This is a genomic window from Streptomyces sp. NPDC002446 (assembly GCF_053595675.1).
The window spans coordinates 1-115,343 of record NZ_JBSFYC010000016.1 but is presented as its reverse complement, the minus strand read 5'-3'; the positions used below and the strand labels follow the sequence as shown (position 1 = coordinate 115,343).

At 71.8% G+C, this 115,343-nt stretch carries 96 protein-coding genes and 1 pseudogene (1 of these 97 running past the window's edge); 48 read left to right on the top strand and 49 right to left on the bottom strand.

Annotated elements, in window-relative coordinates; all coding sequences use genetic code 11:
• The 9 genes in view from ACWD6P_RS12585 to ACWD6P_RS12545 are tightly spaced (at most 54 nt apart) and all read left to right on the top strand, a layout consistent with a single transcriptional unit that may run on beyond the window.
• On the top strand, positions 1-598 hold the 3' end of the coding sequence (locus ACWD6P_RS12585; protein ID WP_451444040.1) for a cytochrome P450 family protein. It extends 644 nt beyond the left edge of the window; the window shows 598 of its 1,242 coding nt (coding positions 645-1,242); its start codon lies beyond the left edge, outside the window; it ends in the stop codon at positions 596-598.
• Complete coding sequence (locus ACWD6P_RS12580; RefSeq protein WP_451444039.1) at positions 595-1,947, top strand: NDP-hexose 2,3-dehydratase family protein; 1,353 nt, start codon at positions 595-597, stop codon at positions 1,945-1,947. Before ACWD6P_RS12585 ends, ACWD6P_RS12580 begins: the two co-directional genes overlap by 4 nt.
• The gene (locus ACWD6P_RS12575; protein ID WP_451444038.1) at positions 1,926-2,960 is read left to right on the top strand and encodes a Gfo/Idh/MocA family protein; all 1,035 of its coding nucleotides are present in this window, start codon (positions 1,926-1,928) and stop codon (positions 2,958-2,960) included. The genes ACWD6P_RS12580 and ACWD6P_RS12575 overlap by 22 nt, the downstream gene beginning before the upstream one ends.
• Entirely contained in the window at positions 2,957-4,000 is a 1,044-nt protein-coding gene (locus ACWD6P_RS12570; RefSeq protein WP_451444037.1) for an NAD-dependent epimerase/dehydratase family protein, read from the top strand. The genes ACWD6P_RS12575 and ACWD6P_RS12570 overlap by 4 nt, the downstream gene beginning before the upstream one ends.
• A 10-nt stretch (positions 4,001-4,010) precedes the next feature.
• On the top strand, positions 4,011-5,315 hold the full coding sequence (gene rfbH, locus ACWD6P_RS12565; RefSeq protein ID WP_451444036.1) for a lipopolysaccharide biosynthesis protein RfbH: 1,305 nt from the start codon (positions 4,011-4,013) through the stop codon (positions 5,313-5,315).
• Positions 5,297-6,013, top strand: coding sequence for a dTDP-4-dehydrorhamnose 3,5-epimerase family protein (locus ACWD6P_RS12560; protein ID WP_451444035.1), 717 nt, complete (start codon positions 5,297-5,299; stop codon positions 6,011-6,013). The genes rfbH and ACWD6P_RS12560 overlap by 19 nt, the downstream gene beginning before the upstream one ends.
• Before the next feature lie 37 nt (positions 6,014-6,050).
• Entirely contained in the window at positions 6,051-7,346 is a 1,296-nt protein-coding gene (locus tag ACWD6P_RS12555; protein ID WP_451444034.1) for a class I SAM-dependent methyltransferase, read from the top strand.
• 54 nt (positions 7,347-7,400) lie between these two features.
• Complete coding sequence (locus ACWD6P_RS12550; RefSeq protein ID WP_451444033.1) at positions 7,401-8,243, top strand: hypothetical protein; 843 nt, start codon at positions 7,401-7,403, stop codon at positions 8,241-8,243.
• Positions 8,244-8,295: 52 nt separating this feature from the next.
• The gene (locus ACWD6P_RS12545; RefSeq protein ID WP_451444032.1) at positions 8,296-10,437 is read left to right on the top strand and encodes a condensation domain-containing protein; all 2,142 of its coding nucleotides are present in this window, start codon (positions 8,296-8,298) and stop codon (positions 10,435-10,437) included.
• A gap of 79 nt (positions 10,438-10,516) precedes the next feature.
• On the opposite strand, the gene ACWD6P_RS12540 is transcribed toward ACWD6P_RS12545, so the two are convergent.
• The 3 genes from ACWD6P_RS12540 to ACWD6P_RS12530 form a co-directional block, all read right to left on the bottom strand.
• Complete coding sequence (locus ACWD6P_RS12540) at positions 10,517-13,321, bottom strand: ATP-binding protein (RefSeq protein WP_451444031.1); 2,805 nt, start codon at positions 13,319-13,321, stop codon at positions 10,517-10,519.
• 316 nt (positions 13,322-13,637) lie between these two features.
• Positions 13,638-15,131, bottom strand: a complete 1,494-nt coding sequence (locus ACWD6P_RS12535) for an SAV_2336 N-terminal domain-related protein (protein WP_451444030.1) — start codon at positions 15,129-15,131, stop codon at positions 13,638-13,640.
• Entirely contained in the window at positions 15,128-16,528 is a 1,401-nt protein-coding gene (locus ACWD6P_RS12530; RefSeq protein ID WP_451444029.1) for a VMAP-C domain-containing protein, read from the bottom strand. Before ACWD6P_RS12530 ends, ACWD6P_RS12535 begins: the two co-directional genes overlap by 4 nt.
• Before the next feature lie 247 nt (positions 16,529-16,775).
• Here ACWD6P_RS12530 and ACWD6P_RS12525 point away from each other — a divergent pair, with 247 nt between their 5' ends.
• Positions 16,776-17,204, top strand: coding sequence for a hypothetical protein (locus ACWD6P_RS12525; protein WP_451444028.1), 429 nt, complete (start codon positions 16,776-16,778; stop codon positions 17,202-17,204).
• Between the two features lie 22 nt (positions 17,205-17,226).
• On the opposite strand, the gene ACWD6P_RS12520 is transcribed toward ACWD6P_RS12525, so the two are convergent.
• On the bottom strand, positions 17,227-22,275 hold the full coding sequence (locus ACWD6P_RS12520) for a hypothetical protein (RefSeq protein ID WP_451444027.1): 5,049 nt from the start codon (positions 22,273-22,275) through the stop codon (positions 17,227-17,229).
• Between the two features lie 379 nt (positions 22,276-22,654).
• Here ACWD6P_RS12520 and tgmA point away from each other — a divergent pair, with 379 nt between their 5' ends.
• Entirely contained in the window at positions 22,655-22,846 is a 192-nt protein-coding gene (tgmA, locus tag ACWD6P_RS12515; RefSeq protein WP_451444026.1) for a putative ATP-grasp-modified RiPP, read from the top strand.
• A gap of 6 nt (positions 22,847-22,852) precedes the next feature.
• Positions 22,853-23,782 carry an ATP-grasp ribosomal peptide maturase gene (tgmB, locus tag ACWD6P_RS12510; protein WP_451444025.1) on the top strand — a complete coding sequence of 310 codons (930 nt, stop codon included), beginning with the start codon at positions 22,853-22,855 and terminating at the stop codon, positions 23,780-23,782.
• A 115-nt stretch (positions 23,783-23,897) separates the two neighbouring features.
• Here tgmB and ACWD6P_RS12505 read toward each other — a convergent pair whose 3' ends face one another.
• Positions 23,898-25,016, bottom strand: a complete 1,119-nt coding sequence (locus ACWD6P_RS12505) for a PP2C family protein-serine/threonine phosphatase (protein ID WP_451444024.1) — start codon at positions 25,014-25,016, stop codon at positions 23,898-23,900.
• Between the two features lie 580 nt (positions 25,017-25,596).
• Here ACWD6P_RS12505 and ACWD6P_RS12500 point away from each other — a divergent pair.
• Positions 25,597-26,247: a TetR/AcrR family transcriptional regulator gene (locus tag ACWD6P_RS12500; RefSeq protein WP_451444023.1), complete on the top strand. Its 651-nt coding sequence runs from the start codon at positions 25,597-25,599 to the stop codon at positions 26,245-26,247.
• 170 nt (positions 26,248-26,417) lie between these two features.
• Complete coding sequence (locus ACWD6P_RS12495; RefSeq protein ID WP_451444022.1) at positions 26,418-28,040, top strand: MFS transporter; 1,623 nt, start codon at positions 26,418-26,420, stop codon at positions 28,038-28,040.
• 147 nt (positions 28,041-28,187) lie between these two features.
• Here ACWD6P_RS12495 and ACWD6P_RS12490 read toward each other — a convergent pair.
• A pseudogene (locus ACWD6P_RS12490) lies at positions 28,188-29,292 on the bottom strand (MFS transporter); the annotation flags it as partial.
• 105 nt (positions 29,293-29,397) lie between these two features.
• Between ACWD6P_RS12490 and ACWD6P_RS12485 the strand changes: the two are divergent.
• Positions 29,398-30,198 (top strand): AraC family transcriptional regulator, encoded by an 801-nt coding sequence (locus ACWD6P_RS12485; protein ID WP_451444021.1) that lies wholly within the window; start codon positions 29,398-29,400, stop codon positions 30,196-30,198.
• Between the two features lie 53 nt (positions 30,199-30,251).
• Here ACWD6P_RS12485 and ACWD6P_RS12480 read toward each other — a convergent pair whose 3' ends face one another.
• From ACWD6P_RS12480 to ACWD6P_RS12470, 3 genes are all read right to left on the bottom strand, one after another.
• A complete protein-coding gene (locus ACWD6P_RS12480) occupies positions 30,252-30,830 on the bottom strand; it encodes a hypothetical protein (protein ID WP_451444020.1) in 579 nt (192 codons plus the stop codon).
• 127 nt (positions 30,831-30,957) lie between these two features.
• Positions 30,958-31,551, bottom strand: coding sequence for a GNAT family N-acetyltransferase (locus tag ACWD6P_RS12475; protein WP_451444019.1), 594 nt, complete (start codon positions 31,549-31,551; stop codon positions 30,958-30,960).
• 123 nt (positions 31,552-31,674) lie between these two features.
• A complete protein-coding gene (locus ACWD6P_RS12470) occupies positions 31,675-33,279 on the bottom strand; it encodes an MFS transporter (protein ID WP_451444018.1) in 1,605 nt (534 codons plus the stop codon).
• Between the two features lie 248 nt (positions 33,280-33,527).
• Between ACWD6P_RS12470 and ACWD6P_RS12465 the strand changes: the two genes are divergently transcribed.
• Complete coding sequence (locus tag ACWD6P_RS12465) at positions 33,528-34,142, top strand: HdeD family acid-resistance protein (protein ID WP_451444017.1); 615 nt, start codon at positions 33,528-33,530, stop codon at positions 34,140-34,142.
• A gap of 51 nt (positions 34,143-34,193) precedes the next feature.
• Here the strand turns inward: ACWD6P_RS12465 and ACWD6P_RS12460 are convergent, their stop codons facing one another.
• Both ACWD6P_RS12460 and ACWD6P_RS12455 read right to left on the bottom strand, forming a co-directional pair.
• Positions 34,194-34,715 carry a hypothetical protein gene (locus ACWD6P_RS12460; RefSeq protein WP_451444016.1) on the bottom strand — a complete coding sequence of 174 codons (522 nt, stop codon included), beginning with the start codon at positions 34,713-34,715 and terminating at the stop codon, positions 34,194-34,196.
• 74 nt (positions 34,716-34,789) lie between these two features.
• Positions 34,790-36,130, bottom strand: a complete 1,341-nt coding sequence (locus tag ACWD6P_RS12455; RefSeq protein WP_451444015.1) for a diacylglycerol/lipid kinase family protein — start codon at positions 36,128-36,130, stop codon at positions 34,790-34,792.
• A 285-nt stretch (positions 36,131-36,415) separates the two neighbouring features.
• Between ACWD6P_RS12455 and ACWD6P_RS12450 the strand changes: the two genes are divergently transcribed.
• From ACWD6P_RS12450 to ACWD6P_RS12425, 6 genes are all read left to right on the top strand, one after another.
• Complete coding sequence (locus ACWD6P_RS12450; RefSeq protein WP_451444014.1) at positions 36,416-39,094, top strand: LuxR C-terminal-related transcriptional regulator; 2,679 nt, start codon at positions 36,416-36,418, stop codon at positions 39,092-39,094.
• A gap of 115 nt (positions 39,095-39,209) precedes the next feature.
• Positions 39,210-39,407 (top strand): hypothetical protein, encoded by a 198-nt coding sequence (locus ACWD6P_RS12445; protein WP_451444013.1) that lies wholly within the window; start codon positions 39,210-39,212, stop codon positions 39,405-39,407.
• A 21-nt stretch (positions 39,408-39,428) separates the two neighbouring features.
• Complete coding sequence (locus tag ACWD6P_RS12440) at positions 39,429-40,835, top strand: DUF2252 domain-containing protein (protein ID WP_451444012.1); 1,407 nt, start codon at positions 39,429-39,431, stop codon at positions 40,833-40,835.
• Positions 40,836-40,848: 13 nt separating this feature from the next.
• Positions 40,849-42,171 carry a hypothetical protein gene (locus ACWD6P_RS12435; RefSeq protein ID WP_451444011.1) on the top strand — a complete coding sequence of 441 codons (1,323 nt, stop codon included), beginning with the start codon at positions 40,849-40,851 and terminating at the stop codon, positions 42,169-42,171.
• A gap of 131 nt (positions 42,172-42,302) precedes the next feature.
• Entirely contained in the window at positions 42,303-42,719 is a 417-nt protein-coding gene (locus ACWD6P_RS12430) for an SHOCT domain-containing protein (RefSeq protein WP_451444010.1), read from the top strand.
• 17 nt (positions 42,720-42,736) lie between these two features.
• On the top strand, positions 42,737-43,726 hold the full coding sequence (locus tag ACWD6P_RS12425) for a hypothetical protein (RefSeq protein ID WP_451444009.1): 990 nt from the start codon (positions 42,737-42,739) through the stop codon (positions 43,724-43,726).
• Between the two features lie 27 nt (positions 43,727-43,753).
• Here ACWD6P_RS12425 and ACWD6P_RS12420 read toward each other — a convergent pair whose 3' ends face one another.
• The 3 genes from ACWD6P_RS12420 to ACWD6P_RS12410 all read right to left on the bottom strand — a co-directional run bounded on the left by ACWD6P_RS12420 (position 43,754) and on the right by ACWD6P_RS12410 (position 48,017).
• Positions 43,754-45,607 (bottom strand): peroxidase family protein, encoded by a 1,854-nt coding sequence (locus tag ACWD6P_RS12420; protein ID WP_451444008.1) that lies wholly within the window; start codon positions 45,605-45,607, stop codon positions 43,754-43,756.
• Positions 45,608-45,684: 77 nt separating this feature from the next.
• Positions 45,685-47,595, bottom strand: coding sequence for a GMC family oxidoreductase (locus ACWD6P_RS12415; protein WP_451444007.1), 1,911 nt, complete (start codon positions 47,593-47,595; stop codon positions 45,685-45,687).
• Complete coding sequence (locus ACWD6P_RS12410; RefSeq protein ID WP_451444006.1) at positions 47,592-48,017, bottom strand: hypothetical protein; 426 nt, start codon at positions 48,015-48,017, stop codon at positions 47,592-47,594. Before ACWD6P_RS12410 ends, ACWD6P_RS12415 begins: the two co-directional genes overlap by 4 nt.
• Before the next feature lie 226 nt (positions 48,018-48,243).
• Between ACWD6P_RS12410 and ACWD6P_RS12405 the strand changes: the two genes are divergently transcribed.
• Positions 48,244-49,131: a DUF2268 domain-containing protein gene (locus ACWD6P_RS12405; protein WP_451444005.1), complete on the top strand. Its 888-nt coding sequence runs from the start codon at positions 48,244-48,246 to the stop codon at positions 49,129-49,131.
• A 170-nt stretch (positions 49,132-49,301) separates the two neighbouring features.
• Here the strand turns inward: ACWD6P_RS12405 and ACWD6P_RS12400 are convergent, their stop codons facing one another.
• Both ACWD6P_RS12400 and ACWD6P_RS12395 read right to left on the bottom strand, forming a co-directional pair.
• The gene (locus ACWD6P_RS12400) at positions 49,302-50,924 is read right to left on the bottom strand and encodes an FAD-binding oxidoreductase (RefSeq protein ID WP_451444004.1); all 1,623 of its coding nucleotides are present in this window, start codon (positions 50,922-50,924) and stop codon (positions 49,302-49,304) included.
• Positions 50,925-51,112: 188 nt separating this feature from the next.
• Positions 51,113-52,762, bottom strand: coding sequence for an amidase (locus tag ACWD6P_RS12395; protein ID WP_451444003.1), 1,650 nt, complete (start codon positions 52,760-52,762; stop codon positions 51,113-51,115).
• A 279-nt stretch (positions 52,763-53,041) separates the two neighbouring features.
• Here ACWD6P_RS12395 and ACWD6P_RS12390 point away from each other — a divergent pair, with 279 nt between their 5' ends.
• Entirely contained in the window at positions 53,042-53,296 is a 255-nt protein-coding gene (locus tag ACWD6P_RS12390) for a hypothetical protein (protein WP_451444002.1), read from the top strand.
• A 148-nt stretch (positions 53,297-53,444) separates the two neighbouring features.
• On the opposite strand, the gene ACWD6P_RS12385 is transcribed toward ACWD6P_RS12390, so the two are convergent.
• Positions 53,445-54,902, bottom strand: coding sequence for a DHA2 family efflux MFS transporter permease subunit (locus ACWD6P_RS12385; RefSeq protein WP_451444001.1), 1,458 nt, complete (start codon positions 54,900-54,902; stop codon positions 53,445-53,447).
• Between the two features lie 236 nt (positions 54,903-55,138).
• On the opposite strand from ACWD6P_RS12385, the gene ACWD6P_RS12380 reads away from it, so the two are divergent.
• The 4 genes from ACWD6P_RS12380 (at position 55,139) to ACWD6P_RS12365 (ending at position 58,999) form a co-directional block, all read left to right on the top strand.
• The gene (locus ACWD6P_RS12380; protein ID WP_451444000.1) at positions 55,139-56,407 is read left to right on the top strand and encodes a beta-ketoacyl-[acyl-carrier-protein] synthase family protein; all 1,269 of its coding nucleotides are present in this window, start codon (positions 55,139-55,141) and stop codon (positions 56,405-56,407) included.
• Complete coding sequence (locus ACWD6P_RS12375) at positions 56,404-57,699, top strand: ketosynthase chain-length factor (RefSeq protein ID WP_451443999.1); 1,296 nt, start codon at positions 56,404-56,406, stop codon at positions 57,697-57,699. Before ACWD6P_RS12380 ends, ACWD6P_RS12375 begins: the two co-directional genes overlap by 4 nt.
• Before the next feature lie 95 nt (positions 57,700-57,794).
• Positions 57,795-58,058, top strand: coding sequence for an acyl carrier protein (locus ACWD6P_RS12370; RefSeq protein ID WP_451443998.1), 264 nt, complete (start codon positions 57,795-57,797; stop codon positions 58,056-58,058).
• Positions 58,059-58,078: 20 nt separating this feature from the next.
• Complete coding sequence (locus tag ACWD6P_RS12365) at positions 58,079-58,999, top strand: MBL fold metallo-hydrolase (protein ID WP_451443997.1); 921 nt, start codon at positions 58,079-58,081, stop codon at positions 58,997-58,999.
• 98 nt (positions 59,000-59,097) lie between these two features.
• Here ACWD6P_RS12365 and ACWD6P_RS12360 read toward each other — a convergent pair whose 3' ends face one another.
• From ACWD6P_RS12360 to ACWD6P_RS12330, 7 genes are all read right to left on the bottom strand, one after another.
• Positions 59,098-59,298, bottom strand: coding sequence for an acyl-CoA carboxylase epsilon subunit (locus ACWD6P_RS12360; protein ID WP_451443996.1), 201 nt, complete (start codon positions 59,296-59,298; stop codon positions 59,098-59,100).
• 75 nt (positions 59,299-59,373) lie between these two features.
• A complete protein-coding gene (locus ACWD6P_RS12355; RefSeq protein ID WP_451443995.1) occupies positions 59,374-60,120 on the bottom strand; it encodes an SDR family NAD(P)-dependent oxidoreductase in 747 nt (248 codons plus the stop codon).
• 60 nt (positions 60,121-60,180) lie between these two features.
• The gene (locus tag ACWD6P_RS12350; protein WP_451443994.1) at positions 60,181-61,338 is read right to left on the bottom strand and encodes an alpha/beta hydrolase family protein; all 1,158 of its coding nucleotides are present in this window, start codon (positions 61,336-61,338) and stop codon (positions 60,181-60,183) included.
• On the bottom strand, positions 61,331-62,800 hold the full coding sequence (locus tag ACWD6P_RS12345) for an aromatase/cyclase (protein WP_451443993.1): 1,470 nt from the start codon (positions 62,798-62,800) through the stop codon (positions 61,331-61,333). Before ACWD6P_RS12345 ends, ACWD6P_RS12350 begins: the two co-directional genes overlap by 8 nt.
• A gap of 66 nt (positions 62,801-62,866) precedes the next feature.
• Positions 62,867-64,468 carry a class I adenylate-forming enzyme family protein gene (locus ACWD6P_RS12340; protein ID WP_451443992.1) on the bottom strand — a complete coding sequence of 534 codons (1,602 nt, stop codon included), beginning with the start codon at positions 64,466-64,468 and terminating at the stop codon, positions 62,867-62,869.
• Between the two features lie 13 nt (positions 64,469-64,481).
• Positions 64,482-64,919 (bottom strand): SRPBCC family protein, encoded by a 438-nt coding sequence (locus ACWD6P_RS12335; RefSeq protein WP_451443991.1) that lies wholly within the window; start codon positions 64,917-64,919, stop codon positions 64,482-64,484.
• On the bottom strand, positions 64,912-66,414 hold the full coding sequence (locus ACWD6P_RS12330; RefSeq protein ID WP_451443990.1) for a coproporphyrinogen-III oxidase family protein: 1,503 nt from the start codon (positions 66,412-66,414) through the stop codon (positions 64,912-64,914). Before ACWD6P_RS12330 ends, ACWD6P_RS12335 begins: the two co-directional genes overlap by 8 nt.
• 248 nt (positions 66,415-66,662) lie before the next feature.
• Between ACWD6P_RS12330 and ACWD6P_RS12325 the strand changes: the two genes are divergently transcribed.
• Positions 66,663-67,445 (top strand): SDR family NAD(P)-dependent oxidoreductase, encoded by a 783-nt coding sequence (locus ACWD6P_RS12325; RefSeq protein WP_451443989.1) that lies wholly within the window; start codon positions 66,663-66,665, stop codon positions 67,443-67,445.
• 92 nt (positions 67,446-67,537) lie between these two features.
• Positions 67,538-68,284 (top strand): AfsR/SARP family transcriptional regulator, encoded by a 747-nt coding sequence (locus ACWD6P_RS12320; RefSeq protein WP_451443988.1) that lies wholly within the window; start codon positions 67,538-67,540, stop codon positions 68,282-68,284.
• Between the two features lie 65 nt (positions 68,285-68,349).
• Here the strand turns inward: ACWD6P_RS12320 and ACWD6P_RS12315 are convergent, their stop codons facing one another.
• Positions 68,350-69,324: a helix-turn-helix transcriptional regulator gene (locus ACWD6P_RS12315; protein WP_451443987.1), complete on the bottom strand. Its 975-nt coding sequence runs from the start codon at positions 69,322-69,324 to the stop codon at positions 68,350-68,352.
• Between the two features lie 101 nt (positions 69,325-69,425).
• Here ACWD6P_RS12315 and ACWD6P_RS12310 point away from each other — a divergent pair, with 101 nt between their 5' ends.
• Together ACWD6P_RS12310 and ACWD6P_RS12305 are read left to right on the top strand one after the other, a co-directional pair.
• A complete protein-coding gene (locus tag ACWD6P_RS12310; RefSeq protein WP_451443986.1) occupies positions 69,426-70,001 on the top strand; it encodes a TIGR03086 family metal-binding protein in 576 nt (191 codons plus the stop codon).
• Between the two features lie 36 nt (positions 70,002-70,037).
• Positions 70,038-71,045, top strand: a complete 1,008-nt coding sequence (locus tag ACWD6P_RS12305; RefSeq protein ID WP_451443985.1) for a DNA-3-methyladenine glycosylase family protein — start codon at positions 70,038-70,040, stop codon at positions 71,043-71,045.
• 28 nt (positions 71,046-71,073) lie between these two features.
• Here the strand turns inward: ACWD6P_RS12305 and ACWD6P_RS12300 are convergent, their stop codons facing one another.
• Positions 71,074-71,406: a hypothetical protein gene (locus ACWD6P_RS12300; protein WP_451443984.1), complete on the bottom strand. Its 333-nt coding sequence runs from the start codon at positions 71,404-71,406 to the stop codon at positions 71,074-71,076.
• A gap of 169 nt (positions 71,407-71,575) precedes the next feature.
• Here ACWD6P_RS12300 and ACWD6P_RS12295 point away from each other — a divergent pair, with 169 nt between their 5' ends.
• Entirely contained in the window at positions 71,576-72,550 is a 975-nt protein-coding gene (locus ACWD6P_RS12295) for a hypothetical protein (protein ID WP_451443983.1), read from the top strand.
• Here the strand turns inward: ACWD6P_RS12295 and ACWD6P_RS12290 are convergent.
• Both ACWD6P_RS12290 and ACWD6P_RS12285 read right to left on the bottom strand, forming a co-directional pair.
• Positions 72,547-73,023 carry a nuclear transport factor 2 family protein gene (locus tag ACWD6P_RS12290; RefSeq protein WP_451443982.1) on the bottom strand — a complete coding sequence of 159 codons (477 nt, stop codon included), beginning with the start codon at positions 73,021-73,023 and terminating at the stop codon, positions 72,547-72,549. The genes ACWD6P_RS12295 and ACWD6P_RS12290 overlap by 4 nt on opposite strands.
• A 67-nt stretch (positions 73,024-73,090) precedes the next feature.
• Positions 73,091-73,666 carry a TetR/AcrR family transcriptional regulator gene (locus tag ACWD6P_RS12285; protein ID WP_451443981.1) on the bottom strand — a complete coding sequence of 192 codons (576 nt, stop codon included), beginning with the start codon at positions 73,664-73,666 and terminating at the stop codon, positions 73,091-73,093.
• A 100-nt stretch (positions 73,667-73,766) separates the two neighbouring features.
• On the opposite strand from ACWD6P_RS12285, the gene ACWD6P_RS12280 reads away from it, so the two are divergent.
• Entirely contained in the window at positions 73,767-74,915 is a 1,149-nt protein-coding gene (locus tag ACWD6P_RS12280) for an agmatine deiminase family protein (protein WP_451443980.1), read from the top strand.
• Positions 74,916-74,965: 50 nt separating this feature from the next.
• On the opposite strand, the gene ACWD6P_RS12275 is transcribed toward ACWD6P_RS12280, so the two are convergent.
• The 3 genes from ACWD6P_RS12275 to ACWD6P_RS12265 all read right to left on the bottom strand — a co-directional run bounded on the left by ACWD6P_RS12275 (position 74,966) and on the right by ACWD6P_RS12265 (position 77,287).
• Positions 74,966-75,421: a PPOX class F420-dependent oxidoreductase gene (locus ACWD6P_RS12275; protein ID WP_451443979.1), complete on the bottom strand. Its 456-nt coding sequence runs from the start codon at positions 75,419-75,421 to the stop codon at positions 74,966-74,968.
• A 65-nt stretch (positions 75,422-75,486) separates the two neighbouring features.
• On the bottom strand, positions 75,487-76,026 hold the full coding sequence (locus ACWD6P_RS12270; RefSeq protein ID WP_451443978.1) for a GNAT family N-acetyltransferase: 540 nt from the start codon (positions 76,024-76,026) through the stop codon (positions 75,487-75,489).
• A gap of 181 nt (positions 76,027-76,207) precedes the next feature.
• Positions 76,208-77,287, bottom strand: coding sequence for an alkene reductase (locus tag ACWD6P_RS12265; protein WP_451443977.1), 1,080 nt, complete (start codon positions 77,285-77,287; stop codon positions 76,208-76,210).
• Between the two features lie 297 nt (positions 77,288-77,584).
• Between ACWD6P_RS12265 and ACWD6P_RS12260 the strand changes: the two genes are divergently transcribed.
• Complete coding sequence (locus ACWD6P_RS12260) at positions 77,585-78,157, top strand: MarR family winged helix-turn-helix transcriptional regulator (protein ID WP_451443976.1); 573 nt, start codon at positions 77,585-77,587, stop codon at positions 78,155-78,157.
• 93 nt (positions 78,158-78,250) lie between these two features.
• Here the strand turns inward: ACWD6P_RS12260 and ACWD6P_RS12255 are convergent, their stop codons facing one another.
• Both ACWD6P_RS12255 and ACWD6P_RS12250 read right to left on the bottom strand, forming a co-directional pair.
• A complete protein-coding gene (locus tag ACWD6P_RS12255; protein WP_451444051.1) occupies positions 78,251-79,345 on the bottom strand; it encodes a M20 family metallopeptidase in 1,095 nt (364 codons plus the stop codon).
• Between the two features lie 158 nt (positions 79,346-79,503).
• Positions 79,504-80,103 carry a DUF2867 domain-containing protein gene (locus ACWD6P_RS12250; protein ID WP_451443975.1) on the bottom strand — a complete coding sequence of 200 codons (600 nt, stop codon included), beginning with the start codon at positions 80,101-80,103 and terminating at the stop codon, positions 79,504-79,506.
• Between the two features lie 132 nt (positions 80,104-80,235).
• Here ACWD6P_RS12250 and ACWD6P_RS12245 point away from each other — a divergent pair, with 132 nt between their 5' ends.
• Positions 80,236-80,799, top strand: a complete 564-nt coding sequence (locus ACWD6P_RS12245) for a TetR/AcrR family transcriptional regulator (RefSeq protein ID WP_451443974.1) — start codon at positions 80,236-80,238, stop codon at positions 80,797-80,799.
• 312 nt (positions 80,800-81,111) lie between these two features.
• Positions 81,112-81,498, top strand: coding sequence for a hypothetical protein (locus ACWD6P_RS12240; RefSeq protein ID WP_451443973.1), 387 nt, complete (start codon positions 81,112-81,114; stop codon positions 81,496-81,498).
• A 110-nt stretch (positions 81,499-81,608) separates the two neighbouring features.
• Here the strand turns inward: ACWD6P_RS12240 and ACWD6P_RS12235 are convergent, their stop codons facing one another.
• Both ACWD6P_RS12235 and ACWD6P_RS12230 read right to left on the bottom strand, forming a co-directional pair.
• A complete protein-coding gene (locus tag ACWD6P_RS12235) occupies positions 81,609-82,214 on the bottom strand; it encodes a hypothetical protein (RefSeq protein ID WP_451443972.1) in 606 nt (201 codons plus the stop codon).
• 73 nt (positions 82,215-82,287) lie between these two features.
• A complete protein-coding gene (locus ACWD6P_RS12230; protein ID WP_451443971.1) occupies positions 82,288-83,829 on the bottom strand; it encodes a hypothetical protein in 1,542 nt (513 codons plus the stop codon).
• 308 nt (positions 83,830-84,137) lie between these two features.
• On the opposite strand from ACWD6P_RS12230, the gene lanKC reads away from it, so the two are divergent.
• The 4 genes from lanKC to ACWD6P_RS12210 all read left to right on the top strand — a co-directional run bounded on the left by lanKC (position 84,138) and on the right by ACWD6P_RS12210 (position 90,734).
• On the top strand, positions 84,138-86,744 hold the full coding sequence (lanKC, locus tag ACWD6P_RS12225; protein WP_451443970.1) for a class III lanthionine synthetase LanKC: 2,607 nt from the start codon (positions 84,138-84,140) through the stop codon (positions 86,742-86,744).
• A 61-nt stretch (positions 86,745-86,805) separates the two neighbouring features.
• The gene (locus tag ACWD6P_RS12220) at positions 86,806-86,934 is read left to right on the top strand and encodes a SapB/AmfS family lanthipeptide (RefSeq protein WP_238570329.1); all 129 of its coding nucleotides are present in this window, start codon (positions 86,806-86,808) and stop codon (positions 86,932-86,934) included.
• Positions 86,935-87,060: 126 nt separating this feature from the next.
• A complete protein-coding gene (locus tag ACWD6P_RS12215; RefSeq protein WP_451443969.1) occupies positions 87,061-88,833 on the top strand; it encodes an ABC transporter ATP-binding protein in 1,773 nt (590 codons plus the stop codon).
• Positions 88,830-90,734, top strand: coding sequence for an ATP-binding cassette domain-containing protein (locus ACWD6P_RS12210; RefSeq protein WP_451443968.1), 1,905 nt, complete (start codon positions 88,830-88,832; stop codon positions 90,732-90,734). The genes ACWD6P_RS12215 and ACWD6P_RS12210 overlap by 4 nt, the downstream gene beginning before the upstream one ends.
• Positions 90,735-90,807: 73 nt before the next feature.
• Here ACWD6P_RS12210 and ACWD6P_RS12205 read toward each other — a convergent pair whose 3' ends face one another.
• Positions 90,808-91,395, bottom strand: a complete 588-nt coding sequence (locus tag ACWD6P_RS12205) for a LuxR C-terminal-related transcriptional regulator (protein ID WP_451443967.1) — start codon at positions 91,393-91,395, stop codon at positions 90,808-90,810.
• 517 nt (positions 91,396-91,912) lie between these two features.
• Positions 91,913-93,193: a helix-turn-helix transcriptional regulator gene (locus ACWD6P_RS12200; RefSeq protein ID WP_451443966.1), complete on the bottom strand. Its 1,281-nt coding sequence runs from the start codon at positions 93,191-93,193 to the stop codon at positions 91,913-91,915.
• 362 nt (positions 93,194-93,555) lie between these two features.
• Here ACWD6P_RS12200 and ACWD6P_RS12195 point away from each other — a divergent pair, with 362 nt between their 5' ends.
• From ACWD6P_RS12195 to ACWD6P_RS12170, 6 genes are all read left to right on the top strand, one after another.
• Positions 93,556-94,932 carry an ATP-grasp domain-containing protein gene (locus ACWD6P_RS12195; protein ID WP_451443965.1) on the top strand — a complete coding sequence of 459 codons (1,377 nt, stop codon included), beginning with the start codon at positions 93,556-93,558 and terminating at the stop codon, positions 94,930-94,932.
• Complete coding sequence (locus tag ACWD6P_RS12190) at positions 94,929-96,947, top strand: PEP/pyruvate-binding domain-containing protein (protein ID WP_451443964.1); 2,019 nt, start codon at positions 94,929-94,931, stop codon at positions 96,945-96,947. Before ACWD6P_RS12195 ends, ACWD6P_RS12190 begins: the two co-directional genes overlap by 4 nt.
• Entirely contained in the window at positions 96,944-98,257 is a 1,314-nt protein-coding gene (locus ACWD6P_RS12185) for an MFS transporter (protein ID WP_451443963.1), read from the top strand. Before ACWD6P_RS12190 ends, ACWD6P_RS12185 begins: the two co-directional genes overlap by 4 nt.
• Positions 98,254-98,787, top strand: coding sequence for a chloramphenicol phosphotransferase CPT (cpt, locus tag ACWD6P_RS12180; RefSeq protein WP_451443962.1), 534 nt, complete (start codon positions 98,254-98,256; stop codon positions 98,785-98,787). The genes ACWD6P_RS12185 and cpt overlap by 4 nt, the downstream gene beginning before the upstream one ends.
• 173 nt (positions 98,788-98,960) lie before the next feature.
• Positions 98,961-99,332 carry a peptidoglycan-binding domain-containing protein gene (locus tag ACWD6P_RS12175; protein ID WP_451443961.1) on the top strand — a complete coding sequence of 124 codons (372 nt, stop codon included), beginning with the start codon at positions 98,961-98,963 and terminating at the stop codon, positions 99,330-99,332.
• A 269-nt stretch (positions 99,333-99,601) separates the two neighbouring features.
• A complete protein-coding gene (locus ACWD6P_RS12170) occupies positions 99,602-101,017 on the top strand; it encodes a DEAD/DEAH box helicase (protein WP_451443960.1) in 1,416 nt (471 codons plus the stop codon).
• A 90-nt stretch (positions 101,018-101,107) separates the two neighbouring features.
• Here ACWD6P_RS12170 and ACWD6P_RS12165 read toward each other — a convergent pair whose 3' ends face one another.
• From ACWD6P_RS12165 to ACWD6P_RS12135, 7 genes are all read right to left on the bottom strand, one after another.
• Positions 101,108-102,469 (bottom strand): NADase-type glycan-binding domain-containing protein, encoded by a 1,362-nt coding sequence (locus tag ACWD6P_RS12165; protein WP_451443959.1) that lies wholly within the window; start codon positions 102,467-102,469, stop codon positions 101,108-101,110.
• A gap of 3 nt (positions 102,470-102,472) precedes the next feature.
• On the bottom strand, positions 102,473-103,030 hold the full coding sequence (locus ACWD6P_RS12160; RefSeq protein ID WP_451443958.1) for a phage tail protein: 558 nt from the start codon (positions 103,028-103,030) through the stop codon (positions 102,473-102,475).
• The gene (locus ACWD6P_RS12155) at positions 103,027-105,039 is read right to left on the bottom strand and encodes a putative baseplate assembly protein (RefSeq protein ID WP_451443957.1); all 2,013 of its coding nucleotides are present in this window, start codon (positions 105,037-105,039) and stop codon (positions 103,027-103,029) included. The genes ACWD6P_RS12160 and ACWD6P_RS12155 overlap by 4 nt, the downstream gene beginning before the upstream one ends.
• On the bottom strand, positions 105,039-105,488 hold the full coding sequence (locus tag ACWD6P_RS12150) for a GPW/gp25 family protein (RefSeq protein ID WP_451443956.1): 450 nt from the start codon (positions 105,486-105,488) through the stop codon (positions 105,039-105,041). The genes ACWD6P_RS12155 and ACWD6P_RS12150 overlap by 1 nt, the downstream gene beginning before the upstream one ends.
• 86 nt (positions 105,489-105,574) lie before the next feature.
• A complete protein-coding gene (locus ACWD6P_RS12145; protein ID WP_451443955.1) occupies positions 105,575-107,494 on the bottom strand; it encodes a VgrG-related protein in 1,920 nt (639 codons plus the stop codon).
• A 16-nt stretch (positions 107,495-107,510) separates the two neighbouring features.
• Positions 107,511-108,341: a CIS tube protein gene (locus ACWD6P_RS12140; RefSeq protein ID WP_451443954.1), complete on the bottom strand. Its 831-nt coding sequence runs from the start codon at positions 108,339-108,341 to the stop codon at positions 107,511-107,513.
• A gap of 1 nt (position 108,342) precedes the next feature.
• Positions 108,343-108,780 (bottom strand): phage tail protein, encoded by a 438-nt coding sequence (locus ACWD6P_RS12135; RefSeq protein ID WP_451443953.1) that lies wholly within the window; start codon positions 108,778-108,780, stop codon positions 108,343-108,345.
• 1,708 nt (positions 108,781-110,488) lie between these two features.
• Between ACWD6P_RS12135 and ACWD6P_RS12130 the strand changes: the two genes are divergently transcribed.
• Positions 110,489-110,887 carry a hypothetical protein gene (locus ACWD6P_RS12130; protein WP_451443952.1) on the top strand — a complete coding sequence of 133 codons (399 nt, stop codon included), beginning with the start codon at positions 110,489-110,491 and terminating at the stop codon, positions 110,885-110,887.
• A gap of 839 nt (positions 110,888-111,726) precedes the next feature.
• Here ACWD6P_RS12130 and ACWD6P_RS12125 read toward each other — a convergent pair.
• From ACWD6P_RS12125 to ACWD6P_RS12105, 5 genes are all read right to left on the bottom strand, one after another.
• Positions 111,727-111,885 carry a DUF6760 family protein gene (locus tag ACWD6P_RS12125; protein ID WP_451443951.1) on the bottom strand — a complete coding sequence of 53 codons (159 nt, stop codon included), beginning with the start codon at positions 111,883-111,885 and terminating at the stop codon, positions 111,727-111,729.
• A complete protein-coding gene (locus ACWD6P_RS12120; RefSeq protein ID WP_451443950.1) occupies positions 111,882-112,295 on the bottom strand; it encodes a hypothetical protein in 414 nt (137 codons plus the stop codon). Before ACWD6P_RS12120 ends, ACWD6P_RS12125 begins: the two co-directional genes overlap by 4 nt.
• Complete coding sequence (locus ACWD6P_RS12115) at positions 112,295-112,738, bottom strand: phage tail protein (RefSeq protein WP_042160544.1); 444 nt, start codon at positions 112,736-112,738, stop codon at positions 112,295-112,297. The genes ACWD6P_RS12120 and ACWD6P_RS12115 overlap by 1 nt, the downstream gene beginning before the upstream one ends.
• A gap of 95 nt (positions 112,739-112,833) precedes the next feature.
• Complete coding sequence (locus tag ACWD6P_RS12110) at positions 112,834-114,411, bottom strand: phage tail sheath family protein (RefSeq protein ID WP_451443949.1); 1,578 nt, start codon at positions 114,409-114,411, stop codon at positions 112,834-112,836.
• A 140-nt stretch (positions 114,412-114,551) separates the two neighbouring features.
• Positions 114,552-115,343 (bottom strand): hypothetical protein (locus tag ACWD6P_RS12105; protein ID WP_451443948.1); only part of this gene is annotated, 792 nt, incomplete at its 5' end.

The window sequence follows — 115,343 nt, the reverse complement described above, 5'->3', positions numbered from 1 at the left end:
GGACGACATCCTCAGCGCCCTGGTACAGGCCCGCGACGCCGGCGACCGCCTCGCCGACAGCGAACTGGTCCCCATGGCGTTCCTGCTGCTGGTCGGCGGACACGAGACGACGACCAACCTCATCGGCAACGGCACCCTCCACCTGCTGCGCGACCGCGGCAAGCTGCGTGCCCTGCTCGACGATCCGGCCCTGCTGCCGGGTGCGGTCGAGGAGTTCCTGCGGTTCGAAGGGCCCATCAAGCACGCCACCTTCCGGTACACCACCGACGAGGTCGAGCTGGCGGGCGTACGCATCCCCGCCGGGGAGCTGGTCCTGGTCTCGCTGGTGTCGGCCAACCGCGACGGCGAGCGCTTCACCGACCCCGACCGGCTCGACCTCACCCGCCCGCCCGGCGGCCACCTGGCCTTCGGCCACGGCATCCACTACTGCGTGGGCGCCCCCCTGGCCCGGATGGAGGCGCAGATCGCCTTCCGCCAGCTGCTGGAGCGCTACCCGGACATGGCCCTGGCGGCCGAGCCGTCCGAGCTGTACTGGCGGGCCAGCACCCTGATGAGGGGCCTCAACTCGCTGCCCGTACGCCTCGGGGGCGGCGGATGACGACCACCGCCGCACCGCGCCGGGCGCCCGCCTTCCAGGAGTGGTTCACAGCCCGCAAGACCGCGCACGCGCACCGGGTCCGCCCCCTCGCACTGGACCGGCTCGACGGATGGCGCTTCCACGAGGACACCGGCAACCTCGTCCACCGCAGTGGCCGGTTCTTCTCGGTGGAGGGGCTGGAGGCCCACGTCGGCGAGGAGGGCGGGGCCCGCTGGAGCCAGCCCGTCATCGTGCAGCCGGAGACCGGCATCCTCGGCATCCTCGTCAAGCGGTTCGACTCGGTGCCGTACTGCCTGATGCAGGCGAAGATGGAGCCGGGCAACATCAACACCCTGCAGCTCTCCCCGACCGTCCAGGCCACCCGCAGCAACTACACCCGGGTCCACCAGGGCAACCACGTCCCCTACCTGGAGCACTTCACCGCGCCCCGGCGCGGCCGGGTCCTGCTGGACGTGCTCCAGTCCGAGCAGGGCGCGTGGTTCCTCGGCAAGCGCAACCGCAACATGATCGTCGAGGTGGACCCGGCAGCGGACATCCCCGTCCTGGACGACTTCCGGTGGATCGAACTGGCCGAACTGCGGGCCCTGCTGCACCTCGACAACCTCGTCAACATGGACTCGCGCACCGTCCTGTCCGGTATGCCCCTGACGACACCGGCGGCGCCACCCGCAGGTTCCGACGGCTCCCTCCGGCCCGCGCCGGGCGGCCGCGCACTGCACGACACCGCGTACCTGCGCAGCTGGTTCACCGAGGTCAAGACCCGAACACCGCTGGTACAGCGCAGGGTTGCGCTCACCGACCTGGCCGACTGGGAGTGCCGCGACGGGCGCATCGCGCACCGGGCGGGCGGACCCTTCACCGTCATCGGTGTCGATGTCGAGGCCGGCGGCCGTGAGGTGCCGCACTGGACCCAGCCCATGGTGGCCCCGACCGGCCGCGGACTGGCCGCCTTCCTCGTCCGGCGGATCGAGGACGTACCGCACCTCCTGGTCAAGGCCCACACCGAGCCCGGCACCTTCGACGCGGTGGAGATGGGCCCGACCGTGCACTGCTTCCCCGACCGGGACGACCGGGACGGCAGGTCGGAGCGGCCCGTGTTCCTGGACCGGATCCGCACCGCGCCGCGCTCCGCCGTGCGCTTCGACGCCGTCCACTCCGAGGAAGGCGGGCGCTTCCACCACGCCGAGACCCGCTATCTGATCGTCGAGGCCGCCCCCGACGAGGAGCTCGACGTCCCGGACTCCTATGTGTGGATGACGCCGGACCAGCTCGGCGAATTCGTCCGCTGCGGCGGCCATGTCAACGTCGAAGCCCGCAGCCTGCTGACGTGTCTGCACACCCTGGGATGAGCGCCGTGGCCGAACCGCTGCACCGTGAACCACCGCTTCGCTTCGGCGTCCTCGGCTGCGCCGACATCGCCCGGCGCCGGGTCGTCCCGGCCCTGCTGGCCACACCGGGCGCCCGGCTGGCCGCCGTCGCGAGCCGCGACCCCCGGCGGGCTGGGCGATTCGCCGACGAGTTCGGCTGCTCCCCGGCGCCGGGATACCAGGAGCTGCTGGAGCGCGACGACCTCGACGCCGTGTATCTGCCGCTGCCGCCGTCCCTGCACCCGCAGTGGATCCGGCGCGCCCTGATGGCGGGCAAACACGTCCTCGCCGAGAAGCCGCTGACCACGAGCAGCGCCGAGACCGCCGAACTGACCGCGCTCGCACGCTCGTCGGGGCTGGTCCTGGCGGAGAACGTGATGTTTGTGCACCACCCGCGGCACGAGCAGGTGCGCAAGCTCCTCGCCGACGGCGCCATCGGCGTGCCGCGGGCGTTCTCCGCGGCCTTCACCGTCCCCCGACGCCCACCGGGCGACATCCGGCTCTCCGCGGCGCTGGGCGGCGGAGCGCTGCTGGACATCGGCGGCTACCCGCTGCGCGCCGCCCAGCTGTTCCTCGGCCCCGGTCTGCGGGTCGCCGGCGCGGCACTGCGCACCGCCCGGGGGGCGGAAGTGGACTGCGGGGGCAGCGCGTTGCTGGTCGATGACGACGGGGCGACGGCCCAGCTCACCTTCGGCATCGACCACGCCTATGTGTGCCGGTACGAGATCCTCGGCAGCAGCGGCCGGATCACCGTCGACCGCGCCTTCACCCCGCCCGCCGACCACGCGGGCGAGATCCGGCTGGACCGCGCCGACGGCACCGAACGCCTCCGCACACCCGCCGCCGACCAGTGTGTCAACACCCTCGCGGCCTTCGTCCGCGCCGTGCGCACCGGCGAGGTGGCCACCGGCCATGACGCGATGCTGCGCCAGGCGGAGCTGATCGAGGAGATCCGCCGCAGCGCCGGAGCGACGGGCGAAGGGCCCAAGCGATGACGCGCCGCACGGACCGGGGCGGACCCGGCACGCCCCCGGCCGTCCGCCCGCCCGGACATGCCCTGGTCCTGGGAGCCGGCGGCTTCCTCGGCCGGCACATCAGCGCCGCCTTCCGCCGCGCCGGCTGGCAGGTGACCGCCGTCTCCCGCTCGGCGAACGCCCGGCAGCCGGCCGACGTTCCGGCGCCGGAGGCGGTGCGATGGCTGGCGCTGGACGTGCCCGCCACCGACCCCGGAGCGCTGACCGAGGTCCTCTCCCACGCCGGCCCGCAGGTGCTGGTCAACGCGGCAGGTTCCTTGTGGGCGGTGTCCGAGGAGGAGATGACCCGCGGCAACGTCCACCTCGTCGACCGTCTGCTGACCGTCCTGCCGCGACTGCCCCGGCCCCCGCGGCTGCTCCAGCTCGGCACCGTCCACGAGTACGGGCCGCCCCTGGACGACCGGCCGGTGACCGAGGCGGCCGCCCTGCGCCCGGTCTCCGGCTACGGACGGACCAAGGCGCGGGCGAGCGAGGCCGTGCTCGCCGCGGCGCGGGACGGCGCGGTCGATGCGACGGTGCTCCGCGTCTCCAACGCGGTGGGCGCCGGGCTGCCGCGGCCCAGCCTGCTGGGCGGGGTCGCCGCCGCACTGGCCGAGGCGCCCTCCAGCGGGGCCCCGGCCGTCCTCAGCCTCGGGCCGCTGACCGCCCGACGCGACTTCGTCGATGCCACGGACGTGGCCGAGGCCGTGGTCGCGGCGGCGGCCGCGCCCGTCGCCGAACCGGTCGTCAACATCGGGCGGGGCACCTCGGTCGCCGCCGGAGACCTCGTACGGCGGCTGCTGGTGGTCAGCGGACGGCGCGCCGAGATCGCCGAGCGGCAGGACCCGGCGCCCACCCCGGCGGCACCGGGCGGCGGCGCCTACCCGCAGCGGATCGACATCGCCCTCGCCGGCCGGGCGCTGGGGTGGCGACCGAGCAGAGAACTGGACGACTCCCTGCGGTGCCTGTGGCGAGCGGTCGGCGAGCCGCCGTGCGCGTCCGGCCGGGGCCCGAGGAAATGAGGAAGAGGTCATGACCGACAGCAAGGCGCGGATCCTGGAGCAGGTGCGCGGCTACCACCGGGAGAACGAACGCCGGGGATTCACACCGGGTGTCACCCCCATCTGGCCGTCGGGCGCCGTACTCGACGAGGACGACCGGGTCGCGCTGGTCGAGGCGGCGCTGGACATGCGGATCGCGGCCGGGGTCAGCACCCGCAGATTCGAGCGGGAGCTGGCCAAGGTCCTCGGTCTGCGCAAGGCGCATCTGACCAATTCGGGGTCCTCGGCGAACCTCCTGGCACTGTCCGCGCTGACCTCACCGCAGCTGGAGGACCGCCGGCTGCGGCCCGGCGACGAGGTGATCACCGTGGCGGCCGGCTTCCCGACCACCGTCAACCCCATCCTGCAGAACGGCATGGTCCCGGTCTTCGTCGACGTCGAGCTGGGGACGTACAACACCACCCCGCAGCGGATCGCCGAGGCGATCGGGCCCCGCACCCGCGCGATCATGGTCGCGCATGCGCTGGGAAACCCCTTCGCGGTGGCCGAGGTGGCCCAACTGGCCGAGGAGCACGAGCTGTTCCTCATCGAGGACAACTGCGATGCCCTGGGGTCCACCTACCGCGGCCGGCTCACCGGGACCTTCGGCGACCTGGCCACCGTGAGCTTCTATCCGGCGCACCACATCACCACCGGCGAGGGCGGCAGCGTGCTGACCGCCAACCTCGTGCTCGCCCGGATCGTCGAGCAGCTGCGGGACTGGGGCCGGGACTGCTGGTGCGAACCGGGCGAGGACAACACCTGCTTCAAGCGGTTCGACTACCAGATGGGGACGCTGCCGCACGGCTACGACCACAAGTACATCTTCTCCCACGTCGGTTACAACCTGAAGTCCACCGACCTCCAGGCCGCCCTGGGGCTGAGCCAGCTCGCCAAGCTCCCCTCGTTCGGCGAGGCCCGCCGCCGCAACTGGCAGCGCCTGCGGGACGGGCTGGAGGGCGTCCCCGGGCTGCTGCTGCCGCAGGCCACCGAGGGCAGCGACCCCAGCTGGTTCGGCTTCGCCCTCACCGTGCTGCCCAGCGCCTCCTTCAAGGTCAAGGAGCTGACCGACTTCCTGGAGTACCGCAAGATCGGCACCCGCCGCTTCTTCAGCGGAAACCTCACCCGCCACCCCGCCTACATCGACCGGCCGCACCGCGTGGTCGGGGACCTGGCCAACTCCGACACGGTGACCGAGAGCACCTTCTGGATCGGCGTCTTCCCGGGTCTGACCGAGGAGATGACGGACTATGTCGCCGCCTCGATCCGGGAGTTCGTATGCGGTACCGCGAGCTGAGCGTCGAGGGCAGCCTGCTGCTGTCCCCGGACAAGATCACCGACTCCCGCGGCTGCTTCTACGAGGCGTACCGGCCCGAGGAACTCGCCGCACACGCCGGGCACCCCTTCACCGTCGCCCAGACGAACTTCTCCGTCTCGGCGCGCGGTGTGCTGCGCGGCATCCACGGCACGGTCACCCCGCCCGGCCAGGCCAAGATCGTCACCTGTCACCGGGGCGCCGTCCTGGACGTGATCGTCGACATCCGGCACGGCTCGCCCACCTTCGGCCGCCATCACACCCATGTGCTGCGGGCCGAGTCCGGAGCGGCCGTGTACCTCGCGGAGGGCCTGGGGCACGCGTTCCTCGCCCTCACCGACGACACCTGTGTGGGCTACCTGTGCTCCACCCCGTTCGTACCGGGCACCCAGATCGACCTCGACCCCTTCGACGCGGACCTCGCCATCGACTGGGGGCCGGCCGGGGACCTGTGCGTCTCGGAGAAGGACCGGCAGGCGCCGGGGCTCGCCGAGGCGGCGCGGTCCGGTCTGCTGCCCGGGTACGACGACTGCCTGGCGCTCTACGAGCGGCTCCGCGCGGCCGCCCGTGCAAAGGTCCCGGCAGATGCCCCGGGGCCCTCGGACGACGGTGACCCGCTCCTGCCGCACAGCCCGTCCCAGCCAGCACACTCCCGCCACCCACGCGCCCGTCTCGCGTAGGTGCGCGGCATCACCGATCCGGAGGGTCGTAACAGCCGTGTCCCAGCAGCACGTACCGACGCACCAGCCCCCGAGTGCCCCCGAACCGCCGGCGCGCAAGGACCACGAGGACCACACCCTCAACTCCTTCTACCGCGCCTTCCCCTACCCCTGGTCGCCGCACCAGCTGACCGCGCTGGACGACCCGGCCTTCTACACCCGCTTCCTGTGCCAGGACGTGGGTGACGACACCGCGGGCCGGGTCCCCGTCGACGCCGACATCTGGGTCGCCGGATGCGGCACGAACCAGGCGCTGATCACCGCCCTGCGGTTCCCGGGCGCCCGCGTCCTGGGCACCGACGCCTCCGAGAACTCCCTCGCCCTGTGCGAGGCCAACGCCCGCAGCCTCGGCGTCACCAATCTGACGCTGCGTCATGAAGGGCTGACCCGGGCCTCGTACCGCGAACGGTTCGACTACGTCCTGTGCACCGGCGTCATCCACCACAACCCGGACCCGTCGGTCTGCCTGCGGTCGCTGTCCGCGGCCCTGCGCCCGGACGCCGTACTGGAGCTCATGGTCTACAACACCTACCACCGCCAGGAGATGATCGCCTTCCAGGAGGCGCTCACCCTGATGGGCATCGACCGGGTCAAAGACCTGTCCGAGCGGCTCGAACTCGCCCGCGGACTGGGGGAGTCCGTACCGGCCGACGGATGGCTCGGCCGCAAGATGGAGATGTTCGAGTACACCGACGAGGCGGCCTGGGCCGACAGCTGGATGAGCCCCCTCGAACACAGCTACACCGTCGAAGAGCTGGCCGCGATGGCCGACGGCTGCGGCCTCGCCCTGGAGACCCCCACCGTCAACGCCTTCGACCAGGTCAGCGACTCCAACCGGTGGGACGTCCCGGTGCCGGACGGTGAGCTGCGCACCCGCTACGACGCGCTGCCGGACCGGACGCGCTGGCAACTGGTCAATCTGCTGCTGATGGACCGCTCGCCGATGCTGTGGTTCTACCTCGGCCGGGCCGGCCGGCCGCGCCGTACCGAGGCCGAGCGCGACCGAGCGTTCCTGGACACCGTCCACCGCCACAGCGCCGCCCGCCAGCGCCGCTGGACCCGGCAGCCGGACGGCGGCTATCAGGAGGCCGAGTCCACCACGGCGTTCCCGGCGGCCAAGCCGCCCACCGCCGTCCGCCCGCTGTACGAGGCGGTCGACGGCGAGCGGACGATCCGGCAGATCCTGGCGGACCTGGGCGGCGAGCCGACGGCGGCGGAAGTCCGCCAGGCCCGGCTCCAGCTGACGACCAGCCAGTACCCCTTCCTGGTCGCCGACCGGGCACCCGTCCGGTGACGCCCGCGAAGACTTCCACGGACATCCCCAAGCACTCCCACAGATGAGGCCCTCGTGAATACACCGTCGAACACGTCGGACGCACCCGGCGCGCCGGCTTCTCCCGCCCCGGACGCCTGGAAGGTGCTCAACGACGGCGGCCCCGGCGATCTGGTGCTGGCCGTCGACTACGCCTCCACGGGCCGGCGCGAGTCCAGCTTCTTCGACATCGTCCCCCACCTGCCCGCGGACCAGACCGTCTGGGAGACCACCCAGCCCGAGCTCGGGCGGGAGACCGAGATGGGCGGGCCGGAGTACGTGGCCCGCTGGCTGCGCCCGGTCAAGGAGTCCGGGCGGCGGGTCAGGGCGGTCATGGGCTACTGCGTGGGCAGCGTGTTCGCGGCGGCGCTGGCCGAGGAGATCGGCCGGATCCAGTCCGAGCCGCCCGCCGTCCTGATGTTCGACCCTTCCGTACCGGTCTCGGTCAACCTCCGGCACGACTTCTGCAACGTCATCGACCACTACGCGGCGATCCTCACCGAGGACGAGGTGCGCCACTGCAAGGCCGAGGCACACCGGCTCTTCGACGAGGACGACGACTTCGACCGGCTGGGCAAGCGCTACTCCCGGATGTTCGAAGAGGTGGTGGAGACCGCCTTCGTCCGCAGTGAGCTGGACGTCGAACTGGGCCGCGAGCTGTCCGACACCTTTGTGTCCTTCGTCCGGTACCTGGTCGCCGCGCGGCAGGTGGACCCCAGCCGCGTCTGGTCCCAAGGCACCGCCGTCAGCTCCCGGGACTCCACACCGGCCGCCGACCTCGCCGGCCACGAGCTGCAGTTCGACATCGACCACCTCGACATCCTCCGCGACACCGGCGTCGGCCGCGCGGTGACCGAGCTGCTGGCCGCCCGGAACTGACCCCACCCACACCTCAACCCCACGCAACGCAGCAAGGAAGGGACCAACCGCGATGTCACTCTCGACGGGGGCCACAGCGCGCACCGCCTCCCCCAAGGAACGGTCGCTGTGGATGCTCGACCGGCTCGCGCCCGGCGCGGGCGTCAACAACGTCCCGGCGGCCCTGCGGATCGGCGGACGGCTGGACCGCCGGGCCCTGCGGACGTCCCTGACCGCGGTGGTACGCCGCTACGACGCCCTGCGCACCGTCTTCCACGCGGACGACGAAACCCTCACCAAGTCGGTGCTCGCACCCGGCGAAGCGGAGCTGGACGTCCAGGACATCGCGCCCTCGGCGGACGGGCTGCAGGCCGCCCTGACGGCCTTCGCCGCCGCGCCCTTCGCCCTCGACGGCCGCCCGATGATCAGGGCGGGCATCGTCCCGGACGGCGACGACGACGTGCTCTGCTTCGTCGTGCACCACCTGGTCTTCGACACCGTCTCCGCAGGCGTCTTCACCCGCTCCCTCGTCGCGGCGTACGCGCGGGCGCTGCGCGGCGAGGACCCCTGCCCGGCCGATGAGGGCGCCGCGCCGGTACCCGTGCTGGACGAGAACACCCCCCGGCCGCAGAGCACCGACTTCTGGCGCGACCACCTGAGCGGCTTCGACCCGCAAGCGCTGGAGACGGACTGCGGCACCGGCCACAACCCCGCCCACCCCACGCTGGCCGGCGGCCGGGTGGACCACACCCTCTCGCCCGGGGCGACCGCGGTGGTCCGCACACTGGCCAAGGAACTGCGCGCCCCCGAGGCCGTGGTGCTGCTCGCCGCCTACTACGTCCTGCTCGCGGCCCACGGCGCCGGCCCGGACCTCGTCGTGGGCTCACCCGTCAACGTCCGCGGCGAGAGCGCGGCGGACGCCATCGGCTACCACGTCAACACCCTGCCGCTGCGCACGGCGGTGGACCCCGGCGAGTCGTTCCGCGCGCTGGTCGCCCGCACCCGCGGCGTCTTCTTCGGCGCCCTGGCCCATGCGGACGCCCCCGTGGACGGACTGCTCGCGGAGGTCCCCCGCCCCGGTGCGTCCTGGCGCGGCTCGCTCTTCCGCCATGTCTTCAACTACGTCCCCGCCCCCGGCGACCTGGGCCTTGCCTTCGGCGACGCCCCGGCCCGCGGGGTCCCCGCCGAGACCGGCTACAGCAAGTTCGACCTGGAGCTGAACGTCCTCGCGGCGGCGGACACCCTCGCCATCAGGGCGGTCCACGGCACCGAGGCACTCGGCGCGGCGGACGCCCGGGCGCTGGTCCAGCGCTATGACGCCCTGCTGTCCGGCCTCGGCGAGGCGGCCGACCGGCCCGTCGGGGACCTCGAAGTGGGCACCGACGCGGACCGCGCCGCGCTGCGGACCGGGTTCGAAGAGACGGTCCGGGGCGGGGGAGCGGCCGGGTTCGTGGCCTCCCCGGACGGCCGGGAACTCCTGCCCGGAGTACGCGGCGAGCTGTGCCTCGTAGGCAGCTCCCCCGCGGGGGCGGCGGACGGCGACGACGGGGCGAGCGGCGAGCACCCGGTGCACGGCCGCTACCGCCGCACCGGTGAACTGGCCCGTCGGGCCTACGACGGCACGCTGGAGATCATCGGCCGGGCCGACCGCCGGGTCACCGTTCAGGGCACACCGGTCCAACTCGACCGGCTGGAAGCCCTGTTGGCCGCCGAGGACGGTGTGCGTGCCGCGGCCGTGGTGCTGCGGCAGGGCGATGACACGGAGGCGGGCGGACTGGTCGCCTTCCTGGCGGCCCCGGACGACCCGCAGCTCGTGGACCGGCTGCGCAAGCGCATCGGCGCCGAACTGCCGGCCGCGGCCGAACCGGGATCCTTCGTGGCCCTGGACACGCTGCCCTCGACGGCGGACGGGCGGCCCGACCTCGCGGAACTGGAGCGCAGGGCCGCCGCCGGAGACGGCACCGGCCCCGCCGCCGCGCCCGACGCCGACGCGCAGCTGCTGGCCGACCTGGTGGAGCTGTGGAAGGACGTCCTGGAGCGGGACGACGTGGGCCCGCGGGCCAACTTCTTCGAGCTCGGCGGCCACTCCCTGCTCGCCGCGAAGGTGGCCCAGCGCAGCGGCAAGCTGGCCGGCGTCCGGGTCCGGCTCGCCGATGTCTTCGCCAACCCGACCCCGCTCACGCTGGCCGAGCACCTGCGCGCGGCCCGGTCGTGAACGCCAACGGGGCGGCGTACCCGGCGTGGTACGCCGCCCCGTTCAGCGCGGTGCCCTTACCGCACGGGCCCTTCGGCGCCTACCGCCGGCTGTCCACCACCAGATCCAGATCCGACGGGATCTCCGTACGGTGCCGCACATTGAGCTTGCGGTACACCCGCGTCAGATGCTGCTCCACCGTACTGACCGTGATGTGCAGCTTCCGGCTGATCTCGCGGTTGGTGTAGCCGAGGGTGGCGAGGGTTGCCACCCGCCGCTCGGCGCTGCTCAGCGAGGCGATATCGGCCGGGCCCGCCTGGACGTGCAGCGGCTGGCCCAGACTCTCCGCACCGCCGCTCGGTTTGAGTCTGCGCAGCAGCGGCTCGGCCTGGCAGTGCCGAGCGGCGTTCCATGCCTGCCGGGAGACCATCCGGGCCCGTCCGGCCGCCCCGAGCGCACGGTGCGCATCACCGAGATCGGCCAGCGCCCGGGCCAGCTCATAGGGGTTGTTCGCGGCCTGGAGTTCCTCCACCGCCTCGGTCAGCAGCGCCGGACGCCGCTGGAGTTCGACGGTCGCGGCGAGCAGGCGCAGCGTGATGCCCCGGATGCGCGGGCCGTTCGCGCGGGGGCGGGCCAGCTGCGCTTCGAGATGCTCGCGGGCCTTCGCCCGGTCACCGAGCTGGATCAGCACCTCCGCCGCCCCCGAGCGCCACGGCACGAGCGTGGGTACGTCCACTCCCCATGCGGTCATCAGCTCACCGCAGGCCAGGAAGTCGCCGAGGGCCGCCTGCAGGCGGTTGTTGGCGAAGTGGTGCCGGCCACGGGCGTGGAGGTGATACAGGCCGTACATGGAGCGCAAGGCCGTCTCCGGCAGCGGCCCGGTCAGCTGCTCCGCCGCCTCCGCGTCCTTGCCCATCGCGGTGCAGGCGAGCGCCACGGCACTGGACGCCAGGAAGCCGAACGGGCCCCAGGTCCGCCGCGGGATCAGATGAAGAGCGGTGCGGGCATGCTCCTCGGCCGCCGGCAGCTCGCCCAGGCTCAGCGCGATCTGGGCCTGCAGCGCGGCGAATACCGCCTGCCAGGTCGGGGCCCGGCGTGCCACCGCCCGTTCCTGGAGGGCCTGGCACCAGGCCGCCGCCTTGTCCTGCTGATCGGAGTGGAAGAGCGCCAGGACCGCGAAGGCCAGCATCTCGACGGTGCTGTCGCTCAGTGTCGAGTTCTGCAGGATGTGCTCGGCGTCCGCCACCACGTCCTTGCCGTGCTCGTCCCTCAGGGCGGTGGAGAGCACCGTCGCCGCCAGGAGCTCCGGGTTGAGGGCGATCGTGGCCGGTGTACTGCCGTCGGGCCCCACCGGGCGCTCCGGGAAGTTCTTCAGCAGGGGCGGGAAGGTGCAGCCCAGCCAGACCCTGGAGATATGCAGCTCGGCCGCGAGCCGGGGGTCCTCCCCGGCCCCGGACGGGCCCAGGGCCCGCAGCGCCGCCACGGCTTCCTGCTCCTCCACCGACCACAGCAGATGGCGCCGGACCACCGCGATCACGCCGGCGTCGCGCAGGCTGCCGTCCCGCACCGGCGCCAGCAGGGACCGCAGATGGCGGGTGGAGGCGGGCAGGTTCACCCGCAGCTCGGCGCGCACCAGGTCCGCGATGACGGCGTCGCGCTGCCGGCTGTCCACCGCGGCACGGTGCGCGAGCTCAAGGCAGCGGATGGCCGTTGCCGCGTCGTCGCCGGACAGCGCGTGCTCGGCCGCCTCGCGCAGCACCGGGACCGCGGCCGGATCGGCTTCGCCGCCGGCGCCGATCAGCTGCCGGGCGATGGCCGGTGCCGGGCTGCCGATGTCGTGCAGCAGCCGCGCGCACCGCCGGTGCAGCCGGATCCGTTCCTCGGTCGGCATGCCGTCGAGGATCGCGGACCGCATCGCCGGGTGGCGGAAGCGCCGGGAGACCAGCAGCCCCGCCGCTTCGAGGATGCGCACCGCGCGCTCAGCGCACAGCAGTTCGACGTCCAGGGCCCGGCACAGCACATCGAAGGACCAGTCGTCGTCCAGTACGGCCAGGGCCCTGGCGACCCGGCCGGTCTTGCCGTCGCCGCGCCGCAGGCAGGTCAGCACCGCCTGACGGAACGTCTCGTCGACGACCGGTTCGGCGGGCGCCGACGTCCGGCCCGTACGGCCCGCCATGGCGAACACGGTGGCATCGGCCAGCACGCTCGCCAGCAGCGGATTGCCGCCGGAGGCCGAGAGCACTCCCGGAGTCAGCCGCCGGGCGGCGCTCTCGTCCATCTGACGGCCGAGCAGTTCGCCGACCTCGGCCTCGCCCAGCGGCCGCAGCGGCAGATGCCCGACGTGTGGCTGGCGGGACATCTCGGTGTAGGGCGTGAGGTCCGGCTCGGCCTCCAGTTGCTTGCTCAGCACGACCATGATGCGGGCCGAGCGGAGCCGCCGGGTGAGGTGGGACAGACAGCGCATGGACGCCACGTCCGACTGGTGCACATCGTCAACCGTGATCACCAGCGGTGTGTCCGCCGCGAGCCCCAACAGCACCTCGCACAGCCCCTGGTCGATGTGTGCGGACTTGCCTTCGGTGGCGAGCGTGCCGTCCACCGTGGACGGCGCCGCGCCCTCCGACAGGAACTGCTCGGCCCGTTTGCCCGCCGCCTCGTCCAGCGGCGCGCTCCGCAGCAGCTGGCTCATGACCCCGAGCGGCAGCAGCTGCTCCGAGGCGCAGGCCGTGGCGCTGAGCCATCGGGCGCCGGACTCCAGGGCGTGTTCGGCCGCCGCGTGCAACATCCCGGTCTTTCCCAGGGCGGCGGATCCGGTGATGATGACGACGCCGCCTCTGCCGCGTCGGACGTCCGAGAACATCCGCCGCAGAACGGCCATTTCCTCGCTTCGACCCACTAACGCCATCGTGCTTCCCCCGACATAGTGCTTGTGTCCAGGAGAACCCCGGGGTGCGCGAGATGCCGCACGCACCTGGTCGACGAGCATTCCCCCGAACGGCTCGGAATGATCAGACGATATCGAGCGCATGTCGGCGGGCGGGCTGCATGTGACGTAGATAACACAGGGCGTATAGGGGCAATGCGTACGTCGCCGCGCGCCGCTTCTCCCATTCACATGGCGCATTTGATATGGGGCGTCACCGCCGGTAGTCCCAGGGACGGCGGATCGCCGGGAACCCGTACGTGCACCGGACGCCGGACCGACGCCGCCCTGCCCGCCCTCAGACGGTGTCGCGGCGGGCCGTCGCGGCCGGGGAGGTGAGCTCGAACTCGTCGATCCGCGTCCTCAGTTGTTCGGCCGCCCGGCGGTGCGGTGTGGAGCCTCCGGACAGGGCCGTGAGCACGGCGCACTCGACGCGCAGATACGGAGGCGCCTCCGGTGTGATCTCGGGCAGCGGCGCGGTGGCCGGGTTCTTGACCCGATGGCTGATGCCCCGGACGGGCGGCACCAGAGGTCCCAGGTACTGGTCGAGGAGCGCGACCACGCGCCGGGTCTTCGCGGATTCCCCCAGCGACAGGAGCTTCTGCCGCACACCGGGCGTGAAGTCGAAGACCACCTGATCGTGCGGATCGCTGTGCTCGGCCGCGTTCTCGACGGAGATCAGCAGCCCGCTGGTCAGCACTGCCGCCAGATCGCGCGGTCCGGCGGCGGGCAGGAGCTCGGCCGCGATCAGCTGCATGATGTGGCGGTTCAGCGGCGCCGCGGCCAGCAGCACCGCGAGGGTGAAGGCGTTGTCGGACGCCGCGGTGCGGAACTCGGCGATGCGCTGCTCGGGAGTGAGGTCCGCGTCCGGCGCGGGGCTGGGGGAGGGCACCAGGCCCGTCGCCGCCGAGTCCGGCGGTACCAGCAGCGCCTGCTGGGGCACCGACAGCCTGGACGTCATCAGCCGCACCCACCTGTCCAGCCACCGTTTGCGTATCTCCAGCACCGGGATCGGCAGCCCTTGTCCGTACTGCTCCGGGGTGCCGGCCGGTGTGGCCGCGGAGGTCGCCCCCGGCGGCGCGACCTCCAGCTCGCTGTTGGGGCACCCCGGCACCTCGGCCCGCAGCCGGTGCGGCCGGGCGTGGATGCCGGACAGATTCCAGTCGTGGTGGGGGAGCACATGGAGGATCGCCACCGTGTGGTGCTGCCCCCACACACGCAGATCGCGCCAGATCAGCCCGCGCTTCCACGCCGCCCCGACGGCATCGGTGATCACGAAGACGACCTTCTGGTGGTGCGGCGGCGCGGGCCGGCAGAGCCCGAGCTCGTCCACGGCCGAGCGGTCGAAGAGGTCCGAGCGGGTGGTCGACGACTGGCTGCGCAGCTTGATGATGTGGACGTCGTCAAACAGCGGCAGGTCACAGGCCGACGAGGCGAACGCGTTGACCGTCGGATACCAGGCGGACATCGACAGGCCGGTGTCGGCCACCAGGATCAGCTCGCGCACCTGGGGGTCCGAGGCCGGCGGGGCGACCGGCCCCGGTGCCGAGGGTATGGCGTAGGCGTCCGCCGCCGGCTGACGGACGTCCGTCACCGCAGGCCGCAGCTGGCCCAGTGCCTGCAGCGCGCTGACCGAGGCCTCGGCGGCGGGCAGCGGCAAGGAGGACGGCCACCTGTCCGGCGCCGACGCGAAGACCGTCCGGCAGGTGGCGAGATGTCCCGGGCCGCGCAGCTGGGCGGGTGCGGCCGGGGCGGCGGTGATCAGCCAGGTGGGCGTCTCAAGGGTGTTCACGACGCGGTGACCTCATCCGGGGCGACGAGCGGCTTGAGGACGGGCAGCGGACGGTTCGGGTCATCCCACAGCAGTGTCACCTCGCGCAACGGCTCCGCCTCGTCACCCAGGGGACCCGACGACAGATGGATCTCGTCGATCCGGCTGGGAAGGTCCTTCAGCGGACCCTGGCGGATGAGGTTCTGGACGGATTCCCGGAACGACTTCGAGCAGTTCTGACGGTGCCACAGAATCGCCGGCACACCGGAGTGGATGGCGTCCATCAGCTCCCTGGCGCCGTCCTCCATATCGGGCGGCGACGTGAGGACGAGGGGTTCGCTGGACCGCCGTTCCTCCTCCGCCGCGTCGCGGCGGCCGTCGCACGGCGGCGCCGGCACGTCCTCCCGCATCAACTGCATCCAGCGTTCACGCCAGGACGAATGGGAGGCCGGCGACTGCAGCCGGTCGAGGCTGCGCACCAGCACCCGGCAGTCCGGCTCGGCCTGGCGTTCGCCCGCCCGCCGGCACCACTCCCACACCGGCTCGTTGACCAGCGCCAACGGCAGCCAGAACTCGACCGTCAGATGCGCGCGTTGGCCGGCGAGCAGCGCGTCCCGCAGCCGGGTCGTGACGGCGCGGGCGATCTCCGTCTCACGTACCCGGGTGTCGTCGTCGCGCAGCGGCGAACCGTCGTAGACACCTCCTTCGTCGTGCCACACCCGCATGACGTAGTAGTCGTTCTCCAGGCCGTCCGGCAGCAGTACGAACATCACCCGGCGGTCGGCGGCATCGGGTAACTGCACCGACATCGCCCGCGTCCGGCACTCGTGCAGCGACGGCACCAGCCCGGACGCCTGTGCGTGCCGCTGCGTCCAGTTGCGGATCTCCTCGCCGATGTGGTCGTCGACCGTGGCCGCCAGATACTCCAGGAACGCCATGAACGGGGGCAGCCCATTGGGCATGGCGTTGCGCCGCAGCAGATGCAGCAGAATGCTCCACGCATGGGTGCAGTGCAGCGGCAGCGGCGTGGCCAGCGGCTGCAGGGCGGCCTGCGCGACGACCTGCACGTCGTCGGGCGAAGCCTGGTTCAACAAGCCTTCCAGATCCAGCAGCTCCGGCTCCGAGAGCCAGGACCGGGCCGACAGCCGGTCGCACAGCAGCCGCAGCTGACCGGTCGTCCGCAGATCGCCGGTCAGCGTCCCGACGGCGTCCGCCAGCGCATCGGCGCCCTCGGCGAGGGCCGTGCACTCCGCCACCAGCTGCGAGAACTGGTCCAGCGAACGGGCCTGTGCATCGGGCTCGCTGAGCGGATCGTCCAGGGACTGGGCGAGCATCCGGACCAGAGCGCGCCGCCCCGAATACGAGGCGAGACGCGGTGAACCGGCCAGGACGTCCACCATCGCCTGCTGCAGCGACACCGGAGTGGTGCCCCCGCATCCTCTTACGTCCGTCCGGTCTGGTTCAGCTGCCGCCATAGCCATATCCCCCCAAGGAACGGTCGAACAAGCCGACTTGGTTGCCGGCTGCCTGACTCTCCTGCCATGACTGTCCTCCAGCGGACACCACTAGGCCAAGGAGAAAATGAGATGAGTTTGCGAGCTTGACGCCCGTCGCACCTCGCTGATTGCGCCCCCGGCACCCCTCCCGTACGGAGACAATGGGGCGATGGGGGATCCGAGCGCATGGGCAGCATGGGTGGCGGCGGCGACGAGCCTGGCCACCCTGGTCGTGACGACGGTCATCGGCGGCCGCCGCGAGCACCGCAGATGGGCGCGCGATTCGCTGACCGACGCCTTCGTGGCGTTCCTCGAGGCGAGCTGGGCGCACTCCGACGTCGTCCGGTACGCCCCCGACGGGCGGCCCCTCGACATCGAGAGCGCCCAGGCCTGCTACGCCGAGATGCGCCGCCAGCTGACCCGGCTGCGGCTGCTCGCCTCCACGGACGTGCTGCGGGCCGGGGAGGACCTCCTGCGGTGCCAGCGGGCGGCCCAGGAGGCGCGGCCCGGCGCCGCCCGCCAGGAGGCCCTGGCCGCCGCGGCCCGCAGCCGGCGGGTGGTCGTGGCCGCGGCCAAACGCGAGATGGGGCTGCCCTAGGGCGCGCCCTGGGGATCTTCGCTCACCGCACATAGCGCCCCAGTCTGTCCTCCGTGCTGTCGCGGATCTGCGTCAGCACCGCCTGTGTCGACGCCGGAAGCTTCCCCGACTCCAGCTCACGGGTGATCCACCGCGCGACGCTGTGGAAGCAGGCTTCACCCATTCGGTCCCGAGGGCCCGGCAGCCAGTGGTTGACGATGTTGCGGGCGGCCGCGGCCAGCACCGCGTCCTCCGGGGACAGCGCCGTCAGCAGCTCCCGCCAGTGCCCCCAGTAGCCCAGACCCACCAGCCGGGCCCGCTCCATGCTGGGATGCAGCGAATCGGTCTCATGGGCCATCCTGAGCAGGGTCTGCTCCGCGGTCTCCGCCTCCAGCATCAGGTCCTCCAGCAGCGCCAGACTTCCCAGGTAGCCGATGGCCGTCGTGGCGTGCGCGGCGAGCGACACCCGCACCAGCCCGTGCTCACCGTGCGAGTGGGTGATGACCGTGCTGACGTTGTGGTGGTTCGCAGCGACCTCGTGGACGAACGGGAGCGCCTCGTACAGCCCCGCGCTCGCCGCGAGCATCACGAACTGGTGCGCCGCTATCCCCTCCGGGCTCTTCGGCTCCAGCAACAGCAGCTGCTGGCGCAGCGTCGGGGCGAGCACCATCGGCTGTACGAACGGCGCGTCCAGCAGCACATCGACGCTGCCGAGCATGGCGGTCAGCGTGGGCGAGCCGATGCCCTGCTCGTCGACGAACAGCGCCGTCTCCGCGCGCAACGGCAGCACCCGCCGCCAGGTCGTGCACCAGGGCCAGTGCACCGCCTGCTGCTCCAGACCGTGTTCGAGCAGCGCCTCCTGCACCCGCAGGGCCAGCCGCAGCCCCAGGTCGTGGTCGAGCATTCCCGCCGCGGACACCAGACAGGAGACCGGGTCGACGAACTCCGCGGTGAGCGTGGCCAGGATGGGCTCCAGCAGCCGGTCCAGCACCACCTGGTCGTCCGGCGGAAGACAGTGGACGAACGCCGCCACGATCGACAGCCGCTTGGCCGACGCCTGGGCCCCGATCTCCTCCAGCAGCGCCGCGCCCAGGACCCGGCCGTCCGACAGCAGCCGATGCGCACCGATCACCGCCAGGTGCTCATTGGACTGGGTGAGCAGCTCCTTCCAGCCCTCGGGCCCGCAACCGAACACCTCCTGGTCGAGCAGCGCACCGGCCAGCACGCTCTGCGGCGAACCGGTCTGTAAGGCCCTGGCGGCCTGCTCCAGCATCTCCCGCCAGTTCGGGCACTCGGCCAGGCCCGCGCGGAAGCGGTAGGCCAGCAGCGTCTCCAGATCCCCCTCGGCCGCCAGCCGCTTCAGCAGGGACAGGCGCTCCTCGTTGAGCCGCTCCGCCGCGGCGGTCGCCGCCGTGAACCCCAGCTCCCGGTCGATCTCGGCCAGCCGGTGGGCACAGGCCTGCGCATACCCCGCCCGCAGCGCCCTGTTGGGCACCACATCCAGCTGTACGAGCGTGTCCCACGCCTGGGAGGTCACCTCCCACGAAGCACCGGGCTGCGCCAGCCGGGACCAGGCGTGCCCGGCCAGGCTCGTCAGCCCCGCGGCCTGGATGCTGCGCAGCGCCCGTACGCTCACCTCGTCGCCCACGTCCTGCCCCGGCGGCGGGTCCAGCAGCCGGCACAGCACCTCCTGCAGGGTGCCGGTCGCGTCCGGGACGAACCACTGGTGCATCATCACCAGGCCGTCCAGCGCGGCCTGCACGGCCTGCGGGGCGCAGCTCCCGTCGAGGGCCACCTGCCGCAGGACGTCCATGGCCGACGGGGCACCGTACTTGGCCAGCGCATAGGCCGACCGCCGCCACGCCGGGCGGCCGCGGGCCGCCGACCGCAGTACCGCCTGCTGGGTCTCCAGGAACGCCTGGCGCACCTCCGGCACGGCGCCCTCGGGGGCTGCCTGCAGCAGCAACGCCCCGTACCAGGGGTTCGCCTCCACGGCGGTGCGCAGCACCGCGGCCACGGTCTCGGGGTCCGCGTGCGGATCGGCGACCAGGAAGAGCGCCGCGTCCCGCCAGCCGAACCTGCGGATCCGGTCGGTCACCGACGGCGCATGGTCCTGGGCGTCGTCCAGCAGGGCGGACGCCGCGCACAGCGCCTGCACCAGGGGGTTGCAGAAGGTGATCCGGGAGGCGTCCTGCTGGATGGCCGTCGTCGACAGCAGGGTCTCCAGATCCTGTTCGGCGTCGGCCCGGCCGGGATGCTCCAGGACCTGTACGGCCTCCTCGCGGCTGAGCGAACCGGCGTCCCCGAGCCTGCTCACCAGCTTGTTGAGCATCTCCTTCTGCTGGGCCACCGTGATGACGTGCTCGGCCGTCTTCAGCATCCGCTCCAGGTACTTGTGCACCAGGACGCCGGGGTTCGACGGCACCTCGCCGGTGTCCACGAAGTGCCGCACCAGCATCTTCAAGAACAGCGGCCGGCCGGCGAGTTCGCGCAGTGCCACGGCTGACGTGTCCTTGAAGAGCAGCTCCTCCAGCCGGGAGAACTCGGCCTGCCAGTGGGTCGGGTGCTTCTTGCGCAGTTCGTCGGCGATGAAGGCGCGCGCGGGCTGTTCCCGCACCTTGTGCAGCACGACCGCCGGCCACCCGAAGACCTCGGGCTGGTAGTCCCCGCCGCGCTGGCAGACCACGATGCGCGCCTGCGGGTGCTTGGCATGCAGGTCCTTGAGCCACGCGGTGACGCTTCTGCGGTGCCGGAGCTCGACCTTGTGCAGATCGTCCACGGTCAGATGGATGGCGCCGATCTCCAGGAGCCGCTCCAGCCGGTCCTGCGACACCTCGTCCGGCAGGGGGAGCAGTGCCCGCAGCACGGTGGCGGGTGCCGGGTCGGACGCCCCGTGCAGCTCGATGCTCAGCTGCACCGCGCTGACGGAGAGCGGAAGGCAGCACGGCGTACCGGCGGCGGCAGCGGGATCGGCGTTCTTGGCGAACGCGGTCATGATGCGCATCTTCAGCTCGCGCACCACCACGCTCTTCCCCGACCCGGAATCGGCGACCAGCACCGCGACATCGTGCTGTGCCAGCAGGCGTAAGCAGCTCATGGTCGCGACGGCCAGGGCCCCCTCGCCCTGCTGCACATAGGGCTCTCCGGGAGCCAGTACCCGGGCTTCCAGGGGGATGTAGGTGAAGTCACGGAAGTGCCGGGAGCTGTCGAACTCCTTGTCCCGGCAGTGCCGTTGCAGCTCCTCGACCGCCGGTGCCAGCGGACCGCTGAAGAGCCGCTCGGTCGCCCGCCGCGCAGGCGAGCCGGTCTTGCGGGGCCGTTCGACACCCGCGGCCACCAGTGCGGCCGTCAGCAGGTCGGCGGACGGCCAGCTCAGCTCGTCGGTGTTGCCCAGCAGCATGTCCCGGGCGATCCGGGCCTGGTCGAGCGTCCACCGGTCGAAGAGGCTGCGGTATTCGGGCATCAGGCACTCCGAGGCCACCCCGGAGGCGGCCGTGGACGCCCCGACCTGGTGCTCGGACTGCTGGTCGGCGTCCCACTTGAACGTACGGCACGCCGCCAGGGTCAGGTGCTGGAAGTAGTGCCGGGGCCAGTTCTCGCGGTCCTCGGCCGGGACGGTCTTCCACACACCCAGCCGAAGAGCCCACAGCAGCGCAAGAGCGCGGCTCAGTGCGGGCGAGTCCGCGGCGACGGAGTCCACCAGGAAGTCGGCGGCCGAGGCCACCGAGTCGGGTCCCCACAGGGGGGTGACGACGGTGAGCAGCGCCAGATACCGCTGCAGCCGCACCAGGTCGGACCAGGACAGCGTGGGGGCGACGCAGTCGCGGAGGACGCACACCTCCATCCAGGCGAGGTCGGCGAGCAGATATCCGTCCGTCTCGAAGGACGCGAAGTCGATCAGGTACGGATTCTTGTCGCAGAACATGATGTTGCGGGGATTGAGGTCCCCGTGCACATGGGACGTCGTCCTCGCCTCGGCGGAAGCGGAGAGGATGTCGTGCAGCGCCGCCATGGGGTGGCCCACGGCCATCCCGTCGTACTGCAGCAGGTCTTCCGTCTCCGTGAAGGCCCCGTGCTTGCGCAGGCACTCGGAGAACAGGTCCGACCACCGCTGCGAGCGGGTGGACCGAACCGTCCCGTACACATCCAGCGGACGCTTGCCGATCAGGCCGGCCACGTCCGCGAGGTCGCCCGCGCCGCCGGTCAGTTCGACGTGCACCCGCAGAGAGTTGAACGCACCGGACACCACCTGGCCGCTCACCTCGGCCTTGTTCAGCATCAGCCGGACGGTGTTCCCCTGGCCCAGGATCCGGCCGCCGCCGGGCGGGGAAGTGGAGGCCTGCAGCAGCGCGTTGGAGGTCACCGCGGGCTTGCCGAGGTCGTCGGCGCCCGGATTCCCGTCCACCAGCCGGACCGGGCCGGTGTTCCCGGTGTCGATCGCATCGACCTTCAGCACCACATTGGGGCCGAGGCTCCAGTTCTGCTGCCTCAGCAGCTGCTCCGACGTTGAAGCGGCATGCCGGTAGAGCTTGTTCCGGAGCGTGTTCATCATCGCCGAAAGGGTCGCCACACCCTGAGCAGTGGCATCCGGATTCACCATGGCCTCGGAGACCACGTCTTCCAGTGACCGTACGGTGCCCTCGGTGTTCTGGTCACGATCGCGTACGTGTGCGTAAACGACGACGTCCCGCTTGAAGTCCGCCGCATACTGTTTGTCGATCACGGATCGACTCACCGCAACGATCGGCACGTAAAGGGTGTCGTCATGCTTTCTCGCCAGCGCGGTGAATGCGTTCCACTCCCGCACCGCCTCGTCATGGCTCATCAGTTTTGCCACCTGGCGGAAGCTGGCCGCCTTCTTTACGCCGACCTCGATCTCCAGGACTTCCGAACTGCTGCGCCCGCCGGCGAGACGGCGTAACACCGTGACCGTGTGAACCCCGGCCGGCCAGTAACCCCTGGGCGCGTCCCCGCCGTCCCCCGGGGCATCGTCGCTGCCCAGGACGGCAACATCGCAGAGGGCGTCGATGATGTATCCCTCGTCGTCCGCGTCGATGCCACATGTGGGAGCGAATTCAACCTGCGAAACCATGCGCCACCCCCGAAACCGCCAACAGTCGCACTCACGCCCGCGCTTGCTCTGCGTAGTGTTCACATAGCAGAGCCAGAGTGTAGCGATATGTGCGCCCGCGTGTACGGGCTCCTCGGAAGGCGCCGATGAGCCTGCCGTGCGCCCCTTACGCGCCGTGCCGGGAAGGGAATACGCGGCGTAGCGCTGCTCTCACCCTCAGGTGGAACATGCCGGTTCGTAAATACGATTCGTTGCCAGTTCCGTCAAGTGGATCGCGGGAAACGAGCAAAGGTGGCAACTATTGACTGAACTGTTGCGTCATCTGTGCAGAGTTGTCCGGCGAAATGGCCGTCCCTGGCGCTGCCTTGGGGGCCGAACACGGGGATGTGAAGGAGAAGGTATGCGACCGTTTGCGTTGAGTTACGCCCGGCCGGCGGTGAAGTCGGTGGCCGCGACTCCGTACACCTATGACGCCGCGCGGCAACTCAACGTCCTGCCCGACGGTCGCCCGGCCACCAGCAGCCGGGCGGTGCTGCTGGCAACCGGCACCACCGCCTCCACCGCCGGTTCCAAGACCCACTTCGACGACTGAACGTCAATGACCGTTCTGGTCCTCACTTGTGAGGAAGACTTGACCGCGGACATGGTCGTCGCGACCCTCTACGACCTCGGTGTCCCACTCGTCCGCCTGGACCCCGCCGACCTGCCCGGCAGGATCGACCTCTCGGCGGACTACACCGGCGACCGCTTCGACGGCTATCTCAAGACGGACGAACGCATGGTGAGCCTGAGCGGCCTGCGTTCGGTGTGGGTCCGCCGGCCCGGAACCCCCGGCACCCGCGTGGAGGAACAGTCGACCTGGCTCACCGCGGAGTCCGAGCAGGCCCTCTACGGCATGCTCACCTCCACCCGGGCCCGCTGGATGAACCACCCCGCGGCGGCCGCGCAGGCCCGCTACAAGCCCTGGCAGCTCCATATCGCCCAGCAGAGCGGCTTCGCCATACCCGCCACCCTCATCACCTCGTTCCCCTCGGTCGCGCGGCAGTTCGCCGCCACGTACCAGGACCTGGTGGTCAAGTCGGTCTCCGGGAAGCACCCGGGCGACCCGCCGATGGTGCTGCCGACCAGCCGCATAGGCCCCGACGCGGACTTCGCCGCGGTGGCGGCCGGCCCCACCCTGCTCCAGCAGCACGTCCGCAAGCAGGCCGACATCCGGCTGACCTGCGTCGACGGCAACCTCTTCGCCGCCCGCAAGGAAGCCGACCCCGACGAGGTCGACAGCCGCTTCACGGAACACGGCGCATGGAAGCCCGCCGAGGTCCCCGACCTCGTCCGCCGAGCGGTGGCCGCGTACATGGCCACCACCCAACTCGCCTACGGAGCCTTTGACTTCGCCGAGGACCACAACGGGACCTGGTGGTTCCTCGAATGCAACCAGGGCGGCCAGTTCGGATTCATCCAGCTGGACACCGACCAGCCCATCGCCCAGGCCATCGCCGCCTGGCTGGCCGCCGAGCCCCTCCCCTGAGGCCCGCACCAAAGGCCCGCCGCCGCAGTGAGAGGCCCCACGCGCCTCGAATGGAGCAAATGGAGCAACGGCCGACCGGCTTCGCGGACCGGGCCCCGGCGCGGCGGGTGCCGGACTACGTTCGTTCCTCGGCGCGGCCGCTGCCCCGGGTGACCGCGAGCAGCGCCAAGTCATCCTCGATGCGGCCGCCGGTGTGGCGGTTCACCTCGGCGAGCAGGGTGTCGAGCAGCGCCTCCGGTCCGGGAACGTCCCGTCCGGTCAGCGCGGCGCCGGGGTCGTAGAAGTCCCCGGCGCGGTTCCGCGCCTCGGTCAGACCGTCGGTGTACAGCAGCAGAGTCGCCCCCGGAGGAAAGGGGACGGTGTCGGTCCGGTCCGGTACGGCGCCCAGCTCCGCAAGTCCCAGAGGGAGGGCCGGCTCGGACGGTTCCGCGCTGCGTACCCGGCCGGCGTGGAGCAGCAGCGGCGCCGGGTGGCCGCGGTTGACCAGCCGCAGTTCATCGCCGCAGGGCGGGATCTCGACGAGCACGCCGGTGACGAACCCCTCGGTCCGCTCGGGTCCCGTCCGCCGCGCCCTTTCCCGCAGCAGCGCCCGCTCCAGTCTGGCCGCGACTCCGCAGAGCGTGGCCTCCTCCTCGGCGGCCTCCCGGAACACGCCCATGGCCACGGCCACCACCTTGACCGCTTCCATGCCCTTGCCCCGTACATCGCCGACCAGGCAGCGTACGCCGTACGGGGTGTCCTGCGCGCCGTACAGATCGCCGCCGATCTGGGCGTCTTTCACGGCTGCCTGGTAGCGCACGGCGATCCGCAGGGGCCCGATGGCGGGCGGCAGCTGCGGCAGTACGGCGCGCTGCACGGCGAGGGCGACTCTGCGTGCCGACTGCAGCCGCACATTGCTGTAGTACATGAGGCGGTTGACGACGACGGCGAAGGCCGAGACGGTCGCCACCGCCGCCAGCTCGCTGCGCCCGCCGGAATCGTCGATGAAGCCGAAGTGGGTGAGCAGCGCGACGTCTGTGGCGCAGGCGCCGATGCCCGCCAGGATCGTCGCGCGCAGCGACAGCAGGGCGGCGGCCGTCATCGGCGCCGCCGTGTAGAAGGCCTCTCCGCTGAAGTGCGGAGAGGTGTGGTAGTCGAGAAGGCCGCCTCCGACGAGCAGGATGACGGGCAGCAGCTGGAGGTGGCGCAGACACCAGCGTCTGACGGTGGTGCGCCCCGCACTCGCTGCCCTCACGTACCCGCTCCCGCTCTGTCGTGCTGCACAACACGCACAAGCATCCTCGGGCGGGATTACGCCTGCCAGTCGTGGCCCGGCCGTGCGCGCGAAGGCGCGGCGTCGCGGCAAGTGGCGACAGGGGGAAGGCGGAGGGACAATGCGCGTCTCGTCGCCGTGCGCAACGGTGCGGCACGCAACCCCGGCGGGTTTTGCACATCTTGCTGGACATGCCGTCTCCGTCTCCGTTACCGCTGCCGCATCGCCGTCGGACCGCTGTCGTCGCCACGCTGGCGGCGCTGCTCGCGCTCCCCGCGTGCGGCACGTCGCCTGCGCGGAGCGGCGACCAGGGTGGCGAACCGTCCGAACGGCCCAGCGCCAGGCTGCCGCTCTCACGCTGGGCGAGACGCAGTCCACGGCCGACCCGTGCTCGCCGGACGACGAGAAGACGGGGCCATGAGCGGCAAGGGATTGCCGGTGCCGGGAGGCGCCCGCGGCTCCGTGTCAAAATGGGTGTGCCGTCCATCCTGCCGTCCGTCCCGCGCCACCGTTCCCTTGCCGAACGGCTTCTGCACCGCTACTGAACCGCCGAGGTTGTTCCGTGACCAAGCCCGTGGCCCGCGAGCCGTTGCGCCGCAATGCGCGGTCCAACCGGGCGCGCATCCTGGCCACGGCCCGCCAGGAACTGGGGCGGAACCCCGATGTCACCCTGGAGGAGCTCGCGCGAGCCGCCGGTGTCGTGCGGCGCACCCTCTTCGGGCACTTTCCCGGACGTGCGGCGCTGTTGGAGGCGCTCGCGGAGGAAGCCTCCGAGACCCTGCGGAGCACGGTGGCGTCCGGCGTGCGGCCGACGGAACCGGCCGAGCGTGCGCTCGCGTACTTCGTGTTCTCCATGTGGCCCGTAGGGGACCGCTACCGGATGCTTCTGGCGCTGGCCCGGCGGGACCTGGGCGCCGACCGCGTGGCCGAGATCCTCGCACCGGCCCGTGACGAGGTCACGGCCATCCTGGAGCGAGGGCAGCGGGACGGCGTCTTCCCCACCCATCTGCCGCCGGCCGTGCTGAGCGCGGGCCTGGAGGCGATGACGGTCGCCCTGCTGGAGGCGGTCAACGCCGGGGTGCTGGAGGACGAGCGGACCCGGGTCGCCGTCGCCACGCTCATTGCGGCCGGCGTGCCGGAGAAGCGGGCGCGCGATGTGGTCGACGACGTCGCGTCCGCCGTGACGGACAGGGAATCCGCCGCCGACGCCTGAGCCTGTGCGTGGCGCCGCGGCCGTCTGCCGGGTTGTCTTCTGCCAGGTTGTCTTCCTCTCTTCACCCCGTCGCGAGGTCCACCCTTGCACGACGTTATTTGCACACCAGTGGGCAAGAACGTAATCTGCACATCGATGGGCAAGTAACTCGTCCTCTCTAGGAGCCTCTGATGCCCCTCGTGGTGAACACCCCTGTCGCAAAGGCGACCGCGCCGTACGCACGGCGCTGGTGGGCCCTGCTGGTGCTGTGTCTGAGTCTGTTGATCGTGGTCATGGCGAACACCTCGCTGATCGTCGCCGCGCCCGACATGACCCGGGACCTGGGCCTGAGCAGCAGCGATCTGCAGTGGGTCGTCGACGGCTACACCGTCCCGTACGCCGCGCTGATGCTGGTGCTGGGCTCGATCGGCGACAAGTACAGCCGCCGCGGCGCACTCATCGCGGGTCTGGTGATCTTCGCCGGCGGTTCGGTGATGGGCAGCCTGGTCGACGAGACCGAGCTGGTCATCGCGGCCCGGGCGGCCATGGGCATCGGCGCCGCCGTGGTCATGCCGGCCACGTTGTCACTGCTGGTCGCGATGTTCCCCAGGGCCGAGCGCGCCCGGGCGATAACGGCCTGGACCGCCACCTCCGGCCTGGCCATCGCCGTTGGCCCGCTGGTCGCCGGATGGCTGCTGGAGGACCACGCGTGGGGCTCCACCTTCCTGATCAACGTTCCCGTCGCGGTGGTCGCCGTCGTCGGCGCGCTGGTTCTGGTGCCTCCGTCGAAGGCGGACGGGATGGGGCGGATCGACTACGTGGGCGGGCTGCTGTCCATCGTGTCCGTGGGCAGCCTGGTCTACGCGACGATCGAGGGCCCGCACTTCGGCTGGGGCGTCGGCCCGACTGCCGCGGCCGTCGTGGCGGGCGTGGGTCTGCTCGCCTTCGTGGGGTGGGAGCTGCGGCACCCGCACCCCATGCTGGACGTGCGCCGGTTCGCGTCGCGCCCCTTCAGCGGTTCGATGGTCGCGGTGCTGTTCTTCTTCTTCGGTACGTTCGGCGCGATCTACTACTCCACGCAGTTCCTGCAGTTCGTCCTCGGCTACGGGGCCCTGGAGACCGGTGTACGGCTGCTGCCGCTGGCCGGGGCCGTCTTCGTCGGTGCCGCGGTGACCGGGCGGCTGACCCCGCGGCTGGGTGTGAAGGCGCTGGTGACGGCCGGCATGGCGATCGGCACGGTGGGCGTCTTCCTGCTCGTGCAGGTCGACAAGGGCTCGACGTACGGCGACTTCCTGGCGCCGATGATGCTGCTGGGCGTGGCGATCGGGCTGAGCGTGTCCCCGGCCACGGACACCATCATGAGCTCCTTCCCCGAGTCGGAGCTGGGTGTCGGGGGCGGCGCCAATGACACCGCGCTGGAGCTCGGCGGCTCCCTCGGGATCGCGGTGCTGGGCTCGCTGCTGGGTACGGCCTACCGGGACGAACTGACCGACCTGGTGGGCGGCCGGCTGCCGGCCGCCGCGATGGAGACCGCCAAGGACTCGGTGGGCGGTGGCCTCGCGGTCGCCGAGCGGATCGCGCAGGGCCCGTCCGGAGCGCCCCAGCAGGCGCAGGCCCTGGTCGACGCCGTGCACCAGGCCTTCGCCCACGGCGTCGCGCAGACCAGCCTCGTCGGCGGGATCATCATGGCCGCCGGGACGCTGATCGTCCTTGCGGTCCTGCCGGGCCGCCGGGGTGCGGGGCAGCGCTCGACGAAGGAGCCCGCGTCGGTCGCGGAAGGCCAGGACGAGGCGTACGCCGCATCGGTCCGGTAGGACGCGACGGGCTCGGGCCTGTCGGGATGCTCAGCGGCGACCGGGCTGTACGGGGGGGGGACCCGGCCGGTTCGGCAGCTTCGGCGGCTTCGGCTTCGGCTTCGGCGTCTTTGGCGTCTCCCGTCTGCTGTGTCGTCACCATGTGCGCCGGCGTGGTGGGTTCGGTCAGTGTGCGCAGGCACAACCAGCTCAGAGCGGGCATCAGGATCAGTGGCGTCAGCGCCGTACGCAGGGACGTCGCGTCGGCGAGGCTCCCTATGAGGGGGCCGGCCAGGCCGCCGACGCTGACCGTGAGGCCGAGGGTGATTCCGCTCGCGGTACCGATCCGGGAGGGCAGGTAGTCCTGGCCGAGGGTCACCTGCAGTGAGAACGGCACGTACAGGCCGGCGGAGGCCAGTGCCACGAACAGGTAGAGCGCCGGGCCGGGGACCGTCAGGAGTCCGGTGACCGCGACGACCGCGGCCAGGTACGACCAGCGGCAGACGGTCACCCGGTCCCAGCGGTCGGCGAGTCTGCCGCCCAGCGCGGATCCCACCGCGCCGCCGAGATAGAGCACGAAGAGCGCCGCCGTGCCCGCGAGCGTGCTGCCTCCCAGGTGCGCTGCGGCGTAGAGCGGAACGAAGGTGCTCAGGCCGATGAAGACGATGGACCGGCAGATCACCGCCGACGACAGTTTCGTGAACGAGATCCAGTCGTCACGTCCCGTCGTGACCGCTGTGTCGGCACGGGCGTCGCCGGGCCTGTGCAGGGCGCGGAGCACCGGCAGGCACAGCAGGCTGCCGACGAGGGCCGGCACCACGAGCAGGGGCGTCAGACGCAGGCCTCCGGTGGCGACGACGGCGGAGACCAGCAGGGGAGCCAGTGCGAAACCGAGATTGCCGCCGAGGGCGAACCAGGCCATACCGCGGTGGCTGCCGCGGCCGGCGAGCCGTGCGACGCGGGCGGACTCGGGGTGGTAGGCGGCCACACCAAGACCCGCCACCGCCACGAACACCAGCGTCAGCGCGTAGGAACCGCTCACTCCGCTCAGGGCGATGCCCGCCCCGCCGAGCAGGGTGCTGACCGGCAGCAGCCAGGGCATCGCCCACCGGTCGGTCAGCGCTCCGAACACGGGTTGGGCCACGGAGGAGAGCAGGGACGCGGCGAGGACGAGACCGGACGCCGCGGCGTAGCCGTAGGCGCGCTCGGCGACGAAGAAGGGGACGAGCGCCGCCACCGCGCCCTGGTAGACGTCCACGCAGGCATGACCCAGCGACAGCAGAACGATCGATGTGTTCGATGTGTTCCTCGGGTTCCTTGGCACGTCACCATCGTCGCCAGCTCACCGGCTGTCGTACTTCCAATAAACTGCCAACCGATGCCGCAGATCCGCCACCAGCCGATCGCGCCGACCCGTACCCAGACGCTGGCGACCGGGGCGGAGATCGACCCCCATCGACACGACGACCACCAGATCGTCTACGCCGGGCGGGGTGTGCTGACCGTCACGACCAGCAAGGGGACCTGGGTGGCACCGGCCACGCGGGCGATCTGGGTGCCGGCCGGTACGGTGCATGCCCACCAGGCCCATGGCGAACTGGAGTTGCACCTGGTCGGACTGCCCGCGGGCGACAACCCGCTCGGGCTGGAGGAGCCGACCGTGCTCGCCGTCGCGCCCCTGCTGCGCGAGCTCCTCCTCGCCTACACACGTGCCCCGATCGACGACAGCCCCGAACGCGCCCGGCTGCGTGCCGTGTTGCTGGACCAGCTGCGGGCCTCGCTCCAGCAGCCGCTCCACCTGCCCAACCCCACGGCCCCTCAACTCAGGGACCTGTGCGACCTCCTGCACACCGACCCGGCCGACCCCCGCACGCTGTCCCCCCTGGCCAAGGAGGTCGGCGCCAGCGAACGCACACTGTCCCGGCTGTTCCGGGCAGACCTCGGTATGACGTTCCCGCAGTGGCGTACCCAGCTGCGCCTGCACCGCGCCCTGGTCCTGCTGGTCGAGAACACCCCCGTCACCACCGTGGCACACCGCTGCGGCTGGTCGTCCGCCAGCGCGTTCATCGATGTCTTCCGCCGGACCTTCGGACACACTCCGGGGGCGTACCAGGGCGGTGCGCTGAGGTTTTCCCGCGCCGCTGCGGATGCTGACGGAGGGGCGGGCGCGGAACGCTGAGCGGGTGGCTGGCCCGGGGGCTGCTGGAGTTCCGGATGTGGCACGCCCCCGCTTCACCCGCCGGTGCGGTGCCGGCGGTGGTACGAGAACGTGACGGCCGCGAGCAGCGGTCCCCAGGCCATCAGCGGGAGATAGCAGGCCCGCATGAACCAGAGCCAGCCGCCGTGGAGGTCGTGCTCGATGTCGTCCAGGAGGATCAGCTGGGCGAGGGGCAGCAGGGTGAAGAGCAGGCAGAGCAGGGTCGCGCCGAGGGCGGCGGCGGTGACGGCCGCCTTCGGTGCGACCGGCCGTCCGCCCAGGAAGGGCAGCCAGCGGGGCATGACCTCGCCCCAGGGGCGGACCAGCCCGAGGGTGAGGAAGGCCAGCGCCTCGGACAGCAGGCTGAGGCCGATCATGTAGAGCGTGCCCCAGCCGGGGGAGTGGAGGTCGTTGCGGAGCACCTCCGTGCTGTAGCCGAGCGGTACGCCCAGGGCCAGTGCGAGACGCCACAGGCTGGAGGGCAGGACGCAGGCCATGGTCAGGTGCGCGGCGCGGATCGCCCAGCGCTCGGGTGGCGGGGTGGGCCGGGCAGTGGCGGTAGGGGCGGCGGTAGTTGTCGTGGTGTCGGTAGTTGTCGTGGTGTCAGTGGTCACGAAGGGATGGTGGCCGGAAGGGGCAGGTCGGCGCGTCGGTCTGGGGTGTTGTCCGCAGTCGTTCTAGAGGATGGTCTCTAATAGGTTTTCGATAGCCGTATGGAGGAGGTCTTCGGTGCCGTATCTCCTACCAGAGCTTGTCGATGTCGCCCGGGTGCAGCTCGATGCGGGAGTGCGGGAAGGCGTCGCGGGACTGCCGGGCCGCGGGGGAGAAGAAGTCCGCCATGGTGACCTTGTCGAAACCGGGGTGGTCGCTGGGGAAGGGGGCCTGCGGGGTCCCTCCGACCAGCACCGCTCCGGGAAGGTGATGCCAGCCCGCGCTCTCGTAGAAGGCTTGGAGCGGTCGGTCGCAGGTGAACAGCCCCAGGTCCAGGTCCGAGGAGGCCATCGCCTCGTGGGCGGCGGTCACCAGGTGACGGCCGTGTCCCCGGCCGCGGGCGGACCGCCGGGTCACCACCGTGCTCAGCCCGCCGGCCCGGTAGCCCCGGGCGGCGTGCACGATCGGCTTGGTGAGGACGTCCAGGGCCGCCAGCACCGTGCCGTCGTCCACGAGCAGCATCGACACGGGGTGCAGTGCGGGGTCGTGGCCGGTCGGGGTGTCGCTGCGCGCCGAAGGGCCGGACCGCGGCTCGACCGTGGGCCACGCCTCCTCATGGAGCTCCTGCACCTGCGTACGGAGCGGGGGCGGGGTCGCGGCTTCGGGGAAGGTCAGGAGCTGCACCTGGCGATTGTGCAGGTGCCGGGCCTGTGCGGACGAACGGTTTACGGGCAGTCGGTCGTGGCGCCGGGCTGAGGGCACGGTTACGCATGGGGGCACGGATACGGATGGGGGCACGGGTGCGGATCAGGGTGCGGTTGCGGTGATGTCCGGCCGCCTGGGCAGGTGTTGGGCGGGCAAGTGGCGGGTGAAGGCGAAGCCGGTGAGGGTGATGGCGGCGGTGGCCAGGATGGCGGATTTGAGGGCCGCGAGTTGGGCGTCGGCGTAGGCGTCCACGAGCGCATCGGCTTCGGGTGGCGGCAGCGCGGCGGCTTCGGTGGCGGCTCGTACCTGGTCGGTGCTGATGAAACTGACCCCGGCCTCGATGGCGGTGCCGACCTGCTGATGCGCCGCGGCCGAGATCTGGGGGTTGTCCTCGATCTGGGTGGTGAACGCGTGTACCAGGGCGCCGATGAGGAGGGAGCCGATCAGCGCGGTGCCCAGGGAGGAGCCGAGGTTCTGGGCGGTGTACTGGAGGCCGCCCACCTCGCTGCGGTCGGATTCGCCGACGCTGGACTGGGTGACGTTGCCCAGCTGCGAGGCGAGCAGCCCCATGCCGAGTCCGAGTAGTGCCATGGCCAGCGCGAACGACAGATCGTCGATGCGCGGCCGGATCGTGGCGAGCAGCCACACGATGGCGGCGAACAGCACCAGCAGGCCGAGCCGCACCACGGTCCGGGGGCCGGCGATCCGTCCCAGGAGGGGACCGCACATGGCCGACAGCAGCATGGTGATCGAGACCGGCAGCAGCCGCAGACCGGTCTCGAAGGCGTTGTAGCCCTGGACGACCTGTAGGTAGAGGGGGATGGTGAAGAACAGGCCGAGGAGGATGAGGTTCTGGGCGAGCAGCATGGCCAGGCCGGCGCGCAGCGGGGGGATCGCGAAGAGCGGGAACCGCACCAGCGGATCGCGTCGCCGGGCTTCCTGCCGTCGCTCCCACGCCCCGAACAGATGGAGGACGACCGCGCCCGCGGCGATGACGAACAGGGTGAGGGAGAACCCGAAGACGGTGACCGGGGAGTTGCGCGGCCGGAGCCACCCCCAGGAACTGCTCTGCAGTACGCCGAGGACCACGAGGCCCAGGCCGAGTGCGGACAGCGCGGCGCCGACGCCGTCGAGACGGACCCGCGGTCCCGTGCGCGGGCGCTCCGCCACCCACCCCATGCAGCAGAGAACGGCGGCCACCACCACGACCTCGGCGGCGAAGACCAGCCGCCATGTCAGATAGGTGGTCACCCATCCGCCGACCAGCGGCCCCACCGCGATGCCCGCTCCCGACAGCCCGCCGATCACCCCGTAGGCCACGGCCCGGTCCCGGCCGCTGTAGGTGCCGGCCACGAGGGCGGCCAGGGCGGGCAGGACGAGTGATGCGCCGAGCCCTTCGATGACCGACCAGCCGAGTGCCAGCACCCACAGGGTCGGAGCCGACGCGGTGAGCGCGGAGCCCACGCCGTACACGACCAGGCCGATGATGAACGCGCGGCGACGGCCCAGCATGTCGCCGAGTTTGCCGCCGGTGATCATGAAAGCGGCCATGACCAGGGTGTAGAGGGTGATCACGGCCTGGATCGCCGTCACCTCGGTGTGGAAGTCCTCGACCAGCTGGCTGATCGAGACGTTCATCACCGAGGTGTCCAGCACCATCAGGAACTGGGCCGTCCCGAGGATGACGAGAGCCCGCCAGCGCCCCACGGTGTCGCACCTCCTCGGGTTCCGCCGCAGCCTCACGGCCCGGGCGGCGTCAGGGTCGACCGGAGCATAGATTTGCCCTGTATGGGGCATTTGGTGTCCTCGGTGGCGGCGAACCACCCGTACGGGGTGCCCGAGCGCCGACCGGTCCGCTGAACGCCCGCAGTCGGGGACCGCCGCGCGGCAGGGTTCCGCTGCTCGGAGCTCGTGCCCGCGTGCCCGGTGCCCGCCCGTTTCGAAGGAGGCGCGCCATGGCCGCACCGACCGGTCCTACCCCGCAGCGCGGGCCCGCTGACCCCCAGGAGGTCCTCGCCGGTATCGGCGGCTCATGGCACTGGGCACTCGGCTTCGCCCTCGCGACGCTGCTGCCGGGCATCGTGGTGCTGGTCTGGCCCGATGAGACGCTGCAGGTACTGGCAGTGATCATCGGGCTGTATCTGCTGGTGGCGGGAGGGTTCCGGTTTGTGACGGCGTTCTCCCGGGACGGTGAGCGCGGCGGCCGGGTGCCCATGGTGCTCGTCGCGCTGGTGTCCGTCCTGGCGGGGGTGCTGGTGCTGCGGCACCCGCTGCAGACGATCGCCGCGCTGTCCTTGATCGTCGGTGTCTGCTGGCTGCTGTCGGGCCTGCTGATCGCGTTCGCCGCGATCGCCGACCGGAACCTCACCCACCGGGGTCTCGCCTTCGCCGCCGGCGCGCTCGCCGTCGTGGCCGGGGTCGCGGTGCTCGGCTACCCCGTGGAGTCGGCGGTGGCACTGGCCCGGCTGCTGGGCCTGTGGCTCGTCCTGCTCGGCGTCGTCGAGACGGCGTTGGCGTTCGCCCTGCGGGCGGCGGTCCGCCGGAACGCCCCCCTTGCCGGCCGACGGTGAGCGTGGGGCGAGCAGCGCGGCGCCGTCAGTGCTGGACCGTGACCTTGGTCGTCAGTGCTGGAGCGTGACCTTGAAGACGACGATGACCAGGCCGAGGAGGAGGTTCACCGCCCCCGCGACCAGGATCAGACGGCGTGCGGCGCCGGCGCGGACGGCGGCCACCGTCGCCCAGCCGACCTGTCCGGCCAGGGCCACGATGAGCGCCAGCCACGCCGTTCCCTGGGGCCCCAGCCCGAACAGCGCGGCGACCCCCACGGCGGCGGCCGGCGGCACGGCCGCCTTGAGGATCGGCCGCTCCTCGCGGCACAGGCGGCGCACCTCCTGCCTGCTCATGGGCCCGTACGCCATACGGGCGCCGAAGAGGCGGGAGAAGACGTGCGCGGCCCAGAACACCACGGCGGTCCCGAGCAGCAGCACGATGAGTTCCAGCCGCGGGAACGAGCCGAGCGTGCCCGCGCCGACCACCACGGACGCGGCGAGCAGCGAGCCGTAGACCGCGCCGCTGTAGTCGGTGTGCGCGGCACCGGCCGTCGGCCGAGGCTGCGCATCCTGCGCGCGGGTCCGGTCAGTCACACTCCCAGGATCCCCGAGCGGGCGGGCTTCGCACGGTGACGGAGTGCCGGGCACCCCGGAAGCGCCGCCGCTGGTCAGCCGGGGTCACGCCCCGCCGCGGCCCGCCCCACCGTCAGGGCCAGCCTGCGCACCCTGCGCCAGTCCATGGGCGGCTTGCCGCGCGGCACACCCGGACGGCGGCGGGGCACCCGTACGCGCAGGGCACCCGGCTCGATCCAGCAGCGCACGGGGGCGGGTACGGAGAGGGCCTCGCCGTCGACACCGACCGGGATGTCGGCCGTGTCGGCTTCCACGACCACCTCCCGGGCGGCGACCGAGGTCAGTTCGGGCCCATGTCTGCCGCGCAGCATCGAGGCCGCCTGGACCGCGTTGTCGACCTTGACGCCGAGCACTCCCAGGACACCGGAGTCCAGCCGGTCCCGGCGCCCCAGGCCCGCGGGATCTCCCATCCGGTAGGGGTTGTTGCTCACCAGGACGGCCTGCGGCCCGTCGACGGTCACGGCATCGGCGCGCAACTTCAGGCGCGGTCCGCTGTGGTGCGTCAGCAGGCCCGGCAGCATCTGCAGGGTCGTCCGGGCCTTGTCGCCGCGGTAGGCAGGGCTCTGCACCACGGTCGCGTACGCGCCGAAGGAGGCGTTGTTGACGAAGACCCGCCCGCTGCTCTCGGCCGTGGGCGCCCCCACGTCGATGAAGCCCAGATCGATACGGAGCTCGACGCCGTCGGTGAGCGCCTGGAGACAGGCCGAAGGATCCGCACGGTCGAGGCCGAGGTCCATGGCGAAGTGGTTGCGGGTGCCGGCGCAGATGACGACGAACGGCACGCCGCGCTGTGCCGCCACCCCCGCGACCAGGGCCTGGGTACCGTCGCCGCCCGCGACGCCGAGCAGATCGGCGCCGTCGTCGACGGCCCGCCGGGCCAGCCCGGCCACGTCCTGCGGCTGTGCGGGGTCCAGTACGACGACGTCGGCGCCCAGAGCCCTGGCCTTCTCCACCAGGTGGAACTTCCCGACCTTCCCGTCCCCGGAGCGCGGGTTCATGATCAGGAAGGGGCGTGCCGGAGGAGCGACCGGGCGTTCCGGTGTGCGCGTCCGGCCGGTGTCCGGCACCAGCGCCGTTCTGCCCGCGAAGACCGCAAGCGTCCACAGGGCGAGCGAGACGAGCACCACCCACAGCAGCCCGGCGATCGCGTAGAGCACCAGGACGGCGATCGGCGCGGCCGCCGCCAGCACGAGCGCGAGCACCCTGACCGCACCCGCGCGGGCGAGCACCCACCACACACCGGCCGCGGTGACGGCCAGCCCGGCCAGCCCCACGCCCACCAGCGCGATGCTCCGCAGTCCGGCGAACACCAGCAGGACCAGCAGCGCTCCCGTTCCCGCCGCCAGTGCCAGACGTGCGGCCCAACGTCTGTCCACGCGCTCGATCCTCCCGGTTCTCCCGCCGATTCCGGCCCTGCGTGCTCTTCGTCCTCCATTGCACGGGCGCGGCCCGCGCGGCGCCTCACCCTGCGCGGGCGATGCACCGCCGAGCGCTGCCCGGGCGTCGTATGGCGATCAACGGTCGGCGACGTGACCATGGACATACCGGCCGCACGGCACGGGCCGGTTCACTCAGCGGCGGGCGCGGAGCCTTAGGGCCTGACCCATCGGACAGGCCCTAGCCCGGCCGGGCGCCGTCCACGCCTCCTGGGGGTGGTGCGCATGCTTCCGGCCGGTGCCCACGGGGCAGCCGGCGGCGGGAACACCGCCGGAGCGCCGCTGGACCCGACCGTGGGTCCGCTGCTCGCGGCCAAGTTCTCGGTCCCGGCCGTCGCCCGCGGCTTCGTCCGCAGACAGCGGCTGCTCGACCGGCTCACCGAGGGCGCCGACGGACCGCTGACCGTCGTCACCGGCGCGGCCGGGGCCGGCAAGACGACCCTGGTCTCCTCCTGGACGCAGTGGGGGACGCCCCCCGGGCCGGTGGCGTGGCTGACCCTGGACTCCGACGACACCCCCGGCGTCTTCTGGGCCTACGTCGTGGAGGCCTTCCGCCGCCGGCTCCCCGGGCTCACCGCGGACACCGGCATGCCCGTCCGGGCCGGGGGCGCCGACCACTCGCTGCTGGTCCGCCTCTGCTCCGCCCTGGAACGGGTCCCCGAGCCGGTGGTCCTCGTGCTCGACGGCCTGGACAAGGTGCCGGGCAGGGAAGTCGCCTCGGGCCTGGGATTCGTCCTGGACCACGCCGGACCGCGGCTGCGCCTGGTCCTGACCAGCCGGACGGATCCCCTGCTGCCCCTGCACCGCTACCGCACCGAGGACCGGCTGTACGAAATCCGGGGCGCCGACCTGGCGTTCACCCCGCACGAGGTGGCCGTGCTGCTGCGCGCACACGGTCTGACGCCCGACGGGGAGACCGTGGACGCCCTCACCAGCCGTACCGAGGGCTGGGCCGCCGGACTGCGGCTGTGCGCCCTGGCCATGCAGGGGTCGGGCGACGCGGACGGATTCGTCCGGTCCTTCACCGCCTCCGAGCACGCGGTCGCCGACTACCTCCTCGCCGAGATCCTCGACGCCCAGCCGGCCGCGGCCCGGGACCTGCTGCTGCGGGTCAGCATCCTGGACCGGGTCCACCCCGACCTCGCCGACGCGCTCACCGGGCGCGCGGACGCCGAGCGGATCCTGACACGGCTGACGCGTGCCAACGCCTTCGTCGAGCCCCTCGCCGACACGGGATGGTGTCGCTTCCACCCGTTGTTCGCCGCGGTGCTCCATGCCCATCTGCGCGGCCAGCGCCCCGGCCTCGAACCACGGCTGCACCGCCGGGCCGCACGCTGGTTCGCCGGCACCGGCCAGGTCACCGAGGCCCTGGCCCACGCGGCCGCCGGAGGGGACTGGGAGTACGCCGCAACCGAGGCCGTCCGGCACCTGAGGCTCGCACGCCTGCTGGCCGACCCCGCAGCCGACGGGCTCGAAGGGCTCTTCGCCCGTATGCCCGCGGACGTCCCGGGAGTCGAACCGGCCCTGGTCGCGGGCGCCTGCCAGCTGTCGCGGCGCGACGCGGCCGGCTGCCGCGCACACCTCGCGCGGGCCGAGAGGCATCTGCACCGCAGGGGAGCGGGGCCCGCGCCCGAGGCGCACCTCACCCACGCCCTGCTGCGGCTGCTGTCCGAGCCGTACGACCCGCAGGACGAGGGTGCGCGCGGCATGGCGGGGGCCGAGGAGGCGGCACGGCACGTCGGGGAACTGATGGCGCGGCTGCCACGAACCCGGATCGACGCACACCCCGAAATCGAGGCGCTGCGACGCCACGGACTGGCCTGCGCCCTGCTGCGATCCGGACGCCTGGAGGACGCCAGGGCGGCGTTCACGGAGACCGCACGGGCCTGTACGGCCGAGGTGACGCATCTGGTGCGGCACCAGTGCCTGGGGCGGCTCGCCCTCGCCGAGAGCATCGACGGGGCACTGACCGCGGCGGCGGACCACGCCCGCTGCTCCCTCGCCGTCGCCGACGAGCACGGCATACCGCAGCCCCACCGTTCGGGGGCAGGTCATCTGGCGCTGGCCACCGTGGCGTTCGAACGCGGCGATCTCAGCGCCGCCCTGCACCACGCCGATCCGGCCGAGGCGCTCCCCGACACCCACGACGACCCGGTCCTGCTGACCGAGAGGGCGGTCCTGTGGTCCCGGGTGGAAGTGGCGCGGGGACGGTGGGCAGCGGCCCTCGCCACCCTGGACGAACTCGGCCCGGCCCCCCTCGGATGGCCCGCCGAACGCCTCGCCGTCGCGCGCTCCGCCGCGGCTCTGGCCCGCGGAGACCATGCGGCGGCGATCGACGCCCTGGACGGGGACGGGCCCGTGGTCCCGCCCCGGACCGTCGCTCTCGCGCTCGCCCAGCTCGCCGCCGGGCACACCGAGACCGCTCTGCGCCTCGTCGCACCGATCGACGGGGCACCCGGGCTGAGCCTGCCCGACCGCGTACGGATCGGGCTGCTGCGGACCCGTGCCGCGCTGCTCGGCGGCGACCCGGCAGCCGCGCGTGCCCTGCTCGCCCAGGCCCTGGAGGCGGCCCGCCCCGAACGGTTGCGACGGCCCTTCACCGAGGCCGGGCCCTGGGTACGGCCGCTGCTGCACCGTCCGGACGGCCCGCTCGCCGGGCACGACTGGCTCACCGCGCGGCCCCCCGGCAGCCAGGAGGACCCGATCCTGATCGAACCGCTGAGCGTCCGCGAACGGGAGGTGCTCGGGTACCTGGAGCGGATGATGACCACCGAGGAGATCGCCGCCGCCCTGCACCTGTCCGTCAACACCGTCAAGACGCATCTGCGGAGCATCTACCGGAAGATATCCGTCTCCCGCCGCCGGGACGCGGTGGAGCGCGGCCGGGAACTGCGTCTGCTGTGAGCCCGCGGGCCGTGCCGTGCCGTGCGGTCACCTGCTGCGGGTGATGCCGCCCCGCCGTACGGCGGGCAGCATGCGGGACGACGGCTTTCCAGGAGCGGGGAGGAGCGGTGGGCGCATGCGGTACGAGTTCCGTGTCAGCGGCCATGTCTCCGCCGGCCTGGCCGAGGCGTTCCCCGAGCTGGACAGGGTGCTGGCGCCCCGCCAGACGCTGTTCTTCGGGGCGGTGACGGACGAGGCGCATCTGTACGGGCTGCTGAACCGGTTCCGGGACCTCGGCCTGCGCGTCGAGGAGATGCGCCGCCTGGCGGAGTGACGCCGGGAGCAAGGAGGAACCGTGACAGCGACGCATCCGGCCGCCCACGCCACCCCGGCCGAGCGGGCCGCCCGCGGCAAGGACGCCCGCTCCCGGGTGCCGCGCTCCGGCCACGCCCGGTTCGTGCCGGGGGAGGAGCGGCTAGACCCCCTCGGCATCCTGGAGAGCCAGTCCGCCACCCGCGTACCGGAGCTGGTGCCCCTGCGCTACGGCCGGATGCTGGAGTCGCCGTTCCGCTTCTACCGCGGCGCCGCGGCGATCATGGCCGCCGACCTGGGCCGGGCACCCCACACCGGTCTCACGGCCCAACTGTGCGGCGACGCCCACCTGTTGAACTTCCGGCTGCTGGCCTCTCCCGAACGGCGCCTGGTCTTCGACATCAACGACTTCGACGAGACACTGCCGGGCCCGTTCGAATGGGACGTCAAGCGGCTCGCCGCCAGTCTGGCCATCGCCGGCCGCGCCAACGGCCTCACCGATCAGCAGCGCGGCGCCGTCGTACGGGAAGCGGTCCAGGCGTACCGGGAGCGGATGCACGGCTTCTCCACCATGCGCACCCTCGACATCTGGTACGCCCGCGACGAGGCCGAGGACCTGGCGCAGGGGGCCGCGGAACGGCTGGGTGAGGGCGTCCGGCAGCGGACCGACCGGGCGATGGCCAAGGCGCGCGCCCGGGACCATCTGCAGGCGTACGCCAAGCTCACCCGCGTCGTCGGCGGCGAGCGCCGGATCGCCCCCGACCCCCCGCTGATCACTCCCCTCGGCGACCTGCTGCCCGGGACCGAACGCGCCGACCTGGAGCGGAATCTGCGGCAGCTGATCGAGCGGTACGCCGAGAGCCTCTCCTCGGAGCGGCGCCATCTCCTCGGCCGCTACCGCGTGGTCGACATGGCGCGCAAGGTGGTGGGCGTCGGCAGCGTCGGCACCCGCTGCTGGATCGTGCTGCTGCTCGGCCGGGACGACGGGGATCCGCTGCTCCTCCAGGCCAAGGAGGCCGGGGAGTCGGTACTCGCCCCGTACAGCGGGCCGGGCGGATACGACAACCAGGGCCGGCGGGTCGTCGCCGGGCAGCGGCTGATGCAGGCCGTCGGCGACATCTTCCTCGGCTGGGAACGCGCCACCGGCATCGACGACCGGCAACGCGACTTCTACGTACGGCAGTTGCACGACTGGAAGGGCATCGTCCAGCCCGACACCATGCCCCCGGACATGCTGCGGTTCTTCGCCCGCCTGTGCGGCGCCTGTCTGGCCCGGGCCCATGCCCGCTCGGGCGACGCGCTCGCCATCGCCGCATACCTGGGCACCGGGGACGCCTTCGACAAGGCCCTGGCGGAGTTCGCCGAGGCCTACGCCGACCAGAACCAGCGCGACCACGACGCCCTCGCCGAGGCCGCACACAGCGGCCGGATCACCGCCGCAGCCGACTGACCGGGAGGCGACCATGGCCCCGTCCAGCTCCTCCGCTCCCCAAGGGCCCGGCCGGCCCGAAGAGGAGCCCGCCCTGAGCGCCGCCGAACGCGCGGAGTACGACAGGCTGCGCAAGGCCGCCGCGGTACGCCACCGGCGCCTGCGCTACACGACCGGATCCGTCCTGCTGGTCCTGGCCTTCCTGCTCGCCCCGCTCTCCGTCGTCGCCACCTGGGTGGACAGCGAGGTCGCCGACACCGACCGGTACGTACAGACCGTGGCGCCGCTCGCCACCGATCCCGCCGTGCAGGACGTGGTGACCGACCGGCTGACCAACCGCGTGGTCGCCAAGGTCGACGTCAAGGCGGTCACCCGGTCCCTCGCCTCGGCGCTCCAGAAGGCCGGTGCCCCGCCCGTGGTCGTGGAGCACACCCCGGCGCTGGCCGGCCCCCTGGAGAGCGCGCTCACCGACACCGTGCACGATGTGGTGTCGAAGGTGGTGACCAGCGACCAGACCGCCCAGGTGTGGGACGCGGCCAACCGCCGGGCCCACGCCGCGGTGGTGAAGGTCCTCACCGGTCAGGGCGGCAGCGCGGTGCAGGCGCGGGGCGACACCATCGTCCTGGACCTCGGCACCGTCGTCGACAACGTCAAGCAGCGCCTGGTGGACGCCGGATTCCAGAAGGCGGCCGACATCCCCGACACCGACCGCACCATTGCGCTGCTGCAGACCGACAAGCTCCAGAAGGCGCAGAACACCATGCGGCTGCTGGACGTCGTCGGCACCTGGCTGCCCGTCGTGGCCCTGGCGCTGGCCGCGCTCGCGGTGTGGGTGGTGCCCGCGCACCGGGTGGCCCTGATGAGCGCCGCGATCGGGATCGGCGTGATGATGGCCGTGCTGCTCATCGGCCTCGCGGTCATGCGCCGGGTCTACCTGGACTCCGTCCCGCCCACCACGCTGCCCGCGGACGCGGCCGCCGCCATCTACGACACATTCGTCCGCTTCCTGCGCCAGAGCACCTGTACGGTCCTCGTGATCGCGGTGATCACCGCCCTTGCGGCCTACCTGTACGGACCCGGCCGCGGTGCCCGCGCCATACGGTCCGGCGCCGTCCGCGGCACCGGGGCCGCCGGCCGGGCCCTGGCCCGCTCGGGCCTGCGCACGGGCGGCGCCGGCCAGTGGCTGGACACCCACCGCGGCTGGACCACCGGCGTCGTCATCGCCGTGGGCGCGCTCGCCCTGCTGCTGTGGAACTTCCCCACACCGGCATCCGTGGCCCTCGTCCTGGGCATCGCGGTCCTCGTCCTGGCGCTGCTCGGCGTGCTCGCCGCGGCGGCCCAGGGGCCGGGCCCGTGAGGAACGTCCCCGAGCCCCCCGGAATCCCACCCGCCCCCCGGAATCTCACCCGCGCCGGGTGAAGCGACCGGCCCCTGTCGCGCGCACGCTCGGGGAGAGGACCCGGGGGACGCTACGGATGGGAGAAAACGATGGACGGCTTCGTGTATCTGGCGTACGACTACCCGGTTCTGGGTGCGTTCTGGACGATGTTCCTGATCTTCCTCTGGGTCCTGTGGTTCGTGCTGCTGTTCCGGATCATCATGGACATCTTCCGCGACGACACCATGAACGGCTGGGCCAAGGCCGGGTGGCTCGTCCTCGTGATCGTCCTCCCCTTCCTCGGCGTCTTCGTCTACGTCCTCGCCCGCGGCAAGGGCATGGGCAAGCGCGAGGTGGACCACGCCCGCGCCCAGCAGCAGGCATTCGACGCCTATGTGCGGGAGACCGCCCGGGGCGCAGGCCCGACCAGTGAGGTCGACGAACTCGCCAAGCTCTCGGAGATCCGTGCCAGGGGCGACATCACCGATGAGGAGTTCCGCCGGGCGAAGGAGAAGATTCTGCACTGACCGCGGCAGAGGCGACCATGAGCGCTGGACGCACCACCGGCGGGACCCGCCCGGCCCGCCCGGACGAGCCGGTGACCGTGCAGGCCCAGGCCCTGTTGCCGATGATCTGGGCCGACCCCCAGCACATGCCCGAGCAGCTGGCCCTCTTCGCGGTGCGGCGGTTCGGGCCTCGGGCCGCGGCCGCCGTGGCCCGTCGCAAGCGGCGCAGACCCCTGGCCGAGGACGATGAGTTCGTCCGGGAGGCCATCGTCCATGGAACGCGGATGACCATCGCCGAGGGGGCTGCGCTGGGCGGCCCCTTCGTGGTCGTCATGCCCGTGAGTTTTGTGGCGGCCCTGCTCTCCCAGGCCCAGATGGTCCTCGAACTCGCCGCGCTCGCCGGGCACGACCCCCGGAGCGAACAACGGGTGGCGGACCTGCTGGTACTGCAGGACGTGTATCCGTCGACCGAGGCGGCCGGCCGGGCGCTGACCGAGGTGCCGCGCCATCCGCCGGGCGGCCGGGGCCCGCTTCCCCGGCGGACACGGTGGTCGCTGATCCTCAGGATGGCCGCCCTCCTCGGCATCACCGGCGGCGGCGAGAAGCGCGGCCGACTCCAGCGGGTGGTTTCGACCGCCGTGATCGGGGCGCTCTTCCTGGTGGGCATGGTGCTGCCGTTGATCTGGGTGCCGGCCCTCGCGGTGATGTACCGGCAGAACAGCCTGCGGCTCGGCGCGAAGGTTCTGCGGTACTACACCCCCGGCGCCGCGGGCGACCTGGTCAGACACCGGCGCGGGATCACCCACGTGCCCAGGGCGGCGGGGGTCGCCGCCATTGTGCGCATCCTCGCCGTGACGGTGGTGCCGTTCGCAGCCGCCGCGACGGTCGTCCTGGCGGGAGTCCGGCTGGCCGGCGGGGTGTGGGGAACCGCCGTCCTCGTCCTCGTCGTGGTCTCCCTGCTGGCGGCGGGTGTCTGGTTCATCCGCCACCGGTCACGGTCCCGGCCGGTGGCGGAATCCTCTCCCTGACGCCGCGGTGCTTCAGACCAGGGTGCTTCAGACCACCGGACTTCCCGCGGTGTGCCACGGCACGAAGGCGTTCGTCAGACCCGCGAGGGCGGTACGCAGTTCCGGGTGGTGGCGCAACAGCACGGTGATCATGGTGCTGTCGTCGATCCAGGCCATGCCCGCCTTGGAGTACACCTCGGGCGTGTAGTACTCGGTGAAGAAGCGGTCGCTGTTCAGCCGGCGGGAAGCCATCAGGATGAAGATCCGGAACGCCGTGTCACTGAAGGCGAATCCGGCCGGCAGCTTCTCCGCGTTCAGCCCGACGATCAGGTCGACCTGCTCGATGTCGCCGTCGTAGAGCTCCTCGATCTGGTCGGCCCACGCGGGGTTGTCCGTCAGCTCGTCGAAGGTCTCCGCGGGCTTCAGCCGCAGCAGCCGCCGGAACTCGTTGTAGCGGGGCACGCCCAGCTCCCGGGTGCGCAGGATGTCGGTGGCGGCGAGGTCCTGCAGATGACCGTCCGGACGCTCGAACTCCTGCAGGAAACGGGGGAAGTTGTGCAGGGTGACCAGCCCGGGGTGGAGCGTGCCGAAGCTGTAGAGCAGATCGGCCGTGTCCGTGGTCTCCAGGACCTTCAGCGCCCCGGGGCCCGCGATGTCGCGCAGGGTGCAGTGCCGCAGGGTGGTGTTGTCGGCGGCGGAGCGCAGATGCCACTCGTCACGGATCAGCGGATGCATACGGTAGACCGCCACGAACTCCTCGGTGAGGGAGTACGGGATGCCGTAGTGGTCCGTACCGCCGCCGGGAATGCCGCTGATGACCTCGCTCCCGCTGATCCGGCCGAGGAGATCGTGGACGCGCTCGCCCGCGATGCCCCACCAGTTGGCCCGCAGCGCCTTGACGGTCGTGGGATGGCTGATCACGGCCGGTGTCCACTCCACGGTGTGAATCTTGGCCAGGAGCGCCGCGTTGACGAGCCGGGCGCGCTGGAAGAGCTCCTCGTCGTCCCAGGACGGGTACGCGGTGTGCAGATGGTCGCAGATCGCGTTGTGCTCCCGGGCGAACAGGTTCTGCATCATGGCGAGACCCAGCCAGAAGCCGGGAACACGGGAGGGATCGCTGGCGGGGTCCGGGGGGAACGGCGACTGCCCGTCGTCCCACAAGTGCAGCCTGCCCAGCTCGCCGGTGCGCAGCTGGCGCTGCTCCGCCTCGTTCGTCCCGTAGATCTGGGACGCGTCCCACCAGTGGGAGGAGACGTTGACGCGGGTGTCGGGGGTCCCGGCGGGGGCCTGCGGGTCCCGGGTCGGGTCGTCCGGGGTCCGCATGATCCGCATCGGCTGCTCCGGCCACGGGTCGTCGTCCATGAGGGGCACTTCCCAGGGCCGTTCCGTCGGGCTCGTGCCGTGGCTGAACCAGTCGCGGATCATGAACTGCAGCCAGGCGGCGACCAGCGAGTTGACCGATTCGGCCGGGATGAGCCGATCGCGGGTGAGCAGGGCGCGGCTGACCTCGCGCGGGTTCGGTGCGGACAGTACGTCCTCGGGCGTGGCCGGGGCGATCCGGTCCAGTGGGATGTTGCGTCCGAAGCGGGTGCCCGCCATGCCCATGCGCGGCTCGTCGAGCGCGTTGTGGCTGCCGTCGGCGGTCCGGTTGACCTTGTGGCTCTCGGCGGGGGGTGCGGGATCGGGGAGATTGACGGCGGGCAGCCGGCCGGTGTCGTGGAGGTTGTGCTGCCGGAGTCTGACCCGCAGTCCGAGGAGCGTCAGCAGGCCCGGGATGACGGGCAGCTTGTCCCAGCCGACGCGCCGGTCGACGAAGGCGGCGACGCCGGTGACGATCCGCCAGGGGAGAGACGTACGGTATCCGGCTCCGGCACGCCCTGCGGCGCCTCGTTGCGTGCTCATCGCGATACTCCTTGATTGGCTCCTGGTCGTGTGGCTCCTGGTCGTTCCGCGTGGTGCAAGGACCCGGCCCCGCCGGTTCAGGCGGCGACCGCATCGCCGAGGATCACCTCGCTCGCCTTCTCGCTGATCATGTAGATGGGGGTGGCGACGAAGAAGCCGGGAATGCGGGGGAAGACCGAAGCGTCGACGATCCGCAGGCGGTCCACGCCGCGCACCCGGAAGCCGCTGTCGACGACGGCCGAGGGATCGTCCGCCCGTCCCATCTTGCAGGTGCAGGACGCGTGGTGGCCCCAGGCCTCGTCCCGTACGAAACGGCGGACGGCGTCGCGGTCGCCGACCTCCTCGCCGGGCCACAGCTCCTTGAGGATCACCGAGTCGGCCCGGCGGTTCATCCCGCGTACGAACTCCACGGCTGTGGCCATCGCTTCGAGGTCCACGCCGTCCTTGTCCGTCCCCTCGGTGAAGGAGTGGAAGTTCACCAGGGGGGTGTCGCGGGGGTCGGCGGAGCGCAGCCGCACCCGGCCGCCGGTGTTGTGGGTCCGGCTCTTGAGGATCGCCCAGGTGAAGCGGTCCCGGTGGCGCGTCAGGTCGAGCGAGTAGCCGGGGTAGTAGCCGCGGAAGTCGAAGGGGCCGCCGAAGATGAACAGGTCGGGGGCGTCCAGCTCCGGGCGCGATGTGCGGGTGACACCGACGACGGCACCATTGGTCGTGTACAGGCCCTCACCGCGCTGCCAGGCCCGGTAGCAGCGGTCCGGCTCGGCACCGGGCTCCGGCGCGTGGAAGGCGCAGTCCTTGATGACGGGGAACTCGCGGTCCATCTGGCTGACCACGCCGACCTCGTACCGGTCCTGAAGATTGGCGCCCACACCCTGGAGATCGACCCGTACGGGGATGCCGTGCCGTCCGAGCTCCGCACGCGGGCCGATGCCCGAAAGCATCAGCAGCTGGGGCGTGTTGAAGGCGCCCGCGGCCAGGATCACCTCACGGGAGGCGAGGACCCTGCGCAGGACCGGTGCCGCGGTGCCGGGCCGGCTGCCGGGAGCGGCCCCGTAGGCGTGTGGCTCGTCCAGATAGTCGACGCCTGTCGCCGCCCCGCTCGCGTCCAGCACGATGCGGGACGCCAGGGCGTCCGTACGGACCACCAACTCGTCCGGGTGGGCGCGCCGCACCGCCTCGACACGCTCGCGGACGGCGCTGCGCCGTCCGTTCGCCGTGGAGATCGGGATCTGCCACAACCCCTGCAGAGCATCCGTCTGCACCCGCCAGTCATTGGGGTCGACAAACGACCCGAGCCCCTCCAGCGGGGACAGCGGCCGGCCGAGGAAGTCGGCGAGGGTGTCCTGCGCGGCGGCAAGGATGATCTTCAGCAACTGCTCGTCCTGGACGGCCAGTTCGGGGTCGGCGAGGGCGGTCGGCAGCCAGCCGCCGAATCCGTGCCGGGCGTCGTTGCGGTACCGGGCGGCCGTGAAGGGCAGGGCCTTGACCAGCGCGGCCAGCAGCGGATTGCGCGGCAACTCCTTGGGCTCGGGCCGGTACGTACAGCGCTCCAGCCGCTCGAAGTACCGGCGCATGGCGGTGCTGTGCCAGGTGGCGTCGCCGGTCTGCTCCGCGATCTCGTCCCAGTCCCGGTTGTACGGATAGACGGTGATCAGCGCATGATGCGCGGTACAGCCGCCGACCGTCCCCGCGCGCGGGTAGAGGATGCCCTTGTCCGGGACGAGCTTGCTGTCGCGCCGGTGCTGCTCCTCGTCGGCGTAGTGCCGTACGAAGTAGTCCCAGCGCTGGAGGGGATCCTCGGAGGCGTCCGCGTGGAAGGCGGGAACCAGGTAGTTGTCGTTCTCCGCGGCGCCGCCCGCGTCGAGCAGCAGGGTGCGCATGCCCGCGGCGGCGAGGTTGGCCGCCAGCGGCCCTCCTCCCGCACCGGCTCCGACGACGATGTAGTCGAAGCCCGTCTCGGCCGGGGGAGCGGCACGGGGCCCTGCGGTCACTTCGGCTTCCCCTTCTTCTTCCGCTTCGCGGAGTCGGTGAGGGAAGTGGTGGCGCTGGCGGCCAGGGCCGTGTTGACGGCCGAGATCAGTGTGGTCAGCACCGCGGTACGGGGCGGAAGCCGGCCGCGGACGCCGAGCATGGCCGCCGTCACGGTGTCACTGCCATGGATCAGCACGCCCTCGCGCACGTCCTCCTGGAGCCGCTGCCCGCGGTTGGTCAGCAGATCGAGGCCGAGCAGGGTCGTACGGATCCCGAAGAGCCGGAAGGCGTAGACGGCGGCCGGGCTGAGCGGCTCACGGCCCGGGTCGAGGCGCCGGATGAGCAGGGCCGGGGCCAGCAGTCCGGTCACCCCGTTGAAGAGGCGGACTCCGGCGAGTGCATAGACCGAGGCAGGACGGCGGGCGGCACGTTGCGTGGCCATCACGTCTCCTGAAGGTGCGGTGACTCTTGCGGTGACGGAACTACCGCCGCATCCCCGGCAAAGGGGAGGAGACCAGCTGAAAACACTCTCCCTCACATGCTAGGGGAACCGGTGTTCACCCGCACTTCGAGGCCGTCGTTCTTCGAGGCCGTCGTTGAAGGGGCAACTCACGAAGGGTCGCACCGACTTGCACCTCACGTAACGGAAGGTCCTACGGTTCCGAGCCATGAAGATAGTTGTTCACGACACAGCGTCCGCCATGATCGATCTCCTGCAGCGCCCGTTGGAGGAGCGGCCCGACGCCCTGCGGGACATGCTCAGCCCGCTCCAGAGCGCGATGTCCGTCATGGGGGACATGGACCTGGTGGAGATGCACCGCATGGGCAGCGGCTTCCGGCTCGACCGCGAGGACCCGCGGTACCTGCCCGCCGTGCGTCAGATGCGGGACGCGGGGGTGTGGAGCCGGATCGAGGCCTCGCTCGCCGCCGCGTGGGAGCGGATCAGCGGTGCGGTGCCCGGCGTCGGCCACGCCGAGACCGTGCACGTCGTGGTCGTGCTCGGCGATCCCGACGACGACCACCTGACGGTCCGTAGCGCCGGCTACCTCGGGATGGGCGGCATCCCCGGGGCGATCCACCTGCTGATGTGGCCGACCGAAACGAGCCTGGAGAAGATCGGCCACGCGGCCGCGCACGAGCTCCACCACAACGTGCGTTATGCCAACGTGGTGTGGGACCCGGTGGCCGTCACGGTGGGAGAGCATGTCGTCGCCGAGGGCCTGGCCGAGGCGTTCGTACGGGAGCTGGCCGGCGAGCAGGCCATGGGCCCGTGGGCGACTGCGCTGACCGGCGCGGCGCTGGACAGCGCCCACGAAAAGATCACCGCCGACATCGACGTGGCCGGAATGCAGAACCTGACCGCGTATGTACTGGGCGACGCCACCGCCCAGCGCATGGGCCAGCAGCCCGTCGGACTGCCGGACTTCGCCGGCTACGCGGCCGGCCTGCGGATCGTGGACGCGCATCTGGCGGCCTCCGGCCTGACCGCGGCTCAGAGCACCGCCCTGCCGGCACGCGAGATCCTTCTCAACGCGGGCGTGGCGACCAGGGCGTGACCGTCTCGGGCGGAACGCACCCGGCGGGGCGCGGTGGCCGGGCGGGCTCCCGAATGCCGGCCCCGCCCGGCCGTGTCCGGGACGATCGCTGCCAGGCCCCGCCCCCGCCGGGCCACTTGGCGGCGGCGCGGCGGGCCCCCGCTTGGTGCCGCTCGGCTACGGCTCCGGCCTCACTTCGGCGGGCGGATCGACAGGGCGTGGCGGAACTCGTCGCGCGGGTCCCAGCGGGCCTTGATCCGCTGCAGCCGGGGGTAGTTGTCCTTGTAGTAGAGCGTGTGCCACGGGGTTTTGGACGTGTTCAGGGCGGGGTCGGCGAGGTCGATGTCCGGATAGTTGATGAAGGAGCCGTCGCTGACCGCGCCCGGCACGGGCACACCGCCGCTGTCCGCGTACACGGCGCGGTAGAAGTCGCGGACCCACGCCAGACGCGGTGCGGGGTCTTCCTGCGTCTCCCATCCGGTCATGTAGATCGCCTTGAGGACCGAGTCGCGCTGGGCGACGGCCGTGGCGTCCGACGGGACCTCGTTGACCTGCCCGCCGTAGGAGACAAGCCACAGCGAGCCCGCCAGCTCGCCACCCGCCTTGCCCGCCAACCGCTCGTGTACGACCTCGATCTGACGGTCCGTGTAGCGCCGGCGCAGATAGGCGGCCTTGCACTTGAACGGTGCCGGCGCGGACTCCTGTACCCGTGCGGAGGCCTCCAGATAGGGCATGGCCTCGTGCCCGCGAGTGGGCCGTACCCCGACACCGTGACCGACCGCGGCCACATAGTCGTCGATCAGCCGCTGTGCCTCCGGCCCCGCGGAGTCCAGCAGCCCGGTCAGGGCGATCTCGCCGTACTTGCGGGTGTTGAGCATCAGCACGCTGAACATCCCGGCGTACGGCGAACCCGGGCCGCTGTTGCGCTCGTACCAGCGGCCGTGGTTGCGCACCAGCCGGGTGAAGGAGCGCCGGTCCAGGTCCTTCCAGGACCAGGAGGCGGAGAAGGACGTGACGGACTCGGGGGCCCGGGGCAGCAGCTGCGAGGGGCCGGCTCCCCTGGCCGCCGCCGGATCGCGGAACCAGTAGCGCGTCACGATGCCGAAGTTGCCGCCCCCGCCACCGGTGTGCGCCCACCACAGATCGTGGTGCGGATCCGAGGGCTCCCTCGTCGCCACCACGCTTCTGGCCCTGCCGGACTCGTCCACCACCACGACCTCGACGGCGTGGAGATGGTCCACGGACAAGCCGTACCGGCGGGACAGAGCGCCGTACCCGCCGCCCAGGACATGCCCGCCGACACCGACCTCGGCGGTGGCGCCCGCCGGGATGGTGACCCCCCAGCCGAGGAACAGCTTGCGGTACACCTCGCCGAGCAGGGCCCCCGGCTCGACCGCGAACGCCCGCCGCCGCGTGTCGTAGTAGACGGCCGACATGGCGGAGGTGTCGATCAGGACGCGCACGGACGGATCGTCGACGAAGTCCTCGAAGCAGTGCCCGCCACTGCGTACCGCGATGCGCCTGCCCTCCCGCACCGCCTGCTGCACCGCGCTGACGACCTGTTCGGTGGAGCCCACCACACGTACGTAGTCGGGCTTGCCGACGAAGCGCGCGTTGCAGCCCCGGCGTGTCAGCGATCGGTAGCGCGGGTCGTCGGGACCGACCTTGACCGGGCCCAGCGGTGGCGGGCCGCCGGGCGGCGGTGAGGCGGCCGCCGCCGGCGTCGCCGCGACGCCCTGCGTGGTCAGCCCCGCGGCCGCCCCGCCGAGAACCGCTGCGCCCGCGAGTAAGCCGCGACGCGTCACTTCTGCCATTGTCACTCCCCGTCGATGCGGATTGCCGTCGTCATGCTGTCGCCGGACCCCCGAAGCGAGCCGGCTTTCCCGCTCCACGATCGACGACGAAAGGCGACCGGACATCGTCCGCGATGACCAACTCGCCCTACTGCCAGGGTCGGGGGGACGGCCCTCCTTGAGGAGGGTGCGCCACAGGCACGCGTCGGTTAGAGGGCATCTCCGTGCCGCGGCGGTCGGGTGCCCTGTTCCCGCGGCCCCTGTCCCACCGACGGCAGATAGCGCGGTGCCCGCCAGGCGTTCAGCCGCTGCTCCACCGCGGCCCCCAGCGACAGCAGCCGGGTGTCCTGGTGGCGGCCGGCCATCAGGAGGAGGCCGACGGGCAGTTCGTCGACGAAGCCGGCGGGCACCGACAACGACGGGTACCCGGCCACCGCCGCGGGGGTGGACGACGGGATCACGTCGTTGTCGCCGCGCGCACAGTCGGTCGTCCAGGCGGGCGGGTTGGTCGGTGCGGCGATGGCGTCCAGGCGGTGCGCGGACATGGTCTCGTCCAGGGAACGCCGGGAGAGGTCCCGCAACTCGGCCCGCATCGCCCGGTATTCGGGGTCGGTGGTGGGCGGCGCGGCCAGGGCCCGCTCGAACAGCTCCTGGCCGGTGAAACAGGTCCGCTCCGCCGGGTGGGTGCGGTGGAACTCGATGAGCCCGGCGAGGTTCCGCGGCCCGTGGCGGGTGGCGAGGTAGGCGTCGATGTCCCGGTGGAACTCGCTCAGCAGCGCGGGGAATTCGAGGGCGGCGAGCCGCGCCTGGTACGGGGGTGTCACCTCGACGACCTCGGCACCCGCGGTACGCAGCCGCTGCGCCGTACGGGTCAGCACGGCGTCCACTTCCGGGCCGAGCGAGGGCAGCCGCCACAGGCCGATCCGTTTGCCGTGCAGGGAACCGGGGTGCGTGGTCAGCGCTTGGGGGAGTCCGGAGGGGCTGCCGGGGCGCGCGGTGTCGTGGTCACCGCGGAGCACCGCAAGGGTGAGCGCGGCATCGACGACATTGCGCGCCATGGGCCCCGCGGTGTCCTGCTCCGCGGAGATCGGCACCACACCGGCTCCGCTGACCAGCCCGAGGGTGGGCTTGAAGCCGACCACGCCGTTCATCCCGGCGGGGCACACGATGGAGCCGTCCGTCTCGGTGCCGATCGCCACCTGCGACAGCGACGCGGCGAGCGCGGCGGCCGAACCGGCGGACGACCCGCAGGGGTTCCGGTCCAGCACGTACGGGTTGTGGGTCTGCCCGCCCACCGCCGACCACCCTGAAGTCGGCTTCTCCGCACGGAAGTTCGCCCACTCGGACAGGTTGGTCTTGCCGAGGATCACCGCCCCCGCCTGGCGCAGCCGCGTCACCAGGGCGGCGTCGGTCTTCGGCGGACGGTCGGCAAGTGCCAGCGATCCGGCGGTCGTCGGCATATCGCGGGTGTCCACGTTGTCCTTGAGCAGGACGGGGATGCCGTCGAGCGGGCCACGGGTGTCGCCGTGCCGGTGCCTGACGTCGCTGGCGGCCGCCTGGCGCAGCGCCGTCGGATCCGTGCGCAGCACCGCGTCGATCTTCGGGTCGATGGTCGTGATCCGTCGCAGGTAGGCGCGGGTCAGCGCCGTCGAGGTCAGCGCACCGTCCGTCATACGAGCCTGCAGCTCCGGGATCGTCACCGTGTCGAGATCGACCCCGGGCAGCTGGGACGCGCCGGGCGGCCGCGAGGGACCGCCGGCGCCGTGCGCGACGGCTTCGGCGCGCGGACCCGGCACCCCCGCCAAGAGGGCCCCCGCGACCAGCGAGGCGATCAGCGTGGCAATGCTCCTCTTTCCCATGAGGGGTAGCGGACTACAGCCGGTGTCGCGGCGCAAGGGTGCCGCAGGGCGTAGGCGCGGCCACCGGCCCACCGGTCGTCGGGGTCTCGCGGCGGAGCGGAAAGCCATCGCCGACCTCGGCCCGCGGCTCCTTCCACGGCCTGCTGACCAGGCCGGACACCGCAACGGCTGTCCGGGACATGTCCGGGCCTGTCCCGGACAGCGGAGGGCATTCCCCCGGCGTTCCGGCCCTGTGGAGAGTGGCCTCGTCAAGAACGCTTCGATCGTGGAGGGGACTCAATGCGTACTCGAATCTGGCTCACCAGCGTGGTGATGGGGGCCGCCATGCTGGCCGGCGGCGCCGCGACCGCCGCACAGGCGGCACCCGTCTCGACACGGCCCGCCGCGGCGCCCGGCACCGCGATGGACTGGCTCTACGTCGGCACCTACCGCTCGCTGTCGGCGTGCCAGGCGGACGGGCGGAACTCCGCCTACGAGGACTGGGACTGCAAGCGCGGCGCCAGCGGTAAGTGGCAGCTCTGGGTACTGGTCTGATCGGTGGGCCTGACGGCGCGCGCACCCCGGAAGCGGGGGGGGGGCGCGCGCCGTCCTCGGTCGGCCTGCGGAGACGGCCCCGCCCGCTCGTCGTCCCTAGCGGCTGTCCGATGGGCCATGGCCGGGTCCGCGGCCCATCGGACAGCCCCTACCCCTTCGCCCGTCCCGCCCGCGGCCGGGACGCCGTGAGGACCGCTGTGGCGCTGGCGATGGAGAGGGCGGAGGCGGCGATCAGCCACCAGAAGGCCGAGCGGTAGCTGCCGGGGTCGGTCTGGCCGCCGGCGCTGTTGGTGACGACGGCGATCAGCAGGGACGAGCCGACCGCGCCGCCGAGGCGGAGGAAGATGTTGACGAGGGTGACCGCGTCGGGGATGTGGGGCGGGTCGACGGTGACATACGCGGCGGTCGAGGACGGCACGACCGACAGGGCGTTGCCGATGCCGAGGAGGAACAGACAGGTCTCCAGTACCAGGAGCGAGGCGTCCGGGGGGAGGAGCGCCGCCGGGAGGAACGTGGCGGTCGTCAGGACCGCGCCGGCGAGGGAGACCGGGCCGCCGCCGAAACGGTCGGTCAGTCTGCCGGACCACGGCAGAACCGCGGCGCCGACGGCGAAGCCGACCATCGCCAGACCCGTGTCGATCACGTCGTAGCCGCGCGCCATCTGGAAGTACAGGGCCCAGATGACCAGGGCGCCGAACTGGATCAGCCCGGCGAGGAAGCTCGATGCGGCAGCGGCGGCGAACACCCGGTTGGTGAACAGGCGAAGGCGCAGCAGCGGTGCCTCGGTGCGCCGGCCGAGCAGGACGAACGCCGCCAGGGCGGAGCAGCCCAGCAGCAGCGGTACGTAGGTGGTGGCGAGGCCGGGCCGGCCGGAGTGGCCGGGGAGGCTGACGGCGTAGGTGAGCGCGGGCAGGCCGATGCCGATGAGGACGAAGCCGCGGGTGTCGAAGCGGGTCCGGGCGGCCCGTTCGCCCGGTGGGATGATGCGGCGGCCGAGCCACAGACCCAGGAGCCCGAGCGGCAGGTTCACCAGGAACAGCCAGCGCCAGGAGGCATGGGCGATCAGCAGACCGCCGATCGTCGGCCCGGCTGCCGGCCCGAGGACGAGGGCCATGCCCGCGGTGCTCATCACCCGCCCCATCAGCGCGCGCCCCGCCACCTGGGCGATCACCGTCTGCCCGGCCGGCAGCAGCAGCCCTCCGGCCAGCCCCTGGAGCGCCCGGAAGGCGATCAGCAGCCGGATGTCGGTGGCGACGGCGCACAGCGCCGAAGCGGCGGTGAAGCCGCCCAGCGCCCACATCCACAGGCGTCCCGCGCCGATCCGCGCACTGGCCCAGCCGCACAGCGGCAGTCCGATGACCAGGGCCAGCAGATAGCCGCTGACGATCCACTGCGCCGACGGCAGCGGCGCGCCCAGGGAGTCCGCGACGGTGGCCAGTCCGACATTGACGAGGGCGCCGTCGAGCTGCGTCAGGAAGGCTCCGACGATCACCACCGCGGTCACCCGCCACACCTTGCGGGGGACGGCCGGGGTGGGTGCCGGGCCGGGCGGTGCCGTGGCCAGAGGGCCGTTCGCGGACTCCGCGTCTCCTTGGGTCGGCGCCATGTCTGCTGCCTTCTCCCTGCTGTCGTGCCGGCGGAGGAGCCAGTGGATCGAACGCCGGTCGTGGTCTGCTGGTACCTCGCTCGAAGTCCGCTGGAAGCGCGCCGCAAAGTGCGGTGATCGCCTGCCAAGCGGCGCTCGAGCCCCGCTGAGCAGGCTGTACCGCATCAACACCGCCAGGGGGAAGAGGGGTTCGCGATGGTCTGTGGTCAGGAATCAGCCGTGATCGGCGGCTCGGTATGAGCCGCCGGATCGTCATCACGGGCATCGGGGTGCGCACCTCGGGCGGCTGCGGTACGGCGCCGTTCTGGGAGCTGCTGACGTCGGGACGTACCGCCACGCGCCGGATCTCCTTCTTCGACCCGTCCCCGTACCGTTCGCAGATGGCCGCCGAGGCGGACTTCGACGCGGCGGCCGAGGGGCTGACCCCCGCCGAGACCGAACGGATGGACCGCGCCTCGCAGTTCGCGGTGGTGTGCGCACGGGAGGCCGTGGCGCACAGCGGCCTGGACTTCGCGGCGCTGGACCCCACGCGCGTAGGGGTGAGCCTGGGCAGCGCCGTGGCCGCCGCCACCAGCCTGGAGCAGCAGTACCTCGCGGTGTCCGGGACCGGCCGGGACTGGCTGGTGGACCACACCCGGATGTCGCCGTACATGGCGGACTACCTCGTGCCGAGTGTGATGCCCGCCGAGGTGGCCTGGACGGTGGCCGCGCAGGGCCCGGTCGCGCTGGTCTCGAACGGCTGCACCTCCGGCCTGGACTCGGTGGGCCACGCCTGCCGGCTGATCCGCGAGGGCAGCGTCGAGGTGATGCTGGCCGGCGCCACCGACACCCCGATCACCCCGATCGTGGTCGCCTGCTTCGACGCGATCAAGGCCACCAGCCCTCGCAACGACGATCCCGAGCACGCCTCGCGGCCCTTCGACGGCACCCGCAACGGCTTCGTCCTCGCCGAGGGCGCCGCGATGTTCGTCCTGGAGGAGTACGGCCACGCCCGCCGCCGAGGCGCGCACATCTACGCGGAGATCTCCGGCTACGCCAGCCGCTGCAACGCGTACCACATGACCGGACTCAAATCCGACGGCCGGGAGATGGCCGAGGCGATCCGGGTGGCGCTCGCCGAGGCCAGGGCGAACCCGTCGGACGTCGACTACATCAACGCACACGGCTCCGGCACCAAACAGAACGACCGGCACGAGACCGCCGCGTACAAGCGCAGCCTCGGCGAGCACGCCTACCGGACCCCGGTCAGCTCCATCAAGTCGATGGTCGGGCACTCCCTGGGCGCGATCGGTTCCATCGAGATCGCCGCCTGCGCGCTGGCCATCGAGCACGGGGTGGTGCCGCCGACGGCGAATCTGCACCACCGCGATCCCGAGTGCGACCTCGACTATGTGCCGCGTACCGCCCGCGAGTGCCGCGTGGACACGGTGCTGACGGTGGGCAGCGGGTTCGGCGGGTTCCAGAGCGCGATGGTGCTGCGCCGCCCGGAAGGGGCGCGGGCATGACGGAACAGGGCATGTCCGACCGCTCGAAACGGGCCGCCGGCCGCCGGACGGTGGTGACCGGCATCGGTCTGCTGACGCCCAACGGACCGGGCCTGGAGGAGTTCTGGGAGGCGACCCTGGAGGGCCGCAGCGGCATCGGCCCGCTGACACGGTTCGACGCCTCGCGCTACCCCTCCCGGCTCGCCGGGGAGATCACCGGCTTCGACCCGGCGCGGCATCTGCCGGGCCGGCTGCTGCCGCAGACGGACCTCTCCACCCAGCTGGCGCTGGTCGCCGCGGACTGGGCGCTGCAGGACGCCAAAGTGGAGCCGGGCGCGTACGCCGACTACGACATGGGAGTGGTGACCGCCAACGCGTGCGGCGGATTCGCCTTCACCCACCGCGAGTTCCGCAAGCTGTGGTCGCAAGGGCCGGAAGCGGTCAGCGTCTATGAGTCGTTCGCCTGGTTCTACGCGGTCAACACCGGCCAGATCTCCATCCGCAACACCCTGCGCGGGCCGAGCAGCGCCCTGGTCACCGAACAGGCCGGTGGGCTGGACGCGATCGGCCACGCCCGCAGGACGATCCTGGACGGGACCCCGCTGGTCGTCACCGGGGGAGTGGACTCCGCACTCGACCCGTGGGGCTGGGCGTCCCAGCTTGCCGGCGGCCGGGTGAGCCGGGCGACCGATCCGGCCTCCGCCTACCTGCCCTTCGACGGCCGGGCCGGCGGCCATGTGCCCGGTGAGGGCGGTGCGCTGCTGGTGCTGGAGGACGCCGCCGCGGCGCACCGGCGCGGCGCCCAGCAGGTGTACGGCGAGATCGCCGGCTACGCCGCGACGTTCGACCCTCCGCCGGACTTCGGCCGGCCGGACGCCCCTGCGGGCACAGGACCGGCGCCCGGGGCGTCCGGGCTCGGCCGCGCCGCCCGACTGGCCCTCGCCCAGGCCGGAGCAGCGCCCGGTGACGTGGACGTGGTCTTCGCCGACGGCGCCGGGGTGCCCGACCTCGACCGAGCGGAGGCCGACGCCCTCGCGGACCTCTTCGGCCCGCACGGTGTGCCGGTCACGGTCCCCAAGGCGCTCACCGGACGGCTGTTGTCGGGGGCCGGCCCGGTCGATGTGGCCGCCGCGCTGATGTCCGTACGGGACGGCGTCATCCCGCCCACGCCCGGCGGCGCGCCGCCGGCGGAGTACCGGATCGACCTCGTCCGGGGGCGGGCGCGGGCCGCGCGGGTCGGCTGCGCGCTGGTCCTGGCCCGCGGCAGATGGGGCTTCAACGCCGCCGTCGTCGTCCGCGAGGCCTCCCGGTGACCCCCGTGCCGCCCCGGCCGGACCGCACCTCGCGCCACCCCCACGGAACCACCACCCAGGGAACCACCACCGCCCAACCCACCAAGGAGCTGACCATGGCAACGACCCTCATGACCCTTGACGACCTGCGCCGGATGCTGACCGAGGCGGCCGGTGAGGCCGAGCACGGCGCGCTCGCGGGCGACATCGCGGACGTGGAGTTCGAGGCGCTCGGCTATGACTCGCTGGCGCTGCTGGAGGTCGCCGGGCTGATCACCAAGGAGTTCGGGGTGCGGATATCCGACGAGGAGGTCTTCGAGCTGCGCACCCCGCGCGCCGTGCTGGATCTGGTCAACGGCGCGGTCGCGGAAGCGCGTTGAGGACGGGAGGGAGGCGGGGGATGGACACCGGAACCGAACGGGCGGACCTGGTCGAGGTGGCCGAGGACGTCTATGCGTACGTCCAGCGGCCCGGCGGCTGGTGCGTCAGCAACGCGGGGGTGGTCGCCGGCCGGGACGGCGCACTGGTCGTGGACACCCTCGCCACCCAGCGGCGGGCCGAGCGGCTGCGCGCCTCCGTGGACGCGCTGGGCACCGGCCCGCGGCGGACGGTGGTCAACACCCACCACCACGGTGACCACAGCTTCAACAACCATGTCTTCGGCGACGCCGCCGAGGTGATCGCCCACGAGCGGGCCGTCGCCGAACTGACCGAGACGGGCCTGGCCCTGACCTCGCTGTGGCCCGACGTGGAGTGGGGGGACGTCCGCGTCGCCCGGCCCACGCTCACCTTCGCCGACCGCATCGCGCTGAGGGTCGGCGAGCAGCACATGGAAGTCCTGTACGTCGGCCCGGCGCACACCACCAACGACATCGTGGTGTGGCTGCCCGGCCCGCGGGTGCTGTTCGCCGGCGATGTGGTGCTGTCGGGCTGTACGCCGTTCGCGCTGATGGGCTCGGTGTCCGGCTCCCTCACCGCGATCGAACAGCTGCGGGGCCTGGGCGCCAGGACCGTCGTCTGCGGTCACGGCCCGGTGGCCGGCCCGGAGGTGTTCGAGGAGAACGCCGCCTATCTGCGGTACGTCCAGCGTGTCGCCGCGGCCGGTGCCGCGGAGGGCTGGAGCCCGCTGCGGGCGGCCCGGGAGGCGGGCCCGGGGGAGTTCGGGCGGTGGCTGGACCCGGAACGCCTGGTCGGCAATCTGCACCGGGCGTACGCCGAACTCGCGCCTGGGGCCGAGCCGGGGTCGGCGCTGGACGTGCCGCCGGTCTTCGGCGAGATGGTCGCGTACAACGACGGGAAACTGCCGAGCTGCGCGGCGTGACCCGGACAGCACAAGGGCGCCCATGGCTGATGGCCGTGGGCGCTTGGCAGCGCAACGGCGCCCATGGCTGACGGCCGTGGGCGCCTTGTCGTCACCGGTCAGTGGCCGCGCCGCCAACTGGTCGGCGCGGCATGGCGGGGCAGTCGCTCCAGGCGCTGCCACCGGGCGTAGCGCTCGCCGTCCGGGGCGGGCCGGACGGGCCGGCGCGACAGCCGCCGCGCCAGACTGCCGGCCAGCGCCGCGGTCAGCGCGGCCAGTTCCTCATCCGTCGGTTCGCCCTTCTCGATGCGTACGAACACCCTGGTCTCCGTTCCCCCGTGATGGACATCGGTGCAGTGGCAGTGGCAGTGGCAGTGGCAGTGGCAGTGGCCCGGCTACGGTGTCGCGCCGCCGTCCACGGTGATGACCTGGCCGGTGATCCACCGGCCGGCGTCGCTCACCAGGAACGCGACCACATCGGCCACGTCCTGCGGCTGCCCCAGCCGCTTGAACGGCGACGCCTCGGCCATCGCGGTCTGCCGCTCGGCGGGCGCCCGGCTGAACATGCCGGGTACGGTCGGCCCGACCCGCAGCGCGTTGACGGTGATGCCACGGGCGCCCAGCTCCTTCGCGGCAACCGTGCCGAGCAGCTCCAGCGCCGCCTTGCTCGCCGCGTACAGGCCGGACCCGGCGATCGGCGCCTGGACGAGCGTGGAGGAGACGTTGACGATCCGGCCCCACTCCGTCAGATGGCGGCTCGCCTCCCGCAGGACGTTCAGCGCACCGCGCACATTGACGTCGAAGACCCGCTGGTAGTGATCGTCCTCCGACTCCGCGAGCGGCCGGGGAGCGGTCGTCCCCGCATTGTTGACGACGACGTCGAGCCGGCCGTGGCGCGCCAGGATCCCGGCGAACACCGCGGCGACCTGATCGGCATCGGTCACGTCGAGGTGCACCGTCTCGGCGGTGCCGCCCGCCTGCTCGATGCCGGTCACCAGCTCCTTCGCCGGGGCGTCCCCGGTGAAGGCGGCCACGACGACGTGGTGGCCGTCGGCGGCCAGCCGCTGGCAGACGGCGGTGCCGATACCGCCGGCGCCGCCCGTCACGAGGGCGACCAGTCCGGTCGGGAGCGTCAGGGCCATGGCATCTCCTTGCGTTTCGGTGGTGGACTCTCAACCGGACGGCGTCCGCCGTCCGTTCGCTCATACGGGCAGCAACCGCCCGGCGACCCAGTCGGCGGCCTCCAGGCTCCAGGTCTCGATCTCGTTCAGACAGACATGTGCCTCGCCGGGGTACGTCCGCAGCCGGTGGCGCGGTCCCCAGGCACGGTCGAGCTCCTGGAGGGCGGCGAGCGGGAAGATGTCGTCCAGGGCGCCGTGCACGCTCAGCACGTCCGTGCCGACCGGACCGCCGACGTCCAGGGCGAGCGCGGCGACGCGGTCGCGCATATCAGCGGCGTCGCCACCCATGAACGCGAACCGGAAGTCGTCCTTCAGCCGGCGCGGCAGCCCGTCGTACGGCGCGACGCGCGGCCCGCCGGAGGCATTGACCACGCACGCGAAGGCGTCGCCGAGAGCCCGCGCGACGCGCAGCGCGAGATAGCCGCCGAAGCTGACGCCGAAGAAGGCCAGCCGGTCCGGTGCGATCCGCGGATCCGTGCGCAGCCGCGCCACCAGCGCCGCGACCACGCTCTCCATCTCGATCCGCAGCGGCGTACGGCCGACCTGGATTCCCTGGCCGGGACCGTCGAACAGCAGCGCCGCGATGCCCCGTTCCAGATAGGTCTCCGCCAGCGCCAGCACCTCCACCTCGGTCATCGAGTCCAGCCCGTTCGACAGCACCACGCACGGCAGGCGTCCGGCCGGCCGCCGGTGCGCGGGCGGCAGCACCAGCCAGTACGGGACGGGGCTGCCGCCGGCCTCCCGCGTCGGCAGCTCGCCCGCCTCGAAGTCCAGGTCCGCGCCCTCGACGCTGGCGAGGAAGGAGTCGCGCACCTGCCTGCGCAGCCGGTACTTGCGGGATGCGTCGTCGAAGTACATGAACTCGGCCCAGTGGTAGCAGCCGGCGGCGGTGCGGGCGGCCCGCGCCCGGCCCGCTGCGGTCGACGAGCCACCGGCCAGCTGCGCATAGCGGTCGCCGTGCGCGGTCCAGCGCCGCCGCCACTCGTCCCAGAAGCCCGCCGACGCCAGATCGAGGTCGTCGCAGGGGAACCCGTCCAGGGCGAGCGCGATGTCGCCCCAGCCGACCTGCGGGGCGTACCGGGAGCGCAGGAACAGCAGCCGCGGCAGGAAGTAGCCGCAGGCGCGGAAGAGCGGTTCGGGCAGCCGGGCCGGCCGGGCGGCCGGCGGTGCGTCAAGCACCGTGCCCGGCCGGTGCGGGAGCCGGCCGCTGCCCGAGCGCCCGCGCGCAGGCCTCCACGGTCCGCCGGCTGTTGCCGTCCAGCATCTCCCGCACCCGCTGCTTGTGCTGCCGCAGCTCGGCCGTGCCGAAGGCCTGCGCACAGGCCACCGGGTCGAGCACGGCGGTGTGCCGGGACACCACCTCGCTGCCGCCGCCGGCCGCGGCGGACACCTGCCAGCTGCCCTCGTGGCGCAGCAGCAGCGGCGGCGGTTCCGGCTGGAAGTAGACGATCGACAGCCGCTCGGCGTCGCAGTGGCGCACACTGCGGAACGCCTCCGCACCGGCCGCGGTCCGCACCTCCAGCACGAACTCCTGGTGCCGCCCGTCGTCGTGGCGCAGCTCCAGCCCCTCGCAGTGCGGCAGCAGCTTCGGCCAGCCCGCGACGTCGGCGAGCAGGGCGTACACCGCGTCCGGGGGGTGCGGCACCGTCATGCGGGTGGTGATCTCGGTGACGGTGTCGATGCCGTCCTCGGCGTAGGCGCGCAGCGCCGTCATCTCGGCGGCCGCGTTGGTCTCGACGAATCCGCGCACCACCGCGGCCGCCTGTGCCACCGTCGTCACGTCCTCCCGGATGCCGCCGACCTCGTCGAGCATCCGCCAGTGCCGGTCCACCGTCAGCAGACAGCGGTCCGGTCCCAGCGGCAGCACCCGCCACTCACCGTGCATCGAGGCGACGAACGGCATCGGCACCGGCAGGTGGTAGTCGATCCGGCGGATCCCGTCGTAGTAGCGGCGCCGGGTCTCCCAGGCCACGGTCCGCCCGTCCTGCGCCGCCTCGATGCGCACCAGCTCGCCGGTGGCGTCCGAACCGACGGTGGCCACGCCCAGGCAGGCGTCGAAGATCCGCGGCCAGCGGGCGGTGTCACGGATCAGTTCGTACACGGTGTCCGCCGGAGCGGCGACGACGGCGGAGTGCCGGGCGTGGCAGTCCCGCTCGGCGGCAGGCGGTGCGGGCCGCTCCACCGCGGCCTTGATGTTGCCCAGTTCCACCGTGGAGTTGGTGTCGACGGCCGACTCGATGAACCGCTCCGCCTGCTCGCGGGTGGTGACGCCGTCGACCTGCCCGGCGATGTCCTCGCACAGGTCGTAGGCGTGCTCCAGCACCAGCAGGCTCTGCTCGGCGTTGACCGCGACGACCCGCCACTCGGTGGTCATCGCGGCGACCAGCTGCATCGGCTGGATCACCTCGGCCCGCACGCCGCACACCTCCGGCAGGAAACGGCGCCGCGAGCGCCAGGTCATCGGTGTGCCGCCCACCAGGGCGCGGATCTCGATCAGTTCGCGGTCCGGCTCCTGCTCGACCACGGTGACCGACTGGCACGGCTCGAAGATCCGCGGCCAGTCGGCCGAGCGGCGGATCACGTCGTACACCCGGTCCGGCGGGGCGGCACAGACGACGGAGTGGGAAAGGTGGTAGCGCATGGCACACAACTCCTGGTCTTCGACGGTGGATTACCGCGCGGCCGGACGCCCCCGCCCGGCCGCGGGTCACAGTTCGATCAGCGCGCCGCGGTCGATCCGCCGGGCGACCTCGCCCCGCAGCACCTTGTCGTTGCCGCTCTTGGGGAACGGCGCGTCGCTCGCGTACACCAGATCCGGCCACTTCTCCCGGCTCAGCACCCCGCTCAGCGCGGCCGTCACCTCCGCCCTGACCTCGGTGGCCGGGCGAGCCCCCAGCGGACCCGAGACACAGGCGACCGGCCGCTCGGACAGCGCCTCGGGGCCGGTCAGGGCGACCAGCGCCACCTCCCGCACCCCGGGCAGCCCGGCGAGCACCGCCTCGACCTCCTCGGGGTAGACGCGGTGGCCGTTCGCGCTCATCACCGAGGCGTGCAGGCGCCCCTTCAGCAGCAGATCGCCGTCCGGACTCCAGGCGCCCACGTCCCCGGTACGCAGCCACTCGCCCGGCGGTTCGACCGTGCCGGAGGCCACATCGACGTACCCCTCCATGACGGCGTCCCCGCGCACCAGCACTTCGCCGACCTCCGGCGGGTGGCCCGGCAGCGCATCGAGCCGCACCTCCAGGGTGTCGTCGGGCCGCCCGACGTTGTAGGCGCCGCGCAGCTGACGCCCTTCGCGGTGGGCGGCCTCGTCCAGCCAGCAGAACGGCCCGTACGTCTCGCTCAGGCCGTAGCCCTGCACCCACGCGCACGGTATGGACCGCCGGCCGCGTTCGAGCAGCGTGCGCGGCATGGCCGCCGCGCCGTAGGCGACCACCCGCAGGCCGGACAGATCGGCGGGGCCCGCCTCGGCCCCGTCGAGGAAGCGGCGCAGCGCCAGCGGCCGCAGCATGATGTGCGTGGCCCGGTGGGCGGCGACCTCCGCCGGCCAGCGTGCGGGGTCCCGGCTCTCGGGGACGATCAGCCGGGCGTCGTGCAGCAGCGCCCCGAAGGAGAAGATCACCCCGGTCGTGTTGTTGAGCAGCCCGGACAGGAACACCCGGGCGTCGGAACCGAATCGCAGCATCCGGGTCACACTGCGCACCCGACGGCACACCAGCTCCTCGGAGACGCTGACGGCCTTGGGCGAGCCGGTCGAACCGCTCGTGAAGAGCGTCAGGAAGTTCTCGACCGGCTCCGCCCGGCGGGCCGGCAGGGCAGTGGCCGGGTCGCCGGGCCGCGCGTGCGCGCCCTCCGCCGGGAGGACGATCACCCGCGGCCCGAGCGTGCCCAGGGCGCGCACCCCGGCGGCCAGACCGCGCTCGCCGTGGTCAGGACGGAGGTGGACGACGGCGTCGGGCCGGGCGTCGGCGACGATGCTCCGCCACTCCGGCAACGCCGCGGCCCGCAGGTTGTAGGGCATCAGCACCCGCAGGCCCAGCGCCCCGGCCGCGGCGAGGAAGGCGATGCCGCGCGCGTCGTGGTCGAGCAGCGCCAGCACCCGGTCGCCGGGGGCGAGGCCGTGCTGCAGCAGCTGCGCCGCACAGCGTCCTGCGGTGTCGGCGAGCTGCTGCCGGGTGTAGGTGCGCCCCGCCTCGATCAGCCGGAACGAACCGCCGGCCGGGCCGCCGGACCCCGCGCCGGGGCCCAGCAGCAGATCGACCAGCTTCACCGCGGGCCGTATGCCCGAGCGGACGTCGTGGTCCCCCATCGCCGCCTGGCCCTCAGTCGCTGCCGACGAGGTCGGCGAGGTTGACCAGCGACTGCGACAGCCCGCTCTGCAGATGTGGCCACACCTCCCGCGCGAACACCGGCACCATCTCGTCGGCGATCTCCGCCACCAGCTCGTGGGTCACCTTGATCCGGGAGCCGAGCGGCTCCATCCGGTGGTGGGTGAGAAGCCTGCCGAACGGCAGCACCGCCTCGTCGCTGAACTCCTCGCCCTGGGTCACGGAGGTGAGGGTGACGGTCAGCGGCTCCCCTCCCTGCGGGGTGAGGGTGTAGGTGTTGCCGGCCTTGAAGTTGCCGTGCAGCTGGGTGCTGTCGATGCCGTCGTCCCAGTTCTTCCAGGCGTTGACGTCCACCCACACTGCCCAGATGTCGTGCACCAGGGCGTTGACGGTGACGGCGGCCTGCGCGACGAACCGCTGGGTGTCAGTCACGGCCGGCCGCCTCGGGTGCGGTGCCGGACGCGGCCGCGGCGGCCGCCGCGACCTCCTCGGGCGGCGGGAAGAAGGTCACGTCCTTGCCGCCGAGCCAGTACTCGCGGGAGTGCGCGCCGACCTCGACCATCACGCCGTTGAGCGACCAGTTCGGTTCGGTCAGCGAGCGGGCGTCGTTCCAGAACGCCGGGTTGAAGAATTCGAGGATGACGTTGGTGTGCCAGATCAGGCCCAGCTGCGTCAGCCGCATCCGGTCCTCGGTGAGCTCGATGAGGCCCTTGCGCTCCAGCCGCTGGAGTTCGTCGGCGAAGTCCTCGCGGAATTCGGTGCCGAACTTGCTGCGGTAGAAGGCGTACTCGATCTCGTAGTAGAGCAGGGCGAAGATCACATACCGCTCGCGCTGGACCCGCGGGGAGAGTTCGTCGGTGACCGTGCTGATCAGGAAGTCGCCGCTCTCGACGGTCTCGATGTACTTCTCGACGTCCGTCTCGGTGCCCAGCCGGTAGCCGTCGAAGTAGCTGTAGGAACCGGGGCCGACGGCCAGGGTGTCGATGTACACCTTCCAGTTCCAGTGGTTGTACATGTTCTCGTAGCCCGGCTTGCAGAAATGGTCGACCATGTACATCGAGTAGCCCATTTCCTCGGCTATCCCCATGGCCTCCCGGTACATCGCCTTGACCATCGGGCCTTCGGGGTCCGCCGGACGGTCCACCTTTCCCTTGGTGATCAGCTTCGCCTGGATCGTGTCCTGGTGGATCCGGTAGAGGTAGATCGTGAAGTGCGGGACGTCCAGCGTGGCGAGCGTCTGCAGGTCACGCCGCCAGATGTCGAGCGTGTGGCCCGGCATGTTGTACATCAGGTCCAGCTGGATGTTGCGGAAGTTGCGCGCCTGGAACTCCTTGATGACCCGGGCGCTGTCCTCGGCCGCGTGCGGTGAGCCGATCACCCCCAGCAGCTCCGGCTGGAAGGACTGGACACCCAGGCTGAGCCGGTTGATCGCCGACCCCGCGACATAGTCGATCTTCTCCTCGTCGAAGTCGCGGGCGTTCCCCTCCAGCGTGAACTCGCAGTCGTCCGCGACCTGGAAGGTCTCGAAGACGGTGTCGACCAGCCGCCGCAGATTCCCGGTGCGCAGAATGCTGCCGGTGCCGCCGCCGATGAAGATGTTGCGGATCCGGCCGGTCGCGAACTTCGGGTAGGCACCCCACCGCTTGAGGTCACTGATCAGCGCCTCGATATAGCGCTCCTCGCGGCCGTTGGGGTCCTTCTCCGACAGCAGACTCGCGAAGTACGGGCAGGACTTGCAGCGCGTACGGCAGAACGGGATGCCGATGTACAGCACGAAGTCGCCGCCCTGCTGCCGCATGTCGATATGCGACTCCAGCCACTCCCGTCCGCCGGTGGTCCGGTGCATGCCCGGCGGGTAAAGGATGAAGGGCAGATAGCACTTGTTCGGATACGGGTCGCCGGCCGTCCGGTGTTCCAGCTCGGTCATGGATCCTCCACTCTCGCGCCGCCCGATGCGATCGCCGCGCCACGATCGCCCACCCCGCTCGAAGGGCGCTCACCCCCGCGGTGGAGACCCGCGGCCGCGCGCCGCACCGCGCCTCGTGCCCCCTTCGACGGCCTCTCGACCGGTCTTCGAGCGGGCTCCCAGCCGACTTCGAGGGAGTTTCGAGCGCCGCGTGGTCTCTCTGTTCCCGACGATGTCATTACGGACATCGCGGAAGGGAAGGGACAACCATGAGCGCACAGCACCGCGTGGCACTGGTGACCGGAGCGACCAGCGGGATAGGGCTGGAGATCGCCCGGACCCTCGCCGGGGACGGCGCCCGGGTCTTCCTGTGCTCACGCCGTCCGGAGGCCGTCGCCGCCACGGTCAAGGAGTTGCAGCAGGAGGGTCACGACGTCGACGGCGTCGCTTGCGACGTGACCTCGGCGGCCGAGGCCGACCGGCTGGTACGCGCCTGCGTCGACCGGTACGGCCCGGTGGAGATCCTCGTCAACAACGCCGGACGGCCAGGCGGCGGCACCACGGCGGAGATCGCCGACGACCTCTGGTACGACGTCATCAACGCGAATCTCCACAGCGTATTTCTTGTCACCAAGCGCGCACTCACCATCGGTGGAATGGCTGAGGCGGCGTACGGCCGGATCATCAACATCGCATCCACCGGCGGTAAACAGGGCGTCGTGCACGCGGCCCCCTACTCGGCATCAAAACACGGGGTCGTGGGCTTCACCAAGGCACTGGGACTGGAACTCGCGAGGACCCCGGTCACCGTCAACGCGGTCTGCCCCGGATTCGTGGAAACGCCCATGGCGGAACGGGTGCGGGAACACTACGCCGGGGTCTGGGGCGTCGATGAGCAGGAGGTGCACCAGCGCATCACCGGACGGGTGCCGATCGGCCGCTATGTGGAGCCGTCCGAAGTGGCCGCGATGGTACGGTACTTGGTCACCCGCGGCGCCGACGCGGTCACCGCGCAAGCCCTCAACGTCTGCGGGGGCCTGGGAAATTACTAATTCTTGAGCCGGAAAACCGACCGACGGGGTTAGGCTCCGGCCGAGATCGAACGCATCGCTGAAACCAGACAGCATGGAAGCGGGGGGCCGCTGTGCAGTTCAAGGTGTTCGGGCAAGTCGAGATTTCACATGAAGCCCAGTCATTGATCGTGGGGAGATCAAAGGTCGGGCAGATGCTCTCGCTTCTGTTGGCCAGGAACAACGAAACGGTGAGCGTTGACACACTGATCGCGGAATTGTGGGGTGAGCGCGTTCCGCGCAGCGCGCTCACCACGCTCCAGACGTACGTCTACCACGCCCGGAAATCACTGGCGAACGGCCTGCGGCTGCAAAAGACCGAAAGGATATTGGTCACCCGGCCGTCGGGATATCTCATCGCGGTCGACGACAGCGCCCTGGACGCCTCCAGGTTCGAGGAACTGGTCGCCCAGGGCAGCGGATTCCTCGGCAGCGGAGACGCCGAATCGGCGGCCACCCGTATCTCCGAGGCACTCCGGCTCTCCCGGGGTCCGGCGTTCGCCGGTATGCCCATCGGGAAGGTCCTCGACGCACACATCACCTACCTGCAGGAGCTGCGGCTCAACGCCATCGGCATCCGCATCGAGGCCCACCAGCGCCTCGGCCGGCACCGCGAGCTGGTGCCCGAACTGCGCACACTGGTGTCGGAGAACCCGCTCAACGAGGGCTTCCACGCCCAGCTCATCGGCACCCTGCACCACTGCGGACGCCGGGCCGAAGCCCTTCAGGCCTACCAGCGGCTGTGGCGCATCCTGGACGCCGAACTCGGCGTCCAGCCCTCCTCGGAGGTGCAGGACCTCTACCAGAAACTGCTGGTCTGAGCAGTCCGCGCGGCCACCGGCGGTGGCATCCCGGCGCGTGCGGCGCGCCGGGCTCACTGCACCGCTCACCCCCGGCCGTCGCCATCTGGCCCGTACACCCGGGTCACCTCCGCCGCGGCCGCCCTCAGCTCCTGACGGGCCGTGGCGGGCGCGAGCACCTCCACATCCGCCCCGAAGACCAGCAGCGCCCGCGCCGCCCGCACGGCCCGGAAGGCCAGCTCCACATCGGCCCAGCCGTCGCCCCGGTCCGCCGGCGGCCCGGCGAGATGGGCGGACTGGATCCGCAGGAACATATCCAGCCGCTCCCGCCGCACCCGGCAGTGCACCCGTACCTCGTCCCCGAGCCGCTCCACCCCTTCCCGCAACGCCGCCCAGACCTCGGCGAGTCCGAGCCCCGGACGGCGGCGTACCGGTTCCTCGGCGACCGACGCCGCCTGCACCCGGTCCGCCCGGAACAACCGCGGTTCACCGTCCCGGTCGGCGACGAGGTACCACACCCCGGCCTTGCTCACCAGGCCGTACGGGTCGACGGTGTACTCGCCCGCCTCGCTCTCCCCGCTGCGCCGGTAGCGCAGCCGCAGCCGCCGGTCGGTGAACACCGCGCGCTGCAGCTCGCCGAGCTCCACATCGGCGGCCCGGCCCTGCATCCACCGCACCGGGTCGACCAGGATCCGTTCACTGGTCCGCTCCGCCACCGGACGGTGGTCCGGCGGCAGCGCCGCCATCACCTTGCGCAACGCGGAGGCGATCGAGCTGCCGAGCCCCAGGGCCTCGTGCGCGCCGTCGGCCGCCAGGACGAACAGTGCCCGCGCCTCGTCGGTGGTCAGGCCCGTGACGTCGGTGCGGTACCCGGGCAGCAGCCGCACTCCGCCGTTGCGGCCCCGCTCGGCCCACACCGGCACACCGGCGGCCGAGAGCGCCTCCACGTCCCGGTAGATCGTCCGGACCGACACCTCCAGCTGGGCGGCGAGCTCCGTCGCGGGAAGGCCCCCGCGGGCCTGCAGCAGCAACAGGATGGACAGCAGCCGGTCCGCTTTCATGCAGCGCAGTTTAAAACCTGACGGGTCCTGTCAGGTATCACCCCGCAGAGTGTTCCGCAGCGGCCCGGCACACCGCCTGGGCCCGTACGAGAGGTGCGCCCATGAACGCGTTCGACCCCCGCCCCCAGTTCCTCAACGCTCTGGACCAGCTGGAGAAATTGGTGAGCGGCCTCGACCCCGCCCTCCTCGGCCGGCCGACCCCCTGCGACGCGTACGACCTGCGGGCACTGCTGAGCCACACCGTCGGTGCGATCCACCGCATCGCCTACATCGGCGAGGGTGGCCGCGGCATGGACGTCCCCGCGGCGGCCGGTGAGATCGCCGACACCGACTGGGGCGGCGCGCTCGGCCGGGCGCGCGCCCGCGCGGCCGCGGCCTGGGCGGGCGACGACAAGCTCGACCGGGAGTTCGAGGTTCCGTGGGGCCTGGCCACGGGCCGGATCGCCCTCAGCGGCTATGTGATGGAGACGGTCACCCACACCTGGGACATCGCCCAGGTCATCGCGCCCGAGGCGAAACTCGACGAGGAGCTGGCCCACATGGCCTTCGGCATCGCCCAGAAGGTCCTGCCGGCCGAGCCGCGCGGCGGCGAGATGCCCTTCGCCGAGGTCCGCCCCGTCCCGGACGACGCCGACATCCACCGCCGCCTGGCCGGCTGGCTCGGCCGCGCCGTCTGATCCTCCCGGGCCGCCACCGAACGAAGCGAGAGCACGATGACCGACACCACATCCCTGGGGACCGGGACGTCCGCCGGCTGGGCCGCGGCCGCCGCCGAGCCCCGGCAGAGCACCGAGCGGCCGCGCGCCGCGGCCGCACCGGACGCCGCACCGGCACCCGAGCGCTCCCGCACCCTCCGGCTGGCGGCCCGGCCCCCCTTCACCTTCTCCGCCTCCCTCGCCTTCATCCGCTCGTTCCCCGCCATGACGGGACAGCAGGGCACGGCGCACGACAGCCTGACGCTGGCCCTGCGCGAGAACGGCACCACGCTGGGCGCCCGGGTGACGGCGGCCCCCGACGCACCGGCCGTCGACTGCGTCCTGACCGCCGCCGAGCCCCTCACCGACGCCACCGCCGAGGCCGCCGCGGACCGGCTCTCCTTCCACCTCGGGCTCACCGACGACCTCACCGACTTCTACCGCCTCGCCCGCCTCGACCCGCCGTTCTCCCGCGTCGTGGACCGACTGCACGGCTACCACCAGGTCAAATTCCCCTCGCCGCTGGAACTGCTGTGCTGGGCGATCCTCTGCCAGCGCGTACCCATGCCGGTGGCCAGAAACATGAAACAGGCCCTCGTCGAAGCGGCCGGCAACCGCATCACCGTCGACGGCGAGCCCCGCTGGGCGTTCCCCGACGCCGCACAGCTCGCCTCGTTCGACGAACCCGCCCTCCAGCACCTCATCGGCAACCCGCGCAAGGCCGGCTACCTCCACCGCGCGATCCGCCAGTGGCTCGACCTGGACGAGACCTTCCTGCGCACCGGCCCCTACGACGAGGTCCGCGACCAGCTGCTGCGCCTGGCCGGCATCGGCCCCTGGTCGGCGTCCTTCCTCCTCATCCGGGGCCTCGGCCGCACCGAACACCTCACCCCCGACAAGGAGATGACCCGCGCCGCCCAGCGCGTCTACGGCCGCGCCCTGGACGACACCGCCTTCGCCGAACTCACCACCCGCTACGGCCGCCACCAGGGCTACTGGGGCCACTACCTCAGGGTCGGCGGCTGAACGGACCGGCGAGCAGCGGCCCGCCGGTTCAGTCGACGGCGGTGCTCACGGAGGCGAAGCGCAGCTGCTGCGCTTCGCCGGGTGCGACGGCGATGGCGTGGCCCCGGCAGTTGCGGTGGGCGTAGAAGAAGGCGGTGGTGCCGGCGGCGTTGAGGTTGGAGGCCGTGCCGTTGCCGACGAGGTTGTAGCAGTGGCCGGGTACGGGCTGCTCCAGCGCCGTCCTCGCCCCGTCGGGAGCCGTATAGAGGATCATGCCGACGTCCCCGGCATGACTCACACCCCCGGCAAGGACGACACCACCCAGCGCGCAGGCACTGAACAACACCCCGGACACACCACGGACACCCACACGAGAAAACATAAATACCTCCTGGAAAAGGAGTTCTACACCACGCCGCGGCGAAAGCCCCGCTTTGTCCGTCGCGGTGTCGAGTCGCCCGTAAAGCCCTTGCCAGCGCCTTCGCCGTGCGTGACATGATCGGCCGCATGACTGCGATCCCCGATGGAAAGGGCGGCCACCGCCCCGTCCGATGAAGCGGCCGAACGAGACCCCAGCCGCCGGCCCCGCGCCGGCCGTGACCTCCGTCCGCTTCCTCGCCCGCCTCGAAACCCTGCGGTCCGCGCCTCCCGAGGACTGGCCGGCGCTGGACGCGGCGCTGCTCGCCGACGCCCGCACGGCCGCACACCACCCGGACGGCGTCGGGCAGGACTGGGGGCGGGTGCTCTGCCAACTGGGGCGCGAGCAGCACACCTACACCCTCGCGGCCCGCCTCCTCGCCGACCCCGCCACCCGGGACATCGGCGCGGAACTCGCCCGAGAGGCGTGTCATGACTGGCGGGCGGCCCCGACCGTGCTGCTGCCCCTGCTCCTCCGCCACCGCGGGGAGACCGGCCCGGCCGTGGCGAAGGCCCTCACCACGGCCTCGATCTCGCGGGCGGCCATGCGTGCCCACGGCGCGCTGACCGCCACGGCCCCGTTCACGCCGTACCCCAAGGACCGCCGCCAACGGGCCGTCCCGCCCCCGCCGTACGACAGCACGTCCGCCGGCGCGCTCCTCGCGGCCAAGCCCATCGGCATCGGCCGCCTCAGCGGCGCCCCGGAGATCTTCGGGGCCTTGCTGGACGCGGGACCGCTGACCTTCCGGCAGGCGGCCCAGCTGTACAACCTCACCTTCCGATGGCCGGGCCGGATGCAGGCCGTATGCGCTCCGCTGTGGCTGCGACACGCCGGCCAGGCCGCCCTGCCGCGGCTGCTCGCCGTGATGACGCCGTATCTGGCCGACTACGCGGTCGGCGAGTACTACCTCGCGGGCCTCGCGCAGATGGGCCACCGGGCACGACCCGCGCTGCCCGCCGTAACGGCACTGATCGAACGGCGCACCCGCATCCCCGTCAACGACTCCACCCGGGACGCCGAGACGGAGCTGGACGAACGCCTGCTCGCCGCCGCACTCGACGCCCGCCGTGCGATCCTCGCGGACACCGCCGAGCGGCGGCCTGCCTAATCGGCGGGGGTCGGCGCCGTACAGGCCCTGGCGATCCGCTCGGTGTCCCAGTAGAAGGGACGGACCTCGGCGATCCGCCCGTCCTTGATAGTGATCGCCTGCAGAATCGGAAAGGTCAGTTCACGGCCGGTGGCCCGGGCGCGAGCACGAACCAAGGTGAGCACCACCGCGGTCTCACCGGTGGCGAGGAACTCCTGCTCCAGCATCTCGAACGATTCCCACGCCTGGCCCATGGCGAGGAAGAAGCGCGCCATTCCCGCGTGACCGTGCCACGTTCCGCCGTAGGGAAGGGAATCGGCTTGATGCAGCACCACATCCGGTGCGAAGAAGGGCGCGAGCAGATCGAACGAGGCCTTGCCCGGCCCGCCGGCCGCCAGATACGCGGCCTCGGCCGCATACATGCCCGTGAGGACGGATACCGCGTCGGAGGCTGCAGTAGAGGGAATCGTCATGCCGCCAGCCTGATCGTTCATGAGAAGGGACGCTGGCGGAAAGCGGACGCCGACCTATGGCGGTGCGCCGCCGGCCATCAGCTGCCCTTCATGGCCGGCGAAGTTCCATGGCGATGGCGTCACGGAGCAGCTCGTGGGCGCGGGGGAGTGGCGTGGTCCCGCTCAGCCATCGTTCGCTCAGGCCCTCGACCAGGGCGGTGAGGCGTTCGGCAGCGGCACTCGGGACGATCTCGGGGCTGGCCAGACCGGCAGCCTGGGCCTGGCGCACCAGGTCGGCGAGGTCCTCAACCCATTCCCTGGTCGAGGTGGCGAGCTGTTCCCGTAGGTCCGGGTCGAAGATCGCGGTGGCGCGGAACTCGCCCCAGGCCGCGCTGTTCTCCCTGACCTGGGGGGTGTCCTGTAGTTCCAGGAGCAGCATTTCGGTGAGTTGGGTACGCGGATCCTCGGACCGGTCCAGGGCGGCGTCGGTGTAGCGCACGGCCCGCTGGTTGATGAATTCCAGCGTGCGGCGCAGCAGCCCGGCGCGGTCCTTGAAGTGGTAGTAGATCAGTGCGGTGGACACGCCGGCCTCTGCGGAAACCTCCTCGACGCGCAGCCCGCGCACGCCGCGTCGGGCGATCAGCCGGGCCGCGGCTTCGACGATCTGGGTGGGCCTGTCCGGCATCGAGTGCTCCCACTGCCTGAAGGATCAACATGTGACTGCGTCCGATCATGCCCTACCATCGTACTGACTAAAATTTCAGTCAGGAGGGTGGATCATGCGAATGTCCAGACGTCAGACCCTGCAGGCCGGGGCCCTGGCCGCCTTCGGCATGGCGCTGAGTGCCTGCAGCACCCAGGACGGCAGCCGGTCTGCGCGGGGCAGCGGCAGCGCCGCTCCCGCGGGGGCGACGCCGGCCCGCGGATGGCGGATGCCCGACGAGGCGCACCCCCACGAGCTGACCTACATGTCATGGCCCACCCGGCAGATCTGGAAGTCGGACGTCTACGGCGTGCGGGAGGACATCGCACGGATCGCGCGGACGATCGCCGAGTTCGAGCCGGTGGTCCTCCTGGCCAACGACCAGGATGTGAAGGCGGCCAGGAAAGCCTGCGGCTCCGGGGTGGAGGTCGTACCGATTCCGGTGGACGACCTGTGGATGCGCGACATCGGGCCGACCTTCGTACTCGGGCCCGATGGCATCGCCGGAGTCGACCTCAACTTCAACGGCTGGGGAAACAAGCAGGCCCACGGCCGCGACAGTCGGGTCGCAGCGGCGATCCTCGACGACGAGCACATCACCAGGATCAAGGCGCCGATCGTCGGCGAGGGCGGCTCGATCGAGGTCGACGGCAAGGGCACCCTGCTGGCGACCGAGAGTTCCCTGGTCAACGGGCGTCGAAATCCCGGCAAATCCCGCGACGACATCGAGCAGGCGCTCAAGGCCCTGTTCGGCATCACCACGGTGATCTGGGTGGACGGCGTCAGGGGCAGGGACATCACGGACTACCACATCGATGCGCTGGCGCGGTTCTCCGAACCCGGCGTCGTCGTCATGAGCACACCGGACGAGGAGGCCCCCAGGGACGTCTGGACCGACGCCTACGATCAGGCCCGGAAGGTCCTGGACAAGGCCGTGGACGCCCGGGGCAAGCGGCTCGAAGTCGTCGAACTGCCCGAACCGGTCGACATCGGCCGCCGCGGGGACGGATTCCTGGCCAGCTACGTGAACTACTACGTGGTCAACGGCGCGGTCATCATGCCCGGCTTCGGCGACAAGAGGGCCGACGGCGATGCCAAGTCCATAGTGCGCGATCTGTACCCGGGGCGGAAGGTGATACAACTGCCCGTCGACACCCTCGGCGAGGGCGGCGGCGGTATCCACTGCTCCACCCAGCAAATCCCCAAGACCGCGGAGCGAACGCACCGGTGAGGCTGCGGGCCATGCACATCCAGTCTCACCGCGGCATCCGGACGGCGTCGCTACCCAGCGTCCGGTAGGGCGACTGCCCCGGGCGCCCCAGGCGGTAGTGGCTCGACGCCGATCACATGGCGACATCGCGTCGGCTCGATCAGCACGATGACACGCTGCTCACCGGGGATGCGCCATTCGAACCGCTTGGTGCCCAGGTAGGTCTGCGCCAGCAGGTCCATGTTCCGGTCCGCTGCCGGGCCTTCCTCGAACCGGACGGCCCGGCCACGGATCTGTACCCGGTCGAAGGGATCGGCCGGATCCGCATGGGACAGGCACACTCGCGGATCACGGCGCAGGTTGCGTTCCTTGACGCGACCTACGGCGGTGTTGAACAGCACCAGGTCCCCGTCGAGGCCCACCCACATGGGGCTCACATGGGGCGAACCGTCCGTGTTGCTCGTTGCGACGTACCAGATGTTCGGCGCTTCGATCCTCAGCCGTACGTCGTTCGGCAGTGCGACCATGGGGCAACTACTGCCCGAGTTCGGCTTGTCGGACACATCGTGTCCAGACTCCCCAGTGGGGAACGTCAGATCCTCGCGCTGCGGGCGATGCGGTACAGCACGGTCGGACGCAGTGGCCCTTCGGGCTCGGTGAGGTCGTCGAAGTCGTCGGCCGGGTCCCGGGTCATGCCGATGCGGCGCATCACTGCCTGCGAACGAAGGTTGGTGGCTGTGGTGACGGCGAGGATCTCAGGAAGCTCAAGATCGTCGAAGCCATGGGCCAGGACCGTCAGCGCCGCCTCGGTAGCGTAGCCCTGACCCCAGGCCGAGCGGGTGAGCCGCCAGCCGATCTCCACTCCTGTGAACGGCATGTCGTCGTCCACGTCGTCCAAGCCCGCGAAGCCGATGAACTCGCCCGTGGCCTGCACCTCAACCGCCCACCACCCGTAGCCTCGCTGGTCGAACTCGGCCTGGAACTGCGCCACGGAGGCATCGCTCTGTTCGCGGGTGAGCAGGTCGCCCAAGTGCTCTCGCACCTCGGGATCGGCATTCATCGCCGCCCATGGTTCAAGGTCGGAGTCACGCCATCGGCGCAGGACGAGGCGATCGGTACGTAGTTCAGCCATGCTGCCCAGCCAACGTGAGCCATGGTCCCGAGGCAATCTCTTTTTCGGCGGCAGCGGCAGCGGCACTCCGGCCTCGGCGTCCGTGGCATAGATGCGGACGCGACGCGTACCTGGCCGGGGCTCGGCGGGAGTGCGCCCTGGGCGGGTCGGCCCGCCGTTCCCCGGCCAGTCGAGGGGCCGGTCAGGCGGGCAGCGTCGGGTAGTTGGTGTAGCCGCGCTCGTCGCCGCCGTAGAAGGTGGCGCGGTCGGGCTCGTTGTAGGGGCCGCCGGACGCCAGGCGGCGGGGCAGGTCCGGGTTGGCCAGGAACAGCGCGCCGAAGGCGATCATGTCCGCGGCGCCGTCCTCGATCAGGCGGAGCGAGTCATGGCCGGTGGGCTCGGGGTGCGTGAACGGGTTGAGGATGAACGCGCCGGGCCAGTCCTTGCGCAGACGCCCGGTCAGGTTCTGGTCGGGGCCTTCGAGCACGTGCAGATAGGCCAGGTCCAACGGGGCGAGACCGGCCACCAGGGCCGTGTAGGTCTCCTCCAGGTCGGCCGGGTCCGTCTCGGCGATGTCGTTGAAGGGGGCGCCGGGGGAGATGCGGATACCGGTCCGGTGGGCGCCGATCGCCTCCGCGACGGCCGTGGCGACCTCGACGGCGAAGCGCACCCGGCCCGCGACGTCGCCTCCCCAGATGTCGGTGCGCTGGTTGGCGTTGGGGGCGAGGAACTGGTGGATCAGGTAGCCGTTCGCCCCGTGGAGCTCTACGCCGTCGAAGCCGGCAGCGATGGCGTTGCGCGCCGCGTCGGCGAAGTCGGCGATCGTCCGGACGATCTCGTCGTGGTCCAGCTCCTTCGGCGTGACGAAGTCCTGGGGCCCCTGGTGGGTGTACACCTGGCCCGTGGCCTGGACGGCGGAGGGACCCACCGGGACCAGGCCGTCGGGCAGCAGGCTGGGGTGGCCGATGCGGCCGGTGTGCATCAGCTGCGCGAAGATCATCCCGCCCTCGCGGTGGACCGCGTCGGTCACCTGCCGCCAGGCGGCGACCTGCTCGGCGGAGTGCAGGCCCGGGGTGTCGGGGTAGCCCTGGCCGACCACCGACGGCTGGACGCCCTCGGTGATGATCAGGCCGGCGCCGGCCCGCTGCGCGTAGTAGGTCGCCATCAGCTCCGTCGCCGTGGCCCCCGGCCCGTAGGCACGGCTACGGGTCATCGGCGCCATCGCTATGCGGTTGGCCAGACGCTTGCCGCCCAGCTCGATCGGGTCGAACCCTGTCGTCATGATCATTCCTTTGCTCGGGCCGCCCGGTCCTGCGGCACTCCGTCGGTGCGTGATGCTCGGCGCACCGTTACTTACTTGTTCGAACAAGTAAATCACCAAAGGATCTTCCCGCCCGGCCATGTGAGCCGTGTCACCTTTCAGCTCAGCGCCGAGAACTGCCTGTTGGTTACGGCAAATCGCCCGCTACCCGCAGGGGTGTCACAAGGCGCGCCGGGGCCGATATCCTGAGGACGTCCGGCAAGATTCCAGCCGGATTGCTGTCCGGCTAAGTAGGTAGGCCGGGAAGGGACGATTCTGATGAGCCGGGCAACCAACCGGGACGCACAAAGTCAGCTGCCGGAGGCGACGCAGGCCACCTCCTCGGTGCCCGTGCCCGCTGCCGCCCACGCGGGGCCCGTCAGCCACGCGATCTTCCGTGTGGCCCGCCTGCACCGCATGATCGCCGGACAGCTCCTGCGCCGCGTCGGCCTCCACCTCGGCCAGGAACTGCTCATGATGCACCTGTGGGAACTCGGCCCCCAGCGACAGACCGACCTCGTGCGCCTGCTCGACTCCGACGCCCCCACCATGACCCGCAGCATCAAACGACTGGAGAACGCCGGCTTCGTCCGCCGCCGTCCCTGTCCCGACGACAAACGCGCCGTCATCATCGAACCGACCGCTGCCAGCCAAGCGCTGCGCCGAGAGGTCGAACGCGTCTGGGCCGAACTCGAAAGCGCCTCGACCGGCGATCTCACCTCTGACCAGCAAGCCGAAGCGCTGCGCGCACTGCGACGCATCGAGGACGGTCTCGCCCGTGCGGCCGCACACACAGATGCCCCGGGCGCTGATGCGGCGACCGGCGAGGGCCGGAAGTCCCCCAGGGGATGAGCGCGTAACCCGTCACTCGTCACGGCCGTCCGGCCAAGACGACGACTGACCTACTCGGCTCCTTGACCCCGGCCAACGGCTTGGCGTGGCGTGTTACCCGTTCCGAATCGCGTTCACCAGGCCGGCCACAAGGTTCGCCCGCTCGGCCATGGCCTCGATGACCAGGTACTCGTGATCGGCGTGAGCGCCGCCGCCGACCGCTCCAAGGCCGTCGAGCGTCGGTACCCCCAGTGCGGCCGTGAAGTTGCCGTCGCTGCCGCCGCCGACCGCCCTGCCTTCGAGGCCGGGAAGGAGCTCTTCGGCTGCCGCAAAGAGCTCGGCCGACGCCGACTCGGGCATCGGGGGCCGGCCGATACCTCCCTGAACCGCGATCTCCGCCTCGTCGAGATGCGGAGTCAGCGCCGCGAACGCGGACTCGATGCGCTCCTTCTCCTCGGCCGACTCGACCCGCACGTCGACGACGACGGTCGCCTCGGCGGGAACGACGTTGTCCAGCGTTCCTGCGGAGGCGACGGTCGGGGTAACGGTCGTGCCGATATCGGGTCGGCCGAGCGCTGCGATGTCCAGCACCTGATGTGCCGCTTCGACCAGGGCGTTGACCCCGGCTGCGGGCTCAAGGCCGGCGTGCGACGCCCGGCCTCTGACGGAGACCTGGAACGTGCCACAGCCTTTACGGCCGGTCTTGAGGCCTCCGCCGTCAGCGGCACCCTCGAATACCAGCACGGCGCCGCAGGCAAGGGCTCGTTCTTCGATGAGAGCCCGGGAGGAGCGGGAGCCGACCTCTTCGTCGGCGGTCACCAGGATCTCGACGCCTGACCGGTCCTCAAGGGCCGCCAGGCCGTGAACGGCCTGCACCAGACCGCCGAGCATGTCAAAGACCCCGGGGCCGGTGACCTTCCCGTCCGCGACCTTGAACGGGCGGCGTTCAAGGGTCCCGAGGGGGAACACCGTGTCGTGGTGACCGAGGATCAGGACCTGGGGATCGCCGCCACCCGACCAGCGGACATGTGGCCCGGCTGCGCTCTCGACGAGAGTGGCCCGCCCGCCGAGACGGCTCTCGATGACGGCGGCGACGGCTTTGGCCGATGCCGTCAAGGCGTCGAGATCGCGCGAGGGCGACTCGACTTCGACGAGTGTCCTGAGGTCCTCGATCATCGCGTCGACACTCACGTCGACGGCCTGGTGCATCGTCACGCCGCAAGGGTACTTGGCGGGCTGTGAAGGAAGGGCTGTGAAGGAATGCGGTTCACCTCCTGCGGCGCCCCCGGGGCTTCGTCTCTCGCTGGGGCCTCGTCTCTCGCTCCGGAACGCGAGGACGCCGAGCGGAGAGACGCGGTGCGCGTCGGTCACGTCGGGGGCAGCGCCCGGTCCCGCCAGGCGCGCTCCCATTGGCGGGTCAGCGCCGGGTAGACGATCAGGTAGCGGAAGGGGGCGATGACGGCCATGTACAGCCGTCCGAACAGGCCGTTGGGCTTGACCAGGACCGTCATCCGCAGTTCGTGGTCGCCGTCGCCGGTCGGCACCCATCCCAGGTGCATGAGGGTGTGGACGGTCTTGTTCGCCAGTTCGCGGACGGACTCGTTGGGGAGCTCGTACACGGGGGTGAACGGCGTGTCATCGGACTCGGACTCGGACTCGTCCACGGTCTCGCGGAGGTCGCGCGGCAGACGGTCGCGCAGCGGCTGAACCCGCGTCCCCAGGCCCGTCTTGGCCTTGTCCCATCCGAGCAGGGCGCCGAGCTTCCAGCGCACCGCGAACAGGAACCGGACCAGCAGGGTCTGCTTGGCCATGGCGCCGCCCGTCCGCAGAGCGGCGAGCATCACGGGGAAGTCGTCCGGTCCGGCGCCGGGGGTGCGGTAGGACCACACGTCCTCGATCCGGAAGTCGCCGGTGAGCTCGTGGATCCGCCAGGGCTGACCGGTATGGGCTGTGAGAGGAAGTTTCATGGCCGCTGCCGCCTTTCCCGCTCGGGACGCCGCCTGCTCATCCCCGCCATCGTTATACGCTTACGTATAGGACGAGAGTAGATCGAATATCCGGTTGCGTATATCCGGTGCATCAGTGAGGTGGGACACATCGTGGGCGCTGCTCGCACACCGCGTGACAGATGGGTGGAGGAAGGGCTGCGCGTGCTGGCCGATGGTGGCTCGGACGCCGTCAGGGTCGAGGCACTGGCGAAGCGGCTCGGCGTCACCAAGGGCGGGTTCTACGGGTACTTCGCCGACCGCGACGCGCTGCTGGAGGCGATGCTGGACACCTGGGAGCGGGAGAGCACCGACGAGGTGATCGACCGGGTCGAGCGCGAGGGCGGCGACCCGAAGACCAAGATCCAGCGTGCGGGCGTCCTCACCTTCTCCAGCGACCGGCTGCTCCCCATCGACCTCGCGGTCCGAGACTGGGCCCGGCGTGACGAGGCGGTGGCCGAGCGCCTGCGACGGGTGGACAACCGGCGGATGGCCCTGCTGCGCGAGATGATCGGCACCTTCTGCTCCGATCCCGACGAGGTCGAGGCCCGCAGCCTGCTCGCCTTCTGCATGGCGATCGGACACCACTCGGTCGTCGCCGGCCACGAGGGCCGCACCCGAGCCGAGGTTCTCGCCCGCGCCGCCGATCTGATCCTCAACCGCACCCGCGGCCGGTAGCACCCGGCCCGGGGTCGGGTACGGCCGGGACGAACGGCACGGGGGCTGGGCGGCGGGTGCTGGGCGGTGGGTGGTGCTCGGGACGGGATCCGCGCGGCCATCCGGGCCGGTGCGCTTGCGCAGCGGTGCGAGCTCCTCCACGCCGTGTTTGAAGGGGCATCAACATCTTTTCGGGTGAGGTGTCGATGCTTTCCCCGCTCGATGAACCGGCTCTTGGTAGGCAGGGGGCATCCCGGTATCAGCGCCGGGAGTTGACTCCGGCAGAGCACGATCACGTAGGGGACTTCCCGGATGAACCTGAAGGCTTCCCGTATGAACCTGAACATGAACAAGGCCATGACGAGCGTCGGAGCCGCAGCCGCGGCCCTCGGTCTGGTGCTCGTCGCGGGCCCGCCTGCGGCTGCGGCGGGCAAGTGGTGCAATCGCTCGGTCTGCATCGAGACCTACGACACCGGCACCTACCTGGGCAGGGTGGAGGTGTCCGTCGTCAACACCAACCAGCCGAACACGATCAGCGCCCGGGTGTGGACCACTGACGGCTGGAGCGCCAACACCAAGGTCGAGGACGTCGCCACGTTCAGGACCTACCGCGACCAGGCATACCCCCAGCGCCACTTCGCGCCGGGCACACGGCTCTGTGCGGAGGGCTTCCGCGGCGGGGCAAGCGTCGGCCTCCCCTGCGTCACGATCACCGACTGAACGCGAGGCAACTCGGCCCGGCCCTGCGGGACTTGCCGGTTGCGGCCCCACGATGGGGGCGGTCTGGCGGCGATGCGCGGGGGCGGCGGCGGGGAGGGGGCAGATCAGCCCTAGATGCCCGGATCCACGAGATCCGGCGCCCCCTCCTCCACCACCAGCTGTCGGTGACCGCCCTCGCCGAACAGTTCACCTATCACCATCCCCGGAAACTCGATCGGCTCCGTGCGGCCCTCCAAGGCGACTCGTACGCGCCATCGCTCCCCTCGATGCTCCACCAGCACATCCGCCCACTCCCGTGAGGGTGCGTCCACCCCGCGCAGCTCCGGACCTCCCTCCGGGCCGTACTCCCGGAACGCATGGAGGAACGGCAGCTCCCGCACCAGCCACGCCAGATGGGCCCACGCGGGAGAAGACGGCTGTGGCGTCCACAGCAACCCGTCGCGCTCGGCATCGTCCGCCGGTACCGCACCGGCTTCGGTGACCGGGATGCGAGGATCGGCCTCGGGCACCTCACGGAAGGTGAACGTCCGGTCGGCGACATCCAGGTGCGTCAGCTCGATCCCCAGCGGGCCCCCCTTGAACACCAGGTCCGAGACGCTCCGGAGAAACCCGGCGGCCGCTTGGTCCGCCGCGTCTCGCGCCCCGGAGTCCGCCGCCCGCCCTTCCAGCGGCTCATACGAGCTCGCGTAACGGAACTGCCCCTTGCTCGTGTGCACTCCTCACTCCTCCTTCTTCGACGGGTCAGTACGGCACGGCTCGGCACAGCCCCGCCTCCGGGACGGACACCGCTCAGTGCAGTTCCAGGCCAAGCTCCTTCTCCAGCACGGCGGCCTGTTCGGGTGTGGCGAAGACGAAGTGGCTCTCGCAGGTGAATTCGCCGCGGTGTACGAACTGGACCAGGTGGAAGCGGCGGGTGTCGTCGCCGGGGTCGGGATCGATGTGGTCGATCAGCTCCGTGATTGCCAGGTGGTCGAGGTACCGATCCGACTGGTGCTCGGTCTGCTGGGTCACCAGGGCGCCGTTGCGGGCGAATTCCAGGAGCTCGCCGTGCTCGTCGTCCTCCCGCAGCCTGACGTCGGTGATGGTGACCGCGCCGTCGGTGAGTGCGGCGGCCTCCTGGAGGAAGCTCGTATAGCTCTCCTCCAGATCGTCGACGTCGTCGCCGTGGGCGGAGACCGCCACACCGAACGCTTCGAGCGTGTCGGGTACTTCATGGGGTGGCAGCTCATGGTGCGCAAACTCGGCGTACTCCGCGAGGACGCTCTCGACCTTCTCCCGGGACACCATGCCCATGCGCGCCAGGAGCGCCCCCACATGCGCGTAGGAGGAGGCCCTGAACCAGAACAGCGTGTCCCGGAGACTCTCCGCGCGCTCCGTAGGCTCTCCGTCCGCCGCCTCCTCGTCGAGGAGCAGCTCGCGCAGGCACTCCAGAGGGATCGCCGCGCCTCCGACCCGCTTGTCCGGCTGGTCCACGAACGGCACCTCGGTCCACAGGCTCTCCCGTGATCCCGGGGCCCCGGGCTCGGCGTCCGGATGGAACGGTATGTACTGCCACACCGCCCCCTTGTTCCGCCGGATCACCTCGCCCATGTACCAGCAGGCGCCCTGCACGAACGGCTCGTCCCGTGAGGCGTCGAACTCCTCCACCGTGGCGAACCGCTGACGCACGGCGGCTTCCAGCCAGTCCAGCGTGTCGGAGTGGAAGTTCCGCCGCCACGCTCCGCCGAACGCGTCCCCGACCCAGGCGGGGAACGCTTCCCTCCGCTCGTCCAGCCAGGCCGTCAGGGCCGGATCCTCCGGCAGCGGCGAGCCGGGGTCCACATGCGGCGTGTGCTCCTTGACCGGCTCCCATCCCGGAACCTCCTGCTGCCGCTCCGTCACGGCCTGCTGCAGTCGCCCGACCTCCTCGGCGAACGCGGTCCCGGTACGGACCCGGAGGGCGTACGCGACCAGCAACCCCGGGGCGATGGGCGAGAGTTCGAGTTCCGGGTCCGGCCAGACGACCGGCTGTCCCGGGCGGTCCCCGGCGGGGCGGGTGTTCCAGCCCCAACCGCCGCCCGCGACACCGAGCAGGACCTCGCCGAGATAGGCCGCCGCGCTCTCGGTGAACTCCGCCCGCTTCAGCGGGTCTTGGCCAGCGTCGCAGTGCTCCAGGACGCGCGCCTCCAGCGCGTCCAGCGAGTCGGGGGAGTAGTCGAAGGGGAAGTCGTCGCCGAGCAGAACCCTCTCCAACAGCAGCAGCTGATACGGCAGATCGCCGAGCCACTTCTGCAGCAGTCGCTGCGGGGAGGGGGAGTTCTCCGGCTGCGTGTCAGTGACCGTGGTGACCATGCGGAAACTGTAGGGGCGGGCACTGACAACGCCGGTTCTGCAGGTACCGAACCGGCTGGGTTTGCACCCGAGAAGGGGAGAAGGGGCGGTTTCGGGATGAACCTCGTGGGTCTCCCGTCGAGCGCCCTTGGTGTGCCGGAGTGCGCGGGGTTGTGGTTGGCGGGGCGCTCGCCGCGTAACTGCGGACCGTTCTCCAGCAAATTCGCAGCAAACATGCATTCCTCATGGGTTCTTCATGACAGACATGACTGTTTCCCGCCCCTGCGCCATGACAGCGTCATACCTGTCACCAGATCCGAGGGAGTGCGATGAACAAGGGTTACGCCGTCTTCTGCGACGTCGACCGGCAGTTCTACGACGCTCCCCACCGGCTGTCGGAAAGCAGCAAGGGCAAGGGGCGTGGCGCGCCCTACGCGACGCTGAGCCGGGAACTGCCGGAAGGCTGGCAGCGCCACCGCTCGGGCGACTGGCTGGCGTTCCGGCCCCTGGACCGTGAACTCCCCAGCCAGGGCTGGAAGATCCATATCTCCGCCTGTCTGGACAACGCCGAAAGAGTGCTGGAGAAGGTCTGGGACTACTGCGTTCCGCGCTCGGTGGCCTTCAAGTGCATGCCGAGCCGGTATCTGCTGCACACCCGCAACGCCAAGTACGCCGACCGCGGTGCCAGCGGAAAGTTCCTCACCGTCTACCCCGCCGACGAGGAGCAGTGCCGCCGCATCGCCGAGGAGCTGGACGAGCTGCTCGCCGGCGAACCGGGGCCGTACATCCTCAGCGACCTGCGGTGGGGCGCCGGTCCGGTGTACGTGCGCTACGGCAGCTTCACCGAGCGGCACTGCTATGACGACACGGGCGAACTCCGCCCGGCCATCGAGGACAACCACGGGCGGTTGGTTCCCGACCTCAGAGAACCCGCGTTCCGCGTCCCGGAGTGGGTCACCCTCCCGGAATTCCTCCAGCCGCATCTGGCCGCCCGCGCCGCCACCACCGTCGGCGACCTGCCGTACAAGATCGAGCAGGCGCTGCACTTCTCCAACGGTGGCGGGGTCTACCTCGGGCGGGACCTGCGGACGGACCAACGGGTGGTGCTCAAGGAGGCACGTCCGTACGCGGGACTGGCCGCCGACGAAGCGGACGCCGTGACCCGGCTGGAGCGCGAGCGGGACGCGTTGCAGAGGCTTTCGGGGCTCGGCTGCGCCCCCGAGGTGCACGACTGGTTCACCCTGGGCGACCACACCTTCCTGGTGCTGGAATTCATCGAGGGCCGGCCGCTGAACAGCTTCTTCGCGCATCGTCACCCGCTGATAGAGGCCGATCCGAGCCCCGAACGGCTCGCGGAGTACACCCAGTGGGCCATGCGCGTGCACGGTCTGGTGGCCGATGCCGTCAAGGCGATCCACTCCCGTGGCGTCGTCTTCAACGATCTGCATCTGTTCAACATCATGATGTCCGAGGACGAGTCCTCCGTGGTCCTGCTGGACTTCGAGGCCGCTGCCGTCGACGACGAAGGCAGCCGCCAGGTGATCGCCAACCCGGGCTTCGTCGCTCCCGCGGACCGCAGGGGATTCGACGTCGACCGCTACGCCCTGGCCTGTCTGCGCCTGGCGCTGTTCCTCCCGCTCACCAGCCTCTTCGCGGTGGACCGCGGCAAGGCGGCGCACCTGGCGGAGATCGCCGCCGCGCAGTTCCCGGTGCCCCGCGACTACCTCGACGAGGCGGTGGCCGAAATCCTGCGGGGCCACCAGCCGGCGAGCGACTCCGGCCACACCGGCCGGCGCGGGGGAGCGGACTACCTCCCTGTGGCCCTCGGCGACTGGCCGCACAGCCGCGACTCCATGGCCCGCGCCGTGCTCGCCTCGGCCACTCCCGACCGGGAGGACCGCTTCTTCCCGGGCGACATCGCCCAGTTCGCCACCGCGGGCGGCGGCACCTGCTTCGCCTACGGAGCGGCCGGCGTGCTGTACGCCCTGGCCGAAACCGGTGCGCAGCGCTGCCCCGAAGCCGAGGAGTGGCTGCTGCGGAAAACGAAGACGCCCGCGCCCGGCAGTTCGCTCGGCTTCTACGACGGCCTCTCCGGCGTCGCCTGGGTCCTGGACCGGCTCGGACACCGGGAACGCGCCCTGGACCTCATCGACACCATCGAAGCCCAGAGCTGGCAGCACATCGCACCGGACCTGCACAGCGGACTGTCCGGCCTCGGCCTGGCGCTCGACTCCCTGGCCCACACCACCGGCGAACGCTCCCTGGAAGAGCGCGCCCTGCAGTGCGCCCAACTCGTGGCCGACAAGCTCCGCGCCGCCGCGCCGACGGCCGAAGGCGGTGCGCGGCACCGTGCCGGGCTGCTGCACGGAGACAGCGGAGCGGCACTGCTCTTCCTGCGCCTGTACGAGCGCCTCGACGACCCCGCGCTGCTCGATCTGGCCGCCGAGGCCCTCCGCCGCGACCTGGCCCGATGCGTCCGCGGTGCCGGCGGCGCACTCCAGGTCGACGAGGGCTGGCGGACCATGCCCTACCTCGGCGCCGGCAGCGTCGGCATCGGCATGGTGCTCGACGACTTCCTCGCCCACCGCCCGGACGACGCGTTCGAACGGGCGCGGACCGAGATCGTGCAGGCCGCCCAGGCCAAGTTCTATGCCCAGCCAGGCCTGTTCCGCGGCGCGGCGGGCATGGTGCTCCACCTCAGCCGCACCACGGCCGGCGGCCCCGGCACCCACGCCGCCGACCTCCGCCGCCAGATCGACTCCCTGGCCTGGGGCGCCGTCCCCTACCAAGGGCACCTCGCCTTCGCCGGGGAGCAGATGATGCGGCTCTCCATGGACCTGAGCACCGGCACTGCCGGATGCCTGCTCGCACTGGGCAGCGCGCTGCACGACACACCCGTGCACCTGCCCTTCCTCCCGCCGCCTCGTCGGCCCTGAAGCCGGCCCCGTCCGGGGCCGATCGAGAAACACCCCGTCCCCATAGAGGAAAGGAACCACAATGACCCTTCTCGACCTGCAGACGATGGAGACCCCCAAGGCCGAGGCCACGGAGGAGCTCCACACCGGCAGCCGCGCCAGCCTGCTGCTCTGCGGTGACAGCAGCCTGAGCGTCACGACCTGTAACTGACTCTCCGTCGCTACGGGGCCTTCGGCTCCGTAGCGCGAAGGTCACGGCGAGCCCCGGGTGGCCAACACCGTCCGGGGCCTGCCGCTGCCCCCGTACCCGTCGCTTGGAGGCGAGGTCCCCACCCGTATGCCCCGCACCCCCGGGCCCCCCTCGCCCCCGTCCCCGTCGGCCGACCGGCGCGGGCCGGACGCCGTCCGCACGGTCCTGACCGGAGCCTTCCGGCACAGTCCCGTACGCGCCGGCGCCGTCTGTCTCTTCAGCGTGGCGTCCGCGGGAGCCGCCGTCGCCCTGCCCGCCGTACTCGGTCACGCTCTCGACCTGGTGCTCGGCGCAGGTCCGGGCCTTCACGGCGCCCTGGTCCTGTGTGCCGTGCTGCTGCTCGCGGAGGTGCTGCTCGACGCGCTGGTGGCGTTCACCGGCGGCGTCACCACCGCCCGCAGCACCGCCTGGCTGCGCAGGCGCGGCATCGACCAGCTGATGTCCCTCGCACCGCACCGGGTCGCCGACCGCTTCACCCCCGGTGACCTGGCGACCCGCCTGACCGGAAACGCCGCCGAGGCCGGCACCGCACCGACCGCCGCGGCCACCGGCCTCGCCGCCCTCGTCACCCCGCTCGGCGCCCTGATCGCCCTGGCGCTCACCGACATCTGGCTGGCCGCCGTGTTCCTCGCCGGGCTCCCGCTGCTGACCTGGCTGCTGCGCGTCTTCGCCCGCGGATCCTCCGATAGCGTCCGGCGCTATCAACACGTCCAGGCGGACATCGCGGCCCGGCTCGTCGAGGCACTCGGCGGCGCCCGGACCATCGCCGCGGCCGGCACCGCGGAGCGCGAGCGGGCCCGGGTCCTCGCACCGCTTCCCGAACTGGGCGCACAGGGACGGCACATGTGGCAGATCTACGGACGCGCCGTGGTCGGCAGCAGCATCCTGGTCCCGCTGCTGACCACCACCGTCCTCGCCGTCGGGGGACTCCGTTTGGCGTACGGCGCCCTGTCCGTCGGCGAGCTGCTGGCCGCCTCCCGGTACGCCGCCCTCACCGCCGGGCTGGGCGGAGTGGTCGGACAGCTCAACGCCCTGGTGCGCAGCCGTGCCGCGGCACACCGCGTCGGCGAACTGCTCGCCCTGCCCGCGGCGGCCCACGGCTCCCGGCCGCTGCCCGCCGACGGCCGCGGCCGGCTCGAACTGCGCGCGGTCACCGTCCTGCGCGGCGGTGCCGCCGCGCTGCGCGGCATCGACCTGGTCATACCGGGCGGCACGACCATGGCTGTCGTCGGGCACTCGGGCTCGGGCAAATCGCTGCTCGCCGCCGTCGCCGGGCGGCTCACCGACCCCGACAGCGGACAGGTGCTGCTGGACGGCGTCCCGCTCGACGAGGCCGATCCGGCCCAGCTGCGCCGCGAGATCGGCTACGCCTTCGAACGCCCCGCCCTGTTCGGCGCCACCGTAGGGGACGCCATCGGCTTCGGCCCCTACGAGCCCCCGGCCCGCACGATCGAGGCCGCCGCCCGCGCGGCCGGCGCGGACCCGTTCGTCCGTCTGCTCCCGGACGGCTACCGCGCACCGCTCGCCGGGGCCCCACTGTCCGGCGGGGAGGTCCAACGCCTCGGACTGGCAAGGGCCTTCGCCCACGCCGGCCGCCTGCTCATCCTGGACGACGCCACCTCCAGCCTGGACAGCGTCACCGAACTGCATGTCAGCCGGGCTCTGGTGCAGGACGTAAGGACCGGCAGCCGGCTGCTGATCGCCCATCGCGTCTCCTCCGCCGCCCGCGCCGATCTCGTCGCCTGGATGGAGAACGGCCGGGTGCGTGCCGTCGCCCCGCACGACCGCCTCTGGGCGGACGCCGACTACCGAGCGGTCTTCGCCCACACCGACGACGCGGATCCCCGGACCGCCGCATGACGACGCCGACGGCACGACTGCTGCCCCGGGCCCTGCGCTTCCTCCGCCGCCGGACCCGCGTACTGCTGCTGCTGGCCGGCTGGTCACTGCTGGAGTCAGCACACACCTTCCTCGGCGGCTACGGCCTGGCAAAGGCCCTGGACCAGGGCTTTCTGGCCGGCGATACCGGCGTCGGACTGGCCTGGCTGGCGGTCTCCGCACTGGCCGTCGTCGCCGGCGGCCTGGCCGGCCGAGGCGTCTTCCGCGGTCTGGCCGACCTCGTCGAGCCGCTGCGCGACAGCCTGGTGCGCCAGGTGGTGTCGCGATCGCTGACGCACGCGCTGGCGCATCCGGCCCGCGCGGCGGACAGCGCGGTGGTCTCCCGGCTGACCAACCAGACCGAGATCGCCCGGGACAGCTTCGCCGGACTGGTCCTGGTCGCCCGCTCCTTCGTCTTCACCGCGGCCGGCGCGGTGCTCGGACTGCTGAGCCTGGCCCCCCTGTTGCTGCTGATCGTGGTGCCTCCGCTCGTCGCCGGACTGCTGCTCTTCCTGGCCACCCTCCGGCCGATGGCCGCCCGCCAGCGCGCCTTTCTGCAGGCCGACGAGGCTCTGTCGACGCAGTGCGGAGCCGTCGCCGCGGGGCTGCGCGACGTGGTGGCCTGCGGTGCGCAGCAGCAGACCGCGGCGCGGGTCCATGACGTGATCGAGGACGAGGCCCGTTCGGCCCGCCGGCTGGCGGGCTGGGCCGCCGTCCGCGCTCTCGCGCTCGGCCTGGCCGGCCAACTGCCGGTCCTGTTGCTGCTGGTCACCGCGCCCTGGCTGTTGCGGAACGGCCTCACCCCCGGCGCCGTACTGGGCGCGCTGGCCTACCTCACCCAGTCCCTGCTGCCCGCACTGCACACCCTGATGAACGCCCTCGGCTCGGCCGGCACCCGGCTGCTCGTGGTCCTCGACCGGCTCACCACCGGCCCCGCCCAGGACCCGGAGACCGCCACCACCCCGGACACCGCCACCGCCCCGGAGACCGCCACCATCCCGGAGCCGGGCCCCACCGCGGCGGCGCCGCACTGCACCACCGCACCGGATCCCGCGGCCCCGGCCGGATCCCCGGCTACCGCCGCTGCCCCCTCCCGCGCCCCCGCCCCGCCCGGCGGCCCCCGCGTCGAACTGCGGTCGGTGACCTTCGCCTACGGGCCCGCCGCGCAGCCCGTGCTGCACGATCTCGACCTGACCGTCGAACCGGGCGAGCACCTCGTCGTGGTGGGGCCGAGCGGCATCGGAAAGTCGACCCTGACCGCTCTCGTCGCCGGCCTGCTCGAACCCGTCCGCGGTGAGATCCGCGTGGCCGGCCGCCCGGTCCGCGCACGGTCCGGCCCCGACCCGTCCCTGCCGCGCGTCCTCATCCCGCAACAGGCGTACGTCTTCTCCGGAACCCTGCGCGAGAACCTGCGCTATCTGTGCCCCGACGGCGCATCGACGCCCGCAGTGCAGGCGTCGTCGGACGCCGTCGGCCTGGGCCCACTGGTGCGCCGGCTGGGCGGATTCGACGCACGGTTCGACCCGGGCACCCTGTCCCAGGGCGAGCGCCAGCTGATCGCACTGGCCCGGGCCCATCTGTCACCCGCCCCGCTCGTCCTCCTCGACGAGGCGACCTGCCACCTCGACCCGGCGGCCGAAATGCGCGCCGAACGCGCCTTCGCGGAGCGCCCAGGAACACTGATCGTCGTGGCGCACCGGATCACCTCGGCCCGCCGGGCCGACCGCATCCTGGTGCTCGACGGCACCCGAGCCGCCTGCGGCACCCATGACGAACTGCTCGGTCGCTCGGCGCTCTATCGCGACCTGGCCGGAAGCTGGCAGCCGGGAACGCCGGAGCGCGGTGCGGGACTCTCCGCACCGTCGCGTCCTCCGGGCGGATGACGGGGTGGCGCGCATTTCCATGACGTGGCTCCGCGGACACCGACGGCCTCGCCAGGAACCCCCGCGGACCGCCTCAGACCCAGCCCGCCCCCTGCGATATCCGTATGGCGTCCACCCTGTTTCGGGCACCGGTCTTGCGATTGATCGCCGCCATGTAATTGCGTACCGTCCCACTGCTCAGATGCAGGTCACGGGCGATCTCGGAGACCGAAGCGCCGCCCGCGGCGAGTGACAGCACGCTCAACTCGCGCGGCGTCAGCGGCATGTCAGCGGCCTCGAGGAAATCCGGGGTGAGCGAATGGTCCACATAGCGCTTTCCGGCCGCCACGAGCTGTATGGCGTGCAGCAGCCGGGCCGGTGGGGCGTCCTTGTCCACGAAACCCCGCGCGCGTGCGGCGATGGCCCGGCGCAGGGTGCCCGGCCGGCAGGCACTGGCCAGAACGAGCAGTGCGCATCCCGCGCCGCCCGGATGACCCGCCGAGGACACCGAACCCGAGCAGTCCACGTCCACGACGCACACCTGCGGCCGGAAGGAACGGGCCCGCCCGGGTGCGGTCTGCCAGCAGGCGGCGACCGCGTCGATGCCCTCCTCGTCGCGCAACAACGCGGTGAGCGCCGAGCGCAGCAGCCGCGTTTCGTGCACCACCAAGACCCGGATCACGTTCGCCCCTTCGTTTTGCTGTGCATGTCTGCCCCGTTACCGGACGTTGCCCGTGCAACAACAGGCGCTGTGGCGACGGTTACCCCCATGAGCCTCTGCCGCAGCACTCGGTTTCAGCCCCGAACGGTGCCCTGCAGAATTGTCACGGCTGACATTCCCGCCAGACGGACTTTCGACGGATCTGACTGGAATCCATGTCATTACGCCCGGATGCCGCCTCGTGCATTCCTTGTCGAGCTGGCCGGACTCCACAATGCGCAGGAGGGAAGACACCCGCCAGTAGGCCGGTCGGCCCGTGCGTGCACGAAGTTGCCACGGTCGTTCCGGGTGCGCCCGAAGAGCGGTGCTGTCGTAGGGACTTCACACACCAAGGGGTCTGCTTCCGGAAAGCGCATACGGCGGACGGCGGAGCATTCCCGCCATCTTCGCGTTGACCGCTTAGCGGGTTGCCTCCCACACCTGTTACGGGTGTGGTGCAGGGGGCAGATGATCTTTGCGGGTGGGCGGGCCGGATCCGTCAGCCGGACTTCGGCGACGGTCCGGCCGCCGCCGCGCGCGGGGGCCAGGTCTGGGGAGCGAGGATGCCCAGGACATAGGCGCGAGCGACCAGAGCGCACCTGTTGGGAGCGTCCAGGAGGTCCCGCAGGCGGCTGAGGTGGTAGTCGACGGTCTGCCGGGAGAGGCGCAGCGAGGTGGCGATCTCCGCATTGCTGCGGCCGGCCGCAAGCAGCGACAGAATACGTTCCTGACTGGCCGTCAGGTCGGGGTGCGGCTCATGGGCGAGGCCCTGGTGGGTGACGACCGCCCAGACGCTGGTGGCGCGGGCCGCGCTGCGCCCCACCGTCGTCAGATGCAGCCGGGCCCTGCGCTGCCGGCCGTGCGCGTCGACGAGCAGGGCGGAGGTCTGGATCCGTCGGCTGCGGCGGACTATCAGATCACGCCAGCCGCGCCACAGACCGGCTGAGCGCGAGGCGGGCGCCAGTACGCTGTCGGCCCGCCGGCCGACCAGGTCGGACAGCCGGATCTGCAGCAGTTCGGCGGCCGCCGCGTTCGCCTGCTGGATCCGGCCGCCGGCGGAGAGCAGCGCGCACGGCAGCCCGCTGTGATCGCGCAGCGCGCACAGGCTCTCCTCGGCCTCCCGGCGCTGGCGGAGCGCACGGGTGTAGTCGCTGATGTCGATGTAGATGCCGGCCACACAGGTCTCGGTGCCCTCCTGTACGGGGAAGCGGTGGCCGGCCGCCTGTCCGCCGCTGCCGTCCGGGCGGTGGTAGGTGAGCGTGTGCCGGACCGGTTTCCCGCGGGTGAGGACGTCGTGGTCGAGGGCGAGGACCCGGGCCGCGTCGACGGGGGAGTCGACCTCCTCGACGTGTTTGCCGATGATGTGCTCCGGTGTGGTGCCGTACAGGTGGGCGTAGGCGTGGTTCGCCCACAGGTGGCGACCGCCGGCGTCCCGGATGAAGGCCGGAGCGGGGGCGAGGTCGGCGAACGCGTCGTAACGACGGTCGGCGGCGGAGCCGGTGCCCACCTCCACGGCGAGTCCCCGGCAGCGACCCTGCCGCGGAGCCCCGACGGGCCAGTGCACATCGAAGAGCCGGCCGTCGAACTGCGCCCGCCAGTGGCCGAGTCCGGCGGCGGTCGGGCCGGACAGCTGCCGGCGCACGGTGTCCAGGAAGCGCTGCGCGGCCCCCGTGTCGCCGAAGGCACCACCCCCGCTGTCGGTCACCCGCAGCTCGCGGTCGGCCTCCCACCAGGACACCGAGAGGTGTTCGAGCAGCGACTTCAGACCGGTCTCGTCCACAACGGCCTCTCTTTGGTGAAGAGTCCAGGCGTCCCACGACGGCGCGCATGCCGCGCCACCGCCATGCGTATCCGGCGCTCCCCGGGCGCATACGCGCTTCTCGGCCGATCTGGACGGCTGCGCCCGGCCGCCGGAAGCGCCTCCTCCACCGCCATACAGCATCACGGAATCTTCACCAGCTGGCCGCGAAGTCCACAACTCTGGCGTTTGCCTGAGTGCGTACGGCCCTCAGCGGCCCAGCGGACGGCCCCCGGCTGCTTCGCTAGAGGTACGGCGAACGGACAGCGGATCCGGCGTCGTCGGCCGCCCCGGTCCACCGGTAGGTACGGCCCCCACTCCGCCTGTAGAGGAGTCGAATTCCAGTGAGCACGGTGCTGTTCGTGTATGCCAAGGGCGGTCCGCCCCTGGGGTATGCCCTGTCACGGGTCGCCGCGCGGTCGGCAGTGCACCTGCTGGCGCTCAGCACGCTTCCGCCCACCGCCGCCCCGGCCGCCGAGCGGCTGTGCGCCTCCGTAGCGTGCCCCGACGGCGCCGAGCGGGACGATCTGGTGTCCTTGATCGTCTCCCGGGCCGAGACCGTCGGCGCGGACGCGATCGTCACCTTCTCCGAGTACGCGGTCGTCGCGGTCGCCGAGGCCTGCGCGAAGCTCGGCCTCGCCGGGGCCGGCGACCGCAGCGCGCTCGCCCGCGACAAGCGGCTGATGCGCCGCACCTGGATGCAGCGCGGCATCTCCCAGCCGCGGTTCCGCCCGGTGGCCGACGAGCAGGAGCTCCGCGACGCGGCCGGCACGCTCCGCCTCCCCCTCCTGCTGAAGTCCGCCTGGAGCGCGGGCTCCACCGCACACCAGATCATCCGCTCCGCCGACGAGACACCGGCGGCCTGGGAACGGGCACATGCCGTGATGGCCGCGTCCGCGGAGCTGGGCTACGCCGAACTCCACGTGGCCGGTGCCGGTGGGGACTTCCTCGTCGAGGAGATCGTCCAGGGCACCGCGGACGGCTGGTTCGAGCAGAGCGGCTGGGGCGACTACGTCAGCGTCGAGGGCGTCGTCGCCGACGGGGAGTTCCGCCCGGTGTGTCTCAGTGGCCGGATGCCGACCGTGGCGCCGTTCACCGAGCGCGCCGGCATCACCCCCGCGCCGCTGCCGGACGACACCCAGCGGCGCATCGTGGCCCTCGCCCGCGAGGCCGTCGACGCGCTCGGCCTGGAGAACTGCGGTACCCACACGGAGATCAAGCTCGGTGCGGACGGCCGGATGTGGGTGATCGAGACCGCCGCACGCTTCGGTGGCGCGATGACCGTTCCGCAGATCGAGGAGGTCTACGGCCTGGACCTCATCGGCATGCTCGTCGACCACCTGCTGGGGCGGCCGGTCGCCTGGCCCGCCCAGGCCCTCACCGCCCAGGAGGCCCGCGGCGCGGCCGGCTCGCTCGTCGTCCTCGCCGTCGACGCCGCCGGTGACGCCTGGCCGGACCGCCGCGTCTGGGATTTCCCCGCGGTACGGGACGCCCTGCCGCCCGGCACCGCCGGCCGGCTGTCCGTAGTGGCCGACAACTCGCTCCCGGACGGCGCCCTGGTGCCGGTGTACGACCCGACCGCGGGCGCCAACACGATGGCGGCGCTGTGCCTGCTCTCCGCCACCGACCCAGAAGCCGTACTCCGCGACCTCCAGACCCTGGTGCACGCCCTGCCGCAGATCCTGCCCCGCGCCACCGGCGCCACGGAGGCCCGCTCATGAACACCACCACCCTCCCGCCGGCCGCCGCCCCGCGCCCCGTCGCCGACCGCACGGCCGTCGGCCCGCACCTCGCCCTGCCGCTGTTCCGGAGCCTGTGCGGAACCCTGGCCGGCCACCCGTACCTCAAGGTCGTGGTGGACCGCGTCGAGGGCACCTGGCACCTGCTCGACACCGCCGTCCACCCCTTCCACGTCGACTACATCGCCACCCGGATCCTCGGCATGCAACCGGCTGAGCTGGACTCCTGCCTCGACGCCTTCAACGCCTCCGTCTACATGGCCCCCGACCGCCGCTTCCTGCTGGGAGTGCTCTCCCTGCACACCGACGAGAACACCGAGGGCCGCCGCCGGCCATTCCTCGTACTGGAGACGACCGAGGCCGACACCATGGACGGCCCGTTGCTGCAGGAGTTCTACACGTTCGTCCGGCACCGGCTCGACGGCCGGCTGCCGCTGCTGCTCAAACCGGCGAACCACGGTCAGGAGCAGGCCCTCGCCCCCATCAGCGACGTCCGGGTGCCGCGGATCCTCAGCCACCAGCTCTTCGGCCACCGCACCCGCACACCGCTCAACCCGGGCGAAGCCGCCGGCCGGCTGCGCCACTTCCGGACCACCGAGGAGTACGCGGCCGCGGCCGGCACACTCGGCGGATCCGACATCGTGGCCATGCCGTGCCTGCCGGACGACGTGCCGCGCGTCGCGGGCTTCATCAACACCGCGGCGACCACCCCGCTCTCGCACACCAACGTCCTCGCCTCCGGCTGGGGCATCCCCAACGCCGTCGTCCGCGACCTGGACCGGCTCATCAAGGACGAGAGCCTGGACGGCGGCTGGGTGCGCTACCGCGTCACCGAGGACGACATCAGCCTCGTCCCGCTCAGCCCGGCGGCGGTACCGGCCGCACCGGCCCCGCACCGGCAGCGCATCCGCCTGCGGACGCCGCTGCTGGACGACATCGCGGCGCGGCCGTTGCGCCGGCTGCGCCTCACGGATCAGAACCGCTACGGCACCAAGGCCGCACACCTCGGCGAACTCCACCACGTCCTGAACTCCCGCACCGCCGACCTCACCGCCTTCCACGGAAAGCCGCGACCGCCCCGCCCCGACCTCTACCGGCACCTGGCCGCCCGCCTCGGCACCACGCACCCGGCGGCCCCCGGCGAACTACGGGCCGCGGCCGCCGACTTCGTGGCCGACACCGTCGGCGCGCCGGACGGCACCGCCCTGCCGTTCGGCCTGCAGCACCGTTTCGTGCGCTCCTCCCCGGCACTGCGCAAGGGCATCGTCCGGCTCAAGGCGGCCCTCGACCGCGGCACCCCCGAGGCCGTGGAACCGCTCTGCCTGCATCTTCAGCAGCTCGTCCGGACGACCGAACTCCCCGACGAGGTGGCCCGCGAAATAGTCCGGGCACTGCCCACCGGACCGGCCGCCGGCCGCCGCCTCGTGGTCCGCTCGTCCGCCAACGCCGAGGACCTGCCCGGCTTCTCCGCGGCGGGCGTCTACACCTCCGTCACCTCCGTCCACGGCGCGGACCAGCTCCTCGACGCCGTACGCGAGGTATGGGCCTCCCTGCTGTCGCCGCGCAGCGTACGGCTCCGCCACCAGGCGGGCATCTCCCTCGACGACACCTACATGGGCGTGATCGTCCAGCCGTACACCCCGGCCGCCCTCGGCGGGGTGCTGGTGACCTGCAACCCGACCAAGCGCTCGGACTTCCGCAACGTCTGCCTCAACTGCTCGCCCGGATCGCCCGAGGCCGTCGTCGACGGCACGGCGCTGCCCCTGCAGTACCTCTACAACACGGTCGAGGGCGGCGGCCGTACCGTCGCCCTCGGTTCGTCCGGCACGGACCTGCCCGCCGCCACACGGGAGCGTCTGGCGCACCTGGCCCTGGCCGGCCGGCTGCTCCAGTCGCACTTCAGCGCACCGGACGTGGACCGTCCGCTCGACATCGAGTGGCTGATGACCGATCAGGGCGCCTTCCACCTGGTCCAGATCCGCCCCTACGCGCGATGAGCCGCCGCAGCACCCACCCGGGCAGCGCCGCCGCACCGCGGACCGCCCTCCTGACCCCGCGGGCCCACCGCATCATCCGCCTGAACAACGCCTTCCAGCTGCTGTTCAACCTCCTGTGGTGGATGCCGGTCTTCTACGCCTACCAGCGGCAGGCGGGCCTCTCCGACGGGCAGATCTTCGGCATCCAGAGCATCTACTACATCGCCTTCTGCCTGTTCGAGATTCCGACCGGACTGGTGGCCGACCGCCTCGGTGCCCGCAACTGCCTGCGCGCCGGCGCCGTGGTGATGACCGCGGCGAACCTGGCCCCCCTCTTCGCCCCCACGTACACCGGCTTCCTGGCGCACTTCCTGGCGATCGCCGCCGGTCGCTCCCTGACCTCCGGCGCCGCCAGCGCCTACCTCTACGACAGCCTGCGCGCCGAGGGCGCGGGCGAGCACTACCTGAAGGCCGAGGGACAGGCGCGGGCATGGGGCCTGGGGGCGAAGGTGCTGTGCTGGCCGCTGGTCGGTCCGCTCATGGAGCTCGCGCACGGCGCACCGTACGCACTGAGCGCAGCCAGCGCCGCCGGCTCCCTGCTGTGCGCCCTGGTCCTGCCGGGCCGGGCCCCGTCCCCGCCGGTCGCCGCCCCGCGCCGCCGCCCCCCGGCCCTGCACAACGCCACGGCCGCCCTGCGCACCCTGCGCGCCACCCCCTGGCTCGCCCTGGTCATGGTGCAGGGAGTGGCGGTCTTCACCCTCTCCCGCATCTGCCAGGTCAACCTCTTCCAGCCGGTGCTGCTGGACCACGGCATCGGTGAGGGCTCACACGGCGCGGTACTGGCCGCCATGACCGTCGCCGAGGCGGTGGCCTCGGCCCGCCCGCAGTGGCTGACCGCACGGCTGCGGCCGGCGGCATGGGTGACCCTGCTCAGCCTCGCGATGGCCGGGACACTGGCGGGCTCCGCCCTCGGCGGCCCGTGGACCGCCGTCGCTCTGCTCTGCCTGTTCGCCGCCGTCTGCGGCCTCACCTACCCGCTCCAGCGCAAGCTGGTGAACGACGCCATTCCGCCCGGCGCACCGCGCGCCACCCTGCTCTCCGTCGAGAGCATCGTCGACCGCGGCGTCTGCGCCCTGGCGGCCGTGGCCGCGGGCGCCTACCTCGCGGCGGGCCGGCTGGACGCACTGCTGTGGCACAGCGCCCTGCTGACCGCCGTCCTGATGGCCGTCTGGCACCTGGCCGCACGACGCGCTGCCCGGTCCCGCGCCCGCGGTCCGGCTCCAGAAATCCGTTTCGCGCCGCGGGAGAGACGGCCTACCGTGGCGCGATGACGACTCAGGTGATCATTCTCAACGGTGGTTCCAGCTCGGGGAAGTCCGGAATCGTCCGGTGTCTGCAGTCCGTACTGCCGGATCCATGGCTGACGTTCGGCTGCGACTCGTTCGTCGACTCCCTGCCCGCGAAGCTGCAGGCGTCGGACGAGGGGATCGTGATCGCGCCCGATGGCGGGGTGAGCGTCGGGGCGGACTTCCGGGCGCTGGAGGCGGCCTGGCGGGAGGGCGTCGCGGCGATGGCCCGTGCGGGCGCCAGGGTCATCATCGACGAGGTCTTCCTCGGCGGGGCGGCGTCCCAGCAGCGCTGGCAGAAGGCCCTCGGCGGACTGGCCGTGCTGTGGGTCGGCGTCAGATGTGACAGCACGGTCGCCGCGGGCCGTGAGCTCGCACGAGGAGATCGCGCCCAGGGCATGGCCGCGGCACAGGCACAGCGGGTTCATGACGGGGTGGTCTACGACCTGGAGGTGGACACGACCCACACCGAGTCCCTGGCGTGCGCACACACCATCGCCGCCCATGCCGGCTGAGCCACCGAGCATCTCCTGGCCGAAACACGGCCGGCCATTTCACGCGGAGGAGTGGATTGGGGCGGCGGCCGCATGGCGGCCCGTTCCCGGAGCCAGGCTCTGTGCGGCGATCAGACAAACGGTCGCATCGCCGCGCGCATCCGTGACGCGTGGCCCAAAGGAGGGGAAAGCCCATGTACGCACGTCGACGCACCGCAGCAGCCGTGGCAGCGGCCACCCTGGCCGGACTTCTGCTGGCTGCGGCACCCGCCGTCGCCCACTCGGCGATCACGCCATCCGCACCGGCGCACACCGCCGCCAAGTCGGCGGCCGCACACTGCGGCTACTACGACGGCACCGCCACGACCCAGCGCGGCGACCGCGGTGACCGGGTCAGGGAGATCCAGTGCCTCATCAATGTCTGGTCCGGAGGCCACGCCCTCGACGTCGACGGTGCCTTCGGCCCGCGCACCGAGAGCTGGGTCGTGCACTTCCAGGACGTGAACAACCTCCAGGTGGACGGCATCGTCGGCCCGCAAACCTGGGGCGCGCTGCGGGCGGTTTGACCCCGCAGCAGCCGAACCCCACGCCCTCGGAGGCCCCCACCCCGGCACATGCCGGATCGGACCCGCTGGCTGAGTCGTGTCACCGAAGCAGGCGGAGTGAGCGGAGTGATCAGCGCCACAGCGCCGGGGTGGGATGTCACTTTGTGTTACCATCAAACGTTTGCGCGGTCGTGACGGCTGGCGATGCGGCCCGTCCGGTTCCCCTTGTTCGTCGGCTGCTCAGTCCTGCCGGGCCTTCCTCGGTACGTCCCCCATGCGGAAGGCTCTTCATGAACCACCCGGACCGCCCCGGCACCTCGCACGGCGACCCCGCCCAGCCAGTGGCCCCCACCCCGACGGTGCCCCCGGTCGCCTCCTTCGCCGATCTGGAACTGCCGGCCGAGGTGCTGCGCACGCTCACCGAGCTCGGCGTGCGCGAGCCTTTCCCGATCCAGGCGGCCACGCTGCCCAACGCCCTCGCGGGACGCGACGTCCTGGGGCGCGGGCGTACGGGATCGGGCAAGACGCTCGCCTTCGGCCTGCCGCTGCTCGTACGGACGGCCGGGCGGCGCGCGGAGCCGAAGGAGCCCCTCGCCCTGATCCTGGTGCCTACCCGGGAGCTGGCCCAACAGGTATCCGAGGCGCTCGCCCCGTATGCCGCCGCGCTTCGGCTGCGGATGGCCACGGTCGTCGGCGGCATGTCGATCGGCCGGCAGGCCGCTGCGCTGCGCGACGGGGCCGAGGTCGTCGTCGCCACCCCTGGCCGCCTGCACGACCTCATCGAGCGCAGGGCCTGCCGCCTGGGACGGGTGCGGATCACCGTCCTCGACGAGGCCGATCAGATGTGTGACATGGGTTTCCTGCCGCAAGTCACCGAGGTGCTCGACCAGGTGCACCGCGACGGCCAGCGGATGCTGTTCTCGGCCACCCTGGACCGCGACGTCGACCACCTGGTCCGCAGCTACCTCCACGACCCCGTCGTCCACTCGGTCGACCAGTCCGCGGGCGCGGTCACGACGATGGATCACCATGTGCTGGTCGTCCACGGCCCCGACCGGTACGCCGTCACGACGGAGATCGCCGCCCGCGACGGCCGCGTACTGCTGTTCCTGGACACCAAGCACGCGGTCGACCAGCTCACCCGGCATCTGCGGGCCAGCGGAGTGCACGCCGCGGCCCTGCACAGCGGCAAGTCCCAGCCGCAGCGCACACGGACCCTCGCACAGTTCAAGAACGGCCAGATCACCGTCCTGGTGGCGACCAATGTCGCGGCCCGTGGCTTGCACGTCGACGACCTCGATCTCGTGGTGAACGTCGACCCGCCCACCGACCCCAAGGACTATGTGCACCGCGCGGGCCGCACTGCCCGGGCCGGTGAGTCCGGCAGCGTCGTCACGCTGGTGCTGTCGGCCCAGCGCCGCGAGATGAGCCGGCTGATGGCCGAAGCCGGCATTGAGCCGACGATCACCAAGGTGCGCTCGGGCGAGGCGGAGCTGACCCGGATCACCGGGGCCAAGGCCCCCTCCGGCACCCCGCTCGACGGTGGGCCCGCCGCGCCCCGGGCCAAGAACACCAACGTCCCCTTCCGGGGCCTGGGCACCAGCAAGGGCGCCTCCCGCGGCACCGGCGGCAAGTCCCGCAAGGCCAGCGAGGCCCGTCAGCTTGCCGAGGCCCGCAAGGCGGCCCGGGTACGCCGCGGCGGCTGAGAGCTGCTGCCCGTCATCTGCCCGTCATCGCAGCCCCTGCCCTCTTCCGGGCAGGGGCTGCGATCTTTCGGACGGCGCGTGGGACGGGGACTATCTCGTCGACCGGCCGAAGAACTCCAGCTCGGCGACGGCCACTTGCTTGTCGTCCGTGGCGCCGTACGCGGAGTGCAGCACCAGCCGCACGGTCATCGCATTCCGTACGGCCACATCGATCTTCTGTACCCCGCCGTCATTGATCCGGGGGTGCGAGATGTGCCGCTTGCCCGCGGAGTCGGTCACGATCAGGTCGAACTCGCGTGGGCGGGCCGGGTCGGCGGCCTGCGGGGTGCGTGCGGAGGCTCCGGGGGTGATCAGAACGTTGAGCAGGTCGGTGGGCTGGCCGAATCCCGCCTCCAGGTACTGGCCGTCCGAGCTGCCCGAATAGCCCGTCCCCCACCAGGTGTTGGAGTAGCCGTCGAACGCGAGCTTCGCGGCGTGGCCGGGGCCGGCGTGCGATGCCTTCCAGCTGGCGGCGGGTACGGGGACGCGCTTGGCGAAGTGGTCCTGTACGGCCCGGGCGGCCGGTGGGACCCCGATGATCGCCCCGACCACGACGGCCGCGATCACCGCCGCCACCACCGCCCGGGTGATCCACCGGGTCCGGTCGCGGTTCAGCCGCGGGCGCTGCCCGGCGTACGGGCCTTCGGCGGTGTCGGGCGCGGCGTCGGCGAGCGGGGTGGCGCAGCTCCGGCAGAAGTGCCGCCTCGGCTCGTTGAGCGTTCCGCAGCTCCGGCACGGTGCGCCGTGCTCGGGCTGGGGGGCCGCCTGCGGAGTACGGACGCGGGGCCGGGCCGCATCGGGACGGCCCGGCAGCACGCTGCCGGGTGCCTCGGGAGGCGGGGTGGCGGAGGCGCCCGGTACGGGGACCAGGAGGGCGCGGATGCCGGTGTCGGAGACGCCCCTGCCGCCGGCCGGACGGGGCGCGCCCGGGCCGCTCTGGCCGCTTCGGCCGATCTGGCTGTCCGGACCGTTCTGGCTGTCCGGGCCGTGCTGGCCTTCTGGACCGTGCTCGCTTTCTGGGCTGGCCGGACTGGGCTGGGGCGGGCCCGCGTACGCGTCGTTCGTGGCGGCCGGCGGGAGCGGGGCGGTCGGGGCTGCGCCGGCGCCCTGCGTAGCGGCTGGGGGAGCAGTGGGGGGTGCGGGGGGTGTGGCGGGGGGTGTGGTGGTGCCGGACGGTGCGGGGCCGGGCGGGGTGTTCGGGCCGGGGCTGGGTTCCGGGGCCCTCGTCGCGGGGGTTGCGGGAGCCGGTGGGGGCGCGCCGGCCGTACGGTCCGGATCTGTCGTGGGAGACGTGGGAGACGGCGCCGCCGGTCGGTCCCAGCGCAGGAAGGCTCCGCAGGAGTCGCAGAAGGACTGGCCTGTCTGGGGAGCGGGGGCGCCGCAGTCGGGGCAGATGGTGTGGTCGGTGGGCATGGGTCAGGTTCCTTCAGGGGTGAGCGGGTGGGTCACCTCGGCCGTGAAAGGGAGGTGTGCGGGGCGGGCGGCTGCGACGATGGCGTGCAGACGGTGCGGGTCGACGGCGGCGGGGTCGCGGACCCGCAGGGTCACCCGCAGGCCGGGGTGCGGCGAGCCCGGGAAGGGGCCGAGAGGGCGCGCGGACCAGGTCGCGCCGCCGCTCTCGGAGATCTCCGGGGCTACTCCGAAGGCCAGTTGGACGGCGTCCGACAGGCCGCGCCGGGTGCCGCGTACGCGGTGCAGCGAGACGGCCGTGGCCACCGCGCGGCGGCGGGTGGCCAGTGGTTCCGTCCCGTCGAGTTCGGTGCCGACCCACGTGGTCAGCCAGTCGACGAAGTCCTCGGGCGCGAGCGCGGGCGTGAAGTAGCTCTCCAGGCAGTCCAGGACGTTGAAGAGCGGGGCGAGTACGACATCGAGGCCCTCGACGAAGCGCTGGGCGAAGTCGTCGTCGGCGTAGACGGCGGGGAGCTGCCCGCCCAGGGGGTGCGGGGAGGCCATCCCCGCGGGTGTGCCCCTCATCGGGCCTCGATCACACGGACGCGGTGGTCGAAGGGGAACAGGAGCGCCGAGCGGGAGAGTTCGATGCGGTCGGTGGCGTCGCCGCGGCGGCCGGTGAGCGGGTCGGCGGGGTGCAGGAGGACCTCGTCGACGAGCTCCACACCGGGTACGCGCTGCAGGGCCGCGAAGATCTCACCGGAACGCAGCGGGCGCCCGAAGGGCCAGCCGTCGCCATGGGCTCCGCCGGTCAGCGGGTCGAGGTAGGCGTAGAGCGCGTCCAGCGCCTCCGCACGAACGCGGTCGGCCCGCGCCGCACGGAAGGAGTGCAGCGTCGCGACGACCGTGACGCCTTGGTAGAAGGGCGGGCCGACCGCGAGGCGGGTGCCCACCGGGCGGCGCTCGTCGAGGAACTGCGTGACCCGGCCGAGGAGTTCCTCACCCGGTACCAGCTGTTCGAAGCGGAGCCGGCCGCCGCGGTCGGGGACGGCCTGGGGGACGACCAGGACCCGGACGGCGTTCTCGCCGGTCCGGCCGTTGTCACCGGCGCCCGCTCCCGGCGCACTGTTCGTGGCGCCCGTCGACCGCTCGGCGGGATCGACCGCGAGACAGGCGATCCGGGCGGCCTCGGGCGCCGCGCGCCGCGCCAATTCCTCGTAGTCGCGGGCCGTCACGGCCCGTTCCTGCGCGCGCAGCGTGATCGGCGCGCGGACCTTCGCCTCCTGCACCGTCTCGCCATCGACCCCACCGCGCGCCGCCTCACGGTTCTCGACGCGCGCCACGTACGGAATCGAGCTGCGCAGCGCCTGGATCGCACCGCGCGCCACATTGCCCGCACGCCCGCCGCCGGTGCGGTAGTACGGGGCCCGTATCGCCGCACCCTTGACCGGTACGGCCCCGAACTGCCGCACCGAACCGTCCGGTTGGCGCACCGAAGGGCCGAAGGCGATCTCGCCGGTCGCCTCGTCCAGCGTGATGTGCCGGTCGTGCGGGCCGGAGGCCGCGAAGTCGGGGACGACCTGCCACTCCTGCCAGCCGTCCCCCTCCGAGACCTCCAGCCGCAGCGGCGGGCGGTCGGCGACGACGGGCGCGTGCGCCAGCCGCATCCGCTGGCCGGGCACGCCCGCGGATTCACCGAGCGGCTCGTCCTTCACCACGACGGCGTGCGCGACGGTCGTGGTGCCCCCGATGGTGAACGCGGAGGCGGACCGCACGGTCGGTGAGGCGCTGTAGAACGGCTGGCCGGGCGCGGCCTCGACGACCCGGCAGCGCAGCCACGCGGCATCCGTCCTGCCGATGCGGGAGACGGTGTGCCCGGCCGGGACGTGCAGTACGACCTCGCCGGGCCGGTTGAGGCCGCCGGTGGAGTCCTCCGAGACCTCGCACTGCGTCCATCCGTCGGCGGTCCATGCCTCCCAGCGCAGCGGCGGCTGGCGCGGGTCGACGCCGACGCCGTCCACCCGGCTGTCCAGCAGCAGTACGGCCGCGCACCGCGGCACCGCCGCCGACAGCCCGAACAGCAGGGTGTCGCCCGGCTGCGGGGCGGCCGCGAAGACGGCCACATCGCGACCGCCGAAGATGTCCTGGCCGCAGTCCTCGGGGGTGGTGCCCGCCTCCTGCCGCAGTACGGCGGCCAGTTCGCACGGCACGACGGTCAGATCGTCCTCGGTGGCGAAGACCACCGCCTCCTCGGTCTCGGTCCGGCCGGTGGCCACCTCCGTCCCGGCGGGCAGTACGACCGGCTCGGGCTGCGGGGCGGAGAGCCAGAAGGTGACGTCGGCGCGGGCGGCGGAGGGCGGGAAGAGGGTGACGCCCAGCAGGTCGAGGAAGGCCAGATGGTTCTTCTCCGGCACCCGGTTGAGCCGGTAGACGATCTGGTCGGCCATGTGCGCGACGGCCTCGATGAGGGTCACTCCGGGGTCCGAGACGTTGTGGTCGGTCCACTCGGGGCAGCGCTGCTGGATGTAGCGCTTGGCGTCGTCGACGAACTGCTGAAAGCGCCGGTCGTCGAGATGGGGTGCGGGCAGGGCCATCAGGCTTCGCTTTCGGTGGACGCGAGGGACGCAAGGGACCCGGTGGCGGCGGACTCCGTGGACGGGATCACATAGAAGGGGAAGACGAGGCTGCGCGGATTGTTGGTGCCGCGCACGCTGTAGCGCACGTCGATGAACAGCACGGACGGATCGTCGGGCGCCGGACTGACCTCGACGTCCTGGACCTCGATACGGGGCTCCCAACGGTCCAGCGAGGACCGCACCTCGTAGCGGATGCGCCCGGCCGTCGCCTCGTTGACCGGGGCGAACACCAAGTCGTGGACGGCGCAGCCGAACTCCGGCCGCATCGGCCGCTCGCCGGGCGCGGTGGCGAGAACGAGCCGGATCGACTCCTCGACCTCGCGCTCGCGGCGGGCCAGCGCGATACCGCCGCCCGCGTCCGTACGCAGCGGAAAGGCCCAGCCCGCGCCGACGAACTGTTCACTCATCTCCGGTGCCCCCCTTGCCCCTTGAGATGCATCTCCCTCAACCTCCTCAAGTCCCTAGACCTCTAGACCCCTAGAAAGGAATGCCGTTAGAAAGGAATGCCGTTGCGCAGGACGGCCGGTGCGTTCAGCGCGACCGTGGCCGGCGAGCTGATGGCTGCCGCGGCGCCCGCGTTGACGGCCACCGCGCCGACCGCGCTGACGGAGACCGCACCGACCGAGTTGACGGCCACCGCGCCGGCCGACTTGAGGCTGATGGCGCCGGTCGCGTTGATGTCCGCCACGGCGCCCGCCGCGACGCCGAACTTCGCGCCCGCCTTGATGTCGACCGCCCCGCCGGCGCTCATCGTCAGCGAACCCCCCGCGGTGAGCGACAGATTGCCGCCCGCCTTGATGCTCACGTTCCGGGTCCCGGTGATGGAGACGGAGCCGTCGCTGCGGATGGTGACCTGGGTGCGCGTCTGGTCCATGTGGACGGTGAGCTTGCCGTTGCCGGTCTGCAGCCGGATGCCGCTCTTCATACGGGACTTGGCGTCGACGAGCTCGACGGTGTGACCGCTGCGCGAGGCGATGGAGCGCCAGTTGACCCGGCCGCTGGTCGGGTCCACCGGCTGCAGCCCGTCCGTGTTGGGCGTCGGCTTGTCGATGCCGTTGTACAGCCCGGCCAGGACGTACGGATGCTCCAGCGAGCCCCGGTCGAAGGCGCACAGCACCTCGTCGCCGACCTCGGGCAGGATCAGGCCGCCGCCCCGTACGCCGCCCAGCTGCGCGACCCGGCACCAGTCGCTCTCGTACGTGTCCGACAGCCAGGGGAAGCGCAGCCTGACCCGGCCCAGCTTCAGCGGGTCCTTGGCATTGCTGACCAGGGCCATGGCCACGCCCGGCATGGGCGGCGCCGGGTCCGCGCCGCCGGAGGCGAGCCCGTACAGCGACCGGAACTGCCGCCCCGAGACGGTCAGCCAGGTGGTGAACTGCCGCCCGGACTCGAAGACATGACGGACGCCGGTCGCCGTGTACTTCCCCTCGAAGGGAAAACCGGCGCCCTTGAGCGCGACCGGTTGGCCCGGCTTCAGCTGCGGATTCCCGGTGACCGCCACCTCCAGCTCCGCGAAGGAGCTCGCCACGTCGTCGGCGAGCGCACGCGCGGCATGGGTGACCTGGGCCTGGGAGGTGAACGGAACGTCCGTGGCGGTGAGTTCGGCCGCCCCGAAGGGCTTGCTGAGCGCCGCGGGACCGATGTCCGCGACGATGTCCTTGCTCGCCGCTGCCGGGGACCGCGCGGACAGCGCACGCTTGGCCCGCATGTCCCAGCCGCGTGCCCCCGCCTTGTCGACCTGCCCGGCGGCCGTGACGGCGATCCGGCTGTGCAGCGCGTTGTGGCCGAACTCCAGGACGTACGGACTCTGCGCGGCCGGTGTGCTGTCGGCGGGCGCGGACGCGGCCGGGGCGAGCCTGCCGAACCGCAGCTTGCCCTGCGGGTCGAAGGAGAGATGGGCGTCGTTCTCCTGGGCGAGGCGGGTCAGAAAGTCCCAGTCGGTGACATTGGGCTGGGTGGCCAGCTCGTAGACCGTGCGGGTGGCCTCGACCTTGCCGAGGGAGAGCTTGTTGAGGCCGGCGAGACGGCGCACGATGTCGCTCGCGGTCATGTTGGGGTAGCCGGCGACGCGGCGATTGCGCAGCAGCCGGTGCCCAGGGTCGTAGCCCCGTACGACCAGGTACTTGCCGCTCGCGTCCGCGTCGACTTCGAGCGCGGTGACCTCGCCGGTCAGCATGGGGGTGCCGCGCTGCCCGTCCGTGAAGGGCGACAGCACCGCCTTCGCGCCGACCTTCATCTGCGGGAAGGTCTTGAGGATGTCCGATCCGGCGTCGCTGAAGGTGAGCTCGAAGGCGGACGGCACATTGACGCTCGCGTCCACCCAGCCTGCGATGAGGAGGGCGGCGAGCTTGTCGGGCAGCGGCGTGCCGCCGATCTCGGCGTACAGGACGCTGGTGTACGTCTTCTCACTCATCGGATGTTCTCGCTGGTCATCGGGCGGCCTCGTGGGTTGTGGGGTGGCCGGTGGGACGGTGCGCGGGAGGGCCTTGCGGCCGGTCTTCGGGAGGGGCCCCGGGACGGACCTCGGGAGGGGCCTCGGGAGGGTCTTCGTCGGCGGCGGGCAGCAGCAGCTCCGTGCCCGGCCGAAGCCGCATCGGATCGTCGATCTCGTTCGCCTCCGCGATCAGCCGCCAACGGGTCGCGTCCCCGTACTCCCGCCAGGCCAGCGACGCGAGCGAGTCGCCCGCGACCGTGCGGTGGATACGACGCGCGGAGAGCGCTCCGGAGGTGGGGTTCTGCCCCTTGGTGGGCATGGCCACTTCGGTGAGGGACAGCGTGCAGGTGGCGCGGATCGGCTCGCCGGTCGGGTTGAAGAGGGTGTACGTGGCGCTGACGCTCGTCACGTACGCCACGAACTGAACCGTGTTGAACGACCCCCAGGAAAAGCGCACCCAGGGTGGTGACGGACGCTTGGAATTGACGCTCTGCGCCGTCACCTCGCAGCAGGACAGCAGCAGTTCGATCTGCTTCTGCACCTTTCCGGAATTCGGGGTGCCGGAGGCGTCCAGGAACACCTCCAGCTGGAGCGTGGCGGGCCGGGTACCGGTGAACTTGGGCGGCGCCCCGCGCGTATAGGCGACCGCGGTCTGGGTGTGCCACTCCGCCTCCCGACCGAGTTGCAACTGGGTGGGGTTGAACTGGAACTCCACCTCACCGATGCGTCCGCCGATGGAGCCGCCGAGGTCGGTGGGGGGCTGGTGGATCGCGAGGGCGGCCCGTACGAGGCTCGCGCCCGCCTTCCCGCCGGTCGGTGCGGCCACCTCAGGCACCTCCCGCGTCGGTGAATCCGTGGTGCGCGATCTCCAGCGTCTCGGTCGCCACGCCCGGGCTGGCCGGATCCAGACTCGGCCCCTGCCAGCGCACGGGCAGCACCTCCACGAGCCCCCACTGCGCGACGACCGAGCCATCGGCGCGCAGTGCGGCGATCTGCGCGGTGGGCCTGCTGATGCCGGTGGCGAGGGACGAGATCCAGGCGGCCACACGGGAGGTGTCGGCGGTGAGGGGACGGGTGAGACGGATCGTGGAGAACGTCACGCGAGTGGGCAACTGCCAGACAAAACCGTTGTTGCCGCCCTCCTGCCGCTGCTCCACCTGCACCTCGGAGGCCAGGCCGTCACATCCGTTGAACAGGCCGAGGTCCTGGCCGTCGATGGTCAGCTTGAAGAAGACGGTGGAACCGGGGTCCTGGGCCTGGGGCATGGTGGGTGGTCTTTCGGTGAGGCGGCGGCGGGCCGGTCGGGGCTGGAGCGGGAACGCGGGTGGGACGGGAGAGCGGGAACGCGGGTGGGATGGGAGAGCGGGAACGCGGGTGGGACGGGTGGGATGGATGCGGGACGGTGCGGGTCAGCGGCCGTGATCGCGCAGTCGGCCGATGCGCTCGCGGTCGCCACGCAACTCGGCCCGGAGCAGCCGAGAGAGCGGCGCCACGAGCCGACGCGCGAGCGCGTCTAGGGCGGCGGGGTCGGTGGGGTTGGTGGGGGTGGGGGGAGTGGTGGGGGTGGTGGGTTCGGTAGGGGTTATGGGGGTGGTGGGGGTGGTTCTGGGGGGAGGTGGGGAGCTGTTCGGGGTGGGTTTCGTGGTGGTTTTCGGGGTGGCTTCTGCGGGGGTTGGTGGTGTGGGTGTTGGTGGTGTGGGGACGGTTGGGGAGGACCTGGGGGCGCGCTGGATCGGACGGATGGTTCCTGCTGGAGGGGAACCGGGGGGCGTGGTTGACGCGAAGGGCTTGGGGGTCGGCGTTGGGGGCGGGGCCGGGGCACTGGAGGCGGTCGGGGCACGCCGCACCATGGGCATGCTGGGGACGGCCGGTGCGGTCCGGGTCGGACGAGACGGAGCGCGCGAGGGGCTCGGTGTCCGTGCCGGTGCGGGTGCTGATGCCGGTTTCTGTAGGGCGACGGCCGGGAGACCCGCACGTCGGGGCACGGATCCCGCTGTGCCAGCTGTGCTGTCCGTGTGAGCCGGGCTCGACGCTCGCCGTAGGGGGACGGCGGGTGCTGCGGCCTGCACGGTTGATCGCTGCACCGCCGCGGGGCCACCGGGCTCCGCCCTCTGCCCGGTGGAAGGTTGCGGGGCGACGGGGGCGACCGGGGCGAGTGCACGTTCCGACGCGAGCGGTGCTCGGCGGGCGGCGACGAGGGGAGCGGCGAGAGGTCGACGAGGGACGCTGGTTGTCAGCACTCGCTTCGTCGGCGTACGGGATTCCTGGGTGTGGCTCTCCGAGGTATGGCTCACCGATGTATGGGTCGTCGTCAATGGCCCGGGGGCAGACGGTTCGATGGCCGTCGCGGAACGCTGCACCGGGGCCGGGGCCGGGGCCGGTAGCGGTGTTGGCGCTGGCGCTGGCGCTGGCGCTGGCGTTGATGTTGGTGTTGCCGTGGGTGTACGCGCCGGTGCAGCGTCCTGCCGACGGATCGCGGTGGACTCGGCCGGTGCGCCGATCAGTGGCTTGTGTGGGACCGCGGGTTGCGCGGACGGGCCGGGGCTCGGCGTACGGCCGTCATCGGTCGACGGCTGGACCGGCTGTGCGTCGGCCGCAATGCCCTTGACCGGGTTGCTGGTCTCTCCATTCGGGGGCAGCGGAGCTCCAAGTCCCAGGCGCTGACCACTTGTTTTTGCGGTCCGCCGCACGAGCCGTTGGGCAGCCTGTCCACCTGCCCGCTGCACCGGCCGGGGCGTTCGTTCGCCGTCGCTCGCGGTCGGGCTCGGGGCGATCGGTCGGCGGGGGACGACAGCGGTGGGGGCTGGTGCCGCACTGTCGCCCGGCGGTTCGGTGGTCGGGGTGCGGGGGGAGACGGGAGTGACTGGGGGAGCCGTTGCCGGATCCGCTGTGGCCGTCGGCGCCGATGGCGCTTCGGTGCGTGGCGAGGGCGCGGTGGGAGCGGAAGGCGCGGTGGGAGCGGGGGAGGGGACGGTGACGCTGCTCCGCGTACGCGACGGGGTGGCCGGCCGCAGCCGGCGCGGCGGCAGCGCGACCTCACCGGTCGAGGTGAGCGGGGATCGCGCGCCGACGGCCTTCCGTACGGGCCTGGCTACGGGCAGAGCCGAGGGGAGGGCGTCCGACGGAGTGAGGGGCGGCATGGCGGTCGGCGTGACGGACGGCTTGGCAGATGGCCTGGCAGGCGGCGTGGTAGGCGACGCGGCGGACGGCCCGGACGGCCCGGACGGCCCGGACGGCCCGGACGGCTCGGACGGCTCGGACGGCTCGGACGCCGCGCCGCGCGATGGCGTGCTCGGCGACGTGACCGGCACTGCGCCCGGCACGTCGTTCCGTGGGGTCGCGGACGACAGCTCGCCCCCCGACGCCGGTTGACCAGGCGCGCGCACGGCAGAGGCGGCGGTACTCGGCGCGCCCGGCACCGCGGCTGCCCTCTGCACGGCGACCGCGCTTCGGGCCGCGCCGCGTACGGCACCTCGCGTCTCGCCGCGTACGGCACCTCGCGTCTCGGTACGTGCCGCACCCCGACTCTCGGTACGTTCCGCACCCTGGGCCTCGGTACGTGCGGCACCCCGACTCTCGGTACTTTCCGCACCCCGGCTCTCCGTACGTGCCGCCCGCCGGTTCTCCGTACGCACCCCATCCCGGTTCTCCGCGCCTGCCCCAGCCCCAACGCCTCGCCCCACACCCGCGTCAGCCCCCGGTCCTGGCGCAGCCCCAACGCCTCGCCCCACGCCAAAGCCCCACCCCGCCCCCGCACCCACGCCCGGCACAGCTGCGAACGCAGAAGCTGCCCCCGTGCTACCGGCCGCGGGTTCGTCGGTCCGCCCTGCGACCGGAAGCCGCAGGGTCGGTAGCCCGAGGTCGAGGGGGTGGCCGGTGACCGGCACCAGGGCGTTGTGCAGCACACCACCGGGTGCCGTGGCACGGACGTCGTGCCCCAGCTCCCCTCCGAAGGACGGGTTGCGGTGTGTGCTCAGCGACGCGGCGAAGCCGGCCTCCGCGATGGTGTGGGGCGTCGCCAGGACGCGCTGGATGGGGGGCGTGGCAGACCAGCCGCCACAGCCACCGCCACCTCCGCCGCGACCACCACCGTCCGCGCTCCCGGCAGAGGCAGCCGCAGCCGCAGCCGCCCCGAGCGCAGGCTCATGCGCACGCTGCGTTCCCTTGGCACTTCGCGACCCCCGTCGCCGCCTGAACAACCCCATCCTCCGTCACTGCTCCCCTTCAGCCCGCTCCACCAGGGCGGCGATCTGTGACACGTACGCGCGCCGGTCGGCGTGTTCGAGGTCGAGGATGTCGTCGATGCCCCAGTGGAAGTGGTAGGCGAGATAGGCGACTTCCTCCTCGATGCGCCCGGTCGCGTACGTCACGATTCCCCCAGGCGGCTCCCGGCCAGTTCCACTTCGAAGGACTCCTCGCAGTGCGGGCAGGACACCGCGGCGCGCGTGTGGCCCTCCGCATTGATCTGCCGGTAGAAGTCCTGCAGAAAGGCCAGATCGGAGGCGAACATGTTCTCCACCGTCCCGTCGTGCACGGACGCGAGCGTCCCGAGCCGGGTGATGACCCGGCCCAGCAGCACGACCGACAGATACGCCGGATTCTCGCGCACACGCACATCCCGCAGCGGGATCAGTTCGTCCCGTGCCGTTGCGAGCCGCATCGCGCCGTTTCGGTGGACCGTCCCCGACTCGTCCACGAATCCGCGCGGCAGCTCGAACTCGAATTCCGTACGCAGCGGCTCGCGTTGCTGTTGCGCCCCCGCCGGACCGTCGCGCCGCATTACTCGATGACCAGCTCTTCGAAGACGATGGTGACCTGCTCGGTCAGCGCGGCGGCGTCGCCTGCCTTGACCCCGCTGGTCTCGACCTTGCTGCACCAGGCATTGCGCATGTTGTAACGCTTCACGGGGTTGTTCTGGTAGTCCATCATCATGATCGTGGCGTTCTTGCGGGCCGAACCCATGTCGCCCGCAATGGACTTGTTGATCCACTCGCTGAACGCGCTGCTCTGCGTCATACCGCGGGTCACCGTGCATTCACCGGCCTTCTTCGTGCCGGGCATCTTCTTCACGACGGGCTTTCCGTCCGCCGAGACCTGCTGGTATTCGATGACGTCCTGCTCCATGGTCAGTCCGCTGACCTCCTGCAGGTATTCGACCATCACGCCGTCGATCTGCAGGCCGAAATTGTGTGAGGTGAGGGCGTCACCGGGCTGAAGGGACAAGGTGGTTCACTCCTGTTGTGGGATGAGGAAACGTGATGACGGGAGAGGGGGAGGGGGAGGGGGGAGGAGGAGATGGCTGGCTTCGGTTACTCTTGTTACTCCTCCAGCTCTCCGCCACCGCCCGAGAACTGGGCCAGCCGGAAGACCACGAACTCGGCGGGCTTGACGGGCGCGATGCCGATCTCGCATACGACCCGCCCCAGGTCGACGGACTCGACCGGGTTGGTCTCCGCGTCGCATTTCACATAGAACGCGTCCTCGGGCCGCTGCCCGAACAATGCGCCCGAGCGCCACTCGTTCACCAGAAAAGCCGAGATATTGCGCCGGATGCGGGCCCACAGCGCCTCGTCGTTCGGCTCGAAAACCACCCACTGGGTGCCGATGAGAATCGACTCCTCCAGGTAGTTGAAGTAGCGCCGTACGTTCAGGTAGCGCCAGGCCGGGTCGGAGGCCATGGTCCGTGCGCCCCACACCCGGATTCCGCGTCCGGGGAAGGCCCGGATGCAGTTCACGCCGACCGGGTTGAGCAGATCCTGCTCGCCGCGGGTGATCTGCAGCTCCAAGTCGACCGCCCCACGGACGATTTCGTTCGCCGGGGCCTTGTGGACGCCACGCTCGGAGTCGTTACGGGCCCACACACCGGCCATGTGCCCGGACGGCGGGATGGTACGGGTCTGGCCCGTGGCCGGGTCGAAGGCCTTGATCCACGGGTAGTAGAGCGCGGCGTAGCGGGAGTCGTAGCCCGCGATCTCCTGGCGCCACTTGCGGATGTCGCGGGCGTTGAGCGCCGGCGGCGGGTCCAGGACCGCCATCCGGTCGCCCATCAGCTCGCAGTGCGCGATCAGGCCCAGCTGGACGGCCTTGACCTGCTCCAGGTCGATCAGGCCCTGCTGATAGGCGGCCATCAGGTCGGGTACGGCGACCATGTTGACCTCGTCGAGCGCCTCCAGGCCGCCGAAGCCGGTGCGGTCGGCGGAGTCGCCGATGAACTGGCCGGAGGCGAGCTGCTCGACAGTGCCGTTTCCGGCGGCGGGCGTGGGCGCCGGGGTGGGCGGGGCCAGTGTGAGGCTCTGGGCGTCCGGCTTCGTCACCTGGCCCGCCGGGACGGCCTCCTCGATGACGATCGCCTTGGAGCGCTGCTTCACCAGCGCGACGACGTAGTTCCGCGAGCTCTTCTTCGCGCTGACGTCGAAGCTCTCGACGACCTTGTCGCCGTCCCTGACGACCAGCTTGAACCGGTCGGCGCTGCCCTCGCCCTCGACGTCCTGCACCTCGATGGTGAGCGCCCCGCCGGCGGCGGAACCAGCCGCGATCGCCGCGACCTTGAAGGCCCCGAGCGCGGCCGGCTCTCCTGCCGTCAGCGCCCTGGGCGCCTCAGGGGACCCGGCGCCCCGCGACTCTCCGGTGCCGGAACCGCCCACCCGTACGACATACGCGGCCGTGCCCCCGTTGTTGAAGAACCCGTACACGGCGTGCGCGAGGTAGTACCCGTCCGTGAACTCCCCGAAGGCGGCCACGTACTGGGACCAGTTCGTCACCAGCGTCGGCTCGTTGAGCGGACCGGTGGGAGCGAGCCCCACAAAGGCCGCCACCGACGTCCCGACCCCTTCGATGGGCCGCGACCCGCTGGCGACTTCCTCGACGTAGACGCCGGGGGACAGGTAGGTGGGCATGTTCTGTTACTCCCTGGATATGCGAACTGGCCGATTCGGTTGTTTCTTGAGCTATTCGTTTGTTCGTTTGCCTGTCGAGCTGCTGGGATATTTCTCGTGCCGCGCGAGGGCGGTGGCGGTGGAATGGACGGCGATGAGGATCAGGAAACCGTGTACGCGAACGTGGCGGTGAGGGAGCTCATCGAGGTGGCCGCGATCTCGTCGCAGCCCTTGTAGAACTCTTCCTCCTCGTTCGGGTCGAAGCCGTTGGCGGAGACCAGCTCGGCGAGTGCCTGGTACTCGTTGACCGCTCGCCTCTTGAAGTCCCCGTCTTCCTGGTCCACCTCCGCATCGCGGTGGAACTGGGAGTCCTTGGAGCCGCCGGTGGCGGAGTTCCCCTTGGCCTTGGCGAAGATGGCGTACCGGTTGAAGGCCTCGTGCAGCGTTCCGGCGGCGCCGGTGACGACCTGGTTGAAGGCGGCGATCGCCACGGTCGGGTTGGCCGCGGCACGGCGGAATTCCGCGCCCTGAATGATGGCGACCACCTTCGCGCAGTACTTGCGGCCCTCCTCGCTCATTCCGTCGAATGCGTATCCCGGCTCGGTCAGGGCCCGGATGAAGTGCTTGGCGAGTTCCGCTTCGGACAGGCCGGTACTGTTCCCGGCGCGTTCGAAGAGCGCCTCGTAGTCGCCTTCCTGGGGGCCGCCCAGGACGAAGTTTCCGGTATGGCCGATGGAGTAGGAATTCCCGGTCGGCTGGTGTGTGAAGGGGTTCACCATCTTCTGGCGATTGCGGAACCCGTCAAGCTCTTGGTGCGTCCCGCGCACGGAGAGCCGCCGGCGGACCTGCGCGAGGCGATGGATCTGCTCACCCTCAGAAAGGTCCACTGCCATGTGATCCGGATTCGACGAACCGGTCTTGACGGCGGTGGGAACCACCGGAGGAAGGTGGGC

Coding starts and splice junctions, on each gene's coding strand:
- ACWD6P_RS12165 (WP_451443959.1), bottom strand. CDS start 102,469: ATGCCCACCGACCACACCATCTGCCCCGACTGCGGCGCCCCCGCTCCC.
- ACWD6P_RS12305 (WP_451443985.1), top strand. CDS start 70,038: ATGACCGACACCACATCCCTGGGGACCGGGACGTCCGCCGGCTGGGCC.
- ACWD6P_RS12175 (WP_451443961.1), top strand. CDS start 98,961: ATGTACGCACGTCGACGCACCGCAGCAGCCGTGGCAGCGGCCACCCTG.
- tgmA (WP_451444026.1), top strand. CDS start 22,655: ATGCGACCGTTTGCGTTGAGTTACGCCCGGCCGGCGGTGAAGTCGGTG.
- ACWD6P_RS12570 (WP_451444037.1), top strand. CDS start 2,957: ATGACGCGCCGCACGGACCGGGGCGGACCCGGCACGCCCCCGGCCGTC.
- rfbH (WP_451444036.1), top strand. CDS start 4,011: ATGACCGACAGCAAGGCGCGGATCCTGGAGCAGGTGCGCGGCTACCAC.
- ACWD6P_RS12390 (WP_451444002.1), top strand. CDS start 53,042: ATGCGTACTCGAATCTGGCTCACCAGCGTGGTGATGGGGGCCGCCATG.
- ACWD6P_RS12275 (WP_451443979.1), bottom strand. CDS start 75,421: ATGGTCGCACTGCCGAACGACGTACGGCTGAGGATCGAAGCGCCGAAC.
- ACWD6P_RS12365 (WP_451443997.1), top strand. CDS start 58,079: ATGGACACCGGAACCGAACGGGCGGACCTGGTCGAGGTGGCCGAGGAC.
- ACWD6P_RS12220 (WP_238570329.1), top strand. CDS start 86,806: ATGACCCTTCTCGACCTGCAGACGATGGAGACCCCCAAGGCCGAGGCC.
- ACWD6P_RS12325 (WP_451443989.1), top strand. CDS start 66,663: ATGAGCGCACAGCACCGCGTGGCACTGGTGACCGGAGCGACCAGCGGG.
- ACWD6P_RS12135 (WP_451443953.1), bottom strand. CDS start 108,780: ATGCCCCAGGCCCAGGACCCCGGTTCCACCGTCTTCTTCAAGCTGACC.
- ACWD6P_RS12185 (WP_451443963.1), top strand. CDS start 96,944: ATGAGCCGCCGCAGCACCCACCCGGGCAGCGCCGCCGCACCGCGGACC.
- ACWD6P_RS12485 (WP_451444021.1), top strand. CDS start 29,398: ATGCCGCAGATCCGCCACCAGCCGATCGCGCCGACCCGTACCCAGACG.
- ACWD6P_RS12280 (WP_451443980.1), top strand. CDS start 73,767: ATGTCCAGACGTCAGACCCTGCAGGCCGGGGCCCTGGCCGCCTTCGGC.
- ACWD6P_RS12430 (WP_451444010.1), top strand. CDS start 42,303: ATGGACGGCTTCGTGTATCTGGCGTACGACTACCCGGTTCTGGGTGCG.
- ACWD6P_RS12580 (WP_451444039.1), top strand. CDS start 595: ATGACGACCACCGCCGCACCGCGCCGGGCGCCCGCCTTCCAGGAGTGG.
- ACWD6P_RS12300 (WP_451443984.1), bottom strand. CDS start 71,406: ATGTTTTCTCGTGTGGGTGTCCGTGGTGTGTCCGGGGTGTTGTTCAGT.
- ACWD6P_RS12450 (WP_451444014.1), top strand. CDS start 36,416: ATGCTTCCGGCCGGTGCCCACGGGGCAGCCGGCGGCGGGAACACCGCC.
- ACWD6P_RS12315 (WP_451443987.1), bottom strand. CDS start 69,324: ATGAAAGCGGACCGGCTGCTGTCCATCCTGTTGCTGCTGCAGGCCCGC.
- ACWD6P_RS12265 (WP_451443977.1), bottom strand. CDS start 77,287: ATGACGACAGGGTTCGACCCGATCGAGCTGGGCGGCAAGCGTCTGGCC.
- ACWD6P_RS12295 (WP_451443983.1), top strand. CDS start 71,576: ATGAAGCGGCCGAACGAGACCCCAGCCGCCGGCCCCGCGCCGGCCGTG.
- ACWD6P_RS12170 (WP_451443960.1), top strand. CDS start 99,602: ATGAACCACCCGGACCGCCCCGGCACCTCGCACGGCGACCCCGCCCAG.
- cpt (WP_451443962.1), top strand. CDS start 98,254: ATGACGACTCAGGTGATCATTCTCAACGGTGGTTCCAGCTCGGGGAAG.
- ACWD6P_RS12345 (WP_451443993.1), bottom strand. CDS start 62,800: ATGCGCTACCACCTTTCCCACTCCGTCGTCTGTGCCGCCCCGCCGGAC.
- ACWD6P_RS12250 (WP_451443975.1), bottom strand. CDS start 80,103: ATGAAACTTCCTCTCACAGCCCATACCGGTCAGCCCTGGCGGATCCAC.
- ACWD6P_RS12405 (WP_451444005.1), top strand. CDS start 48,244: ATGAAGATAGTTGTTCACGACACAGCGTCCGCCATGATCGATCTCCTG.
- ACWD6P_RS12520 (WP_451444027.1), bottom strand. CDS start 22,275: ATGGTTTCGCAGGTTGAATTCGCTCCCACATGTGGCATCGACGCGGAC.
- ACWD6P_RS12260 (WP_451443976.1), top strand. CDS start 77,585: ATGAGCCGGGCAACCAACCGGGACGCACAAAGTCAGCTGCCGGAGGCG.
- ACWD6P_RS12110 (WP_451443949.1), bottom strand. CDS start 114,411: ATGCCCACCTACCTGTCCCCCGGCGTCTACGTCGAGGAAGTCGCCAGC.
- ACWD6P_RS12240 (WP_451443973.1), top strand. CDS start 81,112: ATGAACCTGAACATGAACAAGGCCATGACGAGCGTCGGAGCCGCAGCC.
- ACWD6P_RS12330 (WP_451443990.1), bottom strand. CDS start 66,414: ATGACCGAGCTGGAACACCGGACGGCCGGCGACCCGTATCCGAACAAG.
- ACWD6P_RS12210 (WP_451443968.1), top strand. CDS start 88,830: ATGACGACGCCGACGGCACGACTGCTGCCCCGGGCCCTGCGCTTCCTC.
- lanKC (WP_451443970.1), top strand. CDS start 84,138: ATGAACAAGGGTTACGCCGTCTTCTGCGACGTCGACCGGCAGTTCTAC.
- ACWD6P_RS12425 (WP_451444009.1), top strand. CDS start 42,737: ATGAGCGCTGGACGCACCACCGGCGGGACCCGCCCGGCCCGCCCGGAC.
- ACWD6P_RS12545 (WP_451444032.1), top strand. CDS start 8,296: ATGTCACTCTCGACGGGGGCCACAGCGCGCACCGCCTCCCCCAAGGAA.
- ACWD6P_RS12145 (WP_451443955.1), bottom strand. CDS start 107,494: ATGAGTGAGAAGACGTACACCAGCGTCCTGTACGCCGAGATCGGCGGC.
- ACWD6P_RS12150 (WP_451443956.1), bottom strand. CDS start 105,488: ATGAGTGAACAGTTCGTCGGCGCGGGCTGGGCCTTTCCGCTGCGTACG.
- ACWD6P_RS12540 (WP_451444031.1), bottom strand. CDS start 13,321: ATGGCGTTAGTGGGTCGAAGCGAGGAAATGGCCGTTCTGCGGCGGATG.
- ACWD6P_RS12395 (WP_451444003.1), bottom strand. CDS start 52,762: ATGGGAAAGAGGAGCATTGCCACGCTGATCGCCTCGCTGGTCGCGGGG.
- ACWD6P_RS12525 (WP_451444028.1), top strand. CDS start 16,776: ATGGGGGATCCGAGCGCATGGGCAGCATGGGTGGCGGCGGCGACGAGC.
- ACWD6P_RS12375 (WP_451443999.1), top strand. CDS start 56,404: ATGACGGAACAGGGCATGTCCGACCGCTCGAAACGGGCCGCCGGCCGC.
- ACWD6P_RS12270 (WP_451443978.1), bottom strand. CDS start 76,026: ATGGCTGAACTACGTACCGATCGCCTCGTCCTGCGCCGATGGCGTGAC.
- ACWD6P_RS12230 (WP_451443971.1), bottom strand. CDS start 83,829: ATGGTCACCACGGTCACTGACACGCAGCCGGAGAACTCCCCCTCCCCG.
- ACWD6P_RS12285 (WP_451443981.1), bottom strand. CDS start 73,666: ATGCCGGACAGGCCCACCCAGATCGTCGAAGCCGCGGCCCGGCTGATC.
- ACWD6P_RS12410 (WP_451444006.1), bottom strand. CDS start 48,017: ATGGCCACGCAACGTGCCGCCCGCCGTCCTGCCTCGGTCTATGCACTC.
- ACWD6P_RS12215 (WP_451443969.1), top strand. CDS start 87,061: ATGCCCCGCACCCCCGGGCCCCCCTCGCCCCCGTCCCCGTCGGCCGAC.
- ACWD6P_RS12445 (WP_451444013.1), top strand. CDS start 39,210: ATGCGGTACGAGTTCCGTGTCAGCGGCCATGTCTCCGCCGGCCTGGCC.
- ACWD6P_RS12465 (WP_451444017.1), top strand. CDS start 33,528: ATGGCCGCACCGACCGGTCCTACCCCGCAGCGCGGGCCCGCTGACCCC.
- ACWD6P_RS12190 (WP_451443964.1), top strand. CDS start 94,929: ATGAACACCACCACCCTCCCGCCGGCCGCCGCCCCGCGCCCCGTCGCC.
- ACWD6P_RS12155 (WP_451443957.1), bottom strand. CDS start 105,039: ATGGCCCTGCCCGCACCCCATCTCGACGACCGGCGCTTTCAGCAGTTC.
- ACWD6P_RS12255 (WP_451444051.1), bottom strand. CDS start 79,345: ATGCACCAGGCCGTCGACGTGAGTGTCGACGCGATGATCGAGGACCTC.
- ACWD6P_RS12560 (WP_451444035.1), top strand. CDS start 5,297: ATGCGGTACCGCGAGCTGAGCGTCGAGGGCAGCCTGCTGCTGTCCCCG.
- ACWD6P_RS12380 (WP_451444000.1), top strand. CDS start 55,139: ATGAGCCGCCGGATCGTCATCACGGGCATCGGGGTGCGCACCTCGGGC.
- ACWD6P_RS12340 (WP_451443992.1), bottom strand. CDS start 64,468: ATGGGGGACCACGACGTCCGCTCGGGCATACGGCCCGCGGTGAAGCTG.
- ACWD6P_RS12310 (WP_451443986.1), top strand. CDS start 69,426: ATGAACGCGTTCGACCCCCGCCCCCAGTTCCTCAACGCTCTGGACCAG.
- ACWD6P_RS12435 (WP_451444011.1), top strand. CDS start 40,849: ATGGCCCCGTCCAGCTCCTCCGCTCCCCAAGGGCCCGGCCGGCCCGAA.
- ACWD6P_RS12160 (WP_451443958.1), bottom strand. CDS start 103,030: ATGAGGGGCACACCCGCGGGGATGGCCTCCCCGCACCCCCTGGGCGGG.
- ACWD6P_RS12400 (WP_451444004.1), bottom strand. CDS start 50,924: ATGGCAGAAGTGACGCGTCGCGGCTTACTCGCGGGCGCAGCGGTTCTC.
- ACWD6P_RS12290 (WP_451443982.1), bottom strand. CDS start 73,023: ATGAACGATCAGGCTGGCGGCATGACGATTCCCTCTACTGCAGCCTCC.
- ACWD6P_RS12495 (WP_451444022.1), top strand. CDS start 26,418: ATGCCCCTCGTGGTGAACACCCCTGTCGCAAAGGCGACCGCGCCGTAC.
- ACWD6P_RS12420 (WP_451444008.1), bottom strand. CDS start 45,607: ATGAGCACGCAACGAGGCGCCGCAGGGCGTGCCGGAGCCGGATACCGT.
- ACWD6P_RS12120 (WP_451443950.1), bottom strand. CDS start 112,295: ATGCGGCGCGACGGTCCGGCGGGGGCGCAACAGCAACGCGAGCCGCTG.
- ACWD6P_RS12385 (WP_451444001.1), bottom strand. CDS start 54,902: ATGGCGCCGACCCAAGGAGACGCGGAGTCCGCGAACGGCCCTCTGGCC.
- ACWD6P_RS12370 (WP_451443998.1), top strand. CDS start 57,795: ATGGCAACGACCCTCATGACCCTTGACGACCTGCGCCGGATGCTGACC.
- tgmB (WP_451444025.1), top strand. CDS start 22,853: ATGACCGTTCTGGTCCTCACTTGTGAGGAAGACTTGACCGCGGACATG.
- ACWD6P_RS12355 (WP_451443995.1), bottom strand. CDS start 60,120: ATGGCCCTGACGCTCCCGACCGGACTGGTCGCCCTCGTGACGGGCGGC.